This is a genomic window from Dongshaea marina (assembly GCF_003072645.1).
GTDB classification, from domain to species: Bacteria; Pseudomonadota; Gammaproteobacteria; order Enterobacterales; family Aeromonadaceae; genus Dongshaea; species Dongshaea marina.
On sequence record NZ_CP028897.1, the window covers coordinates 2,663,629 to 2,778,971 of the forward strand.

Here is a 115,343-nt window from a genome sequence, read left to right on the forward strand (position 1 = left end):
GTCTCAACCGTTTTTACAACAAGGTGAGCCGCACCCTCGACCCCGGAGGCGACAAGATGGCCAACGCCTTCAACGCCTCCCCAGATAGCTCCCCATATCCCCTTCGCCGCATGGCCAACCAATTCGCCGGTATAACCAAGCTCTTTGGCTAACTTACTGGAATGCTCGGCATCAAATTCCTTTTGCGCCTCTCTTGCCTGCAACTCCACATAATGGATCACCTCATCGAGCAGGGGTTTGACTTCGGCTTCCAACTGCTGGATCTTCATTTGATTTTGCGCTTTATCCCCCACGAAGCGCACCGTGAGCGGCTGGGTTGCCTTTTGTTTAACAACCTTCCCCTGGCTATCGGTCCTGCCGGTCTCACCAGTTTCAAGAATGGTATAGGGCACATCGGCAACCGGCTGGCCAAAAGCGTTGTGATAGGTGACCTCAAACCCCTTAACCTCTGATTCATCCTCAGGAAGCAGGGTTGAAGTCTGATCAGGCTCTTCCACTGCCATTGCCCGCACCTAGCTATGACGGTTAGGAAGCCGGTCCAATACTCGGTGTAATTGCGGAGGGATATTGGCATCATCCAGCTGGATACTGGTCAGCCCATGCTGATCTTTGGATTCCAGAACAACGGGCCACAGAGGTTTCTGTCCCCAGGGGCAGAGCAGCACATACTGGTAGTTTTTAAGTTGCAGTAGCAGCCGATCCATCATCTGCTGCTTAGTTTGATGATTTAGAATTGCAGGGCCAAGCAGCTGCTGGGCTGCCTCATCCAATCCACTTATCTGGTGCTTACTGTGCCGAAGCTCGCTCTTGACGATCTCCCGGGCATAAAACTCATTTTCAACCCGCAACAACTCCTGTCGGCAGGTTAGCTTATCGATTCGTTTGAGCTGAAACATAGACTCATTTGTAGAAGAAAAAGAATGCCTATAAGCAATTTTCGATCCACTTTAGATTATTATTGGTATCTCTATGTTTTTATTTGGTTTTTATATTGGCTATCACCTTCCCCTGGCTAATCTTTGATCATGAGTGCGCAGATTTCTGCGCAATCGGGACAAAAGGTGTGAATTTTTCTGCACACCCTCTCAAACCCTTATGGAATGCGGGCTTCAGACGATTCCGAGAGATTCGAGCGGCGACCGGTGTGCAGAAACCTGCGCACTCAGCTGAGGCCAGTCACAGAAGAAAAGAGACCGAAAGAGTAAGGAGTTTGGTAGCTAGGTTATGGCTAAGCTCATTCGGAAGATTGAAAAAAGGCTCCCTGAGGAGCCTTAGTGAGTATTAGCCGTTTTGTGCCCGGTGGCGTTGCAGGTGGTCCATCAGCACGATGGCGACCATGGCCTCGGCGATTGGCACCGCGCGGATTCCCACGCAGGGATCGTGACGCCCCTTGGTGACCATCTCAACCGCCTCTCCCTCTTTGGTGACTGAGCGACCCGGCACCGTAATGCTGGAGGTGGGCTTGAGGGCCATGGTAGCCAGAATTGGCTGACCGGTGGAGATCCCTCCGAGGATCCCGCCCGCATGGTTGGTCAGGAAGCCATCGGGCACCATCTCATCGCGATGCTCGGATCCTTTCTGATTCACCACCGCAAAACCATCACCGATCTCAACCCCCTTGACCGCATTGATCCCCATCAGGGCATGGGCCAAGTCTGCATCAAGGCGATCAAACACCGGCTCACCCAACCCGGCCGGGACCGAATCAACGATAATGCTGAGCTGGGCACCGATGGAATCACCCTCTTTTTTCAAAGCTCGCATCAGTTGATCGAGCCGCTCCAGTTTATCGGGATCGGCAAAGAAGAAGGGGTTGTTCTCCACCTCTTCGAGCTCGATGCGATCGGCTGCAATCGGGCCTATTTGACTCAGGTAGCCCTGAATGTTGATCTGATACTCCTGGGCCAGGTACTTCTTGGCGATGGCACCGGCTGCAACCCGCATCGCGGTCTCACGGGCCGAAGAGCGGCCGCCGCCACGGTAGTCACGGATGCCATACTTTTGCTGATAGCTGAAATCGGCATGGCCGGGACGGTAGAGATCCTTGATCTCTGAGTAGTCCTTGGAGCGCTGATCGCCATTTTTGATCAGCAAGCCGATGGGAGTTCCTGTGGTCACCCCCTCAAACACCCCGGACAGGATGCAGATCTCATCGGCCTCACGCCTCGGGGTGGTATAGCGGGACGTTCCCGGCTTGCGCCGATCCAGATCGCGTTGCAGATCGGCCTCACTCAATTCAAGCCCGGGAGGGCAGCCATCGATGATCGCCCCCAGCGCCAAGCCGTGGCTCTCACCAAAGGTGGTCACCCGAAAATTCTGACCTATGCTATTGCCCGACATGCGACCTCCTTTTGTATTAGTCCTTGAAGGGTGCGAAATGCTCCCGGTATTGCACCAGCTCTTCACGGGTCATCACCAGGATGCCGTGCCCGCCCCGCTCAAACTCAACCCAGGTGAAAGGTACCTCGGGGAACTGCTCCTCCAGGTGCACCTGACTGTTGCCCACCTCCAGCACCAGGATCCCCTCCTCATTGAGGCGATCCGGCGCTTCTGCCAAGATTTTCTTGGCCAGATCCAGGCCATCATCACCGGCCGCCAGTGCCATCTCGGGTTCGTGGGTGAACTCCTTGGGCAGGCTATTCATATCCTCAGCGTCAACATAGGGAGGATTAGAGACGATCAGATCATAGGTATCTCCCTCGGGGAGATCGCGCATCAGATCAGAGCGCAGCGGGATCACCTGCTGCTCAAGGGCATAGTTATGAATATTGATCTCGGCCACATCCAGCGCATCCTGCGAGATATCGATGGCATCCACCTCAGCCTCGGGAAACGCCACCGCACAGGCGATCGCGATGCAGGCGGAGCCGGTGCAGAGATCCATGATCCGCCGTGGCGAATCCTTGAGCCAGGGCTGGAACTCATTTTCAATCATCTCACCGATGGGCGAGCGCGGGATCAGTACCCGCTCATCCACATAAAACTCAAGACCGGCAAAATAGGCGCGGTTGGTCAGATAAGGCGCCGGTTGATTTTCGCTCACCCGGCGAATGATCAACTCTGCCAGGTGATGACGCTCACTATGGGTCAACCTGGCATTTTGAATCGCAGGGTCAATATCCAGTGGCAGATGAAGTGCGGGCAGGATCAGTTGGACCGCTTCATCCCAGGCGTTATCTGTACCATGTCCGTAAAAGATCTCGTTTTCATTAAAACGACTAACCGCCCAACGGAGCATGTCTAAAACCGTATGCAGTTCAGTAACCACCTCATCGACAAAAATCTTGTCCAAATTAGCCTCCGGCTCTTGTAAACTAGTAACTTGAGCTGTAAATAAGTGATGCGGAACCCGATGCATGAATAAAAAGACTCCAATCGACCCCGATGAACTCGAAGCGTTTCGCGAAGCAGTCAGCGGCACCCGGCAAATCAAACAAGATACGATAATGCCCAAGCCACGCACGGTCAAGACAAAGCGCGCCCAGCCTCAAATTGAGCTGAACCAGGCTCATGCGGAACATCCCTTTTCCGACCAGTTTGAGCCCCATTTTGAGGATGATGGTCCAACCCGCTACACCCGGGAGGATGTCTCGCGTTTTGAGCTTAAAAAACTGCGCCGTGGCGATTATGTCCCGGAGCTGTTTTTAGATCTGCACGGCCTCACCCAGGAGCAGGCCAAGCAAGAGCTGGCGGCTCTGCTGCGGGCCTGCGTCAAAGAGCATTTTAACTGCGCCTGTATCTCCCACGGGATCGGCAAACATATTCTCAAGCGCAAAGTCCCCCACTGGCTTTGCCAACATCCGGATGTGATGGCGTTTCATCAGGCCCCCTGGAGTGGGGAGGCAATGGTGCCCTGCTGGTACTGATTGAGCTCAAAGAGTGATTATTTAATCCGATGTCACCCGAGCGCCAACCCAAGATCAATCATATGCGGGTCTTTCACGAGGTGATCCGCTGCGGCAGCCTCAGGGCTGCCGCCAAATCATTAGGCAAAACCCAGCCCTCAGTGACCAAAACCATCCGTGAATTGGAAACGATTCTCGGAGCCAGCCTGATGAACCGAAGCTCACACGGGGTTGAGCTTACTGAGTGCGGCCTCGCCTTTTCCAGGCACTCCCAGCTCATTCTCAAGGAGCTCGACAGTGCAGTGACGACCGTCAGGGCCCTCACCCAACAAGTCAGCCCTAAGTTGACCATAGGCTACTCCTCGCTGCTGAGCTTTACCGTACTCCCTGAGATCATCAATACCTTTAAAAGCAAGCACCCGGAAAGCAGTCTTATTCTGAAAGAGGCTCAGCTCTCCTCACTTCTTGGGGGCTTCGTGAGGGAGAGATCGATTTTGCGGTGGGCAGCATCAGTCCCGAAATGCCGATCAGTGATTTTATTGTCGAGCCTCTTTTTACCGCCCCTTTTGGAATTATCGCCAGGCAAAATCATCCTCTGAGCCAGTGCTCCACTCTCCGGCAATTGAAACAAGCCCGCTGGCTCATGGCCCAGACAGACATGGGATATTATCAGAGCATCGGCAAGCAGCTCGCATGCATCGATTTTAAAAATCATCACGACCTCATCAAAACCGACTCGATCGTCACGATTTTAAACCTGATACTGCACTCGGATTACATCATGATCCTGGCCAAGGCAATGGCCACCCCTTTGGCCTCAAAGAGCAGATTTCAACCATCCCTGTCATCCCGGCACTACCGGATGCAGAATATGCACTCATCTATCGCAAGGGACGCAGCCTTTCTCCCCAGGCAGAATACCTGATCGGCTTATTCAGACAGCAGTGTGCCCGGTTTGACTGGAACGGATAGACTCCGCGCATTCGCACAAATTGAAACATGATCCCGGCACAAACCATGATAGTTTGAAGCGGGTGTCCCCCTGAATAAGGAGCCTGCAGATGCAGTTACAGCCCGTTCAACACAGCGAATACCGGGAGCTTATCTCCTGGATCACCGATGCCGAGCAAAACTATTTATGGAGTGGCCCCCTGTATAGTTGGCCAATCACGGTCTCGCAGATCGAGAGTCAAAATCAAAAAGCTGAGGTTCACTCTTTTTGGTTCACTCAAAGTGAAGAGAAAATCGGCTTTATTGAGCTCAACCAGATCTCTAAGAATGAGTGTCGCTTATGCCGGGTGATCATCAATCCACTGGCGGGGCGAGGCAAAGGCTATGGTAAACAGATGATTCAACTGGCTATCTCCCATGCCTGTAATGAACTGGGCGCCAGGCTTATCTCACTTGATGTATTCGAGCATAACCTGCTGGCCAAGCGCTGTTATGAGGCAGTGGGTTTTGAGTTAACCAGGCGGCAAACCGGGATCCGCAAATTTGCCGGAAAGGACTGGCCCCTGCTGCGCATGGAACTTCGCTGAGTCAGCCCTTTCAATAGCTGCAAAATATCAGATGAAGCGTGCTAGCGAGGAGCCCCCGGAACACTCCATAGCTTGGCTTTTATTCCGATACTCTCTGTACTCCAACCAGAGCTGCAAAGATCCGGGCTCCCAGCACGATCGAATCTTCATTCACCACAAAGGGATTGGAGTGCAGCGGATTGTTGATCCCACGGGCATGATCGCCACTTCCCAAAAAGAAAAAGGCTCCCGGTTTTTCCTGAAGAAAATAGGAAAAGTCTTCCGAGCCTACCATGGGGGGATGATCCAGGATCAATCCAGTTTCCGCCAGCTGCGTCTTTGCAACCTCAACCACCCGCCGCACATGCTCATCATGATTGATGATCGCTGGATATCCCTGATAATCGATCCGGGTATCGAACCCCACGCGGTTTGACTCCTCAACCAGGGCGTTTACCTCCTTAACCAAGGTCTTTTGAACCTCCATGTTAAAGGAGCGGATCGATCCCTGCAGTATCGCTTTGGCAGCGATGATATTGGATGCTTCACCCGCATTAAACAGACCAGTCGAGATAAGCCCGGTCTTATTGGGATCAACCTTATCTGTCATGATCGATTTAAATGCACTGAGGAATCGAGCCCCCTCGGAGATGGCATCCATCCCCAGATGAGGCACGGTCGCATGGGCACTCCTGCCACCTATGGTCAGGGTAAACAGATCACCATTGGATGACATCACCCCATTGCGAATCGCTATTTTGCCGCAATCTATCTGCGGATCATTATGCAGGCCGTAGACTGCATCAACCCCTTAAGAGCTCCCTCGGCGATCATCCCCTGGGCGCCCCCCACAAACATCTCTTCGGAGGGTTGAAACAGCAAACGAATGTTGGAGGTCAGCTGGTGTCGATGATCGACCATCATCCTGGCTGCGGTCAGCGCAACCGCCATATGCAGATCATGACCGCACAGATGCGCGACGCCCTGATTGACCGAACAAAACGACTCCTCGGAACACTCCTGGGCCGGTAGTGCATCCATGTCGGCCCGAAATGCAGTCAGCGGATAATCAGGATCGACTGCAAGGTCGGCATAAAATCCAGTGTGAAAGCAGGGCGTAATGCTATAGCCAAGCTCCCTGAGTACCTGCTGGCAATAAGAGGAGGTGTGGTGCTCCTCGCGTCCCAACTCCGGGTGCTGATGCAGATAACGCCGGTGGGTAATCCCATAGTCACGATACGAATTCATAATTAACTCTTCCTTAAATAATTCCCTGAGCCTTGAGGATTATCTGGGCGACAAAGCAGGCTCCGAAGTAGGCGGTGGTAAACACAACCATAGAAACAATTACGATTTTCCAGCTCAAAGATTTTAACTTATCCAGGCTATTTCCCACCGAGAGCCCGGCAAAGGCTAACAGTGGCGTGGTAGTTGCTAAAAAATCGATTTTATTGGTGTATTGCAGGAAAACATCACTGACCGGTGAGTAGGGCATACTCAACACAAGTGAGATCAGAGTTGCCCAGGCAAAAGCGGGCAGAGGCAATTTAGGAAACCAGGCTTTGATCTGTAAAGAGGCAATAATAATAGCAAACATCATTGCCGCGCCCGGCACCGCACCTAAAATCGGCATGCCTTTACCGACAAACTGAGCAATCAGCACCAGAAAAATACAAGGGATTATAATTTTTGAGTTATCAATATGCTGTTTCAGATACATTCAAACCACCAATAAATATTCAATTTAATGTTATTATCAAAAAATCTTTCTATTAATCTCTCACCAGGTGCTTGTAGATAAAATTACTCATGGGGAGTGCCAGAAAAATCAACGCATACATACCGGTAAACGCCGCCAGCATGTTTGATGTTGCAGCAAACGCAAGAATTTGCGAAGACATCTGCGGAACCGCTGCCGATAATGAGGCGGATGCCGCCGCCATCATACTCCCGGATCCGAGGCCACAGCCCACCGCAAGGGAGAGCGGGTTTAACCCAAGATGCAGACCAAGAGGGCTGATGATCCCAAAATAGACGGTTCCGATCACGCTTCCCACCAGGTAGGTTCCAAGAACTCCAGTGCCTTCAGGACTATCGATTCCATACTTTTCACCAATCACTCCCAGCGAGGGTTCCCGAGAGATACTCGAGCAGGCACCGATCGCCTCACGGCGCATCCCCAGCAGGATGGCAATTGGCATGGCAACCAGTACGGAAGCCAGATTCCCCAACTCCTGAAGTATCAATGCGGGTCCCGCCTCAATGACCTTTTCGATATTTGGACCAACCAGAGTGCCGTACTTTACTCCCAGGGGAGCAGTGCCAGCATCACAATATTTCCGGTTAATTTGACCTCCTGACGGGTTAATATTTTACCCAGCGGCTTAAACCATTTACCCAGAAGATCGGGGGTGATCAAAGTGCCGATAATCACCGCGTATAACATGGGTAACAGGGTTATGGAGATCCCTGCGACTGGGATTTTTGCCACACCCAGGGACTCAGAGATACAGACAACCAGCAAAGTAAAAATAAACAGTATCCCCAGTGATTGATAATAAGATCTTTCTTTTGAAGCCGCTAATACTTGTTGTGCCATTTAGACTCCTTACTCAGAGAAGCAATAATAAGTTCAAATAAAAATCACATCGATGATGACTACAAAGAGAGCCTGTTAAACTGTCTTATTTAAGAAATTAATAACATACCCGATTGAGTTAACTTATTTATTACAGGTTATTCACTTCTTGCACGGACAATAAAAATGATAGTAAATCGAAAATCTGATAACCGAATTCGATACTCGCATTTATCCGGAACACTTGATAGATATAATTTTTTATATAGGTATAACTAAATGTAATGATCATCCCTATAAATTGATCAGGATCAATAAAACAGGTTTGCAAGTCACTGCTATCTTATTGATTTTTAAGTCACTAAATGCTTTCGTGAAAGAGTTCACACTTTGGAATATTTCATCATCTCCCGGCCAGGATTAAGCTCTGGTTAGTTTTCAATACCAAGCCTTCTCCACCATCCACTGCCTCGCCGGTCAAAATACGCCCAACCGCGAGCCAGATCTGAAATGTCCACAGAGCCTAACTATACTCACGAGACAGGGAGAATAGAGTCATGACTATCTGATCAATGAAACGAAAAAGCCGAGCTCAATGGATGATCCGAACCTGGTGCCTGCTGCTTTGCTTGCCAGCTGTTTACGCCACAGCTGGTCCTGCCAAGCAGGTCTATACCATAGGTGTGCAGGATTTTTCAGATTACCTGCCCTACTCTCAGGTTAAAAAAGGCAGCTATACGGGGTTTAACCGGGAGTTGCTGGATCGCTTTGCTGCCAGCCAGGGATATCTCTTTATCTATAAGCCCCGCCCCATCAAACGCCTCTACATGGAGTTCATGGCGGGTGAGTTTGATTTTAAGTATCCGGATAATCCCTATTGGTCCGCCTCATTTAAAAAAAGCAGGAAGGTGACGATCCGTTATAGCGATCCCGTAGTTAAGTACATAGATGGCGTCATGGTCCGAAGCGACAAGCAGGGAAGTGATATCAACCAATTGCACACCCTGGGGGTTGTAGCCGGCTTTACCCCGTTTTTGTATCTGCCAAGGATCCAATCCGGAGCGATCACACAGCAGGATGTTCCAAGTTATGAGCGACTGCTGCAGCTGGTGATCCTGGGCCGCTTAGACGGCGCCTATTCAAATATCTCTGTGAGTCGCTACTATCTTGATAAAATTCTGGATAAAAAGGGAGCCCTGGTCTTTAACCCCTCTATGCCCTATACCCAAAGCTACCGATATCTCTCTTCGATTCAACACCCTGAAATCATAGAAAAATTTAACCAGTTTCTGTTCCAGAATAGGCAGCGACTACAAAAACTCAAGGATAAATATGGTGTTGAAGCGGGTGTAACCATCTCTGACACCATCGACAAATAACAGCTCCCCGGCGTCAATTCCACTAAAAAGCCAGCGCTGTTGGCGCCATGAAAATCATGGGATCCCACTCCCGCCAGTATGAGCTCAATATCATGGATTACTCTGCGTACTCTCTCCAGAACTGCTGTTTTATCACCTCAAAATGTTTTGACTCTCTTTGCTCGGCCAGGGTATTCCATAGCCTTTGCGAAAAATCTGGGTGTTTTCTAACCAAGTCGAATGACAGCATCAGATAGTAAGGCTTTTCTGAAATAGGCTCTGGCCACTTCTCGATGCTCTCCCGTAACAAGGCACTCTGGCTGATCACGAAATCTGCTCGCAGCGTCTGCAGTGCGGCGCCCTGGATCCGACCACGCCGCAGCTTATCAAGAATTGCAACAGGTCCCCGTGCCCCCTCATCGAGCTTCACATTCAGCATCCTGAGACGATCGACAATCGAAAAGCCGGGTTGAACCCCAATTCTGCCGGTTAGCCCTGAAAAATTGTTACCACTCCAGGTCAGCCTTGAGCCTTTTTGCCGGTATAAGGAGTAACCTGAGATATGGATCCGCAGGCCTTTATCAAGTTGCCCATCAGGGGTCATCGGATAATGTCCCATCTGCAGCCGATTTTGCTTAAAGCTGGATGCAAAGACACCATCGACCTGCCCAAACTGCATCGACTGAAGACAGCGCCTCCAGGGCTGGTTATGAAAGCGGATCTCTATATCCATCCTGTCTGCAACCAGCCTGAGTAGCTCGATATCCAGCCCATACGATTGAGAGCCGGCTGTAAAGACCCAGGGAAATGCATTTTGATCTTCATGACACAAATTAAGACGTTGCGGCGAGCTGGCCGCTACAGAAATCAGGGGCCACAGGAGCAGGAAACTTAATAGCGTTCGAACCAAGATTGAGCTCCCAGGATCAGATGGGCTATCTACCTCACAGTCTAGACGACTCAATTGAGTTGTAGGCTATGCTAACGGGGCTTATTTTGCAGCTACAACGCCTGAAAAGGTTCAGCTCACGACGCAATAAGCTGAGTAAATACTTCCCATATAAAGCCTCATGAGCAATCATAAAAACATACCAAGCTGTCAAGGAGAATAATATGACTACCGTTGCTATTCTGGGTGCCAGTGAAAAAGAGGGACGCTATGCCAAAATGGCGCAGATCCTATTAAGAGATAAGGGGTTCCTGGTTCTCCCCATCACTCCCAATGCAACTGAGATCATGGACGTCCACGCCATATCCCACCTCGCCGAAGCAAGCTGCCCAATTGATACTCTGACGGTGTATATTCGGCCTGAACTCTTTGATGCAACCATAACCAAAGCGATCATTGATCAGGGAGTCCGCAGGGTGATCTTTAATCCGGGAAGCGAGTCACCCGAGGTGATTAAAACCCTTAAACAAAACAAGATTGAGGTGGTAGAAGCCTGCACCCTGGTGATGCTTAAAACCGATCAATTTTAACCCTGAGGAGGCATTCCCGCCTCCTCCTCCCCCACTCGATACATCCACATCCCTCCAACCTTTATCATCAAGGGCTTTCAGGGAGCTTAGAAGCAAATGACTCTCATTGAGGGGGTAAAGAATCGATGCTTAACTTAAATAAAGGGATTACCAGGCATCGATAAGTATCGGAGCCCCAACACAGCACGGCTCGCAGCAGATTGACACTGGTTTTTTTGGTCACTGTTCTGGCGCGTCCATAGCTTAAAAACATATATATGCTTCCCCTTAGAACAGCTCGAAAAAGAGGGGCAAGAGCTGAGGTTATATATGGTCAACCGAGTCTATCGCGTGATTTGGAGTGCGGTTCACCGTACATGGATCGTGGTCAGTGAACTGGCTCGGGCTCATAAAAAACAAAAGTCCTGTTTGATCTCCCTTACTCTGGCCATCGGCGCGTTAAACTCTCCCAGCCTCCACGCAAACTCAATTGAGAACAATACGCTCCCCTCCGGTGCGCAAATTGCTGCCGGAAGCGCCCAGATCAGTCAGCAGCAAGCCAAGATGACGATCACCCAGCATAGCGACAAGCTCATCACCAACTGGGACAGCTTTAACATTGGGCAGGATGCCAGTGTTACCTTTAAGCAACCAAGCGCTTCAAGTAGCGCACTCAACCGGGTGACAGGTCAGGATCCAAGTCAGATCCTGGGACGCTTGAGTTCAAATGGTCAGTTGATCCTGGTGAATCCATCCGGAATTGTGTTTGGAGCAGGTGCCCAGGTTAATGTGGGGAGTATCATCGCCTCAACTCTCAATATCAGTGATCAGGCCTTTAAAGATGGCAACAACCAATTCAAAAACGATGGTACTTCTGGCGAAATAGTTAACCAGGGAAGTATTCAAACCCCCGAGGGTGGCAGCATCGCCCTGATTGCCCCTGTGGTACGCAATGAAGGTAAACTCAACGCCCCTCAAGGCAGCATCACTCTGGCAGCTGCAGATGAAGTCACCATAGATTTTTTTGGGGATGGACTGGCCAAGGTCAAAATTCACAAGAGTACCCTGGACGCACTGGCCGAGAACAAGGGATTGATCCAGGCTGATGGCGGCCTGGTGGTGTTAACTGCCGATGCCACCCGTAGCCTGATGACGGGCATAGTCAATAACTCAGGGATCATCGAAGCCAATAGTCTCACCGAGCAGGGTGGACGCATTGTGCTCGGTGGTGGTCTGGTCACCAATACGGGTGTGCTTGCAGCCAAGGGCGTAACAGGTATCAAGGGAGGCCAAATCAGCATTGAGGGGGAGTTTGTGGCGATGGGGGGCGAGGTCGATGCCAGCGGTTCAAGTGGTGGCAGTATCTCCATCTCAGCAAACCGGGCCCTGTCATTAGCCGACAATATCACAGCGGCAGGCCACTCCTCTTCCGGCGGCAGTATCCATTATAGTTCCGCTGGAAGGATCATTGAGAGCAGCAGCAGCTCTAGCGATGCATCAGGTGCAACAGATGGAGGAAACATCCGTGTCGAGGCCACAAATGCATTGGCAAGCTCAGGGAATTACAGCGTCGAGGGGCAAACGGGTGCAGGTGGGGCTCTGGATATCACAGCTCAAGAGGTGCGACTTCTGAGCAGCACCATAAATGCATCAGGCCATACCCGTGGGGGAAAGGTCCGGGTCGGTGGTGAATTTCAGGGAGGCAAACCAGCCCCGCAAGAGGATCCACATCAGAATTTCAGACAGGAGTTTAGCGCATCCCCTGCCCTGACCAGCTCAAAACTCACCTTTATCAATGACAGCAGCCAGATCGATGTTTCCGCAGCCGACGGCCGAGGCGGCAGCGCCGTCATCTGGTCAAATAACCAAACCACCCAACTGGGTCGTATCGATGCTTCGGGAAACCCGGGTGGATTTATCGAAATATCTTCTGCGCTGGATCTTCGCCATGCCGGTCTTGAACAGATCACCCTTGGTAACGGCGGCACCCTGCTGCTCGATCCCAAAAATATCATTATCGGTGACTATTCGCTGATCGGCAGCTGGAGCTATCAGGCTATTCTGGGGGTGAGCTACCCCAATAACTCTGCCAGTGATGGGGATAAAGACCGTCATCAGTCACTAGACAACACTGATTACTTCGGAACATCCGTTGCTCTTAACTCAGCTGGAACCTTGCTTGCGGTAGGAGCTGAGCTAGATCACGGGTTCTCGAACACAGGAAATGACATAGGTGCCGTCTATCTATACAGCTTTAGCGATAATAACTTTTCTGATGGAAAGTTAGTGGGAATCATCGGCTCCGGATATAACGCGGGCAATCATATTAATTTAAATAGCAAATTATCTGACTATGACCAATTCGGCAGCTCGGTCGCTCTTAATGATGCCGGTGATAGGCTGGCAGTTGGAGCCAAATGGACCGACAACAGCTCAGGGGGTCAATGGAATACCGGTGCTGTCTATCTATTTACTTTTAGTGATACCAGTTTCTCTGGTGGTGCTCTCGCTCTGAGTATCGGTGATGGCTTTAGCTTTGATTACGATTTATCTGCTATGCTCTCGGGTATAGCGTGGCCCTCAATGGCAGCGGTGATCGACTAGCCGTTGGCGCAATAGAGGATGATGGCAGTAGCAACGGTAACTCCAATGCTGGCTCTGTACGCTTGTTTACCTTTGATGATAATAGCTTTACCAATCCCACTCAGGTAGGAAATATTGGCTATGGCTACACCGGCAGTCAAAGCCTGGATCTTTCCTCAGGTAATGCTCCTATCAGTAATGGTGATAATTTTGGATCATCACTGAGTTTCAATAGTACTGGGGAGCGTCTGGCTATCGGAGCGACTAGCGACGATGGCTATAACGATACGGGTGCCTCAGGTATGGGAGCTGTACGCCTATTTTCATTTAGTGATACCAGCTTTGGATCTCCAGCTCTTATCGCCACAATAGGCGGAGCTTATACCACGGGTGTGAGCGCGAAAAATATTGATATAACAAGCACCCTTGGGGCAGATGACAATTTTGGACAATCAGTTGCGCTAAACGATACAGGGGATCGACTCGCCGTTGGCAGCCATTATAACGATGGTCTGAATGATGCTGATACAAACTCAGGTGCTGTACACCTTTTCACCTTCAGTGATAGTAGTTTCAGTGGTGGTAATCACATAGGAAGCATTGGTGCAAACTACACAGGAGCAAATAGCCTAAATCTTTCTCAACAACTAGGTGATAACGATCTCTTCGGTATCTCGGTTAGTCTCAATGGCACGGGTGATCGCTTAATAGTGGGAGCCAAGCAGGATGATGGCCTAGCCAATGCTGCTTCTAATTCAGGGGCCATTTACGCTTTTAGCTTCGGTGATACCAGCTTTGGCTCCCCAAGCCTCAGCGCAACCTTTGGTAACAAGTACCACGGCGGTACTAATTTAAATATCGGCGATACCCTTGAGCCCAATGATGAATTTGGTCGCTCAGCCAGCCTTAATAGTGACGGAACCCGATTGGCCGTCGGAGCGTTCCACGATCACGGCTTTAACAACCCGGGCAGTGACTATGGAGCAACCTACCTCTTTACCTTTAGTGACTCCAGTTTTGGTGGTGCGACCCTAAGCGGCATTATCGGCAATGGTTATACCGGCGGCAACAATATCAACCTCAACAATTATCTTAGAACCGATGACTATTTTGGCTTGTCGGTCGCCCTCAATGATGCCGGAGACAGGTTAGCGGTTGGAGCCGCTAACGCACTCACGGCTACCGGCACAGGAACCGATATCGGCTCGGTGTTTCTGTTCAGCTTCGCTGACAACAACTTTACTGATGGCATGCTCGAAGGAATCATTGGCTCTGGGTATACCGAAGGGAAGAGTTATGATCTCTCATTAAAGCTCGACGATGACGACCGCTTTGGCTCAAGTGTCACTTTTAATGGCAGCGGAACCCAGCTGGCCGTCGGCGCTCGCTTTGATGATGGCGCCAGTGATGATCAGCACGACTCAGGGGCAGTTTATCTTTTTACCTTTAGCGACACAGATTTTAACAATGCAAACTTAATCGGGACCATACAGCGCGGCGGCGATAGCCTTGATTTCAACTCCCAGCTCAGCGTATCAAAGACCTTTGGAGATGGGGTCTCCCTGAGTAGCGACGGTTTGCTACTGGCAGTCGGAGCTAAAAATGATGATGATGCGACCAGCCCAACCTCAGATGCCGGCCGCAACTATGGCGCAGTATTTCTATTCACCCTTGGCAGCGATTTTAGCTCGGTGAATCATGTCGGTACTATCGGCGTAGGCTACACCGGCAGTGAAAGCTATGATATGACCGGCACTCTGGAGGCCCAGGACTGGTTTGGCCGCTCCGTCAGTCTCGATGACGCAGGCAGCCTGTTAGCCGTTGGTGCCGATATGGATGATGGCTCAACCAATGCTCTTGCAAATTCAGGAGCCGTGTATCTGTTCAGCTTTGGCAGCAATTTCACTAGCCCAACCCTGCAGGGCACCATCGGCTCCGGCTATAGCACCGGCAAGAATTATAACCTAACCCTGGGGGCCGATGACCGATTTGGTAAGAGTGTCTCCCTCAGTGGAGACGGGACACAGCTGGTTGCAGGAGCCCCTCTCGATTATGGCGGCGCCAACCTGGCCAACGAAAGCGGCACAACCTATCTCTTTACCTTTGGTGACACCAGTTTCTCAAGCCCGACTCTCATCGGCAATATTGGTTCCGATTATCCGGATGTAGGGGATCTGAACCTCGGAGGCATGGTTGAATCCGGCGATCAATTTGGCACCAGTGTCAGTCTTAACAGCGCCGGAGACCGGATGGCAGTCGGGGCAAGTGCGGATGATGGTTTTGCCGAAAGTAATTTTCAAGCCGGCGCCGTGCACCTCTTCAGCTTCAATGGTAGTGACTTCTCTGGGGCAGAGCTGACTGCTACATTGGGATCAGGTTACACCGGGGGTAAAAATCTAAATTTAAGTAGTACTCTGGGAAGTGAGGATTTCTTTGGCCACGGGGTTGCCCTCAACGGTAACGGCGACCAACTGGCAGTTGGGGCTGCCGGAGACGATGGCTTCAGCAACACACGTATCAATTCTGGTGCAGTGTATCTCTTTACCTTCAGCGATACTGACTTTAGCAGCCCTACCCTGGTGGGAACCATCGGCCATAATTATAGCGGCACCAAGGATATTAATCTTAACGATCCGGTTTCAACCATACTTCATGGCTCAGATAACTTCGGTAGCAGTGTTTCGCTCAGTGATGATGCTCATCTATTAGTCGTTGGGGCCCCTGCTGATGATGGTCTGGGGCAAGATAACGCCAATAACTATGGTGCCGTGTATCTCATCACCTTTAGCGATATCAATTTCAGTGGCGGCGATCATGTGGGCCTCATCGGAGTTGGCTACACAGGGTCTAAAGATCTCAAGCTTGATGGGGATCTTCCCGGGATTTTCCTGTCCGATGGCGATAACCTGGGAAACAGCGTGTCACTCAGTGGATCGGGCACCCTGCTAGCCATTGGTGCGCCAAAAGATGATGGCTGGAATGGTACAATCCAGGATGTCGGAGCGGTCCATCTGGTGAGCTTTGGCGATAAATTCTCATCTCCTACCCTTAGAGCCAGCTTAGGTTATGACTACGCTAATCTTGCCAAGAGTATCAATCTCTCTTCCACCACCGCAGCCTACGACTATTTTGGCTCTGCTGTTGCACTCAATGGCGATGGCACCAAGCTTGCGGTCACCGCCCCCGGCGATGATGGCCAGATAGCCACGTCCGGCGACTATGGAGCGGCTCACCTCTTTACCTTTAGTGACAGCAATTTCAGCAATGGCTCTCTCGATGCTACTCTCGGTAAGGATTACACGGGAGGAAACAACCTGGCAATTTCATTAGCCAGCTCCGAACAATTTGGCCAAAGTGGGATCTCATATAACGCGACTGGCAATCAGCTGGCCATTAGCGCACGCTATAGCGATGGCTTCAGCAGCTCCTCCAATGACTCGGGTTCCGTTTACCTGTTTAGTGCCACAGAGCAGGCAACGGCTGTTGCCAGCTATAGCTACTCAGATAACCCGACTGAAACCTCAAGACTTCAAACCAGCGCCCTGAAAGCATTATTAGATGCTGGTACAGATGTCACTCTGCAGGCCAGTAACGATATCACCCTGGAGCAGGATCTAACGGTTGATAATGGGAGCGGAGATGGTGGCTTCCTGTATCTTCAAGCTGGACGTAGCGTCCTACTCAACGGTTCGATCACCACAGATAATGGTCGGCTCGCAATAGTTGCCAACGATAACGCCAGCTCCGACGTTGTTGATGCTAACCGAGATAGTGGCTCCGCCACCATCACAATGGCGGCTGGAACCAGTATTACTGCAGGCACAGGTGAAGTAAGTTTCGAGCTGTTTGAGGGGGCAGGAAACACCTACAGTGACTCGGGAGATATCAGCCTACAGGCAGTCAGTGGCAAAACCATTCAGATCATCAACAAGGGACCCACCGCAGGCTCTGGAATTATCCTCAATGGAATCCTCACCTCCAGTGCTGAAGTTCAAGACAATTACGGGATCCTGTTAGTGGGTGATGAGTTTACAAATAATGTTGGAAGCGGAGCATTCAGTGTCGGCGGAGGATATCGCTATCTGGTGTGGACCGAGAACCCTGCCAGCAATAATCTGAACAGTCTGAGCTACGATTTTAAACAATACAATGCCAACTATGCTACTTATCAGTTTAACTTTCTAGGTGATGGCCCCGGAGTTTATGTACAAGATGCAGGCAGTGGCTTCCTCTATACCCTGGCACCCAGTATCACCGCCAATCTGACCGGCTCTGCCAGCAAAAGTTACGACGGAACAACCACTGCAAGTATCACTGGTGCCGGTTATACAACCTCAGGTGGAGCAGTCGATGGTGATAGTGCAAATATCACAGCCGCCACCATAGACAGTGCCGGTTTTGATACCAAGAATGTTGGTACCAGTAAGACGGTCACCGCCAATATTTCAGGTCTGACGATCTCGGGAAGTAATGGAGGTGTCACTGTTTATGGCTACCAGGGACCATCGAGTACAAGCGGTGTTATCGGGATCATCACCCAGCGTGATGTTTCGGTGAATAACGCCACCGCCGATAGCAAGGTCTATGATGGCCTCACCACGGCAAGCATCAATTCCGCCGGAACTCTGACCGGCCTGCAAAATGGTGAAACCCTGACCCTTAACAGCGGTAGCGCCAGCTTTGCGAACAAGAATGTCGGCTCAGGCAAGACGGTCTCCTTCTCCGGATTTTCCATCTCCGACGGCACCGGGCTTGCCTCCAACTATAACTTCACCGGGGTGGTCGATTACACCTCAGGGATCATCACCCAGCGCGCTGTGTCGGTGAATAACGCCACTGCCGATAGCAAGGTCTATGACGGCCTCACCACGGCAACCATCAACTCCGCCGGAACTTTGACCGGATTGCAAAATGGTGAAACCCTGACTCTCAATAGCGGTAGCGCCAGCTTTGCGAACAAGAACGTCGGCACCGGCAAGACGGTCTCCTTCTCCGGATTTTCCATCTCCGATGGCACCGGGCTTGCCTCCAACTATAACTTCACCGGGGTAGCCGATTACAGCTCTGGGATCATCACCCAGCGCGATGTGTCGGTGAATAACGCCACCGCCGATAGCAAGGTCTATGACGGCCTAACCACGGCTGCTATCAACTCCGCCGGCACCCTCACCGGGTTGCAAAATGGTGAAACCCTGACCCTTAACAGCGGTAGCGCCAGCTTTGCAAACAAGAACGTCGGCACCGGCAAGACCGTCTCCTTCTCCGGATTCTCCATCTCCGACGGCAGCGGGCTTGCCTCCAACTATAACTTCACCGGGGTGGCCGATTACACCTCAGGGATCATCACCCAGCGCGCTGTGTCGGTGAATAACGCCACTGCCGATAGCAAGGTCTATGACGGCCTCACCACGGCAACCATCAACTCCGCCGGAACTTTGACCGGATTGCAAAATGGTGAAACCCTGACTCTCAATAGCGGCAGCGGCAGCGCCAGCTTTGCGAACAAGAACGTCGGCACCGGCAAGACCGTCTCCTTCTCCGGATTTTCCATCTCTGATGGCACCGGGCTTGCCTCCAACTATAACTTCACCGGGGTGGCGGATTACAGCTCGGGGATCATCACTCCCCTCGCCATCACAGGAAACGGTATTACCGCCAGCGATAAGGTCTATGATGGGAGCGTGACAGCCTCGCTGAATAAGGCTGGAGCAGGGTTAGTCGGCGCAATAGGCGGCGATGATGTAGCAATCGATACCAGTGGAGCCACAGGCGCTTTTGCTGACAAGCATGTGGGAGTCAATAAATCCGTTACCATCAGCGGGCTGAGCCTGAGTGGCAGTGATGCCTCCAACTATACGATTAGCGATAACAGTGGTGCAGCTGCCGATATTACCAGGCTTGGGATCTCAGCCATCAACATTAACGCCAGTGACAGGGTGTATGATGCAACAACCAGCGCTAACATAGATACAGGTTCGGCTGCACTTTCTGGCAAGGTGTCCGGAGATGATCTCGCTTTGAATGTGGCCAGTGCCAGTGGAAGCTTTGCAGATAAACATGTTGCCACCAATAAAGCGATCACTATATCTGGACTGGCGCTCACCGGCTCAGATGCGGGCAACTATACGGTCACAGATAACAGCAATGCCACTGCCAGCATTAGCGCTCTTGGGATCACGGCCATCAATATCACCGCCAATGACAAGGTTTATGATGGCAACACGACCGCCAGCCTCAACACCGGCAGTGCCACCCTGTCAGGGGCCCTGGGAGGTGACAATGTCAGCCTGGATCTAACAAGTATCAGTGCAAGTTTCGCAGATAAGCATGTCGGCACAGCCAAGAGTGTAAGTATCGGCGGGCTGGGGCTTAGTGGCTCGGATAGCGGCAACTACACAATCACAGACAATAGCAATGCCAGCGCAGATGTCACACCGCTGACCATCAACGCCATCAGCATAACGGCCAGTGACAAAGTCTATGATGCCAGCACCACGGCGGTGCTCAATACCACCTCTGCCAACTTGTCCGGACAGATCCTCAGTGATGATGTCACCCTCAATAGCGACGCTGCCAGTGGCCAGTTTGCCGATAAGCACGCGGGAGCGAACAAGGCTGTCACCATCTCCGGACTCACCCTGACAGGAGCTGATGCGAGTAACTATAACGTCATTGATAACAGTGGTGCCACGGCCAGTATCAGTAAGCTGGCAATACAGTCCATCAATATTACAGCCAGCAACAAGGTCTATGATGGCAACACAACCGCCAGCCTCAACACCGGCAGCGCTGATCTCTCCGGAACCCTGGGAGGTGATGATGTGAGCCTGGATACGGGCAGTATTAGCGGGTTATTCGCGAATAAAAACGCCGGAAACTCTAAAAGCATCACGATCGGCGGCTTGCTACTCAAGGGTGCCGATAGCAACAACTACAGGGTCACCGACAACAGTGGTGCCAGTGCCGATATTACGCCACTTGGAATCACCGCCACCGGGATCACCGCGGCAGACAAGGTCTACAATGCCAACACAGTAGCCATTATCAATACAGGAGCTGCGGCACTGTCCGGTGAGGTATCAGGCGATGATGTCACGCTTAATGTGAACTCAGCTTCAGGTAGCTTTGCAGATAAACAGGTGGGGACAGATAAAGCGGTCACCATCAATGGTCTCCTGTTAACCGGGGCAGATGCTGGCAACTATAGCATCAGTGATAACAGTGGAGCGACTGCCGATATTAGTCACCTTGGGATCACCTCGAGCGGAATTACGGCGCAAGATAAAGCCTATGATGCGACCCGGGTTGCAAGCATAGACACCTCGGGGGCAACTCTCAATGGGGTTTTATCCGGAGACCTGGTGACCCTGAATACAACCAGTGCCTCCGGCCAGTTCGCCGATAAAAATATCGGAACTAACAAGCCGGTGACCATACTTGGTCTGAGCCTGACCGGAAGCGATGCGGGCAATTACAGGGTTTCCGATAACAGTGGAGCAACCGCAGACATCACGACAGCAACCGGAACCGTCATCACCACAAGTGGCATCATTGCCCAAGACAAAGTTTATGATGGCACTACCTCGGCGCAGATTAATACCGGTGGATTTAGCTTTTTTGGCGCCATTGGGGGGATGATGTCACTCCGGATGCTTCGGGTGCCACAGGTAATTTTGCCGATAAGCATGTGGGTCAAAATAAAGCCGTCACCATCAGCGGCATCACCCTCACCGGAGCGGATGCCGGTAACTACAGCTTTGTCGAAGGTAGTGGCGCCACCGCAGATATCACTCCCCGTCCCATCACTACCAGCGGCATAACCGCCGCAGATAAAGTCTATGATGCAACCCTTAGTGCAACCCTGAACTCCACGGGCGTCATACTCAATGGTGTACTGGGGCTTGATGATGTGACCCTCAATAGCAATAGCATCAGTGGCCAGTTTGCCGATAAAAATGTAGCCACCAATAAGCCGGTGGCGATCATCGGCCTCTCCCTGGGTGGCGTGGATGCAGGAAACTACAGTGTCATCGACAATAGTGGTGCACAGGCTGATATCACGGCGCGCCCACTAACTGTCGAAGATATTCAAACCACCCAGCCCCTGGTCAATGACAAAGTTTATGACGGAACCACCACTGCAACCCTCAACCTTGTGGGAGCAAGCTTTATCGGGGGCCTGAATGGTGATGATATCAGGCTGGATACCACCAATCTTAGTGCCAGCTTCGCCGACAAGCATGTCGGACAAGGCAAACAGGTCACCGCCAGCGGCATTACTCTTACCGGGGGAGACGCCGGGAATTACTATATTGCAGATTACACTGCAGGGATTGCCGATATCACGGCGAAGCCGGTCACCAGCACAGGGATCACCGCTCAGGGCAAAGTCTATGATGCCTCAACCCTTGCCCAACTCGACACCAGTAACCAGGGGTTGAGTGGGATTGTCGCAGGCGATCTGGTCACCCTCAACAGCGACAGTGCCAGTGGCAACTTTGCCGATAAACATGCGGGAGCCAATAAAGGGGTCACAATTCTGGGGTTGATTCTCTCAGGCCCTGATGCTGCAAACTATAGTCTCTTAGATGCCAGCGGTGCTACAGCGGATATCACCTCACGCCCTCTCACCGTGGACGATATCCAGAGAACTCAACCCCTGGTCAATGACAAGGTGTATGACGGGACAACCACTGCCTCACTTAATTTAACCGGAGCAACCTTTGTCGGAGGGCTCAGCGGGGATAGTATCTGGCTTGATACCAGTAACCTCAGTGTCAGTTTCGCCGATAAAAATGTCGGACAGAATAAACGGGTGACCGCAACTGGCATCACCCTGGCCGGGAGTGACGCCACCAATTACTATATTGCAGATTACACGGCTGGCACCGCTGACATTACTCCTAAGTCCATCACGATTAACGGCCTGACGGCACTTGATAAAGTCTATGATGGCAACCTTCAGGCATCCCTGGATACCAGTAGCGCCACCCTAAGTGGTGTCCTTGAAGGGGATGATTTAAGTTTAAATGTCAGCAGCCTCAGTGGAACATTTTCAGATAAAAACGTCGCCAGTAACAAAAGTGTCACCATCCAAGGGGTGAGTGCCAGTGGCAGCGATATTACAAACTACAGCCTCTTAAGTGTGTACAACACCCAGGCCGCTATCACAGCCAGGACACTCACCAGCTTTAATATTACAGCCAATAGCAGAGTGTATGATGGCAGCTCTTCTGTGACCCTGAATACCGGAGCAGCCACATTTGGTGGTCTGGTGGCCAGTGATGATGTCACTCTTGAGGCCGCAGCGGCTCAGGGAACACTGGCAGACAAAAATGCCGGTAATAACCGGGCGGTCTCAGTATCCGGGCTAACCCTGAGCGGGAGTGATGCCGTGAATTATCAGGTGGTCGATGGCAACAATGCCAGCGCGACCATCAGTCAACTGGCGATCACCGCAACAGGCCTGGTTGCCCTGGATAAAGCCTATGATGCCAGCACCATTACGAGTATCGATGCCAGTGCAGCCCAGTTAAATGGCGTACTGGCAGGCGATGAACTTAGCCTCGATTCAACCAGCCTGGCGGGCCAGTTTTCCGATAAAAATAGTGATACAGGCAAACCCGTGACCATCAGCATTCTGTCTTTAAACGGCGCTGATGCAACAAACTACAGCATTACGGATGCAAGCAATGCGCTGGCAGATATCACCCCCAAAGATCTCACCCTATCCGGTCTCACCGCAGGGGATAAAATCTATGATGGCAACACCACGGCCACCAGCATCAACCAGGCAAGCGCCCTGTTTAACGGCCTGGTGGGCTCAGAGAGCCTCACCCTCGCCTCCGGCATCAGCGGAACCTTCAATGCTGCCGATGTCGCCGATGCCCATACCGTGACTTTTAGCGGTATCACCCTCCTTGATGGCAATAACGGTGGTGAAGCTTCCAACTACAAATTAGTTAGCTGGAACACAGACTCCTCCAGGATCACCGCCAAAACCCTCACCCTCTCAGGTGAGACAATCACAGCAGCCAACAAGGTGTATGACCACACGACCGATGCGACCCTCACCATCAGCGGCTACTCCCTCGAGGGCGTCGTCCATGGCGAAGATGTCACTCTAAATAGCACAGTCAGAGGTCACTTTAGTGACTGGAACGCCGGCGTTGGTAAGCCAGTGACCTATAGTGAAAGCGACTTCACCCTCAGTGGCACAGATACCGGAAACTACCAGCTGGATAGCAGCGACTTTGCTGGAACAACGACCGCAGATATCATCCCATACACCCTGACCCTGAACTTCAATGCCCTGGATAAAGCATTCGACGGAACCACTGAGGTTACGGTAACCGCCACCCATGATGGCTATTCAATGGATGATCTTCTGCTTAGCTATAGTTCTAACTTCCTCTCTCCTCAGGTTGGTCTGAATAAGCCGGTGTCGATCTGGAATATCACCCTGGGTGGTGTCTATGCCTCAAACTATCAGCTCACCAGCACCACAGCCAGCACCACCGCCAGCATTACCGGAAGCGATCCCGGATATATCTCTCAGCAGGACTTTATACCACCCTACCCTCAACAAAAATTGACAGAGATAGTCACAGTATCCAGCGACCCCTGGGATGTTGAGAGTGTCAGGCTTCAGTATGTTGAGTTAGCCGAGAGTGAGACCCAACCTCTTGTTAAGCCCGCCATTGAGGCTCAAGAGCAACAAGTCACTCAGGGAAATGTTTTACAACAAGTGAGCAAAGATGAAAGCCCCCGGGATCTCCCGGCTGATCCGACCGAGGCTGATACGAGCAGCTCATCAGGAGGAGCAAGCTGTATTATCCAGAGCAACCAGAGATCCAGGCTGGTTACAGGTTCACAGTGCAACTCCAAGTAGCGTCATACGAGGCTTAACCGTATAAGTAAGCAGCTAAGCCTCACCAATTCGATTTATCCTCTCACACAACGAACATAGTTATCGATCCGTACCGCATCCTGCTGGCCGCCAAGGGAGCTGAACTCTTTTGGATCGCCCACCTTGGGATCGCTTCTTTGAGCTCCTGCGCCGTGGGTATCCACACCACTGACCGAAGTACAGGCCCCAAAGCAAACATAGTCCGCCATCCGAATGTTATCGCCATGGGTGGTACTGGACCAGAACCATCCCTTGGGATCACTCACCTTGAGATAGCGCTCATCGATAGCCGGGCTATTTTTTTGATAATCCACTATGCTCTGCAGCTCTTTCACATTGGGCAGACGCCAGTCGCTATGATCCGCCAACTTCAGAGCCTCGCAATAGGCCAGGGCCTGTTGCCAGTTACGGGTCTTACCATCATCTTTTTGCTGCCAGGTGAGTCCCGTAGCCTTGTCCAATACAGTGCCATTGCTCAGATCTTTAAACTGATTAGCTCCATACTCCTTGCCACGAACGCATCGGTAAAAAAGCTTATTCTGCCCGCGGGTCGGTGCCTGCTTGAGGTGCGCATCAAAGAAATTAAAGAAAAAGGCGGCCTGTTGATCCCGCCCCCAATGTTTGCCCGAATAGATGGTACTGGACCAGGTCTGCCCCATCATCTCCACTCTGTGGGTCTTGAAGCGATCATTTTTCAGGATGCCCTTATCCGGCAAAGCCAAGTCAAAATAATTACTGTTGATATAGAAACGTCCCTCACCCTGGGAGCCGCTAAAATCGGCCAGCGAGAAGAGCTCTTTGATATTGGGCAGTCGCCAGTCATCATGGCCACCGAGGGTCAGGCTCTGACAGGCCTGCTCCGCCTGGTAAAACCCGAGTCGGGTCGCATTATGGGCCTTTTGCCAGGTCAAACCTGTGATCTCATCGGTCACAGTGCCATCGCCATTATTGTGATAGGCAGGCGCAGCACCCAGATACTGGGCATCCTGTCCATAGAAAGCAGCCCCCTCTTTTGGACAGGGGGTCTGGCGCTGATTATCAAAACAGTAACTTTGATTGGTATCCACCACTCGGCTCTCAACCCTAATGGGGTTGTCCACCGTCCATTTTCCTCCGGGAGCACTTTGGGCAACACGTCCGACCTGGCGGCTGGATGAACTGCTGAGCTGAGCCACAGAGCTTCCGGCTCCCCGGCGATGGGTATCAGGTACACAGGCTTTTCCCTGTGGGGTCACATGGCAGCGTCCCTGTAGTTCTCCCCTTGGGGTAGTGAATTGACAGGCGGCCCATTGACTGGCCCCCTGACACGCCTGAACCGCGGCCTCAGGCGGCCCGTTCCGTGGAACAGCAAACACTGAAAAACTTCCCATCGTCAGCAATGCCGTAAAGATCACGGGCATCAGACTCAGTCGCTTCATACTCTTCTCCATCCATAGGGCCTGGATTCAGCCCTTTCAAACAAAACTAATTCGCATTCCAATCAAGGTGACTCTGTGTAGGTAATGGCACAGATGATCGCGCCCTGAGGATCCTGAAGGACGCAAAAACGCCCGACATCCGGAATATCCGTAGCAGCACGCAGCAGCTTTCCTCCTGCTTTTTCAATTTTGGCAACCGTTGCATCGACATCATGCACAGTGACATAGTTGTACCAGGTGGGGGCCGCCCCCTTGCACTCATCGGGCAATGGCATGATCCCTCCAACAGGGACGGAGTCGACCTTGATCAGGGTGTAGTCAAACTCACCCATTGGAACCACCTCCATCTCCCAGCCAAAGATTGACTCATAGAAATCCCGGGCCGCAGTAACATCCTCTGTCATCAGCTCACACCAGCTAAAGGCCCCATGCTTTTTATTTTCCTCATTCATAATCACACTCCCTGTTTAATTTCAGCTCGGTTAAGAGTAAGCAAGACTCGATTTACCCCTCAACGGCTGGCTGTGACTGCTTCTGTAGCAATGGCCACAACGCTTCACCCTTCAGCAGGGCCCGATAGATCTCGGGCGTGTCGACATCAATACACACCCCGGGATCGTCCATGACCAGCGTCTGATATCCCAACTGTCTAAGCAACTGTTTCATCCTGCTTCTGGGATCTGACGCGAGAATCGCTTTTTTATAGCTCAGCGGCAGTAATACTGGATGCCCGTCTCGCCCCTGGTAATGAGGGAGAAGTGCTTGCTCGCCTCGTCCAATCCACAACCTCTGATATGTTTCAGGACGTACCAGAGGCATATCACCGTGGGCAATAAAAAAGTGCTCACAGCTCACTTCACGAACCCCCGCCTGCAGGGAGCTAAATAATCCCTGGCGATAATCCGGGTTGTGACAAAAACGGATCCTTGAACTTTGAGGGAGCAGATCGCGAATTGCATCACACTGATGACCCGTGACCACTATTACCTGCTGACAAACCGCTAATGCGTTTGCAATACTATGAGCCAGCAGTGGTAACCCCTTCCAAGACAAGGCCAGTTTCCAGTCCCCCATACGGCTCGACAACCCGGCGGCGGTGATAATGCACTCTGTGTTCACAACATACTCCCACATGATGAAAAGGATTATCAGATGTGGCAAAAACTGAATGTGGGGCAATGGCTCACATCACGCCCCCCACTCATCGCCTTGAGCGGTGCAGGAGGTAAAACCAGCTGCCTGTGGTACCTGGCGAATACCTTTGCCTGCCTGAATAAGTCTGTTCTTGCCACCACCACAACCCGGATGTTTTACCCGAAAAGCTCAGAGGTTAGCCAGTGCTGGATAGAGTCCGAACACAAACTTTGCGCTCGCCTGACTCAGGACAGTCAGCCCGGAATTACCTTTGCCGCATCCGCTATGAGCTCACATCCAGATAAAGTAGCAGGAGTCACTCCCATGTGGCTAGAGGCGATTGTCCAACAAGGCAGATTCGATTTGATCCTGGTTGAAGCAGATGGTTCCCGCGGCCTGCCACTAAAGGCGCCGGCTTCCCACGAGCCGGTGATCCCCGTCTCAACCAAGACTCAGCTGATCATGACAGGTGCCGAATGCCTGTTAACCCCCCTCGATCCCAGGCAGATCCATCGCTGGCCCCATTTTGAAAAGATCACAAACGCCAAGTCCGGTGAGCTCATCGACCACAAAATGATCACCAGGTTATTCGCACACCCCCAGGGAATGCTCCAGGGAAGCCCGGCCCTAAGTCGAAAAATCTGGTTTATCAATAAAGCAGATCGCGGGGATCACAAAGCCCTGCAACAACTTGGTGAAACCGTCCTGACTCAAACTCCCCAGTTAGATGAGGTCTGGCTCGGCCAGCTCAACTCTTCCCCCTCCATCATACGAATAATAAAGGAGAGACTATGAATCTTTTTGAAGAAGCCTCCAGGCTACAAGCGGCTAATCGAGCCTTTGCCATGGCATCCATCATAGAAACCCGGGGTTCGGCCCCAAGGCACAATGCCAGGATGCTGGTTCGCGATGATGGCAGCATTGAAGGAACCATTGGTGGCGGTATGATTGAGCGCCACGTGATTGAGCAGGCAGGACTTGCGATCGCTGCCGGAATCTCACGAATGATCGAGGGAAACATGGCTCCACAAGGCTCAAAACCCAAGGCGGTCGGTGGCGATTGCGGGGGGCAATGAAGGTCTTTATCGATGTTTGCAGCTGCCGCCCAACTCTGATCCTGGTAGGAGCCGGGCATGTGAATCGCTGCGTTGCCAGCCTGGCCCACCAAACCGGTTTCGCCCTCAAGGTCCTGGACACCCACCCGGCAAGCCTTAATCCTGAAAACTACCCGGAGGGTTGCGTGCTGATCCATGGCCAGACCATGGTCGAAGCCCTGGACAAGGTTCAGATCACCCCTCAGGATTATGTGATCATCGCCACCAACCATGAAGATTACTGCGCACTGGAGCACCTCATCGATTGTGACTGCCGTTACTTAGGGCTGCTTGCCAGCAAGCGTAAAGTTCGGCATTTTCGAAATCAGCTCAGAGAGCAGGGGTATAATCAACAGCAGCTACAGCGCTGGCACTCCCCCGTTGGGCTGGATATTGGTGCCGAGACCCCGGCGGAGATCGCAGTCAGTGTGGTTGCTGAGCTTCTAAAAATCCAGCATAAGCGCCCGGGCTCGGTGCTGGCTGAGGATGTTCGGGTCAACCCGGACAAACTGGTGATCATTCGTGGCGCAGGCGATCTGGCCTCCGGGGTTGCGCTGCGCCTGCACCGGGCCGGGTTCAAGGTTGTAATGCTCGAATGTGAACACCCCACGGTGATCCGCCGGACCGTGGCCTTTGCCAGTGCCGTCTTTGAGAAAACAAGCTGTGTTGAAGGGATCCGCGCCCGATTGGTTGATAGCCCGGCTCAAGCCTTTGAAGCCCTTGAGAACCAGGAGATCCCAGTCTTTATCGATCCCGATGGCATCCTGATCAGCAAGCTCAAACCTCACTTTGTGATTGATGCAATCCTTGCCAAGAAAAATTGCGGTACCCATAAAAAGATGGCTCCCGTCACCCTGGCCCTTGGCCCCGGATTTAAAGCCCCCGAGGATGTCAGTGGCGTGATTGAAACCCAACGAGGCCACCACCTGGGACAAGTGATCTATCAAGGCTCAGCCCAGGAGGATACCGGGGTACCCGGCAATATCCTCGGGTTCACCCACCAACGTGTGGTGCGCTCACCGATAGCAGGCACCATAACGCCTTGCGTCGAAATTGGCACGGTTGTAAAGGAAGGCGATTGCATCGCCAACATTGGTGACTGCCGAGTGATTGCACCGATAAGCGGCATGGTGCGGGGTATGATCCAGCCTGGCAGCGCAGTCAGTAAGGATTTTAAGATTGCCGATATCGATCCAAGAGGAGAAAAAGCCGATTACACTACGGTTTCAGATAAGGCTCGCGCCATCTCGGGGGGCGTGCTGGAGGCCATGTTAAACCTGGCTCAAAACTAGGGATGACTGAGTCAACGGGGCAGAGCAGAGCCGCTCCGTTGACTCGATTGTTTACAAGTGGGGATTGTGGTGAGCCGTGGTGTCATCCCAGACATGCTCAACCTTAAAGTGAACCTTCTTACCATCGCGAGATTGCTTGTGCTCAAATTCCTCATGGCCCAGAGTCTTCTCTCCCCAGGGGAAAGTGCCGATCACTGTCCCTTCATACCAGCTTCGAAAATAGCCGGTGATTAGTACAAAGTGTGAGACACTCTCGTCCACGTCCACCAGACGGATGGTATCTCCTGCCTTCGGTGCGTTGGGATCATGCTCCGGGGAAAATAGATCGCTCTCAGCCGTGATCGGCCTTTTCTCAAGCCACAAGATCTGTTTTATTTCATTCATCGCCTGCCCCTTAAACCATTCCCTTCATATGATATATAACATAGGATGACCAGCCTATCTTTTGGTGGTTTCATAATTTTACTGCTATAGAGATCAGAGGCAGGGATATTTGAGCTCAATACTAGTTCAAGGAGAGTAATGTGTATCAAAAACAACGTCTAGGCTTTACCCTCATTGAGCTGATAACTGTCGTTGCCATCGTGGCGATCCTTGCGGCTATTGCTATCCCTGCTTATCAGACTTATCGTAATAAGTCCCTGTTTACAGAAGTCACCCAGGCAACAACGGCCTATAAAAATCCTGTCGAGCTTTGTGTCCGACTCTATACAACCAACGATCCTACATTAGATGCCTGTGACGCCGGCTCGAATGGAATTCCACCGAACCTGAGCAGTGCAACCGGTGTCGTTCAATCGGTGACTGTGTCGAATGGTGTGATCACTGCTGTAGGGACAGCGCAGGTAAATAGCCTCAGTTATATACTGCAAGCGACAAAATCAGGAACCGGTGTTGTAATATGGACCCCAAACCCCCCGGGCAATGAAGGCACCTGCGTAGCGGCGGGCTACTGTTAGTCTGCACTCATCTTATCCTGGGATAGCTGTTTGCCACTTCGTGGCAATTGTCGGTCTCGTCCGACCGGCGAGCAAAGGCCGTTTTCAGGCATCCTGCCTGCCACGGCATTGATACATCCATGTATGGCAGGAATACGCTCGCTCACGGGGATGAAACACCCTCCCTTCGATTTGGCAACAGTGATGATCTTAGAAGCTATGGGTATCAATTTTTCCGAGGCATGGATGCCGAGCTACGCAGGTCGATGTCGGGAACATCGTTCCGGAGTGAGCCTTTGGTTACTTTGAGCGATACCAAAGTAACTCGACCGCCGGGCGAATACGGCTCTATGGCGTAGCCATAAATATCAGTCCGAAAGACAAAACAGAAGATTAGCTTTGTACCAATAGCGAACTTGATTGCATTGCATGCTGCTAATATTGTGGCTTCGCCACTGCTGTGTCGGGGCGCCGACAGCGCCTGACTTTTGTATCAGAAAAAGTCAGCAAAACCTCCCTCCGCGTGATGTATTTATCATCCCTGATAAATATCTCCAGCTCGATGTCCTATCTCGCGTTACGTTGCTCAGAGCGCAACTTCACCCCTCCATCAAGCTGCGGTACTCAACATCCCTGTCTCGAAAACAACAACACGAGTTATTAGCACACATCGACGCTCACTTACTGGGGAAGTTAGCCCCTTTGATTCGCGCCGAAAAATCATAAGGTAATTTGAAGTTGAGCAGCACGGATGCTGCGAATGTGCAGCCAGTATAGGGACATACTGTCTGCGCTGTGCTTCAAAGCACTATGATTTTGAGGAGATATGCGAATTGGGGGGCACCCTCGGGGTTGTTAGGGGGACTGGGTGAGCAGTCCCCCTGACCCGTAGGTAGCTTATGCCATCCATGGCTACCGCTACATTCGTACATCCCTGTGTAGCATCCGCGGCCGGACAGTTGTGCCAAAAGCTCAAATAAGCAGATCTCTGCTCAAATCAATGGAGCTTACTTCCAAAGCAAATAGGGATTACTCAAGTTTAAACGGTATGCTGCGCTAACACTCGGTCGTATCAACCCCCACGACAGGCACCTTAGGAGAGGCCGGTAGTGCACTGCCATTCGGTGTAAAATAATAGGTGTAACATTGATCCTGATTTAAGTTATTGCCCTTCGGATATATCACAAATCCCCGGCCTTCAGATTCAGAGGTATAACCTCTTGACGTAAACCACCCCAATCCGCGGTGCCGAGCACACCACTCTTTCGAACCTTGACAGCTGTTCGTTGTTGAAAACTCAACCTCATCAAAGTTAACCAGATAAATGAAGGTATTACTCCATCGACCATCGGGATAGCCAGCCCGGACCCTGATCGTCTGGCCATCATCAAGAGTAAAGATATTTCCCCCAGCATTGAGATTTCCCGGGCGCATCAGGATCAGGTTACCTATGATATCTCTCAATGAAGTAAGGGCAGCTTTGTACCCCTGTAGGGTCGCGATCTTGGCTTCACTCCTCAAATTAAGCAACTTGGAGGTTGCAACGCTTGCCAAAACTCCCACCAGGACAATCAAAATAACTAACTCAATGAGAGTAGACCCTTTGCTTTTGATGATATACCTCCGCACATTGAACGAACCTTTTCTGGTGACGCATATCTCAGTCCATCGCTCAAACGGGCCGGCTCAGCACTCAGTGAACCATCAATGAGCCTTGGTGTTACTACTCCTTTTGCCTTTTAATATTATGAACGGCCGGAAAGATTTCGAAAACAAACAGAGCGGTATTTATGGCCAAACTCAGATGCCGCTGTACCAACCGAGAATGACTCTCAGCTTCTATATCATTTTGATATAAACCCTCCGGGACAATTATCATTTTAATGCTATCAAACTGAGACTCAGCCCTGAATGAGGCAGCATTCGGGCTTCATCTCCGGCCTCTCTTGCCCCCCGTTTCAGAAAAGCTTGCAACTTAAGCCCCCGCAAACTCGTATTTTTTGGGAGAGATCCCACACTTTTAATCCGCCTTGGGATTTCCTCTGAGGATTGGCACGCAAGTTGTAGTTAAGCCATCAGTTTCCCCTTTTATCTTTGCCAGGAGGGCCAGCGAACCGCCCTGAAAAACCTGACGATATCTGAAAAACACAACGACCAGGAATGATAAGAGATGAATAAAATAAAAGAGCTTATTAACGAAATTTCTGAACTTGACTCCAAACTAAATGAGAAAGATTTCCTGCTGACCTGGGAGCAGACGCCACAAGAGCTTAAACGTGTCCTCAAGACCGCCGATGCCCTGAAACAGATGCGCGCCGAAAATATCTCCACCAAGGTGTTTGACTCAGGACTGGGCGTTTCTTTATTCCGTGACAACTCCACCCGCACCCGCTTCTCCTACTCCTCGGCCTGTAACATGCTGGGTCTGGCGGTTCAGGATCTCGATGAGGGTAAATCACAGATAGCCCATGGTGAGACGGTTCGCGAGACCGCTAACATGATCTCATTTTGCGCCGATGTCATCGGGATCCGCGATGACATGTATCTGGGCGCCGGCAACGCCTATATGCGTGAGGTGGGTGAAGCACTGGATGACGGACACGCCGAGGGCGTTCTGCCGCAGCGGCCGGCTCTGGTTAACCTGCAGTGTGATATCGACCATCCGACCCAATCGATGGCAGATCTGGCCTGGCTGCAGGAGCACTTTGGCAGCCTGGAGAACCTCAAAGGCAAGAAGATCGCCATGACCTGGGCCTACTCCCCCAGCTATGGCAAGCCGCTGTCGGTTCCCCAAGGGATCATCGGCCTGATGACCCGCTTTGGCATGGATGTCACCCTGGCTCACCCCGAGGGCTATGAGCTGATCCCAGAGGTGGTTGAAACGGCCCGTAAAAATGCCCAGCAAAGCGGTGGTAGTTTTACTCAGGTCACCAGCATGGAAGATGCATTCAGGGACGCAGATATCGTTTATCCAAAGTCATGGGCTCCCTACAAGGTGATGGGACGCCGAACCGAGCTACTGCGAGCCAATGACCACGAGGGACTCAAATCTCTTGAGCAAGAGTGCCTAGCTGAAAACGCCAAGCACAAAGACTGGCACTGTACCGAGCAGATGATGGAGCTCACCCGTGACGGAGAAGCCCTGTATATGCACTGCCTGCCTGCCGATATCACAGGCGTTTCCTGTGAGGCCGGAGAAGTTACCGAAGGGGTCTTCGAGAAATACCGGATCCCGACCTACAAGGAGGCAAGCTGGAAGCCCTATATCATCGCCGCCATGATCCTCAATCGCAGCTTAGAAAACCCGGCCGATATCCTGGAAAAACTGCTGGCAAAGGCAGATAAGCGAGTCGATGACTGATCGATGACGGGCCCCTTTGCGGGGCCATCTTGATCTCAAGGAGAATTGAACGTGTCTAATTTTTCACTCAAGGTGGAGATCACAGGCAACCGATTTTTTAATGGCCAGCTCTCTGCCCTGTTCACCAAACTGCAAACCACTAAAGCACGCCAGTTTCACTCTGGAATTGAAGGTTACCAGCCAACCCCCTGCGTTCGCTGGATCAACTCGCCCAGTCCCTCGGCGTCGCTAAAATACTGGTCAAAGACGAGTCCTACCGCTTTGATCTCAACGCCTTCAAAGTGTTAGGCGGCTCCTACGCTATCGCCCAGCTGTTGTGCCAGGAGTATCAGATTGATATCAGCGAGTTTGATTTCGCCAAATTCCGCAACCAGATGAGCAGCCAGATGACCTTTGCCACCGCCACCGATGGCAATCATGGGCGCGGGGTGGCCTGGGCCGCCAAGCAGCTGGGACAAAAGGCGGTGATCTACATGCCAAAAGGCGCCGCCAAAGAGCGGGTCGAGAATATTCGGGCATTGGGCGCCGAGTGTATCGTCACCGACCTCAACTATGATGATGCGGTCCGCCTTGCGTGCGAAACCGCCGAAAAGAATGGCTGGAAGATGGTGCAGGATACCGCCTGGGAGGGTTATACCGAGATCCCAACCTGGATCATGCAGGGCTATAGCACCATGGCCGATGAAGCGGTGGAGCAGATCAAGGAACTTGGAGTCGCCTCTCCTACCCACCTGTTTCTACAGGCCGGGGTCGGAGCCATGGCCGGAGGTGTCGCAGGTTACCTGACCCACTGTTACGGGGCCGATAGCCTCAACACAGTGATCATAGAGCCTGAACAGGCCGACTGCTTGTATCGCTCGGCCCTGGATCCCAAGGGTGAGATGGTCAATGTGGATGGCGATCTGGCCACCATCATGGTGGGGCTGGCCTGCGGGGAGCCAAACCCCATTGGCTGGGAGGTGCTGCGCAATACCGCCCATCACTTTATCTCCTGTGAGGACAAGGTCGCAGCCCTGGGAATGCGAGTGCTCGGTAACCCACAGGGCTCAGATCCCCGAGTGATTTCCGGTGAGTCCGGCGCTGTGGGTACCGGCCTGCTTGTGGCGATGGCCCACCATCCGAATCGACAAGCGCTCTACCAACAGCTTGGGCTGAATCAAGACTCGGTGATCCTGCTGTTTAACACCGAGGGGGACACCGATCCCATCCATTACCGTGAAGTGGTCTGGGAAGGCAAACACCCCTGCACCCAAGAATCTAACTAGTTAAAACCATAAAAACAGGTGAGACAGAACAATGAGAAATCTTCCTTTTTCCGAAATCATGAACAAAGCCGAATCCTATCGTGACGATATGAGCAAGTTCCTGCGCGATATGATCCGCATCCCCTCCGAAAGCTGCCAGGAGAAAGAGGTAGTGCTGCGGATCAAACAGGAGATGGAGAAGGTCGGCTTTGATAAGGTCGAGATCGATCCCATGGGCAACATTCTGGGCTACGTCGGTCATGGTAAACATATCATCGCCATGGATGCCCATATCGACACCGTCGGCGTGGGTGATCCTTCCCTGTGGGAGTACGACCCTTATGAGGGCTATGAAGATGATGAGATCATCATCGGCCGCGGCGCCTCGGATCAGGAAGGCGGCATGGCCTCTATGGTGTATGCCGGTAAGATCATCAAGGATCTGGGACTTGAAGACGATTACACCCTGATTGTCACCGGTACGGTTCAGGAGGAGGATTGCGATGGCCTGTGCTGGCAGTACATCATCGAAGAGAGCAAGATCCGCCCCGAATTTGTGATCTCTACCGAGCCAACGGACGAAAACATCTATCGTGGTCAGCGCGGACGCATGGAGATCCGGGTCGAAACCAAGGGGATCTCCTGCCACGGCTCGGCTCCGGAGCGCGGTGACAATGCGATCTTCAAGATGGCGCCGATCCTCAATGAACTCAAAGCATTGCACGAAAATCTGCATGAAGATGAGTTCCTGGGTAAGGGGACCCTCACGGTTTCCGAAATCTTCTTTACCTCCCCAAGCCGTTGCGCCGTGGCCGATAGCTGCGCCATCTCTATCGACCGTCGCCTGACCTGGGGTGAAACCTGGGAGGGAGCACTTCAGGAGATCCGCAATCTGCCGTCGGTTCAGGCCGTCGATGCCAATGTCACCATGTATAACTATGATCGTCCCGCCTACACAGGATTGGTTTACCCGACCGAGTGTTACTTCCCGGCCTGGAAGGTCGACGAAGATCATGATGCCTGCCAGGCCGTGGTGAAGGCGCACCGCGCCCTCTACGATCGCGATGCCAAGGTCGATAAGTGGACCTTCTCCACCAATGGGGTATCGATCACCGGGCGCTACGGGATCCCAACCATAGGGTTTGGCCCGGGCATGGAGAAAGAGGCTCACTTCCCCAATGAGAAGACCTGGAAAGATCACCTGGTGAAATGCGCCGCCGTGTACGCCACCATCCCGGGGATGTACCTGGATCAAATTGGTGAATAATTAACTTAAGGGTGGCGGCAGGAGCCGCTGCCCCGCTAACCCCCAGGGAGAATATCCGGATAAGTGACAGCTCTTCTCTCAATCTCAAGGCCCCGGCTGCGACTTAAGTTCCCGCTAGCGATTATCCGAATATTCATCCCCTTCTCATCCCTAAGGACATTGCGATGGCCACTTTGATAAAAAACGCCCAGCTGGTTGATTCCTTCATGACCCTCAGAGGGGATCTATTGGTTGAAGATGGAAAAATCAGCGCCATCGGCAGCCAGCTTCATCACCCGCAAGCCGAGATCATAGATGCCGGGGGCCATTACCTTTTTCCGGGTGGCATCGATGTGCATACCCATCTCAACATCGATGTGGGGATCGCCCGCTCCTGCGATGATTTCTTTAGCGGTACCCGGGCCGCAGCCTGTGGCGGCACCACCTCTATCATCGACCATATGGGATTTGGCCCCACAGGTTGCGATCTCCATCACCAGCTACATGTCTATCAGGAGTATGCCCAAAACAATGCGGTGATCGACTATGGATTTCACGGCGTCATCCAGCATGTGGATGATGCCATTCTCGATGAGATGGCATCCATGGTTCACGAAGAGGGGATCTCAAGCTTCAAGCTCTATCTCACCTATGGCTACAAGCTCAACGACTCCGATGCCCTGCGCGCCGTCAGCCAGCTCGGTAAGGTAGGAGCACTCACTACCGTCCACCCGGAAAATGATGCAGCGGTACAGCTGTGCCGCCAGCGCCTTCTCGATGCAGGTAAACGCTCCTGCCGCTACCATGGACAGAGCCGTCCTCTGGAGTGTGAGGCCGAGGCGATTGCCAGGATGATCAACCTGGCACGGTTGGCGGGTGATGCACCGCTTTATATCGTCCATCTGTCCAATGGTCTGGGGCTGGATTACATCCGCAACGCCCAGCGAAGTGGCCAGGTGGTGATCGCCGAAACCTGCCCTCAGTATCTGTTTTTGGATGACAGCTGCTATGAGCGCCCCGATGCCAGTAAATTTGTGCTCAGCCCGCCCCTTCGTCCCAAGGAAGAGCAGCAAAAACTCTGGGCCGGACTGCAGGAACACTCGATTCAGGTGGTCGCCACCGATCAGTGTTCATTTCGTTACCAGGAGCAGAAACAGCCGGCAGAAGCCGATTTTACCCGCTGTCCCAACGGATTGCCGGGAGTCGAAAACCGCATGCCACTACTGTTTTCACAGGGTGTGATGAGCGGGCGGATCTCGGCACAACGTTTTGTCGAGCTCACCAGCTACTGGCCGGCTCAAATCTTCGGACTCCCACACAAGGGATCGCTGAAGGTGGGTCAGGATGCCGATCTGGTGATCTTTGACCCCAATCTGGAGCAGATCATCACGCATAGTCAAATGCATGATCTCTGTGACTATACCCCCTATGAGGGAATCAACATCAGGGGCTGGCCGGTGCTCACCATGAGCCGGGGCCAGGTAGTTGCCCGGGACGGGCAGTTTGTCGGAGAAAAGGGTGCGGGCCGGTTTATCCACCGCCGCCCCTTCAAAAATCCTTTTTAAAACAAAAGGCTCAGTCGATTCGACCAATTGTGAAGCTTTTGCCCGAAGGGCCGGGTTATTTATCCGGCCTGCGGAGCAATCAGATTTTCACCTGGCACAGCGACACCACTCATCCTCTGCCTTGGGGCTTGAAAATGACAGCCAACTGCAGAGCCAAAGCTGTCATATCAACCGAGCCTGATAACAAGAGGTCATGATAATGAAACCAACTATAGTCGTCGCTCTGGGCGGAAATGCCCTGCTGCGCCGTGGGGATCAACTGGACTGCCCGACCCAGCTTAAAAACATCAAAATCGCCGCCTCGGCGATCGCCCGCCTCTCCCGGAACTACAGGGTTGCCATAGTCCACGGCAATGGGCCTCAAGTGGGCCTTCTGGCTCTGCAAAACCTCGCTTATTCTGAAGTATCCCCCTACCCTCTGGATGTGCTAGGCGCCGAAAGTCAGGGGATGATAGGTTACCTGCTGACCCAGGAGCTTAACAATCTGTTAACCGAGTCACAGATCACAACGCTACTCACCCGAATAGAAGTTGACCCAAATGATCCTTCAATGCAAGATCCTAGTAAGTTCGTTGGCCCAATCTACTCCCAGGAGCAGGCCGCAACCCTGGCTGAGCAGCATGGCTGGACCGTCAAGGCGGATGGGAATGCTTTCCGGCGGGTGGTCGCATCCCCCAAGCCGAAAAATATTCTCGACAAACCGGCAATCCAGACGCTGCTGGCCGCAGATGGAATCGTGATCTGCTGTGGTGGTGGCGGGATCCCGGTACAGCCAACCCCAAATGGTTACCAGGGAGTTGAGGGGGTCATCGATAAGGACCTGGCAGCCCAGCTGCTGGCTCAACAACTCGATGCGGATAAATTGATGATCCTGACCGATGCCGATGCCGTCTACCTGAAGTGGGGAACCCCAGGGCAGCAGGCGCTCAACTCGGTGAGTGTCGAAGAGCTGAAGCAATATAACTTTGCCGCTGGCTCCATGGGCCCCAAGGTCGAGGCCGCCTGTCAATTTGTCAGAGCAACGGGAAGTGAGGCGTACATCGGCTCTTTAGAGCATGGATTAGATGTACTGGCCGGCAAAGCAGGCACCCGAGTCTATCAGCCATAGAACTCATCGGATAAATGAGCATGGAGGTAATCACACTATGAGCAATCGTCCCTACGATATGACTCAACCCCCCGATCTTTCAATCAAGCGAGGCCCAGGCCCCATTCAGGGAAAGATCCCCGTTTATGTCGACTCTCTTCCCCCCTGTAACGAGGCTTGTCCTGCCGGTAGTAATATTCAAGCCTGGCTCTCTCTGGCACAAGAGGAGCGTTTTGAAGAGGCCTGGCAAGAGCTGATGCGCAACAACCCCATGCCTGCGATTCATGGTCGGATCTGCTATCACCCCTGTGAAGACAGCTGTAACCGGACTCAGGTCGACGGGGCCGTCAGTATTCATGCCGTGGAGCGATTCCTGGGAGATGAAGCCCTCAAACAGGGCTGGCAAATGCCCGTCAGCGCAAAGCCAAGCGGCAAACGGGTGCTGGTGATCGGTGCAGGTCCATCCGGCTTGTCGGCAGCCTATCAGCTGAGGATGCAGGGCCACGAGGTGGAAGTCCATGACGAAGGTCCGATGGCCGGCGGCATGATGCACTACGGGATCCCCTCCTATCGATTGCCCCGGGAAATCCTGCAGGGTGAAATAGAGCGCATTGAAAAGATGGGAGTGACCTTTGTCCCTAACCACAGGGTCGAAGATGTTCTGGCTGAGAAAATTGAGGGTAAATTTGACGCGGTGTTTATCGCGATCGGTGCCCATATCGGCAAGCAGGTGGAGATCCCGGCCGAAAACGCGGGCAAGGTGATCGAAGCGGTCAGCTACCTGCGGGATATTGAACTCAAGCAGGCCCCTAAACTAGGCCCGCGCATCGCCGTTTATGGCGGTGGTAATACTGCCATGGATGCGGCGCGAACCGCCAAGCGGATGGGCGCCTCCGAGGTGATGGTGATCTACCGCCGCGATCGAGAACACATGCCGGCCCACGATTTTGAGGCCAGCGAAGCGATTGAAGAGGGCATTGTCTTCCACTGGCTGCGCACCATCAAGTCGATCGATGAAACCACCTTTACCCTCGAAAAGATGGTCATCGAAAACCATAAACCTAAACCCACCGGAGAGCTGACCACGGTCGAGGCAGACTCACTGATCCTGGCACTGGGACAGGAGTCGGACGCCGAGCTTCTCAAGGGGATCCCCGGCATCGAGCACGAGTGGGATACGGTCAAGGTCAACTCGCAGATGATGACCGGCTACCAGGGGATCTTCGCCGGAGGTGATATGGTGCCCTGCGATCGCACCGTCACCACCGCCGTTGGTCATGGTAAAAAAGCGGCACGCTGTATCGATGCCTTCCTGCGCGGCAGCGTCTATCAGAAACCCGCCAAGCACCCCCTGATCCCCTATGAAAAGCTGCAGCTTTGGTACAAGACGGATGCCGAGCAGAGTGAGCAGCCTCAACTCAGCCTTGAGAAACGTAAGACCACCTTTGAGGAGGTAGTGGGGGGCCTCAGCGAGCCTGAAGCTGTCTACGAGGCGATGCGTTGTTACTCCTGTGGTAACTGCTTTGAGTGTCACGGTTGTCTGGCGGCCTGCCCGGAAACAGCGTTGAGCTATGCCGGGCAAGGTCAGGGATACAAGCTGGATATCAACAAGTGTACGGGCTGCTCGGCCTGCTCACTGCAATGCCCTTGCCATGCTATCGAGATGGTTAAAACCGGCAACGGACAGGAGGGTGACTCATGTCAGACAAAATAATGACAACCTGCGACGGCAACGAAGCCACCGCCTATATCGCCTACAAAACCAATGAAGTGATGGGGATCTTCCCGATCACGCCCTCCTCCCCGATGCCCGAATACGCAGATAAGTGGTCGGCCGAGGGGCGCACCAATATCTGGGGCAATATCCCGGTGTTAGCCGAGATGCAAAGTGAAGGAGGCGCCGCCGGTACCGTCCACGGCTCCCTGCAAACCGGTGCCCTGACCACCACCTTTACCGCTTCCCAGGGATTGCTATTGATGATCCCCAACATGTACAAGATCGCCGGTGAGCTCACCAGTACCGTGTTTCATGTGGCGGCTCGCTCCCTGGCGGCTCAGGGCCTCTCCATCTTTGGCGATCACCAGGATGTGATGGCGGTACGCTGGACAGGTTTTGCCCAGCTTGCGTCGAGCTCGGTTCAGGAAGCGCACGACATGGCTCTGGTCGCCCAGGCCGCAACCTTGGGTTCCCGAATTCCCTTCCTGCACTTTTTCGATGGGTTTCGCACCTCCCATGAGATCAGCAAAATTGAGCTGCTCGGGGATGAGGTGATCCGGGCGATGATCGATGATGATCTGGTTCGGGCACACCGTAACCGGGCGCTGAATCCCGACAATCCGTTTATCCGGGGCACCGCACAAAATCCCGATGTTTATTTCCAGGGGCGCGAAACGGTCAACCCATTCTACGCCAAGGTTCCGGGGATCGTCCAGCAGAGCCTGGACAAACTGGCCAGCCTGACCGGTCGTCAGTATCAACTGTTCGAATATACTGGGGCCGAGGATGCTGAGCGGGTTGTCATCATCATGGGCTCAGCTTATGAGACTGTGACTAAGACGGTGCAGCACCTGTGTAGTAAAGGGGAGAAGGTTGGGGTGATCAACGTCCGGCTGTTCCGCCCCTTCAGCGCCGAGCATCTTGTCGCCGCGTTGCCCAAAACGGTGAAACGGATCGCCGTGATGGATCGCACCAAGGAAGCGGGCTCCAACGGTGAACCACTCTACCAGGATGTAGTCAATGTTGTGTTCCAGGCCGTCAGCGATGGCGAGCTCGAAAACTTGCCGAAAATCTGTGGCGGTCGCTACGGGCTCTCCAGTAAGGAGTTTACCCCCGCCATGGTCAACGGGATCTTCAGCGAACTTGCCCGGGACAATCCCAAGAAACACTTTACCGTCGGGATCACCGATGATCTGAGTAACACCAGCATCGACTACCAGGAAGACTGGATCATCCATGCCCAGGATGAGACTCGTGCCATGTTCTTTGGCCTGGGTTCTGATGGAACCGTGGGGGCGAATAAAAACACCATCAAGATCATAGGTACCGAAACCGATAATCACGCCCAGGGCTACTTTGTCTACGACTCCAAGAAGGCAGGCTCGGTAACCGTCTCCCATCTGAGATTTGGCCCTAAACCGGTCAAAAGCCCCTACCTGATCCAGTCGGCTGACTTTATCGGCTGCCACCAGTTCAATTTTGTCCACAATGAGCATCTGGTCGAGCGTGCCGCCAAGGGGGCGACTTTGCTGCTCAACAGCCACTATGGCCCTGAAGATGTTTGGGATGAGCTACCGGCCCACCTGCAACAGGCACTGATTGATAAAGAGATGAAACTGTATGTCATCGATGCCTATGATGTGGCAAAAAAAGCCGGGATGGGACGACGGATCAATACCGTGATGCAAACCTGCTTCTTTGCACTATCGGGTGTCATCGACAAGGATCTGGCGATCGCCAAGATCAAACAGGCGATCGACAAGACCTATGCTCGCAAGGGGGAAGAGATAGTCCGGATGAACTATGCGGCGGTGGACAGCGCCCTGGCGCACCTGCATCCGGTAGAGCTTCCTAAGCGTGTCAGTAATCAGCACCAGGAGAAGCAGCTTATTCCGGATTCTGCCCCGGTATTTGTGCGTGAAGTCACCAGTAGCATGCTGGCAGGTCTGGGGGACAGGATCCCGGTCTCTGAGCTTCCCGCCGATGGTACTTTCCCCTCGGCAACCACCCGTTATGAGAAGCGTAATATCGCCCTGGAGATCCCGGTATGGGAGGAGGATGCCTGTGTGCAGTGTGGTCAGTGCAGTTATGTCTGTCCTCACGCCGCGATCCGCGCCAAGTTCTACCACCAGGAGAATCTGGACCAGGCCCCTGATGCGTTCAAATCCGCCATGGTCGCCGCCCGCGGTTTCCCGGAAACCCGCTATACCATCCAGGTGTTCCCGGAAGATTGTACCGGCTGTACCCTGTGTGTGGACGCCTGTCCACAGCAGCATCCTGATAAACCCGGGATGAAGGCGCTGAATATGGCGCCAAAAGATCCGATCCTGGAGCAGGAGATCGAGTCCCTGGAGTTTTTCCTGACCCTCCCCTACCCCAACCGCTCACGGGTTGATTTCTCCAACGTACGCGGCATCCAGTTTCTGGAGCCCTTGTTTGAGTTCTCCGGAGCTTGCTCCGGCTGTGGTGAGGCCGTCTATCCACGACTGCTGTCACAGCTGTTCGGTGATCGCCTGATGGTGGCCAATGCAACGGGCTGCTCCTCCATTTACGGGGGCAATCTGCCCACCACACCCTGGGCTAAAAACGCAGAGGGACGGGGACCTGCCTGGTCGAACTCATTGTTTGAGGATAATGCCGAGTTTGGCTTTGGCTTCCGCCTGGCCGCCGATAAGCAGCGTGAGATCGCCCTGCAGCTTCTTGAGAAACTCAAGCCCGAGCTCAGTGCCGAGCGGGTTGAAAACCTGATCCAGGCCCCTCAAAGGACCGAGTCTGAGCTACAGAGACAACACATGCGGGTCGCTAAGCTCAAAAACAAGCTCAAAGAGATCGACACTGAGGATGCTCGAAATCTGGCGGCCATCGCCGATCAGCTGGTGCGGCGGGCGATCTGGATCATAGGTGGTGATGGCTGGGCCTATGATATCGGCTCATCCGGTGTGGATCATGTGTTGGCCAGTGGTAAGAACCTCAACGTGCTGGTGATGGATACCGAGGTCTACTCCAACACCGGCGGTCAGATGTCCAAATCCACCCCGACCGGTGCAATCGCCAAGTTTGCGGCGGCCGGAAAACATGGGCTGAAAAAGGATGTGGCACTACAGGCGATCTCCTATGGTAACGTCTATGTGGCCCGGGTTGCTCAATCCAACCCTCAGCAACTGCTGCTGGCGATGCGTGAGGCCGAAGCCTACGAGGGACCGGCGATCATCATCGCTTACAGCCCCTGTATCGAGCACGGCATCAATATGCAAAACAGCTTGTCACAGCAGCAACTGGCCGTGCACACCGGCTATTGGCCGCTATTCCGCTACAATCCGGAACTGACCAAGACTGGGCAGAACCCCTTCTCCCTGGATTCTTTGCGCCCAAGTCGCCCGCTGACGGACTTCACCAATAATGAAGTGCGTTTCAAGGCATTGGCCAAGAGTAACCCGGCCGAAGCCAAGGAGCTGATGGCCCAGGCCCAGGAGGGGATCAACCGCAAGTGGGCCATCTATGAGGAGCTGGCAACCCGCAACGCCTCCGAGTTTAACCCACACTTAGGAGACGTCACCCACTAATCAGAGTAAACTTCAGTAAACCAAAGGCGCGATCCGATCGCGCCTTTTTTGTGGCAGAGCCTGAAGGCATTTTATGCAAAAAACAGTATTTATGATTTGCGGCACCGCCAGTGGTGTCGGCAAGACCACGGTGACCCAATGTATTCTCGCCGATCTGGTCTCCCAGGGCCTCAGGGTACAGAGCTTTAAGCTGGGCCCCGATTATATCGATGCGGGCTTTCACGCAAAGATCACCGGCCAACCCTGTATCAATCTTGATAAATATCTGCTGACCCCTCATGGCCAGGAGGTACAGCAGCAGGAGATCCTGCGTCGCCATTTCTGGGGATACTTTGAGGAAAACGATGCCCTCATCGTTGAAGCGGTCGGCGGGATTTTCGATGACTGGGACAATAGCGATAACAGCCCCTATGCCCAGGCCTCCATGCTTGGGATCAATATCATGCTGGTTGCCGACGGCTTTGCCTCGACTCAAACCCTTGGCTATATGCTCCAGGGCCTGCTACAAAGAGACGAAGAAAAGCGGATCCTGGGCCTTCTCATCAACAAGGCATCCTCGGCGCAGCATTACCGCAAGATCATCGAGCCACTCTCTGAGCCGGAGCAAGCTCTCTGTGTGGGGTATCTGCCCTCATCCGCGAAGCTCTATATCAACGAGCGACACCTTGGCCTGGTGACCCAGATAGAAAGGCTGGTGTCCGGGGAGGACATCCGGGAGATTGCATGTCTCTACCGGGAAACCATTGCTGCTGACTACACTCACAGATTTAAGATACCTCAACCCGCACTTAATCTCCCAGGGAGAAAACCGACAGCAGACACGACTCAACTCCAGCTGAAAATCGCTATCGCCAGGGATCAGGCCTTCTCTTTTTACTACGCCTACAACCTGCAGCATCTTGAGTCCCTCGGGGCTGAACTGGTTTATTTTAGCCCGTTGGATGATCACACGCTCCCCCAAGGGATATCTGCGCTCTACCTGGGCGGGGGATTTCCCGAGGTACATGCCAAAGCCCTGTCAGCAAATCAGGGGATGAGAAGGAGTATCAGGCAGCATGCTGAGCAGGGACTCCCCATCTATGCCGAATGCGGTGGCCTCATCTATCTGGGGAAGACGATGCAGGAGTATGAAACTGGCATCATTCATGAGGTGGTGGGGCTGTTTGATTTTTCCAGCCAGTTCGCTGAAAAGCTGACGATCGGGTACTCCACAGGAACCATGACCCGTGACAACCTGATCGGCCGCAAGGGAGAAAAGGTCAAGGGACACCTCTTTCACAAGACCGAAATCAAAGCCAGCAATAGCTTAGCTAGCTCACTTGAGCTAGGGGGCATCGATGGCCGCCATCGCCATCTTGAAGGCTACTTTTATAAAAATGTATATGCCAGTTACCAGCATCTGCATTTTCTTGGGAATCCCCGGGTTGCAGAGCGATTGATGGAAGCCGCGAAACATTATGCGGCAACTTGCTCAAAGATCTCCTCTCGAGTAGATTGTCCCGATACCTGATAAAAAGGAACGAATGATGGAACGACGATGGATTGGGGTTTCGGCAGTCAGTGGCTTTCTGGCGGTGGCCCTGGGGGCCTTCGGTGCTCATGTGCTAAAAGCTAAGCTCTCACCCCAAATGATGGCCGTCTATCATACCGCCAATCAATATCAGTTTTATCACACCCTGGCATTGATGCTGATCGGCCTGCTCGCTCTTCACTGGCCAGAATCGAGAAGGCTGAACCAGGCAGGCTGGCTGATGAGCACAGGGATCCTGCTCTTTTCGGGAAGCCTCTATGTCCTGGCGGTGAGCGGGATAAAAATTATTGGGATCATCACCCCCATCGGTGGTGTGTTACTGTTGGCGGGCTGGCTCTTTATCTTGCTGGCCTGCTGTAAAAAACAGGCCATATGAGATAAAGCGGGACGACGATCTTGCCAGGCGACTGCCCCGAATCACAAGTCTGATGGGGATTTTATTCCCCCACACTCCTATGCCTCCACCTCAATCGAGATGTGATCCATCCCCTCTTCGGGATGGGGCGCAGGTGCAGAGCCAACCACCTTGGCCGGCACCCCGGCCACCGTTGAGTGCGCAGGCACCGCCTTGAGCACCACGCTTCCCGCGGCAATGCGCACCCCATCGCCGATCGGAATATTGCCAAGCACCTTGGCCCCAGCGCCGATCAACACATGCTTACCGATCTTAGGATGACGATCGCAACACTCTTTGCCGGTTCCGCCCAGGGTGACATTGTGCAGCAGTGAGCAGTAGTCTCCCACCACGGCACTCTCTCCAATCACCACACCGGTCGCATGATCGATCATGATCCCCTTGCCGATCCGTGCCGCCGGGTGAATATCCACGGCAAACCGCTCGGAGATCCGCGACTGGAGCAACAGGGCGCTCATCTTCTGCTGTCGGTGATAAAGGGCATGGGCCAGCCGGTAGCCCACCAGCGAGTGAAAGCCTTTAAAGTAGAGCAGAGCCTGAAGCTCATGCTCACAGGCAGGGTCGCGCTCCCGGGTCACCTTCAGATCGATGCAGATGGCATCCATCAACTCTTGATCAGTCTCCAGGAGGGTCAGAAACTCCCGCTCCAGAATATGCGCCGGGAGGTGCACACTCGCCAGCTTCTCGGCCATCAGATGGGCAAGGCAGTGTGGAAAACTCAACTGTTCCAGGATCTGCCGGGCCAGCAGCTCCCGAACCATGGTTTCCTGCTCCTGCCACAGCCGTGCCTGCTCGGTCAGCTGCTGCCAAAGCTCCATCACGCTCTCCTGAGCCTCGTGACTTGCCTCGCTCACACCTCATCCTCCGGCCGATCAAACAGGGGGGTGGATTGATAGCGCTCAGCACAGGAGGGGAACACCACAACGATTCGCTTCCCGGCCATCTCAGGACGCCAGGAGAGTTCAATCGCCGCCGCCAGTGCCGCCCCGGAAGAGATCCCGGCCGGGATCCCTTCATGACTGGCTACCAGCCTGGCCGTATCCAATGCCGTTGCCGTCGGTACGGTGATCACCTCATCAACCACCTTAAGGTCCAGGTTTTTCGGAACAAATCCCGCACCGATTCCCTGGATGCCATGGGGCGCAGGCTCTCCGCCGGAGAGCACCGGAGATTCGGCTGGCTCTACGGCGATCACCTTGAGATCCGGCAGCTGCTCTTTGAGGCGGCACCCTACCCCGCTAATGGTTCCCCCGGTTCCCACACCCGCCACAAAGTAATCAAGATCGCCGCCGGTATCGGCGAGGATCTCCTCTGCGGTAGTGCGATAATGGATATCCGGGTTGGCAGGGTTCTCAAACTGCTGAGGAATAATGGCATTCGCCAGAGACTCGGCCAGCTGCTCTGCCCGGGCAATCGCTCCCTTCATCCCTAAGGCCGCTGGGGTTAGCTCAAGCTCAGCTCCCAGGAACTGCAGCAGGCGCTTACGCTCTTCAGACATGCTCTCTGGCATACAGAGCACCAGCTTATAGCCACGAGCGGCACACACAAAAGCCAGGGCGATCCCGGTGTTCCCCGAGGTGGGCTCAATGAGAACCGTATCTGCCTTGATCAGCCCTTGCTGCTCAAGGGAGTCCAGCATGGCGACTCCCGCTCTGTCTTTGACACTCGACAGGGGGTTAAAAAATTCCAGCTTGGCCAGCAGTTCGGTTTCGATGCCCTGCTGCTGTTGTAATCGATTGAGCCTCACCAGGGGTGTTTTTCCCACTGTCTCTACGATTGAATCATAGATATACCCGGCTGCTTGCTGCTCTTGTTGCGAATCCATTATTCACTCCTTTTCCTGGCCGCTTCGGCTGGTGAGCCATAAACATTTAAGGAAAATCACTATAGCACTGCCACACCTAAAATCCACATCTGGTTCTGTTGCAGATTAAACAGCCAACCGGCTGCGCATATCCCAAATCACGTCTTATACTGTCAATGAAGCCATTTGGGGATGATACGAATGCATTGCATCAGAACAACAGGAGCGGTACTCCTCACACTGCTGGCATTTTCAGTCAGCAGTAAAGAGAAGATCACCAAGCTCAGCTCTGCTGTAGGCAACTTTCCCCCCTATGTTTTCTGCGACGATCAGCAGGTTCGAGGCATCGCGGTAGATTTGATCCAGGCGATCTTTGGTCAGCAGGGCGTCTCGGTTCAATTCAAGTGCTACCCCTGGGCCCGGGTCTATGGACTAACCCGGGAAGCTGTGTTTGATATCACCCTTCCCTATGTACGCAATGAACAAAGAGAATTTGATTTTCATTTTGTCGGTCCAATCATCCAAAACAGGGTTGTGCTGTTTCATCACAAGGATCGCAAATTCCCCGAGCTGATGTCGGACATCAGCCTGGAGAAGCTAAAAAAATATAAGATTGGCGCTAACCTTGGTTATCGCTACGGGAAGATGATGGATGATTTTGATGCCAGATACGGCCTGCAATGGGCCAAAACCTCGAGCCAAAACTATCGAAAGCTGATCCTTGGAAGAACCGATCTCTATGTTAGCCCATACATTGTGGGTCACTATGAGAGAATGCAGTTGCCCGAGAATGAAGCAAAGGAGATCACCAGCCTGCCGGATCCGATCCAAACCACAGACTCCTTTATCATCATCAGCAAAAAGCATCCGCGTTACCCGGAGATCTCCCGGCTGTTTCTTGAGGGAATCACCAAGATCAAGATGACCGAGCTGATTGAAAAGCTCTCAGCCAAATACCAGCTCCCCACTCCCTCTGCTCCCGGTGACTCCTCTGGTTCGAAGTGAGTCCCTGCGAACCTGAGCTCATATTGTCTAATCTGCGATCACAAGATTACACTCAAAGGAAGCAATTGGTGGAAAGGAGTCTCCATGCTTAAATTCCTGGTGGTTTTATTCGTATCCCTGTTGGCTGTTTGCCAGCACGCCTTTGCCTTCCCGGATATCAGTGGTGCTTATCAGGTAAAATTTCAGGGTCAATATATCCAGTTTCAGCGCACTCCAAATCAGCAGCCTATCTCGGGTGAAGCAAGACTCAAGGTCACTCAGAGAAATCAGATGATCACCATGGAGTTTAGCTCGATCGCTAACCTTTCTCCCGCCACCCGATTTAAAGGGCAGCTTGGTGAGCAGCATTTTTCTGCCCTGTGGTGGTATAGGAGCAATCCTGAAGAAACCAAGGTGGTCTGGGGACAAATTTCCGGGCAGAAATTGACAGGGCAGATGTTCTACCCCAAGATTTCCGGGAGACTGACCCAACAGGCGGGTTGGCTCAAGGTAAGTTTTGTCGCCACCCGGCTTGCCAAGCCAACCATGACTCAGGTGAAGACTCAGACCGCGAGCCTCACCACCAAGGAAGATTGCCTTGAATTTAACCCAAAGGCACTGGCTGTTAAATCCAGCGGAAATCGCTGGCTGCTGACCAATGGGCACAGCCGGATGAAGTCTTTTGAAAACCGCAGTGAAGCAAGCTATGCCCTTAAATTAATTCTTCAATATAACCTGACCCAGCACTGTTTTATCGGTCGTCCTGATCCCTCAATGGAATACTGGCTGACTCATGGTCAGTCCCCTAAAGGCATGATCACCAAAGAAGATTGCCTTGGATTCAATCCTGCTAAATTACAGCTCAGGCATGAAGGGGCACTGTGGCTAATGACCGATGGTCGCAACAGAATGCGTCTCTTCCCCAATCGTAAAGAAGCCGCTGCAGCCTTGAGTATCATCCGAAAGTATGGATTCAACCAAAGCTGCTACATCGGCCGACCCCACCCCTCGATGAGTTATTTCAGAAAATAAAGAGAGAGGGAGCCCCCTTGGCCAGCCTTGGTTGATGGAAGCTCAACCCAGCCTGTCAGTCTTCACCGGAAAGTACCTCGTTCTGTGTTGCGAGCAGTTCGGCCCATTCAACCCCGTCGTATAAATGGGCTTGAAGCAGATCTTCTATCACCCACCAGGCTCAGCCCCAAGCTGCAGGGGAAATTTTGACGTCCCCTGGATACTACTCAATAGTTAACCTTATAAGTCACTTTGACACGCTGTCATGGACATTCGCTCTCATGGGACGGATAACCAATTCACTGCAAAATAAAATTGCCCTCTCCTTTATCACCATGGTGATCATTATGGTTATCGCAACCTCGATACTGGTTCAGGTTGATGTCACAAAAATGGTCTACCGCTATGGGTTACAACAGGCAAACAGCCTGGTTGATCTCCTGTATGAGAACCTTGAGAAGGAGTATGAAAGCGACCAGCTATTTCGTGACGCCGTGTATAAGGAGCGACGCAAGTTATTACGCGATCTCACCGATGTCGCGATCCAGATCGTTAACAGTAAATACCAGGAGGTCCGTGAGGGGAAGCTCAGTGAGCAGCAGGCAAAACTTGAAGCAAAAGAGATCATTCGCACCATGCGCTACAACGATGGGATCGGCTACCTGTGGATCAATGATACCACCCGTCCAGTCCCCCGCATGGTCATGCATCCAACTATCCCCTCCCTTGACGGCAAAATACTTGATAACCCCGAATACAATACCGCCGGGGATAACAAGGAGAACCTGTTTTCTCTGGGAGTAAACAAGGGGCTAAAATATGGCGAGGGGTATATCCGCTACCTGTGGCCCAAACCCACAAAATCTGGATTAACTGCAGATAAAGAGAAGCTTTCCTATGTCAGGCTATTTAAACCCTGGAGCTGGATTATTGGCTCAGGGGTCTATATAGACGATATAGAGGCAGATACCCACAAAAAGCTCCGGGAGCTCAAGGATAAATTCTTTCATAAAATATCCAGTCACAGAGTTGGTGCATCTGGATACGCGTTTATATTTAACAGCAATGGCGATATCCTTGCTCATCCAAACCTGGCAGGAACAAACCCATTTACCACTAAAAACCGCCATGCGGATGAAGTTCTTACCAAAGCGATGAAGTCAGTGAAAAATAAAGACTCCGGGGTCATTGAGTATCTGTGGAATCGCCCTGATGACTTAGAACATTATATCTATCAGAAAACTCTCTTCGTTCGATACTTTAAGCCTTTTGACTGGTATCTTGGATTTTCTGTTTATACAAATGATCTCAAGTCTCCCGCCATAATTCTTCAAACAAAGTTATTATGGGGCTCGATTATATTTCTGATGCTGGCGGTATTAATTTCATGGTTAATCGCTAAGAATATATCTAGGCCTCTATCAAGGCTTGCCGAGACATCACGCAAAATTGAGAACGATGGCATCAAAGATGTTGAGGTCCCCTGCGTTGGAACCAATGAAACCATCACTCTTGGAAAATGTATGAAAAACATGCTCGAGTCTTTGCGCAAAGATCAGCTTGAGCTTGAATATCTGAATAAGCAATTACAAACCGAGCTCAGCGAGCGTCAGGAAGACGTTATTCTGGAGCGCGAGTTCTCATCAACAATCATCACCTCATCAAACCTGGTGATCTGTTGCCTTAAACCAGACTACAGGATTGCCAGGATCAATCCTGCCGGGATCAGCATCTCGGGTCGAACCGAAGAGGAGCTGTTGGATCAAAGCTGGTCAGCTATCTTCACTATGTCTGATGATAACCATTCTATCTTGAATGAACTTGAGAGTCGCTCGATTGAGGGGCGCGAAATTACCATGATCAATACAGGCGGGGAGCGACTCACACTGGATTGGACCTTTATCCCATTCTATAAACAGGACAAGCTAAAGTATATGATTGGCTTTGGTTATGATATTACCAATTTAAAGCAGATCGAGGCTGAGTTAAAGAGACTGAATGAAACCTTGGAAGATAAAGTTACTTCCCGCACCAGGGAGCTACAGGATAGCCATGACAAACTAAGCGAAGCCTATGATAAATTAAAAGAGACTAAAAACGTCCTTATTGAATCGGAAAAGATGTCTACCCTGGGTGGAATGGTCGCCGGCATATCCCATGAAATAAATACCCCGATTGGGATCGGTGTTGCGGCATCGACTCACCTCAAGGAGCAGGGAAAAGAGTTCCATAAACATATTGAAGATAAAAAAATATCGATGACTTATCTGAAATCTTTCCTGGAGCAACTTGATGAGTCAACATCAATCATCGAAATGAACCTCCTTAAGGCATCAAACCTGATATCTAGCTTCAAACAGATCTCGGTGGATCAGACATCAGATGCGAACTACAGATTCAATATGAAAGAGCATCTGGAACAGGTACTGGTCTCCCTGGGACATAAACTGAAACAAACCGATTGTACGGTGAATATCGATTGTCAGGAGAGCCTCCAGCTGTTTGGTTGCCCCGGCAGCCTTTCTCAGATCTACTCCAACCTAATCATGAACTCAATCCATCATGGTTTTGAAAACCTGGAATACCCTGGCGTCATCGACATCCATATAAAAGAGCAGGATGAGGGAGTCATGATCGACTATTTTGACAATGGCCAGGGTATCCACCCCGATATTGCTCCCAAGATTTTTGAGCAGTTTGTCACCTCCAAGCGTGGCCAGGGTGGATCGGGTCTGGGGACCAATATCATCTATAACCTGGTGGTCGACAAGATGAAAGGAAAGATCCACTGCATCCAGGATGTAAAGCAGGGAGTCCACTTCAACATCTATCTACCCCGGGGAGAAGCGGCTGGCGAATCGTCCAACTGAGGTCTCATATTCGCTACGATTATCCCATCACACAATCACTCCCGGAGTCGAATAAATCTGCTATTCGCTCAAAGTGCGCACAAACTCACACTCTACCGATGATTATAAATTGACCATGACGGCATAAGCGTGTTTAATGGGAAACCCATAGCGTTGCTATGGGTAAGTGAATCTACCGGCACACCCTGCCGGAGTCTAGCGAGGCTCCTGCACAACATAAAGTAGGAAAAGCAATGTTGCCATCCGATCCGCTCTCAGAGCCCGTGACCAATATCTTTCACGAGCTGCTGATAACCCCCCACTTCTGGGGAGTCATTCTGGTCGTTGTTGCGATCGGAATCGTCCGCGACTCTCTGAAAAAGCGGGGATAACAACCAGAGCCAGAAGCGCTCCAAGGGACGTTTCTAACCTGCCCCGGATAAAAAGGCGATTCATTACGAATCGCCTTTTTTATTGCTCTTTTTAGGGCTCTATTCCTCATCAATATCCGTGTTGTGAATATACTCCACATACAAACGATCTTTATCCGCAATATGTTGACCCCACCATGTCAAAAGATAGCGATTGAGTGTCTCGATTAACACGGACAGCGCCTCTTGATCATCATCATGGATGTTGTTGAAATCCTTCCACCTCATTCTGAGCATGAACTCATAGTGATCATGTTCCGCAATATGCTCATTCATATCGGGATAGCGATTGATGATGAAGAGCTTCTCTTCGGTTTGGAAGTGGTGATGGGCATACTCTATGAGTCTCGATAGCATCATGCCCACCTTTTGCTTTCTGGTGCTCGAAACATCCATCTGCCCTAGTTCATCAATCAACTCAAACAATCCCTGGTGCTGCTCATCAATAACTGGGATATTAAGCCTCATGAACTCATAAGAGTGGCCATCCATAGCAATGCCCAGATCTATTTTGGAGAGGTCTTAGAAGTATAGCTGATTGTCTATTTCACATAATAAGGCCCATCTGAACGGCTCTACGGGCAGTTATCCAGCGCAAGTCCACCAATGCCTGAATATTTTTGGCGTTAATCTCAGTTACAGGTAAGTGGGTCCCATCAACCCCAGATGAAACAACAACGGGCACTCTTTTAAAGCTGAGAAAGGATCCCAATCAATAGCAAAGCCGCAATAAACCAGGGTCCCACAATCTTAAAGGTCATGAAATAGAGACGATCCCGATCATTGATATATTTATGTAGCTCATTGTCCATCGCATGCTCTCCCTGATCGACTGGATTCGCGAGTATTATGAGCCTGGATCCACCCGTATGTTGCCAGCTCCATCACAATTTCGGCTCATAAAAACACAAAGTGGAATAAATATGATTTAGGTCAATTTAAAAAAATTTACCCACATAAGAGGCATCTCCACGCTTTGATCACAACAAACGCCCCACTACCGATTATTATTCAACATGAGTTCTCCGAGTCCTTTTCCGGTTATGTCTCAGATCCGTTGCTCATACAAAGGTATACTGATTTCAAGGTCACCAACCTTCTGTCGCAGGGGTGAAGCTTCAAAGAAGCGAAACGAGAGGTAGGATACCGAACTGGAAGAGGGAATCAGGGATGATAGCCGGGGCAGCAGAGGTTCCATGGACGGATACACACCCTGTTGGTGAGACATGAAATCAGACATCAACAACAGATGTGAAACACTACCCTTTTTCCCATGTTCAAAGCTTTAAAGGTCTCCACCAGCCTGGCATCCACCTGACTGTCAGCTGAAACTTATGGGGGGATCCCCCCCATGACCGCTTCTAAAAAGTACATTAAGCTTGATGGGACAACTCAAATCAGCTTTATACGCCCACTACCGGCCAAGGCCCGCTTACTGATGAACTATTACTTTTACTCCATGAGGCCTTGTCCGCTATCGACTAACTAAACCACAAAAACACCCGGCAGGAGGAATAATGAAGATCTCTATTCAGGCCCAGTTATTCGCCGTATCTTGCACCATGATTGCGTTTATCATCACAAGTGAATTAATCGTGCTGATCACCCATTCATTCGCTTGATACCGCCCACTACATCTCATCACCACAGGGCCAGGCGATATGCCTCCCCTGAATAATTTCTGGTGTTATGTCTCAGATCCATTGCTCATAGAAAGGTGTACTGATTTCAAGATAACCAACCTTCTGTCGCAGGGGTGAAGCTTCAAAGAAGCGAAACGAGAGGTAGGATACCGAACTGGAAGAGGGTATCAGGGATGATAGCCGGGGCAGCAGAGGGTCCATGGACGGAGACACACCCTGTTGTGTGATACATGAAATCAGACATCAACAACTGATGTGAAACACGACCATTTCTGGCCCCTTGGATAGCCTGCGAACAACTATACTGATCATTATTCCGTAGCATCATCAGGGCTATCCATGAGCAGGCTTCATCGATGGGGAATATTATCCATTGTGCTTATTATGTCCAAAGTGAGCGCCGTTGAACTGCACCTGGTGTTTGAAAACACAGAGCAGCCCCCCTACTACATGGGGAATTCGACCCATGTTGATCCCGATAAGCCAGGCGTTGCGGTGGAGATGATGAAACGCCTTGAGCACTTCATTCCTGAGCTTAAGGTGACCTTCTCTCGCTATCCCTGGAAGCGATGCCTGCGTTATGTCGGCTCGGGTCAGGCCGACGGGACCTTTAATGCCTCCTTTAAGGCCGATCGCCTGAAGCTCGGTGTCTATCCCTTCAAGGATGGAAAGATCGATCCCACAAAACGCATCACCACTATCGCCTACTCCTTCTATGTCCAAAAAGGCTCCCGGTTCCTCTGGGATGGTAAAACTGCAACCCACCTTAGCGGGCAGGTGGGAGCCCCGAGAGGCTATTCAATCATCAGCGATCTCAAGGCATTAGGCCTGGAGGTTGATGAGTCGAATGAAACAAAGATCGCGATGAAGAAATTGATGGATAACCGGATCTCGGTGCTCGCAGCCCAGGATGTCACCGCAGATGCCCTGCTCGATCAATATCCGGAGCAGTATCACGGTATTACCCTCCGATTAAGGTTAAACACTATTACCTGTTGCTTTCAAAACAATTTGTTGCACGCCACCCCGAGCTCTCGCAAAAAATATGGGACTCTATTGAGATAATCCGCTACCAGGACTTCCCCCTCATCGCCGCAAAATATCGTAAGCGATAAAAAGGGAAACCCTGCCCGGCTTCCCTGTTGAGGATTATAAAGAAGCGGAACGAGAAGCAGGATGCTGAACTGGAGGCGGGTATCAGGGAAGATACCCGCTGCAGTAGAGCAACATGGATGTGACTTGCGAGTCTGTGATCAAAGTCAAAGCTGCTTTCATGAGATGAACCGGTTTATCCGGAAAACGCTCTAACCAAGGGTCGGCATACTAAACTCTGCTCCGGAGCGGATCCCTGTTGGCCAGCGGCTGGTGACCGTTTTCATCCGGGTGTAGAAGCGAACACCATCCGGACCATGTACATTCAGCGGGCCAAAGATCGAACGCTTCCAGCCACCAAAACTATGAAACGCCATCGGCACCGGGATCGGCACATTGATCCCGACCATTCCGGCCTGAACCTCCTGCTCAAACTGACGGGCCGTATTACCATCACGGGTAAACAAGGCTGCCCCGTTACCAAACTCGTGCTCATTGATGAGTTGCACGGCGCTGGCATAATCCGGCACCCGCACCACCGCCAGCACAGGGCCGAAGATCTCTTCACGGTAGATGGTCATCTGCGGTCTGACCCGATCAAACAGGGTCGGACCAACAAAATACCCCAGCTCATGACCCCTAACCCGGTAATCACGCCCATCGACCAACAAATCAGCCCCTTCGGCCAGCCCCTGAGATATGTAGCCACAGATCTTATCTCTGTGCTCTGCCGAGATCACCGGCCCCATCTCGTTCTCTGTGCCTTCAACTAAACCGGGACCGACCCTTAGCTTTTCAACCATAGGTTTCAGGCGACTTATCAGTTGATCGGCCGTTTCATCCCCCACGGCAACCGCAACCGACAACGCCATGCAGCGCTCTCCGGCCGCACCATAGGCGGCGCCCATCAGGGCATTGGCCGTCATATCCAGATCGGCATCCGGCATAATGATGGCGTGATTCTTAGCCCCTCCCAATGCCTGGACCCGCTTGCCATGGGCCGATGCCTTGGCATAGATGAGTTCGGCGACAGGCGTTGAGCCCACAAAGCTCACCGCCTGAATTCGGGGATCGGTCAGCAAAACATCAACCGCTTCTTTATCGCCATTGATGACATTAAATACCCCGTCAGGCAGGCCCGCCTCCTGAAGAAGCTCAGCCAACTTCAGGGCAAGAGATGGATCCTTTTCAGAGGGCTTAAGCACAAAACTGTTACCGCAAGCCAGTGCCACCGGGAACATCCACATCGGAACCATGGCCGGGAAGTTAAAGGGAGTGATCCCTGCAACCACCCCCAGGGGTTGCATCAGGGAGTGACTATCAACACCTCCGCCGACCTGGGCAGAAAACTCACCCTTGATAAGATGTGGTGCGCCACAGGCAAACTCCACCACCTCCAGCCCGCGGGTCAGTTCTCCCAGGGCATCGGAATAGATCTTGCCGTGCTCTGCAACAATTAAACGAGCCAGCTCGGGAGCATGTTTCTCCAAGAGCTCCTTGAAACGAAACAGCACCCTGGCCCGCTTGAGCGGACTGGTGGCAGCCCACTGAGGAAAGGCTGTATGGGCCACTGCGATCGCTTCGGCCATCTCCTGGGCACTGGAAAGGGCAACCTGAGCCGTCTGCTCACCGGTGGCCGGGTTATAGACAGCGGCAAATCGCTCACTGTTGCTGTGGCGGTGCTGGCCACCAATAAAGTTATCGATACGTTGCATGGGGGCTCCTTATAGCAAACCAGCTTCACGCGCCAGGCGCTGAAGATTGTTATATCCCAGGGTGGCGTAGGTCAGGGGGTGAGCGATCGCCGGATCCTGCTCAGCCTCCACCACCAGCCACCCCTGGTAGTTGTGGTTTTTTAGCTCAGTGAACAGAGCCAGATAATCGATACAGCCATCGCCGGGTACGGTAAACACCCCCTGCAGGACCGAGTTAAGAAAACTTTGATTGTCATTTTTAACCATGGCCAGTACCTGGGCACGAATATCCTTGGTATGCACATGATTGATTCGAGCGCCCCAGCGCTTTGCCATCAGCACAGGATCACCGCCGGCATAGGTCAGGTGTCCGGTATCCAGTAGCAGACCCACTTCGGGTCCGGTCACCTCCATCAGCATGTTGATATCATCCTCGCTCTCGATCACGGTTCCCATGTGGTGGTGGTAGGCAATTTGCACCCCATGACTCTGGGTATAGCGAGCCAGCTCGGTGAGCTTCTGGCCATACTCGACCCAACGCTCTTTGGGAAACAGCGGCCGCTGTGAGAGCGGCTTACTTCGATCGCCATGGATGCAAGCTGTGACCTCGGCAAAGACCATCACGCTCGCCCCCAGGGATTTCAAAAGGTGCAGGTGATCCTGGATCGCCTCTATCTCCTCGTCGACACTACGGGTGAGAAGCTCCCCCGAGTACCAGCCGGAAACCAGTTTGAGCTGATGAGAATCCAGGATCGGCCCCAGGGTCTGAGGCGTTCGGGGGAATTTGTTGCCCAGCTCAAATCCTGCAAAGCCGGCCTGACGTCCCTCGCTCAGACAGGTTTCGAGGGGGGTTTCCGCTCCCAGGGCTGGCATATCATCATTGGTCCATGTCAGAGGGTTAATTCCAAGTTGTACGCTCATCATCATCTCCGGATTATCTGTCTTGCTCTGTTTTGTCTTGCTCGTAACGGCTACGCGCCTGGCGAACCTGCTCGCGATTTGAAACCTCAGCGACGACAACCTCCCACCAGGAGCCACCCGCCTCTGTGGTACTCAGAGGGTCCGTGTCCAGTGCGATCACATAACTGCGATCGGCGGCCCGGGCCCGGACGAGGGCCTGCTCCAATTGCGCAATGCCGCTCACACTCTCCGAAAGAGCACCCAGGCTCGCGGCATGGGCGGCAAAATCTGTTTTTGGCGCCCCCCACTCCGCGCTCTTGCAGTCTTTGAGAAGGTTATTAAATCCCTGGCTGCCACAGGCATGCTGCAGCCGGTTGATACAGCCAAATCCGCGGTTATCCAGCACCACCACAATGATCTTGTGCCCCAGCATCACAGAGGTGGCGATCTCGGAGTTAAGCATCAGGTAGGAGCCATCACCCACCATCACATACACCTGTGAGTCGGGACGCGCCATCTTGACCCCCAGCCCTCCGACGATCTCATAGCCCATGCAGGAGTAGCCATACTCAAGGTGATAGCCTTTAGGGTTACCGGCTCGCCACAGCTTATGCAGCTCACCCGGAAGACCTCCGGCGGCACAGACCACCACATCTTCATCTGCGGCGCTTCGATTAACCGCGCCGATGACCTCGGCATCGGTTGGAAGCTCGCTACCGCGATCGGTCAGCGCCAAACTAACGGTTTCATTCCAGCTCTGGCGCCGGGACTGGGCATGGGACTGCCATGATTCAGAGCTCAGCCAACCCTCGAGCCTTGGCGTGAGCTCGGCCAGGGTGCGCCTGGTATCACCACACAGGGAGTAAGCCTTGTGCTTATGACTATCAAAGGCGCTGACATTGATCGCCAGCAGGTTGGCTTGGGGATTAAACAAGCTGCGGGAGCTGGTGGTAAAATCCTGTAGCCTGGTTCCCAGAGCAATCACCAGATCCGCCTCTTTCGCCAACTGGTTCACCGCCGCCGAGCCTGTCACCCCAATCGAACCCAGGTTACAGGGATGATCCCAGGCTAGTGCCCCCTTCCCCGCCTGAGTTTCCCCGACCGGAATGGCAAAGCGCTCGACAAATTCGCTGAGCTCAGTAGTTGCCTGTGAGTAATGGACTCCACCTCCGGCGATCAATAGTGGCTTGCGGGCACTTCTGATCAGTTCAACCGCCTGCTCAAGCTCATCTTCACAGGCTCCGGGACGACGCAGCTTATGGATCTTTTGAGCAAAAAAAGCCTCCGGGAAATCGTGAGCCATGGTCTGAACATCCTGGGGCAGCGCCAGGGTGACGGGGCCGCAGTCGACCGGGTCGGTCAATACCCTGAGTGCCTGTGGCAAGCTGGTGACAAGCTGCTCGGGGCGCATGATCCGATCAAAATAACGGCTGACCGGCTTAAAACAGTCGTTAGGGGTCAGTGTGGGATCGCCCGGATGCTCTATCTGCTGTAACACGGGATCCGGCTCACGGCTGGCAAAGGTATCCCCAGGTAACAGCAATACGGGCAGACGATTGACATGGGCCAGGGCCGCTGCGGTCACCATGTTGGTCGCGCCCGGTCCAACCGAAGTGGTTGCCGCCATCATCCGACGCCGATTATGGGTCTTGGCAAACGCAATAGCCGCATGGGCCATCCCTTGCTCATTATGCGCTCTGAGCGTCGGCAACTCATGCTCGACCTCCACCAGCGCCTCGCCAAGCCCGGCCACATTGCCATGGCCAAAGATAGCGAAGACCCCGGCAAACAGGGGCTCAATTCGCCCCTCAATTTCAGTTTTCTGAGCACACAGATACTTCACCAGTGCCTGTGCCATGGTTAAACGAACCGTCTTCATCATGACTCCTTCGCCAGTGTTGCGCGATCACGCCACAATTTGATGAGCTGAATATAGTTATCCCTTACCTGAGTGATCAGTGTGTCATCATCAATGTCACCACTTAGCCAGGCATATGAGGGCTTACCAAAGATACTCCGTCCCACCGCGAACCCCTTGATCAAGGGTTGATCGGCGGCCTGGGCAAAGCCCTGTTGCAGCTTATCCAAAGGTGCATCCAGGCCAAGCAGCACGACTCCGTGACAGTGGGGATCACGCTCGGTCACCAGGGCACTGATCTCTTGCCACCTGGCGGCCGATAACAGAGGAAGCTTCCACCAATCCGGCTTGATTTCAAGGTTGTAAAAGCGCTGCATCGCTCTGTAATAAAGCTGCTCATCGCTCTGCTTGTCTGCCGGAAGAATGATCTCCAGCAATAACTCGTGACCGCTGGCACAACAAGCCTGATAGAGCTCGGCTAATTTTCTCTCTTGTGACAGGCGCAGCTCCCCGTCATCGCTTGGATCGTAGAACACCAGGCATTTGACGATCTGCTCTAAGGGCCAGCGGTTGAGCTCAGATCCGATGGATCCATGCTCAAACTCAAGGGGTCGTGAGCCCGGTAGCTCAACCGGACGACCGATCCACCATCCCTGACCGGTCACCTCATTGAGCACCTCCTGACCCAGGGTGCCATCACACAGGATGCCGCTGCTCTTACCCAGCTGCATCTGCTCTGCTGCCTGCTGAGCTCCCCTTAAGATCAGTTGTTTGAGAGTATGAAGTCGCTTCTCATCCGCGCCGGTCTGCTGAGCCATCTCAAGCAGCTGTTTGCGGTGATCAAAGGCCAGGATGCACAGCTCTCCCCAACTGCGATCCCGGGTGGTGACCCGGTGCAGATGGTTGAGCCGCGCATCGAGATCGGGACGAGGCACAGACTCGGCCCGTGACAGGTAATCATCCAGCTCTTCACGGGACGGCATCGCCGGTGAACAGCCATGGCGGGACACCACCAGGGCACCACAGGCATTGGCATATCGACACGCCTGCTCCCATCCCTCATCATTGAGATAGCCCCGCAGCAAGCCGGACATAAAGGCATCGCCGGCTCCGAGCACATTGAGCACCTCGACCCGTACACCTGTGATGGTGCTCCCATCATCCAGATCGTCCGGGATTGCATCCTCAAACACAGAGCATCCTAGGGCCCCGCGCTTACAAACCAAGGTGGCGTCACTGACTTTGCGAACATTTTTCAGGGCTGTCAGGGTATCAGTGCTCCCTCCCGCAATATGAAACTCCTCTTCGGTGCCGACGATCAGATCAAACTGACCCAACACCTCCTGCAGCTCAGAAGTCACTGTGTCCGATCCAATATAGCGGGTCTCACCATCCCCCAGAGAGGTCAGTCCCCACAAAACCGGGCGATAATCGATATCCAGAGCCGTTCTCACCCCGTTGCGCCGGGCATATTCAAGGGCGGTACAGACCGCCTGGCGGGTATTGGGATGAGACAGATGGGTTCCGGTGATCGCAAGGCAACGTGCCGATGCGATATACTCCTCGGTGAAATCATCACTCTGCAAAGCCATATCGGCACAGTTATCCCGGTAGAAGATCAACGGAAAAGTATCCTGATCCTTGATCCCCAACACCACCAGCGCCGTCAACCGCTCAGGATCGGTGATCATATGCGAGGTGTCCACACCAACCCGCTGTAACTCCTCGCGAAGAAATCGCCCCATATGCTCGTCACCGACCCGGGCCAGCATGGACGATTTTAGCCCCATTCTTGCCGCACCGAATGCTACATTACCCGATGAGCCCCCCAGATATTTGTTAAAGCTCCCCATATCTTCAAGACGTGCTCCAATCTGTTGCCCGTAAAAATCTACGGCTACCCGTCCCAGGCAGATCAGATCCAGCTTGTTATCCTTGGCGAACATCCATCTCTCCTTGCTCTCAAAATCCGATTATTTAATATCCAGCCAGCGGCGCTCGCTTGCTGATGCAACTATCACATCCAGTACCTTTGAAACCCGCCACCCCTCTTTAAAATCGGGCCAGATGGGTTCATCACCGGCAATGCCATTGATCAGATCTCGCACCTCTATGGTCTTTTGATCGTTGAAACCAAAGCCATGACCGGCACTGACACAGAAGGGTTCATAATTGGGGTGCTGTGGACCCGCCAGTATGGTTTTAAAACCCTGCCGGTTGGAAGGCTCATCGTGACGATAAAGCTTGAGCTCTGCCATCCGCTCCTGAGTAAAGCTCAAAGCCCCCTGGTGCCGGTGACCAGATAGCTAAGCCCCATTTTACGGCCGCAGGCGATACGGGAGGTTTCCAGCATTCCCATGGCACCATTACTGAATCGCAAAAGAACGTTAGCCTGATCCTCATTTTCAACCGGGATCAGCGTGCCGGGGCTGGCGGGATCCGGGCGCTGCTTAATCACGGTCTGCAGATCACCGCATACGGCCTGAATGTCGCCTACCAGGTAGTGCGCCATATTCACGATATGCGCCCCCAGATCGCCTAATGTTCCGTGACCTGCGGTTTCACGAAAGCAGTGCCAGTCCGCCGGCTGATTCGGATCGGCCATATAATCTTCATTGTGGGTCCCATAAAAATGCACCACATCGCCAATCTCTCCCCGGGCTATGATCTCACGGGCTAATTGAGTCGCCGGGTTTTTCATATAGTTGAAGCCAACCAGGGTCTTAACTCCCTTCTCCTTCGCGGCAAGGTACATCTGCTCGGCATCCTCCGAGCTTAGGGCCAGCGGCTTTTCGGAATAGACATGCTTGCCCACGGCGATCGCAGCCAGCGCCATCTCCTTATGCAGAAAGTTAGGAGCGCAGATATCCACAACATCAATTCGCGGATCGGTCACCAGCTCACGCCAATCCCCGGTTGAGCGGGAAAAGCCAAATGCATTGGCTCGTTCGGCCGCCAGCTGTGGAGTCACCTCGGCCACCATTTCACGAACCAGAGTTCCCCTGAGGGGAAACACGGTCGAAGCCTGAGCAAAAGCGATGGCATGGCAGCGCCCGATATAACCTGTTCCAATCAAGCCGATTCTGACTTCGTTCATCCTGAACCTCCTTGGTTCGAATCACTGATTACTGGACTGAAAAGCAGTGTGATGAAATAAATATTTCATTTCAAGTCAATATGAAACTCACACTCTGAAACGTGATCTTGCTTACAAAAATTTCACATTCACAGTCACCTCAGAGGGAGTAACACAGCAGCCTGGATCACAGACAGTGCTGGACAGAGGGTATGAAAAACTCTATTTTTCATAAACAGAACAAGATGAAATATTTTTTTCATGGGGGATAAAGGAATGACGCAGCTAACCGAGATGAGCTCTCCGACGCAACTCAGTGAGTTACAACAGCTTATTCGCGAACGCTACACAAGCCTGAGTAAACGATTGCAACAGGTTGCCCGTTATATTCTGGATAATCCGGGCAATATCGCCTTTGAAACCATAGGTAGCATAGCAACGGCGGCAGAAGTCCCTCCATCGACCCTGATCCGTTTTGCCAGTGCCTTTGGCTTTAGCGGTTTCAATGAGATGAAGCAACTGTTTCGCCGCCAGCTGGTTGAGGAGACCAGCAACTACACCGACCGAGCTCGCCTGTGCCGGGAGCTTGCCCCCGATGCGACGGCGGATACTCCGCTAGCTATTCTCAATCAGTTCGCCATGGCGAATGCTCAGGCCCTGGATCAACTGGCAGCCCAGACCCCTGCAGAGCAATTAGAGCAAGCGGTTCAGATCCTCGACCAGGCACAATGTATCTATGTGGTTGGGTTGCGCCGCTCCTTCAGTGTGGCCTCCTACCTCTGCTACGCCCTGCATCATCTGCAACGCAGGGCCATACTGATCGATGGCCTGGGTGGGATGTATAAGGAGCAGCTCTCTGTGGTGGGAGCCGAAGATGCCATAGTTGCCATCAGCTTCGCCCCCTATGCCGAGGAGACGGTCGCACTGCTTGAAGAGGCGACACACAAAGGTGCCCGACAGATAGCAATCACAGATAGTCAGGTCAGCCCGCTGGCCAATCAAAGTGATGTCTGCTTTATCGTCAAAGAGGCTCAGGTTGATGCATTTCGCTCTCAGGCCTCTTCTTTGTGTCTGGCGCAGACCCTGGCGGTGTCCCTGGCCTTTAGAGACCAATAAGCTTGGCTGTTAGACTCTGTTGACGTACCGGGCTTTTAAATAAAAGCCTGGCTGAGCCTAAAGATAGACCTGCCAAGTCTGAAGCTGGAGGAAGCTCAAAAAGAGCATGATGACACAGATGCAGGCTGAGCCTGCATAGATCTGGGACTCCCGGAGAATCCCGGCAATCAGGCCGCCACTCACTAAAATCGCACCCGCCCCGACGAGCAGCAGGTCGCTTTGCTGCGGGATCCAGGAGGCGAAACCAATCGCAAACCCGATCAGGCAGATCCCACAAAATAAAAATGAGGTCAGCACGGGACCAACCCTCTTGGTGCACTCCATCGCTCGCTATTCCTTTTCCATTGGCGGCTTAGCCTAAACCAGGCCGCCATTTTACCCACAGATAGCTGCAACACAAAACCGATTCGAGTTCTCAAACCCATCGGCTCAGAGATCACAAAGAAACATCTAGTTAACATTTTGTGAATGAATTGAGTGGCGGATCACAAAATGGTTTTTTTATTTTGCATAGTATCTTTTTGAAATTTTTATTTCATAGCCACCCGCGGGAACTTTAGTGGCACAACAGCAAACCCATAAGGATAACCCATGACCAGTAAGCTGAATGTGGCAATCATAGGCGCAGGACGGATAGGACAAGTTCACGCCAAAACGATTTTGAACACTCTGCCAGAGGCTCGGATCAAATATATCGCTGATAACAACCCGGCCGCCCAGCAGTGGGTCGAGAGCCTGGGCGGTCCCCAGTTTACCCTGACCCCTGGTGATATATTTCAGGATAAAGAGATCGACGCAGTACTGATCTGCTCTTCGACCGATACCCATGTGGAGTACATCATCGAAGCTGCAAACGCCGGAAAGCATGTTTTCTGTGAAAAGCCGATCGATCATGATCTTTCAAAAATTCACAGCGCCCTTGAGGCGGTTGAACAAAATGAGGTGAAATTCCAGATCGGATTTAACCGGCGCTTTGATCACAACTTCAGTGCGGTCAAGCAGGCGATAGAGGCAGGGCAAGTTGGCGAACTACGCTTTATCAACATCACCTCACGAGACCCGGGAGCGCCTCCGGTTGACTACATCAAGGTTTCCGGTGGGATCTTCATGGATATGACGATCCATGACTTTGATATGGCACGCTACCTGGCTTGCTCTGAAGTCACTGAGGTCTATGCCAAGGGTGCGATGATGGTCGATCCCGAGATAGGCAAAGCCGGAGATTATGACTCTGCAGCCATCATGCTCACCTTTGCCAACGGCTGTATCGCCATGATCAATAACTGCCGGGAAGCAAGCTATGGCTATGACCAGCGAGTCGAGGTGTTTGGCTCTTTGGGAGCCATGGAGATTGAAAACGATACCCCATCCAAGGCCCGCCTGAGTACCGCTAGCGGTGTGAATCAAGAAAAGCCCCTCCACTTCTTCATGGATCGCTATACCCAGTCCTACATGAGTGAAATTCACGAGTTTATCCAGGCAATTACTCAAAACCGTAAGCTGACGACCTGCGCTGCAGATGGACTCAAATCTGTCGAGATAGCCAAAGCCGCACTCCAGTCGGCCAAAGAGGGACGACCGATCCCGATGAAATAACTACGCAGCCTAAAAGAGCCGTCTAGGCTCTTTTTCGTTTTATCACTGTTACCCCTGATGGGATCAGGGGTGGGTTGGCTTGTGCCTCAAAACTCAGCCAGCCTCAGGGAGGATATTCAAATGACACAGATGACAGCCGCCAATACAGGTGACAGTTCACTGACCCGGGAGAAGAACCAAAGTAAAAAACACTATAACCTTTTTGTTGCCCTGATTGCCGCAGTCGGAGGCGCTCTGTTCGGCTTTGACACCGCCGTCATCGCGGGCGCTCTTATCTTTATCAAGCAAACAATGCATCCCAGCATCATGGAGCAGGAGTTGGTCGTCAGCATGGTGGTTTTGGGCGCCTTTCTGGGCTGCATTCTCAGCGGCAAATTAACCAACCGTCTCGGAAGGAAGCGACTCCTTATCTACACCTCCTGGCTCTTTATCATAGGCACGGCCCTATGTACCCTGGCCCCCGGAGTTTACTCCCTGATCATCGGCCGCTTTATTCTCGGGATCGCTGTGGGTATGGCCTCCTATTCGGTACCTCTGTTCATTGCCGAGATCTCACTACCGGAAAAGCGTGGGGCCATGGTCCTGCTCAACGGACTGTTTCTCACCGGGGGTCAGGCGGCCGCTTTCCTGATCTGCTACTTTTTTGCCCTGCACTTTTCCAGCGAGATCAGCTGGCGGCTGATGCTCGGCTTTGCGATGATCCCTGCTGTCATTTTACTGTTTGGGATGATCTTTGCCCCGGCCTCCCCCCGCTGGCTGCTGATGAAGGGTAAAAAGGATGAAGCGAGGAAGGTACTGAATAAGATCCGGGATGCTGACAAGGTTGAGCGTGAACTGCATGAGATTGAGGAGAGTTTCAGCCACAAGGAAAATGGTATCAAAGAGCTCTTTAGCAAACGGGTACGCCCTGTGCTGCTGATCGGTCTGGTGATCGGGATCGGCCAGCAGTTTGCCGGGATCAATACCGTGATGTATTACGGCCCGGAAATCTTCAAGCAGGTCGGTTTTCAGGGCGCCCATGCCCAGATCTTTGCTACCTTTGGCATGGGGTTGGTGAACTTTCTGTTTACCATCGTCTGTATCTTCACCGTCGATAAGCTGGGGCGTAGAACCCTGCTCCTGACCGGGACCCTGGGAGCCGCCATCTGCCTGCTGACCCTGGGTGCTGTCATGAAGGCGGGAGTTGCATCGGTTCCGGGCGGACAAGTGATCGCTGTAATCTCCCTGGTCTGCTATATCGCCTTCTACTGCATCAGCTTAGGCTCACTGTTTTGGCTGATCATCGCCGAGATCTACCCTCTGGATGTGCGGGGAGTCGGCATGAGTTTTGTCGCCGGTGTGCAGTGGATGGCCAATTTCGTTGTAGCCTCAACTTTCCTGACGGTCCTTCACACCTTTGGCGGCGGAACGACCTTCTGGATCTATGCCGGGGCCTGCCTGTTTCTGTTTGTCTATGTACTGCTGTTTGTACCGGAAACCAAGGGGATCTCGCTTGAGACTATTGAGACCAACCTTAAGCGGGGTACCCCAAGCCGCCAGTTAGGCGAGAAATACTCAGCTAAGCCAGTGAAGATCGCAAGTCACATTGTTACCTCCAACTAAAACTTAGATCGAAACACACAGCCCCACTTGATTCTAAGTGGGGCAAAAGAGGCTCTGCCTGGAGCCCTCAAAACCATCCCTAACACAATAAAGCTGTCATTATTCAGGAAAGTTGCACGCTAAATAATATGTCCTTCAATCACATTAGAGCTGATTGAGATATCGCCCACTTTATAAAAGAACCTCAGGTAAACAGTCCTGCCATAACGATCATAAACCTTAAAGGGGATCGTTACACTCCGTGCCGGTGTGATATCAACAGTGCCATTACCAACTATGTGTTCAAAGCTCCTATCCGATGAAATCTGTAGCTTCAGCGTCCCCTTTTCTGAGGTATCACCTCTATATGCCACATTGGCATCATACATATAGTAATTCGTTTCATTCAAATTGTAGGATCCATCGCTATTTGCTGTAATCGGCCAGGATCTGAAGCCATTATGCGCATGAAGTGGAGTATTGAAAGTTATAGTAACCGAGTGAACCTGAATCACCAGTTTGTAATCCGACGGGGCATACCACTGGGTTCCTGAATCATGCAAAGTCACTGTATATTTTCCTGCCTGAGTAATGCTCCAGGACGAGCTATTCGTCCCCGACACGTCGGTAATAGTTACAGCGCCTTTGGCATTACTCACACTGGCGATTTGACTCACACTTGTGGGAGTTAGATTCAATGGCTGACCACTGGCAACCACCAGATCACTCTTTGCTGTTGCACTAATCTGATTTGCAACTTTGTTAACGTTCAGAATAAAGGTTTGACTGGATGAAGGCAGATAGCTGGCATCCCCGGAATCACGGATCTCAACCACAACCCTTCCAGAAGAGTGAGCCCGGGTAAGCATATGCTCATTTGTCAGCGTCATGCCCGCGCTATTTTGAGCCGAAACCAGGGTATAGCTGACCGCGCCATGGGCTGTGCCTGTCTTGATCAGCTGAGATAGGGGATAACTTTGACCTGCAATAATCTTATCTGAGGTTTTGGTAAGCTGTAGGGTACCGGCATGTTTTGGCTCCACATGCAGGGTAAAGGTCTGCTCAGAGGGGTTATATAGGTTACTACCACTATCGCGAACCCGAACCACCACAGAGCCTGTCGTGCTGGCATGATCCAGCGTATCCCCCTGAAGCGTCATTCCGGCGCTGTCACTACTGATGCTGTAGCTAACCAAGCCATGGGATGTTCCCGTCTTGATCAGACCGGAAAGATTGTATTTGCCACTTACCAGGATAGAGTCACTGGATTGATTGAGCTGCAGTGTCCCATCTGCCCGGTGAATATAAAAATATAGTTTCTGAGGCTCAGCCTTCTGTACTGTTGCCGAACCTGTATCTCCAACCCAGACAGTCAAGGTTCCACCACCACTATCAATACTGGTGACTTTAAAGATATTGCCATCCAGATAGCCCTTCACACCATATTGGGTCATTCCTCCGGGGAAGTAGAGGCTGCCAGCAATATTATCGATGGCTCCCAGTTTACTGATATCGACGCCACCTATGACGGCGGAATAGGTCGCGGATTTTCCAGAGGTCACCGAGAATGTCGACTTGGTCTTGTTCACGGCTAACTCAAAGCTGGCTGGGTGAGAGGCCTGATGCAGTGCGTCTCCGGAGTCGGCCACCGAAATGCTCACAGTCCCCGTTGCCGTTGGCTTACTCAGGGTTTGAGTCTGCTCGTCATAAACGATTCCTGTGTTCCCTTTATCTTTGATGCTGTAGCCAAGTTCACCATAACTGTTGGTCGCTGTGATCTGATTTAGTTTAAAGCTTTGATCAGCAAGCATCGCCCCCCTTGTTGTCTTCAGTGCAAGAGTGCCGGGCAACACCTTCTGCGCCGTCAACACAAATGTCGTATCCGAAGGCTGATGCAGTACATCCCCACTATCGTGGAGCGAAACCCTAAACTCCCCTACCGAATTTGCAGTCAGGTGATGGCTGGCTCCGTCATAATCACCATCGCCCTGCACACCAGTGACAGTGACCTCACCATAGGCATGGCTCACCTGGGCAAAACTCTTGGGCTCGCTAAGATCGATCTGTAACTTTGAATCCAGGTGACGCGATTGATCAACCGCCTGCATCACTCCTTTCGCCTTTTTCAAAGTCAGGGTAAAACTTGTTGAGGCCGGTTCATATTTGCCCTCACCACTATCTGCCACATCAACGGTGAAGGTACCAACTCGAGTTGCACTCAAAGTTTGGCTGGTCACATCAAAACTGCCGGCTCCACTTTCTCCCTTTATCGAGGTGACTTGCAGTTTTCCTATGGCCCCCCGGACATTCGTCAGGTTGGCCAATGATATCCCTCCATCCATATAGTCCAGGGTTAAGGGTAGAGCCGTAATCGTATGACTCTCACCCAATACCGTCAGCTTAAAGCTTGTTGATGCCCCCGTGTGATTCTCATCCCCAGGATCATGTACCTGAGCGGTAAATACTCCAGGATGGAAAACTGTCAACTTCTGTGATGCCGCATCAAAACGGTAATTGCCGCTGCTACCACTGACACCGGTCACCGCCAGCTTACCGACAGCATTGGTCACCCGAGTAATCTGATCAAGATTAGATAAGTCAAATTGTCCGCTACCATAGGACAGCTTCTGATCTGCGATTGAAAGCTGGCTCTTTCCTCGCCCAACGCCAATAAAGGCCAAGACATGATGAGTTGGCTCATGAAGTGAATCGCCAGAATCACTCAAATAAACCTCAAATAGTCCTATTTTTTTTACAGTCAAGGTTTGAGTCGAAGGATCCCAGTCTCCACCGGATTCAGTAAATGGCTTAATACTATCGATCGAAACAGTTCCGTAGGCATTTGCTATCGTCCAGTGAGCCTTAAGCTCAGAAGCGGTAAGCTGATAACTCTTTTGGGCTGGGTAGGTATACAAGGGATAACCTGTCACAGTCATCTTCCCTGGTTCTTTGAGGTATAACTTAAAGAAAGCTGGTGTAGATGGCTTGTGTGTCCCATCTCCAGCATCACTCACTCGGATCTCAACAACACCTGAAGATGAACCAATGGATAGGCTGCTTCCGGTGAGGGTCGAACCCGTCCCGCCAGCACTCATTAACCCGTAAGAGAGCGCACCATAATGCTGCTTGACCGAGAGCTTATTTGTCAGAAGATAGCTACCGCTCCCGACCTTGACTGAATCTTCACTCGGTGTCACAGCCAAGGAGATGGCTGGTGTTTTTTCTGCTGTCAGTACAAAGGTGACATCTTCTGATGCATCATGAGTCCCATCTCCACTGTCTTGGAGGTGCACCGTAAATTTGCCGGCACTGTTGACTGTCAGAATGTGATCGACAAACTTCCCGGGACCATCAACGCCGGTCACTGTGACCTTGCCATGGCTATTAGTCACCTGGGCAAAGCCCTTAGGATCACTCAAGTCTATCTGACTATTCGCACGCAGGGTGCGCGTCTGATCTTTTGCCTGCATGACTCCAGCAGCTTTGTTGACTGTCAGAGTAAAATCACTATCAACCGGCTCATAACCTGCCCAACCTTTATCCTGAACCTGAATAGTAAAGGTTCCCGCCTGTTTTACTGTTAACTCTCCATTGGCATAGCTACCCTTTCCTGTTCCATCAAAGGTCACTCCAATCACCTTTACAATGTCAGATAAAGGCTCAAATGATGGCTGGGCCCCCTGTCCCCCGCTAATATGCTCAGCGAGAGTAATTGGCTGGCCTGTATAGGTCACCTGTGCATCATTCACAGTAAAACTGTGGGGGATTTTCGTCATCGTCAGAGTAAAGGTCGCAGTCCCTGCTTTATAAAGATCATTCCCCTCATCACTGACCTGAATTTTAAAAATGCCTAAACTATTGGTTTTGATCCGTGGGAGCCCATCAGAGTCATACACTTCACAATAGGTTCCACAATTTGCAGGTGCACTGAGTAGCTTATCGATATGCACAGCACCAAGCGCTTGAGGAACCGCCTTCAAAAAGGAGTATGAAGATATCTCCTGATGCCAGCGACTCCACCCCAGATCAGCTGAAAAGTCCGGTAATGTATGGATCCCTTTATTGACTGTCAGGGTGAAGCTTTCAGTTGATGGCTTATATTGATCATTACCAGCCGCTGTCACAGTGACAACAAACTTTCCAGCTTTGACTACCTCGAGCTGATCCTTATTGACTAAATGCCCTGCGGAGTCGCCTCCCGATATCGGGGTCGCACTATTCACTGTCAATAAGCCCTGGTTGGATCTGATATTTCCAAGCTCGAGTAAAGAGACATTGCTCCCTGCATAGGTAACGCCTATATCCGCAACCTTCATTGGGTTTAGCGCTTTTATAACTGTCAGGGTAAACTGGCTCTTCGCCGCAGTGTGAGTGTCATCACCGGTATCTGTCACCTCAACTGTGAAGCTGCCTGCCTTTTTGACCGTTAGCTGCCCATCCTGATAGCCGCCCTGGCCGCTGCCATCCACAACATCGGTCACTGTGACCGCACCCAGATTGCCACTGGCTTTGATCAAGGGTGCCAGTGGAATAGGCTGCTCGGCATAGCTCTGAGTGACATCGGCCACCCTAAAGCTGTGACTGGCCTTGCTCACCGTCAGAGTAAAACTCGTGGTTGCCGGAGTATGGGTGTCATCACCGGCATCTGTCACCTCAACTGTGAAGCTGCCTGCCTTTTTGACCGTTAGCTGTCCATCCTGATAGCTGCCCTGGCCACTGCCATCCTGAACATCGGTGACTGTGACCGCCCCCAGATTGCCACTGGCTTTGATCAAGGGTGCCAGTGGAATTGGCTGCTCGGCATAGGTCTGAGCCACATCGGCCACCGCAAAACTGTGGCTCGCCTTATTCACCGTCAGAGTGAAGCTCGTGGTTGCCGGAGTGATCCCTGCCCAGCCTGCATCCTGAACCTTAACGCGAAAGGTTCCGGCTTGGCTCACCATCAGCTTGCCATCCAGATAGGTGCCTGCTCCCGTATCTGGAGTAACCTCAAGGACCTTCACATCATGGTTTGCTCCGGTCACAGTCAGGGGATGGCCTGCGACTAAGATCTGCTGACCCAGAGCCTCAATCCCAATCCCATCACTTTGATAAACAGTCGAGTAATCACTCACATGGATACTGTGTTCCACAGTGGTCATCGTCAGGGTAAAGGTTGCCGTTCCAGGCTGATACAACTTGCTCCCCGCATCACTCACCTGGATCTTGAACGTGCCGGTGCTATTTGTTTGGATATAAGGCACGCCATTGTTGTCATAAACAGTACAATAGCTCCCGCAAACCGCTGGAGCGCTGATCAGCTTATCGGCATGAACCATTCCAAGAGCATCGGGGACCTTGTTTAAGTAGTCGAATGACGAAATCGCCTGGTGCCAGTGAGTCCAGCCCATGGATGCGGAAAAATCGGGTAGCTGATGAACCCCCTTGTGTACCTGCAGCGTAAAATTAGCCGTGACCGGCTTGTACTGATTGTTTCCTGCGGCTTTAACAGTCACCACAAAGCCACCCGCTTGCGTTACATGCAAAGAGTGACCGTTCAGGCTCCCCGTTCCTGGCTCATCCCCTGATCCTGGAGTGACACTCACAATACTCAATGGACCTTGCGCCGCCTGAATATTCCCCAACCCCAGCAGTGATATATCCTGTCCGGCATAAGTGGTAGTCGCAGCGGCTAGCTGCATCGGATTCTCGGCTTTCACTACCGTCAGGGTAAACTGCTGCGCCGGCGAGGCTGTGTGAGTCGCATCTCCCTTATCCGAGATGCTGACCTTCACTTCACCTTCATGGGTAGCCTTGTCCAGGGTTGAACCGCTCAGAGTCATCCCCGCCGTGTTGCTATCCAGCTGATATACCGCGTTACCGAACTGAGTGCCGACCTTGATGAGTTTTGCCAGATTGTAAGGCTGAGCGGCAGTGATCCCATCCACCGACTTGGTGAGCTGCAGATCGCCTTGGATCTTATCTACCGTCAGGGTAAGGGTTCCCGGCTTGGAGGGCTGATGGGTTGCATCGCCAGTATCACTCACCCGAATGGTTGCCACACCGGGCCCCGTCGGAGAGCTTATCCCCCAAGGGTCGTGTGGATCCCGGTTGCTCCTGAATCAATAATGCTATAGGTGAGTGACCCGTGGGCCCCTAGCATATTCACCCTGCTAAGATCAAAATCCTGCCCCACGATCATGACCGCCGAAGCCGGTGATGGCAAAATAGTACCTGGAGCAATACGCTCTACAGTCAACTCGAATGTAGTCTTGGTCTTATCATGCGTTGCATCGCCGGCATCGCTGATATGAACGGTAAAAGTTCCAGCCTTAGTGACCGTCAGTATCCCCCCGAATAGATCCCCCTACCACTCCCATTTTCGACGGAGTCGGTAGATACCCCCCCATAATCATTACTAATTTTTGTCACACTCTTAGGATCACTGAGCTGGATCCTGCCACTGTCAGCCAGAGTCAGTGTTTTATCCTGTGCGGAAATCGAGGGATATACAGTTAGCTGAAAACTCGTCTTGCTCTGCTGGTGCGATTCATCTCCCTGATCCTGAATGTTCACTTTAAAAGTTCCCACCTGATCAACGGTGAGAGTTCCATCCTTGAAACTCCCCTGCCCTGTCTCATTGTCTACGCCAGTGACTGTTACCTTGCCATAGTAATCTTTCACCTGGGCAAAGGAGACGGGATCGGTTAGTGATATCTGGTGATTTTCCGGACGGGGGCGCCGCTGTGCCAGGGCTTTCATGGCGGGTAAGGCCTTCCCAACCTTGAGTTGAAAGGTGACCGGATAATCCCCCTTATCATCGCTAATATCGAGATTAATGACCCCCCTCTCGGTGATATGGCTAATTAACCGGGTGCTGGGATCATATGTTGCCCCGGTTGTACCAGGATTAAATTCATATTTCAGCTGTGCTCCAGGTGAAGCGCCTGTAACTTTCAGAGTTGAAGTATCAAATGTCTCACCAACATGGGTGACTGCTGAGCTTGGGTCAACATCCAGGCCCCTTCCACCATCACTGTTTTTATTCACTCGTACCAGAATTTTTCTGGAGCTACTGAAACCCTGCGTATCGGTCGCTGAAACGGTCAGCTGTAGAAGCTTGGGCTTAGCTCCCAACAACATGAGTCCTGGCGAAATACTAAAGCTTGGATGTAAAGGATTCGCTCCATCAAACTTACTCTGATCTTTGAGGCTACCGCTATAAGCCACCTTAAACCCATTGTCGCCGCTCTTATGATCTGATGAGGTGCTGCGGACCTCTCGAAGCTTTTGCCGGGGATCAAGGATCTGAATGTGGAAATCGGCATCGGCCCCTTCTGCGCAGGTATAAGTGTTTTTATGACCTTTCAGGAGATGGATGTTTTTACCAGGGAGCACTTTTATCTGAGGATTCAGAGACGGGTTCGGCTTTACCACAATTTCTGTCGTCGCTGATGCCGTATTACCTTTGCTATCTGTCACGGTCAGAGTAAGAGGATAATGGTTATTTTCATCTCCACCTGCCTCAATATCTTTACTGATCGTGGGCTCGAGAGCATATTCACTGGACAGGCTGGCCAGAATATTTGAGGGGCCATTGAGTGAGCTACTCCAATGGGCTTGCAGTGGATGATACTTGGCGTGAATCTCGGGAACGATCACTTTAGACTCACCCTCTGTCAGCTCTATCTCCTTAGGCAAGGCAACCTGTAGCACCGTTTTTTTCCGATACTCAAGGACAATGACAGGGTTGCGCTCAACCAGATCGAACCGCATTCCCCTGAGAGAGTGCGCTACTTTAACCATATCCGGATCGATCTGCTTGTCGATGGGAACGCCAAACCTATAGGTCAGATGAGCCCCCAGGGTAAACTCATCATTGCCACCTTTACTATGCGAGTAGTTTCCATCAAAACTCAACAAAGGGATGGGTGTGTAGTCCATCCCGGAAGACAGCCGATAGGGATCTGCCTGCATACTATCAAGGCTGCCACTCCCCTGAAGATCGACCAGAGAGCCAAAATACTGTTCATCCTTGAGCTTGAGCCCAAGTTGTGGATAAAAAGGAAGATAATAGTGAAGATCCAGATCGACTCCCTGAGCCGGGCGAGATTGATAATCCTCGATCTGAGATGCATCTTTCCATCCTGAAAGAGGAAAATAGTAGTTACTACCAAGCTTTAAATTATCCTTCCAGATCTCAACACCTAACGAGCCTCGCACTGAATGCTCACGGGTCAAATCCTGATCCACAAAGCCGTTGATCCCTAACATCCAATTCTTAAAATACTGACGACGCCCCAGCCCCATATTCAGATAGGTACGACTTCCAACATCGGCATGGTGGAGACCAAACTGACCAAATACCAGACGTGATTTTGTATTCGACAGTGAAAGGAGCAGGTCAAGGTTATACCCGGTTGGTTTCATATCATCGTCAGTCAGGACCCCTCCCTTAAAAGTCCCCCACTGCTTAAACAGACTTGAGAATTTGCTATTAAAATAACTTGCCAGGCCACCCTTTCCTTCAGAGACCATATTTGTCGACATTTGATCCCACGAAGTATACTGATTCTGTCTCTTATTCCCGTAACAGTCCGACGACACCTGGCAGGTCATTTTTTGATATGATGCAGAAAAATATTGAGCCAGCGAATCTAAGAATTGATTGCTTTTCGCCGGAGTATCTCTGGTATTCTTAGCAGCTTGTTGTTTTGTCTTTTTTGCTCCACGGGATAAGATCACTGATTCTGGGATCCAGATCAGATCCCCTTTCTTAAATTTTGTGTCAATAAAATCAAAACTCATATCTTGATTAGAAGAAATAACAACCGCAGGCGTTGTTTGAAGTTCAGTTGCTAATTCATCTAATGACTCTGTATGAGTCACTCGATATAGAGTTAACTCTGTCCCAGGCGTAGTGTCCATCTCTCTATGGTTAGCAGCCTGAACTGATAATGGCATGGATAAAAGAACAAATGACAGGTAATAAATAATACAAGAGTAAATACTCAGCTTTTTGAGTGGAGATTGATTAATCTGATACATATTATCATCCATGATGCTATCTATCGAAATATCGTCTTAATTAAAAAATCATCAAGAAAAGAGAAGGGTAAATCAAATTAATCCATTAAAAACAACAGGTTACATTCACGGCCAATATTTTCTCCTATAGATATTAGCAGACTACACTCCAACCCGTGCGTAAGAATATGCCGCATCGATTGTCTCAGATGGCAGGAACATTTGCATAGACCATTAATTGGTCTATGCAAATGTTCTCAGTCATGTATAATAAAAGGTTTTTTAAAGCTCCATCATGGTGATCTGAATCGCATTTTTTAATCCCTCACTCCCCAAAAAATAGTACAAAGATACTATTGACTCCTGGAAAATAAAGGGATAGTTTCACAGTGAACATAGCTCAGGTATTTTATTTCACTGGAAATAAATCTGACCGTTCCGATTCAATTTCCATTTAAGCCAATTAATAACAAATCAGATGCCAAATAAAAGGAGCTACTTAGCGATGCACAGATACTCATCATGATAAGTTTTCCAGCGATGCCATCAACATGATGTGGTCCCATATCCTGTGAGGGGATGTTGTTTTTCTATAAGTTTTTGGCAAATCAATAAAACGCTGCACTCTATATTCATCACATAAGGATTTATGATGAAAAGTAATCAATCGTTTATGCCTGTTCGATTATTCCTTTTGGGATTAATCTCGACAGCCCTATCCGGCACAGCTTGTGCGCAAGATCCAAGCTTTACCATTCACCTCTCTGCAACAGTCAACCGGCCAGAACCTGTGATCAACTTTTCACTGCAGTCCAAAACCACAGGTCTATCAAGCACGACGGATCCTGTGGTTGATCTTGGATCAAGTCCGATACTGGCGACCACTGATCCATTTAAGGGACATTTTGTATGGGGCAAGAAAAGTGGCACCAACCTGACGAAGATGGGTGATCTAACCAGTTACTATGCTCTGGATATCTATAATACCGATCCCAATGCCTATTACTTTGACACCATCACTCTTGTAACACACAACAGCACCCTTTCAAGTCCGCAAGCATCTGGCCTGATTACAGATCAAATTGCACTACCAGACCCGAGTAATCCTGGGATTGCCTGTGTCACTCCGGGCACTCCGGGAGAAAAGACTACATACCCCTCTGATTTTTTCGACAAAACAGCAACTACGCCTATAGCTTACTCAGCACCAAATAACTTCTCACCATCTGAACAGTACACGATCAATCAAACCTACTCCGATGATAACGTGTTTATCCCCATTGGCTTTATCGGAGTCATGGATGTCAGCGACTATCGAAAATCCCCGAATACCACTTATACAGGGAGTGTCACCATAGTTGCCAAAGGCACATTTAAACCTAATAGTACCAGTGCATAATATTATCAATTAACTTCATCGGTGAAGCAGAATCACTCTGCTTCACACCTATTTGACAGAGTGGCTAATTTTAATGTCGTCTAAAACCATAAAAAAAACAATTTTCTATATTACGCTTCTATTCATTTGTTTGGTATATATCACAATAGCCAAAGCTGACGAAATAAATAACAGTCAAATCGTTCCGTATAAAGAGTGCCACGGTGGAGTTGCCATCAATGGTCTATTCAACTATTGGCATACTGATGATAATTCCCCCCAAGATCAGCTTGTCAAAACTCTAACCAACAATAGCTGCAGCACACCAAAATATTTCCTTGTAAAGGTGTATAAAGTAACCCACCCACTAAGCAAAGAAAAAGATAAGCTGCTAACACTTAAAGATATGACACAAAGCTTGATGGTTTATCCAAATCATTTGGTTGTCCTGCCAAAGCACTCTGTAAATATTATTTTCTCCCTGCCCAATGGTCGCCCTAAAGATCTTGGATTTTACCGGGTCGCATTTCTCCCTGTCATTCCTGAAAAAGAGTATGGGTTTAACATCTCTCATAAGCAGCTAGAAAAAATAAGAGCCAGGGCATCTGTCGGGATTGGATTATCCACCGCCCTGGTCATAGAGCCCAAAAGTGTAAAGTATAGTTATCGAATTAAGCGTGATCAAGGGAAAGTAAAGATAAAGAATACAGGAAATGGGGTTATTATTGCCGAAACTTTTGATAAGTGCATTTCTGATCACTTACCTGAGAAAAGCTGTAAATACAGAAAAAACACCCGGAGCTACATCTACCCGGGACTTCAGGAACAATTCAATCTTGCAAACTATCGAGATCAATTATCCCTATCTCTCGAACTTGGGCAAACACGGAAAATGATGAGTTATAGAGTAGTAAAGTGAGCCTCTCATGAAAAAGAACCTATTCTCAATACTATTGCTTATGAGTAATACGGTATCAGCTCAGCAAGTCATATCTCAGAATATCAATGTGCCCTCACTGAAGATTAGTGTAGCTTACACTTCAGCCCCCCAAGAAGGGAATGATAATTCACCTTTTGACTGGAGCGCCATACCAAAGTCATTTCAAAATGAATTTAAAACCCAGGGTTTTCCTATAAGCATCTCGTACTCCGGAAATGATATGGGTGTACATATAGCTCATATTAAAGATAAAAAATTATCTATCGAATCTCCAAATAAATTACTAAAAAAATTACCACTATCTATTTCAGCAAAAAAATATATGATAGATATATTGGAAAATGGATTCATTGCAAACAAGCCAATTATTTGCTCAAACAAGCTAATCAACATGCATGTTTGCACCATTAAAAATCAGCAACTTATTTTAGTTAAGCTTAGCCTTGATACTCTGAAGGCAAAACTAATTTTGAATAAATCACTATTCAAAACACAAATAATCTCTCACCATAATTACCTGCCTCCTCCGGAAAAAAATTATTTATCATCTGTCATGCAATACAGCCTGAATTCATCCAAAACATTTGGTGATAGTAATAATACAAGCACATCAAGCCTTGCTCTCACAAATACAACTGGCTATTCAAACACCCATGCAATAGCCTCCGGTTACCTCTCTCATAATGAGCACTACAATGATTATGTCCTAAGCTCACTTAAGCTGATTCACAACAACCAAAAGAGCGTTACCAGTCTTAACTATGGCAATGGAACAGGCATATTTGGTTCTTCCAGCTCAGGGATGAACTATGGGTATGGAGGTAAAGTTATCGCTGCCAGTTGGTACTCAAGTAATAGTCTACTGCTTGACAAGTCTCAACAATCGCTGAATCCCATCATCATATTCGTTCCTCGTCACACGACAGCACGAATCTATAAGGATGGAACTTTACTAAGTGTGCAGCACTTTGATATTGGTTCTCATCAACTTGACACATCTAATTTCCCAAGTGGCGTCTACCCGGTGAAAATCGATCTCCTGGAAGGAGGGAAAGTCACAGGATCGCGAACAGAGATCATCAATAAACCTTTTGATCTCTCAACACTATCTCCAAACCTGGGTATTGCTTACTCTCTTTGGGGAGGCATCGCATCACAAAAGGATGACTCCGAGTTTGATATGCCCTACTTTGGAGGTTCTCTACGCAGAGTCATGAGTCCTCATCTATTCAGCAGCCTTAACCTATATCAGATAGGTCAGGTTTCAGTTGTTGAACTTGATAACCAACTCGCTCTCCCTGAGAACATCAGAAGTAATATCAATGCCGGAGCTGACGCGCATGGAGGATTTGCTTTCACTGGCAGTCTTCAGAAATCATTTGGTTCGATGCTTAATATAAGCCTCCTTTATAACCATGTGAGAAAAAATAGCCATTTCGATTACTCACCCTTTGATTTTGAATCAAACAACATCAACTTGAATGCATCAATATTTATGGCGCAATATGGGACTCTGTCATTAAATAACACCTATGATATCCAACGAAAGAATATGGGATACAATGCATCATATATGTTAAACCTATATAGTGGTCATGGTTTTTTTATCCAGGGAAACATATCCGCATCTTGGGATAATGATGAAAGCATCATCGGCTCTCCCGATCAATTTAACTACTTCTATGGATTAACGCTAACGCATGTTTTTAACGACAACAGCAGTGTTAATTCTAGTCTCATATATAACCCCAATCAGAAAACATTCTCAGCTGATTCAAGCTATTCTTTAGCTGCCGACAATAAATCGTTTATCACTAATGGAAGCATTGGAGTATCTCATCGTGATAATGCAGACATGGTCAGTGGTTCACTATCTATGGATCGAAGTTATTTGCAAGGGGCAATTAATGCTAGTGCCATTCAAAATGACTCAGGTCATAATACTCAAAGCCTCGCAAGCTCACTGAGTGGTAGTATAGCCGTATCCGGTGGCGATATGGCTTTCAGCCATAATACAACAAGCGATAGTGGAATCATTTTTGACTTAGAATCGCCTGAGAATGTAAAGATGATTCTTAATATCAATGGTAGCCATTACCCGGTATCCACTGGAATTAACTTTATTCCATTAACTCGCTATTCATATTATGATGTATACTTAATGAATTCAAATGAAAATAAGGATTCATTATGGTGGAAGAGCTCAGATGACAGTTTTGTCTTATATCCAGGGCAAATTTATCATATTAAGCGCAAGGTGATTCCAACCATTCAGGTCGTCGGTCAGATCGTGAGTCATAATACGAGTGCACCCTATGCCAAAATTGATAATCATCTCTCATCGGAGCATAGTGATGCTCAAGGATACTTTATGATAGGAATAAATAAATCATCGCCTAAACTAGCAATCACCCTCTCCAATGGTAAACGCTGCTCATATCAACTAAGCAAAGATAAAATCAATAACATTCACAATGGTTCATGGATTGGGAAGGTCCTATGTAATGGAGCGCATAGCTCATCTCATCATTAGATGAATGACCAAAATAAAATACGAGTTATGTTAGAAGAAATCTTCCTGAAACATTAAAGATATGGATAGAATGATGAACAAACTGATAACGTTAATAACTTATACATCTATATGTATCTCAACCGCCATAGTAGTTAACATTCTGCTTTCTCCTTTAAGTTACGCCAGTGAAGAAGTCATTTTTCATAATACAGTAGACATTCAACCTAAAATCACTCTTAATCTTACCTCGGATGGCGACAGAATATTAAACATCGACAGTTTTGCTGGTGCAACTCCTGCTTCTTCAGAAGAAGTCCTGACCCAGAACGGACACTACCTGGTTTGGAGGCAAACAAATCAGAACCCATCCGTTCTGATGCAGGTACATACACCTTCACCTTCTAAAGGGAGTAGTATTCAACAAACTCCATTTTCTAAGGTTAGTGAGAAAGCCCTGTTCAGTTATGGTGTTCAACAGAAACCATTAGATATAAAGCTTCTCGCCTATATAATAGAAATTTATCCAGATAATAATAGAGATAAGCTATCTGTCCACTTTAATCAGTCCTGCGTTCTCTGGAGTAGAAATATTGGATCGGCAACCCAGGCTTTGATTCAAGCCGGATGCACCAACCTAAACTTTACGGTTACGAATTCTGCCACCTGGAACGAGAGTATCCGAGCTGGCTACTTTGGCATATCGAAAGAGCAGCTCCACAACCTTCGCGGAGGACATTGGTCTTTAAAAAATAGTTTTCTATTACAGCCCTCTCAGGGTCAAAATACCAGCATAGCGCCACTAGTTACCAACCATGACTCTAGTCGTAACCCCACCGCAGTCAATGATTATCAAAATAATCTAGCCAGGTATGCATTTCAATTTAATGCTCAGAACCTAACCCTGAATATTCCTTTTACCAGCAGTTTCTGGTTAGCCAATAATCATCAACGAACAGCCAATATCACCCTAATAAATTCAAAAAATAGCCGGGGTGATTATATAGCATCTCCCGATCTTCAACTGGAGTACACAACCAATCAATCCATTGTCGGTGTCAAATATAGTACTCTTTGTGATAACCAGCTCACCGTTCACGGGATACGCTATTGTGCCATCGAAAATCCAAAGACCAAGGTAAAGAGCCCGGTTGAGGTATTCCTTTCATCCTGTGAGGATAACACAGATGCTCTTTGCGGCAGTTTCAGGAAGCTGTATCTTGGATCTGAAATAGATATCAGAACAACGAGGGAAACTTCCTATATTAAGCTTCACTTGATGGCTCCAGCCTTGGGGAAGAAGTTTCCTGGCCATTACTCGGGTATGATCACCGTCATGGCAAATGCTCAGTTTTAGTAACACAGACCGATTTACTATGGTCATATCTCAGATCGGTTGTTCGATTTTAGATGACTTGTTTCAGCATCACTGGCCTTCTGCTGCAGGGCTGAAGCTTCAAAGAAGCGAAACGAGAGGTAGGATACCGAACTGGAAGAGGGTATCAGGGATGATAGCCGGGGCAGTAGAGATCCCATGGGTAAGTTGCTTTCGGAGCAACACACCTAAGCAGGAAGCTAAGCTCGGAAGGAATCTCATGGAAGAGATCCGGATTTACAGCGTGCTGGTGATGGCTGAATCCAGGCATCACCAGCAGATGACAAACACCACCCTCGCGATATTTATGCCTGAAAGACTCACTATGAGCTACTTTGATAGTTCTCATAGTGAGTCTAATATTCATATTCGCCAAGTTACTGAGGCGCTCCAGCAACCAAGCGTCGCTACTCTAACGCGCTTTTTCCCTGAGCAAAGTATCAAGCTCAGCGGAATCAAGTGGGATTGAATTAGGCTTGTCGAACAGAAAGCGCTGCGGAATGTTGGAGATCCACCCATGACTTCTCAGGTGATCGGCTAATAAAGGGACTGGAATATCCAGCTGCTGGCTGACTCGCTTAATTCGCATCTCGGCTGCATTTTTACTGATCCCAAGGCGCTGGGAGATACTCTTATAGCTAAGTCCCAGAGAAAATAGAAAAGCCGCTTCCCAATTATTTTTAGATAGACTGATCTGAGATATCCCCTTAGCCTCTTCTCCAGCTATGGAAAATGCTTCATTCTTTAAAATACCTCCAAATAGAACCTTGGAGAAGATGGTTAGTGAATGTTGAATGGGCTCTCCCTGGACCACTATATACTCAAGTTCACCCTGAGCATTGAACAGTGGCGTCTTTCGCATCAGATAACTTTTTAACTGACGATCCTTTCCAAAGAAGTTGATCTCAAGAGAAGACAGAGACTTTTTACTCTTTTTTATCTGTTGATCCTGACAGAGGTATAGCTCAGAAAATTGAGCTATCTCCTGTGGTAACTGCCTTACATTTAAAGATCGAATATCCAATTCATCGGGGAGATGAAGAAGTTCGCGATAACTTTGATTAACATAGATGAAGCGTGAGTCTGCGTCTTTCAGAGCCATAGGCTCAAGGCAAGCATCCATAAACTGAAGCATCAGTTCCTGGCTAGCTGGCTCTAGCATCCCTTTCATTTTTGGTGTCCCTTATTGTGATTGTTATCTACCAACAAGGGAATGATTCAATTGATGTTCAAAGCCTCAGCTAAGGATAGTTGTTAAACGACTGCCAGTTCATGCTCAACCCCAGATAATCTACAGCTGAATAAAGACTCATCTGCCTGTGAGTGTTGTCAGCAATTATCAAATTAAGGTCTAAGTTTAAGATTTTCCCTAAAACAGTCGCTGTTCAACAGGCACCACAGGAATGAGCTCTTATATATGAGCAATTAGCATCAATCCTATAGTTAGATCGCAACGAGCGAGAATCAGAAATATCCAACGCCTGAAGTTATCATGATCGGTATCCGGGGCTTGGCTGTCTGTAAACAAATTAATTGCCACAGCAAAAAATAGCTAGCCCTCATCCATACGTAATCGGTAACCGATACCTGTTTCCGTCTCTATATATCGAGGCTGCTGAATATCATCACCCAACTTTTTACGTAGCTGGCCAACCAGAACCCGCAGGTAATGGCTATCATCCTTGTGCGTCTCTCCCCAGATAGCAGTCAGCAGAGTCTGCTGAGTAACCAGCTTCCCAGCATGGCGAGCCAGATGCTCAAACAGGGTAAACTCCTTTTTGGACAGATGGATCTGCTGTTCACCCCGCAGCAGTTTGTGATTCACCAGGTCAAGGCAGAGATCGGCCACTTCAATGTATTGAGTCGCCGGCGTCTGCTGATAGTCCCGAAACAGCACCCGGACCCGGGCTAACAGTTCCCGGATCCCAAAGGGCTTGATCACATAGTCGTTGGCTCCGGCTTCCAATAGCCTTACCACTTCACTCTCCTGGCTGCGCGCCGAAACCACCAGCACAGGGATCTGGCTCCATTGACGCAATGTACTGAGCACCTCAAAACCATCCATATCCGGTAGCCCAAGATCCAGTAAAACTAACTCCGGGGCGTGCTGGGTACAGCACACCAGTGCCTGCTCTCCGGACTCTGCCTCCAGTACCTCATAGCCTTCGGCCCTGAGACTGATCCGCAGGAAAGTTCGGATCGCCTGCTCATCATCAACCACCAGAATCTTCATCATTCACTCTCCGCGCTGTTTTGATCCAAAGGAAGCTGGATCTGGATGCAGGTTGCATACCCCTCCTCTTCTGTACACGCCAGAGCCTTGATGGAGCCACCGTGGGCCTGAATCATTCCCTTGGCAATGGCCAAACCCAGGCCACTCCCTCCCGGACCCCGATCCCTCTTGCGTGTCGTAAAGAAGGGCTCAAAAATCTGCCAACGCAAATTGGGATCGATTCCAGGCCCCTGATCGTAGATTTCAATTTTCAATTTGTCTTTCAGTTTGCGAACGTTTATACCAATTCTGCCGTCAAGTTTTGTCCATTGGCAGGCATTATCCAGCACATTGAGCAAAGATTGCTCCAAAAGCGAGGCGTGAACATTCAAACGTGGGATCCCCTCATCCACATGGGTCACCAGTTCAAAAGGCTTTAACTCGGTCTCAAGACGCCCGATCACATTGGAGAGCAGTTGCTCTACCTCAACCGGCTGGCGATTGAGGGTCAACTCCCCCTGACCGATCCGGGTCATATCCAGAAGATGAGTCACATAGCGATGCAGACGTTTACCTTCGGTCGCAACCCCCTCGATGAGACTCAACTGTTCAGCCTGGCTCAGCTGTGTATGGTATCTGAGCCAGCTATCCGTGCTACCAATAAGGGTTGTCAGCGGCGTTCGTAGATCATGGGAGATTGAGGAGAGCAATACAGCTCTGAGCTGCTCAGTCTCACTCTTGAGACGCTCCTCCGCCAGAGCCTCTCTGAGCTCACTCTGGGAGAGGGCCTGACGCCACACCTCAAGCCAGGCATCCAGCTGATTGCGCCGCTGGCTCGATTGTAAGGATTCATCGCCGCGGATCCCCACCACCTGATGGACCTGTCCATCATTGAGTTTAAGCGGCAAAAATAACCAGTCACAGCTATTGAGGGTATTGGTAGAAAAGCCGGCAGCCTCACCGTTACTCAGACACCAGTTAGCGGCCGTTTGCTCCTTCACAGTCACCCCGGCTCCCGGAGAGGAGCGACTGATGGTGGTTAACCCTTGGTCAGGATCCTTACCCATCACCAACACATCCAGACCCAGGGCCTGGGAAAGCTGCCGGCCTCCCTCTTCGAGAAATTCATGGTGGGTCAACTGACCGGAAAGACGACGACTAAACTCCAACAGGCTGGTCGCAAAATGGTTGCTGCGTCTGAGATACAACACCTGCTTACGCAGTCGCGAAGCCAGGTGCCCGGTAAAGAGCGCAAACAACAAGAACACCAGAGCTGTGATGGTGTCGGAGCGGTGCTCTATAAAAAACTGAAAATAGGGCGCGGTGAAGAAGAAATTAAAACACAGAAATGCCACCACAGCGGCAAACAAAGTCGCCCGCACCCGGGTACGCACCGCCACCACCAGGACCCCGACCTGATACACCATCGACAAATCTGAGAGTGACAGCCAGTGGCTGAGCGGAAAGGCGATCACACTGGCAATAGCCATCACCACCAGTGCCTGCAAATAATCTTTGAGATCGCCGCGCTCATCGCGGCGCGCTCGACGCCTGCCAGGTTTAGGTGCCGGCACCAGGATGAGATTCCATCCCTCATCAACCCCTTGCAGCTGCTGCCCGATCCCCTTTCGCCACCAGCGGGCTGCGCGATTTGCAACCATAAGGGCCGTTACCTTGCGCCGCCTGGCAACTTCACGCACAGCCCGGGGACGATCGGAATCGTAGAGGATCTCCACATCGGCTCCGAGATCACGCGCCAGTTGTAAAGCCCCGGCAGCCTCTGAGGCCCGGGCCTCCTTACCAAAAGCCACCACAGACCAGGAGAGATGCCGCAGCCTTGCAAATTGATGTCCCCGTCGGATCATTGCCTCAGACTCTTCCAGGGATTCAATACATACCAACAGATGGGGTACGATCGCCGCCTGATTATCTCCCTTGGCAGTCCTCAGTAATTGGGTTTGGCGGTCGACACACTGAGCCGCCGTATGCAGGGCCAGTTCACGCAGCGCCGAGAGGTTCCCATGAGTAAAGAATGAGCTCATTGCGGCGCGCGCCTGATGAGGCACATACACCTTACCCGCCTCAAGCCTTCCCAGCAGCTCCCGAACCGGCAGATCCACCAATTTTATCTCGAAGGCAAGCTCCAACAGGGTATCCGGAACCTGCTCGCGTACATCCACCCCGGTCAGCTGTTTGACCGTGTCATGCAGGCTCGCCAGGTGCTGCACATTGAGGGTGGTAAACACATCAATTCCCGCCTTGAGCAGCTCTTCGACATCCTGGTAACGCTTTTGGTGACGACTGCCCGGCACATTGGTATGTGCCAGTTCATCAAGGAGCAGCAGATCCGGGCGGGCCTCCAGGGCCCCATCGAGAGAAAACTCAGCCAGTGACTTTCTGCGGTATTCATGGATGTCACAGGGAATGCGCTCCATTCCCCTGGCCAGAGCCGCGGTGTCCTGTCGTCCATGGGTTTCCACAACGCCGATCAACACCCGGCGACCGGCAGTAAGCTGCTCTTTAGCCGCTTGCAGCATGCTGTAGGTCTTGCCGACTCCGGGCGCTGCCCCCAAAAAGATGGTCAAACGCCCACGGCTACTCTCTTCAACCGTCGACAACAGGGCATCGGCTCTGGCTTCATCTCTCATTAATGGATTCCGCTTATCTTGTCTAACTCTTGATTCAGGCGCATCACATTAACATAGCGAGGCCCCAGCATCCCACCCTGAGCCTGTTTTTGTATCACAGACTCAAGCTCAAACTGCGACATGTGTCGCGCTCTGGCAACCCTTGGGATCTGGTAAACGGCCGCATCAAAGGGGAGATCCGGATCGACGCCACTCGCCGACACCGTCGCCAGCACCGCAGGCATCCCAGGCTTGGCGTGAGCGGCTTCAAATTGGCGGCGCGCTTCACTGGAGACCGCCAGATTCCCCCTGCCCCCATTATCCTGACCGGTCAGAGGACGCAGATGAAAATAACCTTTGCCTGAATAATCCTGGCCCAAAAGGTAGGAGCCACGGGCTTGACCCGAACCATCCAGGATCAGGCTGCCATTAGCCTGAGCCGGCCACACAAGCTGTGCGATTGCCATCACCACTCCGGGGTAGAACACCCCGGTGAGGACACTCATCATCACCAGTAACAGCAGGGATTCTTTAATACTCTTAATCATCAATCTCTCTCCTGACACTTCACTTCAATGCTCTTAGCCTATATAGAGTTCCAGTACCCAAAAATTGCCTGAAATATCGTTTTAGGTCCGTTGCCAGCATGGAGGCTGGCATCGAGCATACAGGGGTAAGTTGTTCCCAGAACAACGCACGCAAAGCATGGAGCTGAGCTGGGATGGAAGTTCATGGAAGAACTTCGTATTCACTGCGTGGCCTAAAAAGTTATTCAGGCACACGATTGTCAAATCTAAACGGCGTCCTAAGCCCAGCCCAGGGCGACCAGCAGCATATCCAGTAACTTGATCCCGATGAAGGGTGCAATGATCCCCCCAGCCCATAAATCACCAGGTTATGCCGTAAAAAACGGGCCGTATTCATCTGCCTGACCTTAACCCCTCTGAGTGCCAGCGGCACCAGGGCCAAAATGATCAGGGCATTATAGATAATGGCCGATAGCATAGCGCTCGAAGCACTGTGCAGATGCATCACGTTGAGTACAGCCAGCGAAGGATAGATACCGATAAACAGCGCCGGGAGCAGGGCAAAGTATTTTGCAACATCATTGGCAATCGAGAAGGTGGTCAGTGCCCCACGGGTTGCCAGAAGCTGCTTGCCAACCCCGACAACATCGATGAGCTTGGTGGGATCCGAGTCAAGATCCACCATATTCGCAGCTTCTCTCGCCGCCTGGGTACCATCGTTCATCGCAACCCCGACATCAGCCTGGGCCAGAGCAGGTGCATCATTGGCACCGTCACCACACATGGCGACCATCCGCCCGCCACTTTGCTCCTGGCGGATATAGTTCAATTTCTTCTCAGGCGTGGCCTCGGCAATGAAATCATCAACCCCGGATTCCGCCGCGATCACCGCAGCGGTCAGCGGATTGTCCCCGGTCACCATCACGGTGCGGATCCCCATCTGCCTGAGCTCGGCAAAGCGTTCACGGATCCCGGGTTTGATCACATCTTTGAGATGAATCGCCCCCAACAGACGCCCCTGCTCGGCCACCAGCAATGGCGTCCCCCCGGATTGGGCGATCCCATTCACAGCCTGTTTTAGCTCCGCAGGGAGTGTCTCATTAGTCAGCCCCACCCAGGAGGCCATCGCATCCACGGCTCCTTTACGCAATTTACGTCCGGAAAAGTCGATTCCTGATGAGCGGGTTTCTGCGGTGAAAGGCACAAACTCAGCCCCTTTTGGCAAAGCGCCACTCAACCCATAAGCTGACTGCGCCAGCTCGACAATCGACTTACCCTCAGGAGTCTCATCACTCAGGGAGGTCAGGCAGGCGACCTCAGCCAGATATTGCTTTTCGACCCCGGGTGCGCTGATAAACTCATCGGCCATCCGGTTGCCGAAGGTAATGGTTCCGGTTTTATCCAGCAACAAGGTCTGCACATCACCGGCAGCCTCCACGGCTTTCCCCGATTTAGCCACCACGTTACAACGGATCAGGCGATCCATCCCGGCTATCCCGATCGCTGAAAGCAGACCGCCGATGGTAGTTGGGATCAGGGTGATCACCAGAGCTATCAAGAATAGCAACGGGAGATGTCCTCCCACCATGCTGGCAAATACCGGCAGGGTGAGAACCACCACCAGCAGGATCAGGGTCAGACCGATCAATAATCCATTGAGGGCAATCTCATTGGGGGTCTTCTGGCGCTTGGTTCCCTCAACCAGAGCGATCATCCGATCCAGAGTAGAATCACCCTGCTCGACCGTCACCTGAATGCGGATCCAATCTGAAACCACCACTGTATTGCCAGTCACCGCGCAGCGATCACCGCCGGACTCACGGATCACAGGCGCAGACTCACCGGTGATCGCCGCTTCGTTCACCGCAGCGATCCCCTCAATCACCTCACCATCGGCCGGGATCATCTCCCCGGCCTTTACCAGCACTATGTCTCCTTTACGCAGTGCTGTCGCCGCAACCACTTCTGTGGTCTCTCCTCCATCGATGCAGCGGGTGGCCAGAAGATTCGCCATCCCATCACGCAGGCTATCGGCGCGAGCCTTACCCCGCCCCTCTGCCAATGCCTCACTGAAATTGGCAAACAGCAGGGTTGCCCACAACCAAAAGGTCAGCTGCCAGGCCACAGCCGGACTGCCTCCCAACTGGGCCTCGGGGGCAACCAGGGTCACCAGCAGGCTGAGCAGGGCTGCGATCTCCAACACCAGCAATACCGGCTGATCCCACAGGTACCTGGGATTAAACTTGATCAGTGCCTGTTTCAGAGCAGAGTAGAAGATCTGTCCCTTTCCCAATCCGAGCCCGGCTTGTTGCTGCTCCGGCTGCCACTCAGTTTGATGTTCAACTACAGACATAGCTTGACTCCTCAACCATGCATCTTGAGATATTCGGCCACAGGGCCAAGAACCAGGACCGGCAGAAAGCTCAGTCCTCCCACCAAAATAATTACCGAGGAAAGCAGGCCTCCAAAAAGCGGCCCGGATACCGGCAGATCCCCTCCAGTCGTTTTGGGTTGCTTCGCCATGCGGGCTGCGATGAGCAGCATAGGAAACATGATCCCAAATCGTCCGAGCAACATACCTACCGCCAGTAAAATGTTATGAACCGGCATATCAGCCCCAAAACCGGCAAAGGCAGATCCATTGTCCCCGACCGCCGAGGTATAGGCATACAGCCATTCGGTGATCCCATGGGCACCATGATTGAACAGAGCACTATGGGAGCCGGGCCAGAACCAGGCAATAGAAGCCAGCAGCAGTACCCCCAGCGGCATCACCAGCATGGCGACAATCATCCACTTGATCTCATAGGCCCCGATCCGCTTACCCAGATAATCCGGGGTACGCCCACTCATCAGGCCGGCGATGAATACGGTCAACAGCAGGTAAACCAGTAGTCCATAAATCCCGGATCCCACGCCGCCATAATAGAGGCTGCCCAGTAACATGTTAGAGAGCACCATCATGCCCCCCAAAATCGACATGCTGTCATGCATGCCATTGACAGATCCGTTTGAGGTAGCGGTTGTGACGACGCCCCACAAAGCGGTTAATGCCGGACCAAAGCGGCTCTCTTTACCAAACCAGTGCTGCGCGTCCATCAGCCCCAGTCCATGCAGACTGGGGTCGCGAGCCACCTCAAAGCAGATGGTCAGCAGCAACCACACCAGCAAGAATGCCGTCATGGTAATAAACAGAGTCCGGGTGTGCTTGTGATGACGGATGTAATAGCCAAAGGTGAAGATCAAGGCTGCCGGAAGCAGGATAATCGCAAAACACTCCAGGAAATTACTAAGCTGGGTCGGATTCTCCAGAGGGTATGCCGAGTTTACTCCGTAAAAGCCCCCCCCATTACTGCCGAGCTGCTTGATTGCGACCTGGGATGCTACATCCCCTAAGTGAACCAAGGATTTAACCCCAGATAGCAGAGTCACCTGATGTGAGGCAGACAGGGTTTGAGGAACGCCCTGGCTCACCAGCACGATCGCCAGGATGAAGGCCAGCGGCAACAGGATAAACAGCACACTGCGAACCGCATCAACCCAGAAGTTTCCAAGCTTATCTGTGCTTTGCCGGGCTATGCCCCGGAAAATCGCGATGGCGACCGCAATTCCCACGGCTGCGGATACAAAGTTTTGCACCGCAAGACCCAGGGTCTGGCTGAATGAAGAGAGCTGCAGCTCCCCGGCGTATGCCTGCCAGTTGGTGTTGGTTACAAAGCTGACCGCAGTATTAAATGCCAGATCCCAGCTTAGCCCCGGATAATGCAGGGGGTTACCCGGAAGGGATGCCTGCCCCATCAGGATCATCATCAGCAGTAAAATACCTAAAATAGTCAGGGCAATAATCGCCTTCAGGTACTCTCCTATCCCCTGCTCAGAGCAGTCAAAGCCAAGGCGCGACAGCCAACGCACCTCTAACGTCTGAGTGTTTCGCTCAAACACCTTAAACATGTAGCGCCCAACAATCGGAGCGCATATGATCAGCAATAGGATATAGAGTCCAATCGCCATATAGGATCCGTTCATCATCTCTCCTAGAGCTCGACTCGAAACAAGCAAACAAACAGGTACACCACGAGTAGCAAACCGATACTCCCCACGATTGCGCTCAGCAACATGATTATTTTTTCCTTCTTAACAACGCCCGATAAAGGCACACAAACAGATACACCACCAGTGCCAAACAAAGGCTTGTCACGATCAGATGAAGTGGCATCATCCATTCATCCCGGTTGAATAAGGGAGTCACAGCATAAGAATTAGCGGCGTAAAAAAGCTATGCAGGAAAAAAAGCCGTGAATAAAAAAAGCGTAAAATCCGGATATTTTTTAAACAAAAGAGGGGGTGAGCGGTTTTAGTGGTGAGCTTCAGGCTCTGTTGGTCTTGCTGACTGACCTCATAATTCGAAACCTTAAGGGTGCCTGGTTATAAAAAACCCCGCGTTAAAGCGGGGTTAGTCAGGCAGCGAAACCGATCACTGCTCCTTGTGGAGATGAACATCCATCTGTGGGTATGGGATCCCTATGTTGGCAGCATCCAGGGCGATCTTGATCTCTTCGAGGAGCTGATTATGCACCGAGAAGTGATCGGCCCGGTTGACCCAGGGGCGCACAATAAAATTGACCGAGCTATCTCCCAGGGCGTTGACCGCAATCAGGGGGGCAGGCTCCGGCAGGATCCTGGATTCGGCATCGATGACCCGCTGTAAGATATCCCGGGTCTGCCTGAGATCGGCATCATAGCTTACCCCGATCACCAGATCGATTCGCCGGGTTGGATTTTTAGAGTAATTGATGATCTTGCCTCCCATTACCGAGGAGTTCGGCAAAGTCACCTCCTTGTTATCCGGCATGGTCAGAATGGTCGAGAAGATCTTGATGTGGGTCACAGTTCCCGAACTTCCCCCTGCCTCCACATAATCGCCGTTTTTAAAAGGGCGAAACATGATCAGTAAAATCCCGGACGCAAAGTTAGACAGGGAGTTTTTAAGGGCAAGCCCCACAGCCAGACCCGCTGCACCCAAAATAGCGATGACAGAGGCCGTTTGCACCCCCACCCGGGACAGAGCTGCGATCACCACCACAATGATCAGCAGGTATTTAAGTAGCCCGCTAATAAAGTCGACTATGGTCTGATCGACTCTACGTTTGACCATCACCCTACCAACACCGCGGCTGATCAGGCTGGCGGCAAACAACCCGATGATCAGCACCAGTAAAGCGGCAACAATATTGACCCCATACTGGATCAACAGCCCCTGATTCTGCTCAATCCAACCCGTGGTCTGCCCCAGTAGGTCTGAGGATAAACTCATAGATGCACCTCCTATGCAAAACAATCAGTCCGTTTGATAGTGACACAATGCTTGTTAACAAACCACTGTTTTTAAAGCGATTTATCCCACATTTTCGCAATAAAAACACCAGGGTAGCAGGGATAGAAAAGACTGGGTTTACTCCTCAACCTCTCCTCCCTAAGGTCAGGTTATTGTCAAATCAGCCCCAGTCCATTAGCCTGATAAGTGAAAGGAAGCAAAAAAATGTTTCCGGCACAAAGTCGTACATTAGCGCAATTGACTGCCGGAGTTCTCAGGACAGAGCCTTCGGCAGGAGCATCCAAGGAGCTTAGGATGAAACTTTACCTGTTTGACCATTGCCCTTACTGTATCAAGGCGCAGATGGCGATCGGTATCAACCGCCTCTACATTGAGCTAGTCTACCTGGACAATGATGATGTCCGGCACAGAGAAGCTATGGTGGGTCGCAACACAGTCCCCATCTTAGAAAAATATAATGGCAACTGGATGGCAGAGAGCCTGGATATCGCCCGCTATCTGGATGAATATTGCGAGCCGGTTCGTATTGATGACAGCCACAAAAAAGAAGAGGTGGCCGAGTGGCTGGATCATATCCAAAAGCCGATGAACTGCCTGACCATGCCGCGCTTCGTGAAGATGGATCTCCCTGAATTTCAAACCCCATCGGCGATCCGCTGGTACACCTCAAACAAGGAAGCGATGATCGAATGCAGCTTCGAAGATGCGATGCGTTACACGGATCGCTATAAGGGTCATGCCGAAGCCACCCTATCGATGCTTGACTGGCTCAAGCCCCCTGCAGAACGCAATAATGTCATCGGCTGGGATGACTTTGAGATCTTCCCCTTCCTCAGAAATCTAACCTGTGTGAAAGATTTCAAGTTCCCAGCGAATCTTGAACAATATCTGGATCAGATGAGCAAGTTGACCCGCATTCCACTTTACCAGGATCGCGCCATCTAGCTCAGCCGATCCCCTAAGGCAATGGGGGGGTTCTTTCCCCTCCCGAATCGCCTTGATCCCGGCCTCATAAGGGCTCACTTCGCCATTGGGGCGGGTCTGAAAAATCTTTAAGAACCACATGTACTGCTTGAGGTTCTCCCTGAGCATCCCCTCCAGACACTGGTTCATTCGCAGGGCATCCCCCTCCTCATCACGACTTGGAAAGTCGCTTAGCGCTGGCTGGATCTGGATCTTGTATTTTCGGCTATTTTCATCGTAACCACAAATGGTTGGAACCACCGGAGCCTTGGTCAGACGTGACAACTTGGAGAGTGCCGGGATCGTTGCTTTTTGAGCACCAAAAAACGGCAGGAAAATGCTCAGCTCGGCGCCTCTGTCCTGATCGGGCAGATAGTAAAAGCTATCGCCTGAGCGAATCGAGCGTACCACCGACTTGATCCCCATGCTGCGCTCGTAAACATAGCCCCCAAAACGCATCCGCTGGCGATTGATAAACCAGTCATATACCGGGTTGTGGGCCCCATGCACAAAGGCACACATAGGCATCCCCTCCAACGCAAACCACAGGCCCGCATCCAACGCCCAGGTATGTGGAGTGAGCACAATAATCGGCTGCCCCGCCTCACGAAACTCACGCAGATGCTCAGCCCCCTCCACATCAAAACGCTGGCTCAGATAGCGGCGCGAGCGAAAGGTAAACTCACCAAAGTTCAGCATCGCCTTGAGCCCGACCCGGACCGAATCGTTCACCATAGACTCAACCTCAGACTCGGGCATATCGGGAAAGCACAGCCGAAGATTCACTTTGGCGATATAACACTGCTTCTTGGAAAAGCGCACTAACAGAGGAGACAGTAGCCCTGCTAGCCCATCCCGGAAACAGACGGGGAGCCAGGCCAGGATAAATAGCAGGCCAAGAGCGATAAATGCCCCCCAGTTACGAGGGTGGAGATATTGCAGTTTAAAGCGGGTGTCAAAGACAAACTCTTCCCGGGACATAAGCAGCCAAAATCAAGAATCACAAAGCCGCTATGGTAGTCGATCTGGAGCCAAAGGTCATCATTGAGGCCCTATCAAACCGGCTTTATCCCTTCGCTCTGTGTGAAGTAGCCCCAATTGAATAATCAAAGCAGCCGGTCCCAGGCTTTTATATACTGGAAGTAAGTAAGTTGATTGAGTATCGGACATGGATGAATCCAAGCTGGCACAAAGAGCGACCTCGAATATCTCAGAGAGTGAGAAGGTGATCCGCACCCTGTATCAGATCACCTCAAATCATAGCCGGGGATTCCCCTATCAGGTCCAGCAACTCCTGCAACTGGGCTGTGATCGCTTCGATCTGGAGATAGGGATCCTGTCCCGTTGCAGCCAAAACAGTTACCAGGTCAAACACTGCCTCTGCCCCCGGGATATCCCCATCACCCAGGGACAGGAATTTGAAATCGACAAAACCTACTGTGAAGTGACACTCAAGGCCCGCCAGCCTGTCTGGTTTGAGCATGTGGGAGAATCTGAGCTCAAAAGTCATCCGGCTTATCAGGGGTTAGGGCTTGAATCCTACATCGGGATCCCGGTGATCCTGGAAAATAACACCTATGGTACCCTTAACTTCTCAAGCCCGGTCCCGCGCCAGCGTAAATTTTCCCCAACAGATATCGACGCTCTTAAGCTGATGGCAAGCTGGCTCAGCAGCGAGCTGGAACGCCAACAAAGGGAGATCAAACTGAGAGTCGCCAATGAGGAGCTGCGCCGGGCGAATCTGAAACTCAAAGAACAAAGTACCACGGATGAACTGACCCAGGTGGGAAATCGTCGCCTGCTCAACCAGAAACTGGATACCTACATGCTGCTGGCGCAGCGTGGGATGCGGCCGCTATCCGCGGTCATCATCGATCTCGATGATTTTAAAAAACTCAATGATACCTATGGCCACCCCTCAGGCGATGAAGCCCTGATCACCCTGGCTTATAACCTGGTGCAGACCGCTCGTCGCGGCGATCTGATCGCCCGCTATGGTGGCGAGGAGTTTGTGGTGATCCTACCCGATACCGACGAACAGGGTGCGATGCGCAGTGCAGAGCGTTATCGGCTGTCGATTGAGCAGACCGACAGTCTGGTGTGCCCGGTTACTGCCAGCCTTGGTATCGCCACCTACCGACCTCAGGAGGGCGATCTCGATCCCCAGTATGCCTCAGATCGTCTGCTCTGTGAGGCGGATGAAGCCCTGTATCACTCAAAACATACGGGGAAAAATCGCTGTAGCCACTACCATAAAATCGGTACCTGAACGGGCAACAACCTTCAAGCTTCGCGGGTTTGAGATCGGTGTGCTGGCTTTCTTGGAGTCTGAATTTCTCACCCCGGCGAAGCATCATGGTTACACTTAATATAGAAGGGATTGCCAGGTCACCTAACCATGGACGTACAACAGGTATTTCAGGCGATTAAAGAGCTGCCGGTCATCCCCAGGCTGATGCAGGAGCTGATGACAAGCTTTAACGATCCCAACAGTGAGGTCGAGGGTATCGCCGACAAGATCGCGATGGATCCTGTCATCACCGCAAAGGTACTACGGATGGCAAGTTCGGCCGCTTTTACCCGAGGCAAGGAAATCACCTCAATCCAGCAGGCAGTGATCCGCCCTGGCTTTGCCCGCTTACGCTCCCTGGTGGTTGCCGCCAGCCTCTCTGAATGCTTCCAGATTCGCCGTGAGTTTAATGTCCATAAATACTGGACCGATACCTTCCAGGTAGCCACTATTGCTCAGTGCCTGGCAGAGCAGAGCCGAGGCGTTCAGATAGAGCCAGATACAGCATTTACCTGTGGATTGCTCCATGATATTGGTGAACTTCTGATCCAGTCAGCCCTGACTGAAGAGGCAGGATTGATTGAGATGATCATGGACCAGGGTTCGAGCCGGGTTGAGGCGCAAAGAAAGGTGCTTGGGATGGACTACAGCCAGCTTGGGGCTGAGCTTGCCAGGCAGTGGAACCTCTCCCCCGTTTTTATCGAGGCGATTCATAATCAGCTTGATCCCTTGGCGTTTGGTGAAATTAGCGCAGAATCTGTGTTGATCCGAGTCTCTGTGTTTGTCTCTTTTGCCTGGAACGCCAGTGTGCCAGCCGAGCTCATTGCTATGCGCTTCCCCAAACCCCTGGCCGAATACCTGGGAACAGATCCCAAGACCTTAACCCCCCACTTAGAGGTGCTCCACCAGCAGGGCAATGCCCTCGCCGATCTCCTGACAAGTTAACCTCAACAGAGGCTCATGGAAACCAGCAAATCCTGCTCCTATACTTCCTTCACACGGGGGTGTGATATGAATCGTTCAACCCTTGTGGGTGCCATCATGTTTCTGCTCGGCTTAGCTCTGGTGTTAATCCTCGAGTAGCCGAGATCCCAGATCTTGAGACTCCTCCCCTTCCCCTCTCCTGCAAGTCGGTAGCTGCTGTTACAGATAAATCTGAAAGAAATCCCCTGGTGTCAGGGTCTACTCAGAGACAGAGAATCACCCATCTACCCAAGACAAGGCTCAGGGCAAGTGTATAAAGCTTAAAGCCCGGGCAGTTTTTCATCTCACAGGAGGCTCCATGAAATTATCGATTTCTCTCCCCTCTCTTACCCTGATTTTTGCTTTCGTCCCTGCGCTGAGCCATGGGGCACAAACCATCATGGATGAAAACAAGATGATGCAGGATCCTCACAGCTACCAGAGAGCCACCTTTGCCGGCGGCTGCTTCTGGTGCATGGAGGTTCCCTTCGAGCTGGTTCCCGGGGTCAAGAGTGTGGTCAGTGGCTATGCCGGAGGGATGGAGCCAAACCCCACCTACAAGCAGGTCTCTTCGGGTAAAACCGGTCACATCGAGGTCGTGCAGATCAAATATGATCCCAAAAAGGTCAGCTATGAACAGCTACTGCACATCTACTGGCGTCAGTTTGATCCAACCGATGCCGGTGGCTCTTTTGTCGACCGGGGCCCACAGTATCGCAGTGCCATCTTCTACCATAATGGGGAGCAACAACTGCTGGCCGAAAAATCCAAGCGGGAATTAGACAAGTCCGGCCGATTTGATAAGCCGATCGTCACAGAAATCATCGCCTACTCAACCTTCTACCCTGCCGAGGATTACCATCAGGATTTTTATAAAAAGAGCCCGATCCGCTACAAGATCTACCGCTATCGCTCAGGCCGCGATGAGTTTATCAAGGCCACCTGGAGTAAAGAGCCGGAGTCGTCCGTGACAAAAGAGAAACCCGTCAAACAAGATTTGAAAGCAAGGCTCACCCCCATGCAATACAAGGTTACCCAGGAAAATGGCACCGAGCCGGCCTATTCTAATCGCTACTGGGATCATAAGGCCGAAGGGATCTATGTGGACATAGTCTCGGGTGAGCCACTATTTAGCTCGAAAGATAAATATGACTCAAAAACCGGCTGGCCCAGCTTTACCCGGCCAATCAACCCACAAGCCGTGACTGAGCATGTGGATACCAGCTGGTTTATGACCCGCACCGAAGTGCGCAGTCATAAGGCAGACTCTCACCTGGGGCATCTGTTTGAAGATGGACCTGAACCGACCGGACTGCGCTACTGCATCAACTCGGCGGCACTGCGTTTTGTTGCCAAATCAGATCTTAAAAAAGAGGGCTATGGAGAATACCTGGCACAGTTTAATTAATCCTCACATAGCCAGGGCTGCTCAAGGATGAGCTGCCCGCTATCAAAATCGATACAGGCCTCAATCCCAATTGGCAGGGTTAACATGGGGTGGGTATGGCAGCAATCAAAGCCATTAACGATGGGAAGAGGCTGACCATTGAGAACCTCTCCGAGCAGCTCCAGGGGAGTACACCCCGTCCCCAGATCATCAAAACCTTCATGCTTACCCAAGATGATCGCGCTAACCCTGTCAAACACCCCGTTAAGCTTGAGCATAGAAAAAGAGCGCTCCACAGTCGCCATATCTTTCAGACTATCTTCAATAAATAGAATATCTCCAGGCCCTATTTCAGGCATGTAAGGACTCCCCCAGATACCACTCAGGGTATTTAGATTTCCACCCATCAGGCGCCCTCTCACCCTGCCAGCTCCGATAAACTCACAGTTATTGGGATAACAGGCTTTTGCTCTCGTCTGATTTTCCCAGTCGATATATTCATCACTCCAGAGCTCGGGCGCCCGGTAACGATAGGGAAGCTGTTGTGGTTCACAGAGGATCTGATAAAACGAATCAAAGGTCTGCTCAACCAGAGGTGAAAACTCTCCAAACGAAGCTACCAATGCCGGCCCATAGAAGGTGATGAGGCCGGTTTGGGCATAGATCCCGAGCAGCAGCGCCGTCACATCCGAGTAGCCGATAATGATCTTGGGATCATCTCGCAGGGCCTGATAATCCAGATATGGCAGCAGTGAGTTGCTGTTCATCCCACCTATGGTTGAGATGATGCAGCGCACCTCGGGATCACGAATCAGCTGGTTGAGCTCTTCGGCGCGTTCGCTAATGCTCCCCGAGCGATAATAATCGCTTTTTGAAGTGAGCTGACCGGCGATGAGTTTAAAGCCCCGGGCCTGAAGAAACTGCTTCGCCCTGGCAAAACGTTTTGGAGCAAAGGCTGTTGCCGGGGAAGAGGGAGAGAAAAAGCCGATGCCATCACCGGGTTGCAAGGGTGGAGGGTATAAAGTTGTAATCACTGTCTTCCTTAACTGTTACGCTAAATCCATCAGCAGTAAAACTAGCATGAGAAAGACCCAGGTTCGAGGCAAGATGCTCACTCAGGTGGCGATTAAAAGTAAATTTCTGCTAACTGGATAGATCTTCAACCTTGTGACTCAGATGCTGCTGAAGCATATGCCAGGTCGCAGGGTCCGTATCCACACTCAGGGATGTCACCATCCATACGCCAAGTAGCCAGACAATTACAACCAGCAGGCAGATCACACGCGTATTCACTATTTCGTCTTCCTTTACTCGGCTCATGGCTCACCATGAAAAGAAGTGAATATAGCAAATCTTTAACTATTTTGTAGTATCAAAGCATGCTTTTTATGTATTTATACTGGATATTAAGCAATTTAACCGCTCATTATTTTTGTCCGCATTAGCCTGCTATTTTCAAGCTTCAAGCACCAAGATCCCGCCAGGCGCTCTCGGTTCTCATATTGCCCCCATAAAAAACGCCAGCTTCTGCTGGCGTTTTTTATCAGAATACAGGGTGCTCCTTAGCAGCACTCTACCTTGATCGCGAGTCCCCCCTTAGAGGTCTCACGATACTTGGGATCCATATCCTTTCCTGTGACATACATGGTCTCAATGACCTTATCCAGAGAGACCCGGGGTTTGAAGGTGCGCTGCAGCGCCATCCGGGTGGCATTGATTGATTTCACTGCGGCAATAGCATTGCGTTCGATGCAGGGCACCTGCACCTGGCCTGCGATCGGATCACAGGTCAGTCCAAGGTTATGCTCCATCGCGATTTCGGCCGCGGAGCAGATATGCTCCGGGCTGGCACCAAAGAGCTCGGCCAGGCCCGCCGAAGCCATGGAGCAGGCAACGCCCACCTCCCCTGGCAGCCAACTTCGGCACCAGATATGGACGCATTCATCTGATACAGGATACCGATCGCCCCCGCCGTCAGGTAAAAACGGGTCACCTCATCCTGAGTCAATGGATTGATGAACTTGTTGTAATAGGAGAGTACCGCAGGGATGATCCCGGCAGCCCCATTGGTGGGCGCCGTCACCACCCGGCCACCGGCTGCATTCTCTTCACTTACCGCCAGGGCAAACATGTTCACCCAATCTACCACCTGCATCGGGTCGTTATTAAGAGGGCCGGATGCCACCAGCTTACGGTGCAGAGCGGCAGCACGGCGTGGTACTTTCAGAGGCCCAGCCAGCACTCCTTCGGTGTGCATGCCGCGCTCGACCCCCTCTTCCATCACCTGCCAGATCGCCCCCAGCTTTTCATGGATCTGCTCTTCCAAGGCATGGGTCAGCTCGTTCTTCATCATCAATGAAGCGATAGATATCCCCTGATCCTGACACAGAGCCAGCATCTCATCGGCGCTTTCAAAATGATAAGGAACTTTGGCGCCCCCCGGACACTGAGGTTTACCAAAGTTCTCATCGTCAACGATAATCCCGCCACCGATGGAGTAGTAAGTCTTGCTCAGCAACAGCTCTTCACCGGCATATGCGCTCAGCACCATGCCGTTCTCGTGCTTAGGCAAACACTCATCATGGAACACCATGGCTGAAGCGGGAAAAGCAACCTGATGACCCACAGCCCCAAGAGGAAGCATTTGTGTGGCTTCCACTAGCTTGAGGAATCCTTCGGTTGCATCCAGATCCACGGTTGCTGGCAAGTTACCCGCCAATCCCAGCAGGATGGCGCTGTCGGTGTGGTGCCCCTTGCCGGTCCAGGACAAAGAACCATAGATGTCAACCACCAGACGATCAACTTGGTTGAGCAATAGCTTCTCACTCAGGAGATCGCTGAACTCTTTAGCGGCCTTCATCGGTCCGACGGTATGTGAGCTTGATGGTCCAACACCGATTTTGAAAATTTCAAATACACTGATCATTTGTCATACTCCTGTGATTGACAAAGATTAAGAGAAGAAGCTGTAGAGTACGCCTGAGATAGCAACTAGCCCCATGACCCCAATAAACAGATTGCTCAGCTTGCCGCGGTATTTTTGCAGAGCAGGGACGGTGCGGATCGCATAGACAGGCATGATGAAGAGGATCACCGCAATCACAGGGCCGCCGATCTCACCAATCAGATTCAGGATACTTGGATTGATCACTGCCACCAGCCAGACGGTTACCGCAATAAACAGGGTTGAAAACAGACCGACGGCCTTCATATTGAGGGTTTTACCCATGGCCTCAGCCTGCTGGGTAATCACCCCATTGAGCCCCTCATGAGCACCGAGGAAGGTCCCGAAGAAGGCTGCCCCGATCGAGATAATCGCAACGATTGGCGCGACATAGGCCATCAGTGGGCTGCCCATGGACTCACCGAGCTCAGTCAGCACTGTGATGTTGGCTGCCTGTGCATGATGAAGCTGTGCGGGGGTCAGTGCCAGCACACAGGAAAATACGAAGAACATCACAAAGAACAGCAGCAATGAGGAGCTACCACGCAGGATCTTATCGGAGCGCTCAACCGCCGCATCTTTGCCCATCCGCTTACGCTGTGCCACCGCAAAGCTTGAGATTGCGGGCGAATGGTTAAATGCGAACACCAGCACCGGAATAGTCAGCCACAAGGTTTTCAGGAAGCCTCCCGCCGAAGGAACCACCTGCAAAGAAGCGGCTGTCCAGTGCGGGATCATATATAAAGAGAGCAAAAACAGGATGCCGATTAGCGGATAAACCAGTGCCTGGCAGATAAACAGCATCAGCTTGCGACCGGTCATGATCACCGCCATCAGGATCGCGATCAGGATCAAGGCCAGCAGAGGACGGTTCATCGGCGCGACATGAACGATATCGACCAGAAAGCTATTGACCGTGTTGGTCAGGGCAACTCCGTAGAGGAGTAGAATCGGGTAGACGGCAAAGAAATAGAGAAAGGTGATCACCTTACCGCCAAATGAGCCGAAAAACTCCACCACCACATTGGTAATATCTGAATCGTTACCGGCTTTAGATGCCAACACAAAGCGTGACAGGTTCCGGTGTGCCAGGTAAGTCATGGGCCCCACCAGAAGCACCATGATCACCAGCGGCCAGAAGCCTCCCATCCCGGCCCGAATCGGCAAAAACAGAACGCCCGCTCCAATGGCGGTCCCCACCAGGCTAATCATCCACTTGGTATCTTCAAAACCCCAGGCCCTGCTCACAGGTTGTTCCGAAGTTTTGGCATTTAATTCTTCGGTTTTAGACAAACCGGATTCTATTGATCGTTCCATTGTTATTCCATAGATAATTTTTATCGATTGAGAAAGACTAAAAAAGAAAACTCAAAAACTAACTAAGAGCCTGAAGAATAGAACCATCTCTTACATTAAAAAAGTAATAAATTAATTAGTTAGACGTTCTGTGAAGGAAATCTCAAAAAATATCGATCGAGATCACAATTACAGGTGTAACAGTAACAATTGTGATTAATTAACCACCATATATTAGGCTAACGATTAGGTCATCTCGAAAATAACTTGATCTCAATCACAATAACTTATGCACAAAATCGATATTGAAAGTGAGTCTGAATTATCAATATGAAAATACTGAATTATTAATAGATAAACTGACCCTGAGTTGCTCAACGCGATAACACACAGATAAATGAAACCCACAAAACCCCTTTATATCAACAACTTGTGGTAATGCTTCAGATTTTTAACCAAACAGAGAAATAGATAACAAATCGATAACCAGACATAATGTAATCTGAACGGAAGATAGGTTTACTCATCTATTTTATCTGCCGCAATTATCAATAACTTATTCGAGTTATAAGAAAATTCAGCCAGAAGTTAAGTTTAATAAAGTTGATTTTTAAAAATCAACTCTTAATAAATATCACCTTGATGATTCATGAGAATAAAATGAGACTCATATAGCTACAAAGCTGGTGAGAAAATATAAACAGTTTCTGTACAAAAACTAAAAACATACCTCAATTGCATGAGCTATATCACAGAAAAGTAGAATATCCTCAAAAACCAGATAATTTGAATCTTATGAACAAATGATCCCCGGTGCTTACCTCATGGAATTTCAGGCTCTTCCTTTGGATTGGCTTCTGAAAAGCATAGGGCGATTGAAGCCAAATGGCAGAATGCCTTGGAGCGGCTTTTTGCAGCTACACAGCATTATTTCCGAGCTCGCCTCAGCGTTCATTTACGGGGGTTAGCTCTCCCCTTTGATTCGTGCCGAAAAATCATAAAGTGATTTGAAGTTGAGCAGCATGGACGCTGCGAGTGCGCAACCAGTATAGGGATATACTATCTGCGCTGTGCTTCAAAACACTATGATTTTGAGGGATATGTGAATCGAGCGGCACCCTCGGGGTTGTTAGGGGGACTGGCTGAGCAGTCCCTGCCATACAGGATGTATCAATGCCGTGGAAGGCTGGATGCCTGAGAACGGCCTAACCCGTAGATAGCTTACGCCATCCAAGGCTACCGCTACATTCGCACCTCCATGTGCAGCATCCACGGCCGGATAATTGTGCCGCCAGGCACAAACCAGCTACCGCAGGTCAAACTGCTCCACATTTGTATCCTGCGGATGGATGACTTGCAGCTACGCTGCATTTGCCGGTGCTGACCGGCGACAGGCAAGAAGGTGCGCTCGCCCGCACCCTCTTGCATCTCCCGGGGCAGCCCGGATCTCGCTGAACCCTCACAATAACAGGGAATTGGAGGCACCAAACAAACGGGATATCCCTATCCCGGTTGTTTTCTCGCAACCTCCTGTCTCTCTACCTCCAATACCCAAGTTATTATTCGGCGCTCGCTCACGGGGGATTAAACACCTTCTCTTCGATTAAGCTTCTAAGGTCGTTTATATGCTTCTTGGTGTTTGATTATTTCGAGGCAGGACGCCGAGCCGCGTAGCTCGATGGAGGGGTGAAGTGACTCCCAGAGTCACGAAACGCGAGATAGGATATCGAGCTGGGGGAGTTTATCAGGGATGATAAATGCATCGCGCAGAGCGAGCCTTTGGTTACTTTGAGCGATACCAAAGTAACTCGACCGCCGGGCGAATACGGCAATATGGCGAAGCCATAAACCAGCTGGCAGCAAGCCACGCAACCAAAATACCGGGGTGTCCTTGGGAGTAAAGAGGGTATTGGACAAGCATGTACCTACTATGCAGGGATGTATTAATGCAATGGAAGACAGGACGTCTGGGAACAGCCTCTTCCCGCAGGTCGCTATCGTCGATTACCATCCCTGATAATCTCTCCCTGCTCGGTATCCTTACCTCACGTTACGTTACTCCGAGAGTAACTACACCCATGACTATCGCTACATTCGCACCTCCATGTGCAGCATCCACGGCCGGACAATTGTGCCGCCAGGCACAAAACCGCTGACCGCAGGTCAAACGAATCCCCCACTATGCTGCAGTAGATAAAAAAACGCCAGCGGATGCTGGCGTTTATTCTCAGGATAGCGGGTGCTTGTTAGCAGCACTCTACCTTGATCGCGAGACCGCCTTTAGAGGTTTCACGATACTTAGGATCCATATCCTTACCGGTCGCGTACATGGTCTCGATCACCTTGTCCAGAGAGACACGCGGTGCCGAGGTACGCTGCAGAGCCATACGAGTCGAGTTGATCGACTTCACCGCTGCGATCGCATTACGCTCGATGCAGGGTACCTGCACCTGTCCTGCGATCGGATCACAGGTTAGTCCCAGATTATGCTCCATACCGATCTCTGCCGCAGAGCAGATATGCTCAGGGCTGGCACCCAAGAGCTCAGCCAGACCCGCTGAAGCCATTGAACAGGCAACACCCACCTCACCCTGACAGCCAACTTCGGCGCCAGAGATGGATGCGTTCATCTGGTACAGGATACCGATCGCAGCCGCAGTCAGGTAGAAGCGAGCAATCTCATCACGAGTCAACGGATTGATGAACTTGTTGTAGTAGGAGATCACCGCAGGGATGATTCCCGCAGCACCATTGGTTGGTGCAGTCACTACGCGGCCACCGGCTGCGTTCTCTTCACTCACCGCCAGGGCAAACATGTTGACCCAGTCAACAACCTGCATCGGATCATTGTTCAGAGAGCCTGAAGCAACCAGCTTACGGTGCAGAGCCGCGGCACGGCGTGGCACCTTCAGAGGACCGGCCAGCACACCTTCGGTACGCATGCCACGCTCAACCCCCTCTTTCATCACCTGCCAGATCGCATCGAGCTTTTCATGGATCTGCTCTTCAGATGCATGAGTCAGCTCGTTCTTCATCATCAAGGCAGAGATAGAGATCCCCTGCTCATGGCACAGCGCCAGCATCTCTTCGGCACTTTCAAAATGATAAGGAACCTTGGCACCACCCGGACACTGAGGCTTACCGAAGTTCTCATCATCGACGATGAGGCCGCCACCGATGGAGTAGTAGGTCTTGCTCAGCAGCAACTCTTCACCGGCAAACGCGCTCAGTACCATGCCATTTTCATGCTTTGGCAGGCACTCATCATGGAACACCATGGCAGAAGCAGGGAAGGCAACCTGGTGGCCGGCCGATCCCAGAGGAAGCATTTCGGTTGCTTCGACCAGCTTGAGAAACCCTTCGGTTGCATCCAGATCAACGGTTGCAGGCAGGTTTCCGGCCAATCCTAGCAGGATAGCGCTGTCGGTGTGGTGCCCTTTTCCGGTCCAGGACAAAGAACCATAGACATCAACAACCACACGGTCAGCTTTATTGAGTAGCAGTTTCTCACTGAGAAGATCGCTGAACTCTTTAGCAGCCTTCATCGGCCCCACAGTGTGGGAGCTTGATGGACCGACACCGATTTTAAAAATATCAAATACACTGATCATTGTTTCACTCACTTACATCTAACAAGTGTTAGGAGAAAAGTCCGTACAGCAAACCTGAGATAGCTACCAGCCCCATCAGGCCGATGAACAGGTTGCTCAGCTTGCCACGATACTGTTGCAATGCAGGAACAGTACGAATTGCATAAATTGGCATGATGAACAGGATCACAGCGATGATTGGGCCGCCGATAATAGTGATCAGGTTCAGGATACTTGGGTTAATAACCGCAACCAGCCATACAGTGACAGCAATGAACAGAGTAGAGAACAGGCTGACTGCTTTCATGTTGGGCTTCTTGCCCATACTTTCGGCTTGCTGGTTAATCACACCGTTAAGACCTTCCTGGGCGCCCAGGAATGTACCGAAGAAAGCAGCACAGATAGAGATAAAGGCAACAACAGGACCCACATAAGCGATTACAGGGCTACCCATCTGGTTCGCCATCGCAGACAGTACGGTAATATTGTCGTGCTTAGCCGTTGCCAGCTGCTCCGGAGTCAGACTCAGGACACAGGAGAAAACAAAGAACATCACAAAAAACAGCAGCAGAGAGGAGCTGCGACGCAGGATCTTATCGGAGCGCTCCACCGCGCCTTTACCCAGACGCTTACGCTGCGCAACAGCAAAGCTTGAGATCGCTGGTGAATGGTTAAATGCAAAGACCAGTACCGGAATGGTCAGCCACAGGGTCTTAAAGAAGCTACCCGCGGTTGGGATCACCTGCAGTGAAGCCGTGCTCCAGTGTGGGATCAGGTATAAAGAGAGCAGTAACAGGATGGTGATCAGCGGATAAACCAGTCCCTGACAGATCGCCAGCATCAGCTTACGACCGGTCATGATCACAGCCATCAGTACAACCACCAGGATCAGTGCCAGCAGAGGGCGGTTCATCGCAGGCATATGCAGCTGATGGGTAATAAAACCCTGTACCGTGTTGGTGATACCCACCCCATAAACCAGCAGGATCGGGTAAACAGCAAAGAAGTACAACAAGGTGATAATCTTACCACCAAGCGAACCGAAGAATTCGATTACGACATCCGTAATATCCGCATCATCACCAACCTTAGAGGCCAGGACAAAGCGAGACAGATTGCGGTGAGCCATATAGGTCATAGGACCGACTAACAGGGCCATCACCACCAGTGGCCAAAAGCCACCCATGCCAGCATTCATCGGCAAAAATAGGACACCAGCACCGACAGCGGTACCGAACAGGCTTAACATCCATTTAGTGTCTTCACGACCCCAGCCTTTGCTTGCAGAAAGTTCTGCCTCATTGGATTGTACCAATTCACGTTCAACGGTTTGCTCAATAGACAAAATATTCACCAAAATAAGCGCTAGAAAATTTAGGGTGCGGAGAATATCTTTTTTTTCCTGCAAAAAATAGGGTTATCCGGGCTAACACACCATTCTGTGAGCAATATCTCAAAAAAACACGATCAAGATCACATATTTTGGTCTGACAGTAATTAACAACAGAACTGATGAGGCTCATCTGAAACAATTTCTTGGCCATACAAGCAGAAAAAATAAGATCCGAATCACAAAAGCAATCGCATAAAATTGAAAGCTGATTAATAAAGCGTTATATGCAGTTTTTTATCTCCCTCCGGGTTTCCAAAAGCCATTTTAATAGCTGAGACCTCTAAGATAAATCAAAATATTACCTTGCATATCAATAATTTACAGGAGAACCTAAGATAATAACCTTTCAAGCCTCATGTTGAACTCTGTTCAATAAATCTCTATTCATCCGTTTGCTGAGGCTGGTATTAAGCCCCATTGTTTGCGAAAACTCCGTGAGTTTTCATGAGGCATCAAGATAAATCAACCCAATCCATACAGTTAGTTAACATTTTAATTTTTTGACTAACCCTATTTCAGCAAAAATAGCAGCCTTCGAAGGCTTGAGAGCTAAAATAGAATACAAAGCTCCTGGTAAACTTTAATAGGTGCTCACTAAATAACAACATATGCTACATATCTGATCAGGAGAGTCTGAAGTGTTTACTAAATTAATACAAAGCTGTCTGCTTATCGGATTTATCGGCTTAATTGGTATTACCAATTTACAAAACAAGGCCATTGCAGCCCCATATCCCGAAAGTAAAACCCTGGTGATCGGCATAGAAGAAGGCAGTGACTGGCCTCCTTATGAATACTATAAACGCCAGGGGGGTGAGGTAACCGATGAGGTCGCAGGCTTCAATGTTGAGCTGCTGCATGCGATTCTCGATCCCCTGGGGATCCGCTTTGAATTTAGGAGCTGTCCCTGGAAGCGTTGCCTGGCGCTGCTCAACCAGGGAGATGAGATTCAGATGATTCTCCCTACCTCCCTGAACAGCGAGAGAAAAGCCAACTATCTTCACTCCCGTGCCGTTTACAGCATCACCCCCAGCTACTTCTATCTTAAAGAGCGTTATCCGGCTGGCTTAGATATCCAGCACCCCTCCGATCTTCTCAAGCTTAAACACCTGTGCGGCCGCTTCGGCTATAACTATGCCAACTTCGGTCTGGATAATGAACAAGTCATCCGAAAAGCCAAGAATTACCAGAAGCTGACCGACAAGTTGATGATGGGACGCTGCGATGCGATCCTGGCTCGCTATGAGGTGTTCGCCGCCCATAAGCTTCTGGGCATGCCTTATCTCACGCCAGAGATCGCGCATGCCGCCATTCCGGGCGTCCCCAAAGAGAAATTCTATTTTCTGCTGACCCGCCACTCCCCCTACAGCGCAGAACTACTCGGGATCATCAACAGGGGACTGGAAAGGTTACACAAGGAAGATAAACTGCAGAAGATGCTGGCCCATTACCTGAAAGAAAATGGGCTATAGAAGGGCTGATATCAAATAGCTTGGCAGCCTCTATCAACAAATCTCGATCAAGGACTCATAAAAAAACCGGGAGCTATGTCCCGGTTTTTTATCTCATCTATAGTACTTGAAGATGAACCGCTACCCCTGGTGCAGGAATCGCTGAATATCTTCAGCAGCCTGCAGGCCATCGGCGACGGCGGTCACCACCAGATCCGCTCCCCGGGTCAGATCCCCACCGGCGAACACTTTTGCCAGCGAGCTTTGCTGAGGGTAAACTCCCTGCTCCAGGCACAGCCCTCCCCATGCGTTCGACTCAAGGCCGCTCTGCCCCATAAACTCCGGGAGCTTGGGGATAAAACCAAAGGAGATGATCACCGCATCGGCCTCCAGCAGGTGCTCGCTGCCTTCGACCTGCCGCACAGATTGCCGGCCACTGGCATCGGGAGCCGCCAGCTCGGTCTGTGCCATCCTCACCCCGGTGAGCCGCCCCTTGTCATCACATTCGATCCCCAGAGGCTGACGCTGCCAGAGGAACTGGGCTCCCTCCTCAATCGCATGCTTCACCTCTTTTTGTGAGCCTGGCATGTTTGCCTGATCCCGTCGGTAAGCACAGCGTACCTCAACGGCGCCCTGACGGATTGCGGTTCGGACGCAATCCATCGCCGTATCACCTCCCCCAAGGACCAGCACCCGCTGACCCGAAAGGTCGATCGCCGGTTGCTCACTATAACCAAGTTGATCGCGATTGGATGCGATCAGGTAATCAAGAGCCTGATAGACTCCGGCGAGCTGCTGATTCTCGAGGCGGGCATCCAGGGGTGTTTGGGCGCCCAGACCCAAAAAGACCGCATCATAATCGCTCAGGATCTTCTGATACCCCGCTTCGTCCACCTCGGTATTGAGGACAAACTCAACGCCCATCGCCTCAAGCAGCTCACGGCGCCGGACTAAGAGATCTTTCTCAAGCTTGAACGAGGGAAGCCCAAAGGTAAGCAGTCCGCCGATCTCCGGGTGGCGATCATAGACCCGAACCTGCACCCCACTGCGCGCTAATCGTTCGGCGCAGCTTAGGCCCGCGGGACCGGCGCCGATCACCGCCACCTTGCCCGCAGTCATCCCCTTCGTTACCAGAGGCTCAGGCTTCCAACCCCCTTCAAGGGCAGCATCCGTAATAAAGCGCTCCAGGTGACCTATGGTGACCGCACCAAATCCATCATTCAGGGTACATGCCCCCTCACACAGTTTCTCCTGCGGGCAAACCCGACCACAGATCTCAGGAAGGGGATTGGTTTGATGAGACAGGCTGGCTGCCGCTTCAATTTGTCCTTCCGCCACCAGGGTCAGCCAGCGCGGAATATAGTTGTGCAGCGGGCACTTCCAGCTACAGTAAGGGTTACCACAGTCCAGGCAACGCTCTGCCTGCTGCTGAGCCTGGCTCAGAGTAAACTCCTGATAGATCTCAATATGCTCACTCTTACGCTGATGCAACGGGGTCTTATTCGGCTCAGCCCGCGGAACATTGATAAATTGAAATGTATCTTGCTTCATCGATAGCCTCTTCAATTATTGCGCCTGAGCGGCGAGCTCCTGGGATGCCTCATCACTGTGTCCCAGCAATCCGGAAAGGGTCAGCCCTTTTGGCTTGACCAGGGTAAATTCACTGATCCAGTCTTCAAAAGTCTGCAACACATCCTGAGCCTTATCACTACCGGTCTGCAGCTGATGCTCTAGCAGCAGGGCTCGTAAATGCTCCTGGAAGCGCGGCAGGGAGCTCAAAGGGAGGAGCTCAACATGCTCGGCGTTGACCCTGGGCTGCAAACGGGCGATCGGCATCATCACATAGGCAAATCCACCTGTCATACCTGCGGCGAAGTTGATCCCACACTCGCCCAGTACCAGTACCACACCCCCAGTCATATATTCACAACCGTTATCGCCAATCCCTTCGATCACCGCGCTAGCCCCCGAGTTACGCACCGCGAACCGCTCTCCGGCACAGCCGGCGGCATACAAGGCACCCGAGGTGGCACCATACAGACAGGTATTACCCATGATCATTGACTCGGAGGGCACAAAGCGAACCCCCTGGTGAGGCCTTAAAATAAGCTCTCCGCCAGCCAGGCCCTTACCCACATAATCGTTGGCATCACCGGTCAGAGCAAAGCGCACCCCGCCGGGCAGCCAGACACCAAAGCTCTGCCCGGCACTCCCTTCAAAGTGACACTCAACCGGCGTTTGCGGGATCCCCTCAGGCCCAAAGCGATTGACAATTTCACCGGCCAACCGGGCACCCACCGAACGATCGGTATTGGAGATCTCAAAGTGGAGCGAGGAGCTCTGCCGGGAAGTGACCATAGGTAACACCTGCTCCAGCAATTGCTGGTTCAGCACTCCCTGATCAAAGGGTGGATTTCCCTCCTGATGACGTAACGGGCTCTGTGCTGATCCGGGTTGCGCCAGTACCGGGCTCAGATCCAGACGCTGCAGCTTACTGCGCTCACCCAGCACAACCTCAAGTAGATCCACCCGGCCAATGAGATCGGTAAGGGAAGCAACGCCAAGCCTGGCCAGGATCTCCCGCACCTCACGGGCAATGAAGCGGAAGTAGTTCATCGCCTCCTCTACCTTGCCCTTAAAGTGCTTCTCACGCAGGGTTTCGTCCTGAGTGGCAATCCCGTAGGCACAGTTATTCAGGTGACAGATCCGAAGGAATCGGCAGCCGATGGCGACCATGGGCGCCGTGCCGAAACCAAAGCTCTCGGCACCGAGAATCGCGGCCTTCACCACATCCAGGCCATTCTTAAGGCCACCATCGACCTGCAGGCGCACCTTATGTCGCAAACCATTTGCCACCAGCGCTTGCTGAACCTCGGCCAGCCCCAGCTCCCATGGGCTTCCGGCGTAACGTACCGAGGTCAATGGGCTGGCTCCGGTGCCGCCATCATGGCCGGAAACCGTGATGAGATCGGCATAGGTCTTGGCCACCCCGGCGGCAATGGTGCCGATCCCGGGCTCTGAAACCAGCTTGACCGAAACCAGAGCCTTGGGATTGAGCTGCTTGAGATCGAAGATAAGCTGCGCCAGATCCTCGATGGAATAGATATCGTGATGGGGTGGTGGTGAGATCAGGGTCACTCCCGGAGTGGAGTGACGCAGCTTGGCGATCTCAACACTGACCTTGTGGCCGGGAAGCTGGCCGCCCTCACCAGGTTTAGCCCCCTGAGCCACCTTGATCTGGATCACTTCTGCATTGCTCAGATAATGAGGGGTGACGCCAAAGCGTCCTGAAGCCACCTGTTTGATCTTGGAATTTCTTTCATCCACAAAGCGCCGGGCATCTTCGCCCCCTCCCCCGAGTTGGATCGTCCGCCTAACCGATTCATCGCGATCGCCAGCGTTTGGTGGGCCTCAGGGCTCAGAGCACCAATCGACATGGCGGCGGTGTCAAACCTTGGGTAGAGGGATGATTCCGACTCCACCGCATCCAGTGCAATCGCGCCATCCCCCTCGGTCAGCTGCAGCAGATCACGCAGCTGCGCCGCCGGGCGCTCACTGACCAGTCGGGAAAAGTGCTGATAATCGGTGTATTCACCGCTTTTAACCGCCTTTTGCAGACTAAGCACCACATCCGGATTGAAGCAGTGATACTCCTCCTGGCTCTGGTGCTTGAGCAGACCACCAAAAGAGATCGGCAGTGGGCTCCAGGCCTGTTGAGACAGACGAAGCAGATCGGCTTCAACCTCCGCAAATCCGACTCCCTCGATCCGTGGCTCCACCCCCTGAAAACAGAAGTCTGCAATTTCAGTGTGAACTCCCACCAGATCAAACAGCTTGGAGCAACGATAGCTGGAGACAGTTGAGATCCCCATCTTGGACATCACCTTGAGCAGTCCTTTATTGAGCGCCTCACGGTAATTGCTAAAAAGCTGGCGAAGCGAACCACTCAGTTGTTTTTGTGCCAGGCGTTCGGCCAGTAGCTCGTAGGCTAAATAAGGGTAGACGGCGGTCGCACCAAAGCCCAGCAACACCGCCAGATGGTGCGAGTTGCGCACACTGGCGGTCTCCACCAATAGGTTGGTATCGCAACGCAGCTGCTCTGCCACCAACAGACGCTGGATCGCTCCAACCGCCATTGCCGCAGGGATCGGCAGGCAATCTTTTTGAATATCCCGATCACTCAAAACAAGCTGCACGACGCCATCTCGCGCCGCTTCAATGGCCTGGTGGCACACCCGCTCCAGGGCGGCTTGAAGCCCCTCATCCGGCTGGTAGTTCAAAGAGATGATCTGTGTTCTATAGTAGGCTTCATCCAGAGCCATAAGCTGGGCAAAGTCTGAGGGTAACAGCGCCGGTGAATCGAACTGAACCCGGTGGGACTGGCGATAGGTCTCGTAAAAGACGCTATGCTCCCGGCCGACCCGTGAGATCAAGGACATCACATGTCGCTCACGCAGCGGGTCGATAGCAGGGTTGGTCACCTGGGCAAATTTTTGCCTGAAGTAATCGTAAAAAGAGCGCGGCTTGCTAGAGAGTACCGCCAGCGGGGTATCATCGCCCATCGCCATGACCGGCTCCTGTCCCCCCTCGCCCATCACCAACAGCTGCTGCTCTATCTCTTCAAAGCTATAGCCAAACAGCTTGAGGTAGGCATCGAGCCCCTCACCGTTAAGGTTAAAGGGAGAAACATCCTCATCACGCACCGAGTTCAATGGCTGAAGATTCAGGCAGTTCTGGGCCAGCCACTCTTTGTAGGGGTGCTGGATCTTGAGCTCATCATCAATCTCAAAATTACGCCACAGCTTGCCGGTGTAGGTATCGACCACCAGCAGTTCACCGGGACCGACCCGCCCCTTCGCCAGCACCTCATCGGGAGCATAATCCCACAGCCCCACCTCGGAACCCAGGGTGATGAGGCCATCCTGGGTCATCACATAACGGGCCGGGCGCAGGCCATTTCGATCCAGGCCACAGGCGGCGAATCGTCCATCGGACATCACCAGGCCCGCCGGACCATCCCAGGGCTCCATATACATAGAGTTAAAATCATAAAATGCCCTGAGATCCTCATCCATCAGCGGGTGATTCTGCCAGGCCGGTGGGATCAAAAGGCGCATCGCCCGAAACAGATCCATACCCCCGGCGAGCAGCAGCTCCAGCATGTTATCCAGGCTGGAGGAGTCCGAGCCCGACTCATTCACATAGGGCGCGGCATCGGCCATGTCCGGCAATAATTGAGAGGCAAACTTGCAGCTTCGGGCTCGTGCCCACTCCCGGTTACTGGTGATGGTATTGATCTCGCCATTGTGAGCCAGATAGCGGAACGGTTGAACCAGGTGCCATTTAGGAACTGTATTGGTTGAGAATCGCTGGTGAAAGATAACGATCGAGGACTGGAGACGAAAATCAGCCAGATCCGGATAAAAACTCTTGAGATCGGCGGGCATGCACAGCCCTTTATAGACAATCACCAGGCAGGAAAGACTGGCCACATAGAAGTGATCATCGTCGAGAAGGGCTTTCTCTATCTGCCGTCTGACGATATACAGGCGCCGCTCCAGATCAGTCTTTGACCACCCCAGGGGGCATTGATAAAGACCTGCTCAATCAGGGGCAAACTTGCCGCCGCGTGTTCACCCAGCACCTGCGCATTCACCGGAACCGTG

Annotated in this window: 77 protein-coding genes and 7 pseudogenes (2 of these 84 only partly in view); 40 read left to right on the top strand and 44 right to left on the bottom strand. The window is 51.5% G+C overall.

The window, feature by feature from the left end; all coding sequences use genetic code 11:
* The 4 genes from DB847_RS12730 to prmB all read right to left on the bottom strand — a co-directional run.
* On the bottom strand, nt 1-503 hold the 5' portion of the coding sequence (locus tag DB847_RS12730) for a DUF6531 domain-containing protein (protein ID WP_108651045.1). It extends 3,715 nt beyond the left edge of the window; 503 of the gene's 4,218 nt are visible here — the first part of the coding sequence; it begins with the start codon at nt 501-503; its stop codon lies beyond the left edge, outside the window.
* A 9-nt stretch (nt 504-512) separates the two neighbouring features.
* The gene (locus DB847_RS12735) at nt 513-896 is read right to left on the bottom strand and encodes a hypothetical protein (protein ID WP_108651046.1); all 384 of its coding nucleotides are present in this window, start codon (nt 894-896) and stop codon (nt 513-515) included.
* Nucleotides 897-1,281: 385 nt separating this feature from the next.
* A complete protein-coding gene (gene aroC, locus DB847_RS12740) occupies nt 1,282-2,340 on the bottom strand; it encodes a chorismate synthase (protein WP_108651047.1) in 1,059 nt (352 codons plus the stop codon).
* A 16-nt stretch (nt 2,341-2,356) separates the two neighbouring features.
* Nucleotides 2,357-3,292, bottom strand: a complete 936-nt coding sequence (gene prmB / locus DB847_RS12745; RefSeq protein WP_108651048.1) for a 50S ribosomal protein L3 N(5)-glutamine methyltransferase — start codon at nt 3,290-3,292, stop codon at nt 2,357-2,359.
* 64 nt (nt 3,293-3,356) lie between these two features.
* Here prmB and smrB point away from each other — a divergent pair.
* The 4 genes and pseudogenes from smrB (at nt 3,357) to DB847_RS12765 (ending at nt 5,383) form a co-directional block, all read left to right on the top strand.
* Nucleotides 3,357-3,883 (top strand): annotated as a pseudogene (gene smrB, locus DB847_RS12750) (endonuclease SmrB).
* A 45-nt stretch (nt 3,884-3,928) separates the two neighbouring features.
* Complete coding sequence (locus DB847_RS12755) at nt 3,929-4,444, top strand: LysR family transcriptional regulator (RefSeq protein WP_234418386.1); 516 nt, start codon at nt 3,929-3,931, stop codon at nt 4,442-4,444.
* Nucleotides 4,366-4,770 (top strand): LysR substrate-binding domain-containing protein, encoded by a 405-nt coding sequence (locus tag DB847_RS12760; protein WP_234418387.1) that lies wholly within the window; start codon nt 4,366-4,368, stop codon nt 4,768-4,770. The genes DB847_RS12755 and DB847_RS12760 overlap by 79 nt, the downstream gene beginning before the upstream one ends.
* A 136-nt stretch (nt 4,771-4,906) precedes the next feature.
* Nucleotides 4,907-5,383, top strand: coding sequence for a GNAT family N-acetyltransferase (locus tag DB847_RS12765; protein ID WP_108651051.1), 477 nt, complete (start codon nt 4,907-4,909; stop codon nt 5,381-5,383).
* Between the two features lie 79 nt (nt 5,384-5,462).
* On the opposite strand, the gene DB847_RS24995 is transcribed toward DB847_RS12765, so the two are convergent.
* The 4 genes and pseudogenes from DB847_RS24995 to DB847_RS12780 form a co-directional block, all read right to left on the bottom strand.
* Nucleotides 5,463-6,152, bottom strand: a complete 690-nt coding sequence (locus tag DB847_RS24995) for a M20 metallopeptidase family protein (protein ID WP_199911857.1) — start codon at nt 6,150-6,152, stop codon at nt 5,463-5,465.
* Nucleotides 6,131-6,610 (bottom strand): M20/M25/M40 family metallo-hydrolase, encoded by a 480-nt coding sequence (locus DB847_RS26050; protein ID WP_199911557.1) that lies wholly within the window; start codon nt 6,608-6,610, stop codon nt 6,131-6,133. Before DB847_RS26050 ends, DB847_RS24995 begins: the two co-directional genes overlap by 22 nt.
* 13 nt (nt 6,611-6,623) lie before the next feature.
* Nucleotides 6,624-7,082, bottom strand: coding sequence for a hypothetical protein (locus DB847_RS12775; RefSeq protein WP_108651052.1), 459 nt, complete (start codon nt 7,080-7,082; stop codon nt 6,624-6,626).
* Between the two features lie 52 nt (nt 7,083-7,134).
* Nucleotides 7,135-7,961, bottom strand: a pseudogene (locus tag DB847_RS12780) (DUF3100 domain-containing protein).
* Nucleotides 7,962-8,512: 551 nt separating this feature from the next.
* Here DB847_RS12780 and DB847_RS12785 point away from each other — a divergent pair.
* Complete coding sequence (locus DB847_RS12785) at nt 8,513-9,319, top strand: substrate-binding periplasmic protein (RefSeq protein ID WP_108651053.1); 807 nt, start codon at nt 8,513-8,515, stop codon at nt 9,317-9,319.
* Between the two features lie 97 nt (nt 9,320-9,416).
* On the opposite strand, the gene DB847_RS12790 is transcribed toward DB847_RS12785, so the two are convergent.
* Nucleotides 9,417-10,208: a substrate-binding periplasmic protein gene (locus DB847_RS12790; RefSeq protein WP_159084595.1), complete on the bottom strand. Its 792-nt coding sequence runs from the start codon at nt 10,206-10,208 to the stop codon at nt 9,417-9,419.
* 203 nt (nt 10,209-10,411) lie between these two features.
* On the opposite strand from DB847_RS12790, the gene DB847_RS12795 reads away from it, so the two are divergent.
* The 4 genes and pseudogenes from DB847_RS12795 (at nt 10,412) to DB847_RS24400 (ending at nt 24,230) form a co-directional block, all read left to right on the top strand.
* On the top strand, nt 10,412-10,777 hold the full coding sequence (locus DB847_RS12795; RefSeq protein WP_108651055.1) for a CoA-binding protein: 366 nt from the start codon (nt 10,412-10,414) through the stop codon (nt 10,775-10,777).
* Between the two features lie 309 nt (nt 10,778-11,086).
* Nucleotides 11,087-13,360 (top strand): two-partner secretion domain-containing protein, encoded by a 2,274-nt coding sequence (locus tag DB847_RS12800; RefSeq protein WP_108651056.1) that lies wholly within the window; start codon nt 11,087-11,089, stop codon nt 13,358-13,360.
* A 281-nt stretch (nt 13,361-13,641) separates the two neighbouring features.
* A pseudogene (locus DB847_RS25600) lies at nt 13,642-20,772 on the top strand (beta strand repeat-containing protein); the annotation flags it as partial.
* A 254-nt stretch (nt 20,773-21,026) separates the two neighbouring features.
* Complete coding sequence (locus DB847_RS24400; protein ID WP_159084596.1) at nt 21,027-24,230, top strand: beta strand repeat-containing protein; 3,204 nt, start codon at nt 21,027-21,029, stop codon at nt 24,228-24,230.
* Nucleotides 24,231-24,283: 53 nt separating this feature from the next.
* On the opposite strand, the gene DB847_RS12810 is transcribed toward DB847_RS24400, so the two are convergent.
* The 3 genes from DB847_RS12810 to DB847_RS12820 form a co-directional block, all read right to left on the bottom strand.
* A complete protein-coding gene (locus DB847_RS12810) occupies nt 24,284-25,666 on the bottom strand; it encodes an Lcl C-terminal domain-containing protein (protein ID WP_108651058.1) in 1,383 nt (460 codons plus the stop codon).
* A 62-nt stretch (nt 25,667-25,728) separates the two neighbouring features.
* Nucleotides 25,729-26,118: a VOC family protein gene (locus DB847_RS12815; RefSeq protein ID WP_108651059.1), complete on the bottom strand. Its 390-nt coding sequence runs from the start codon at nt 26,116-26,118 to the stop codon at nt 25,729-25,731.
* A 52-nt stretch (nt 26,119-26,170) separates the two neighbouring features.
* A complete protein-coding gene (locus tag DB847_RS12820; RefSeq protein WP_159084597.1) occupies nt 26,171-26,785 on the bottom strand; it encodes a nucleotidyltransferase family protein in 615 nt (204 codons plus the stop codon).
* A gap of 33 nt (nt 26,786-26,818) precedes the next feature.
* Between DB847_RS12820 and yqeC the strand changes: the two genes are divergently transcribed.
* The 3 genes from yqeC to yqeB are packed head-to-tail and all read left to right on the top strand — an operon-like array spanning nt 26,819 to nt 29,186.
* Nucleotides 26,819-27,595: a selenium cofactor biosynthesis protein YqeC gene (gene yqeC / locus DB847_RS12825; RefSeq protein ID WP_108651061.1), complete on the top strand. Its 777-nt coding sequence runs from the start codon at nt 26,819-26,821 to the stop codon at nt 27,593-27,595.
* Complete coding sequence (locus DB847_RS25605) at nt 27,592-27,876, top strand: XdhC family protein (protein WP_234418388.1); 285 nt, start codon at nt 27,592-27,594, stop codon at nt 27,874-27,876. Before yqeC ends, DB847_RS25605 begins: the two co-directional genes overlap by 4 nt.
* Nucleotides 27,873-29,186 carry a selenium-dependent molybdenum cofactor biosynthesis protein YqeB gene (gene yqeB, locus DB847_RS12830; protein ID WP_234418389.1) on the top strand — a complete coding sequence of 438 codons (1,314 nt, stop codon included), beginning with the start codon at nt 27,873-27,875 and terminating at the stop codon, nt 29,184-29,186. The genes DB847_RS25605 and yqeB overlap by 4 nt, the downstream gene beginning before the upstream one ends.
* 51 nt (nt 29,187-29,237) lie before the next feature.
* Here yqeB and DB847_RS12835 read toward each other — a convergent pair whose 3' ends face one another.
* The gene (locus tag DB847_RS12835) at nt 29,238-29,570 is read right to left on the bottom strand and encodes a hypothetical protein (protein ID WP_108651062.1); all 333 of its coding nucleotides are present in this window, start codon (nt 29,568-29,570) and stop codon (nt 29,238-29,240) included.
* Between the two features lie 140 nt (nt 29,571-29,710).
* Here DB847_RS12835 and DB847_RS12840 point away from each other — a divergent pair, with 140 nt between their 5' ends.
* A complete protein-coding gene (locus tag DB847_RS12840; protein ID WP_108651063.1) occupies nt 29,711-30,145 on the top strand; it encodes a prepilin-type N-terminal cleavage/methylation domain-containing protein in 435 nt (144 codons plus the stop codon).
* A gap of 1,035 nt (nt 30,146-31,180) precedes the next feature.
* Here the strand turns inward: DB847_RS12840 and DB847_RS12845 are convergent.
* A complete protein-coding gene (locus tag DB847_RS12845; RefSeq protein WP_159084598.1) occupies nt 31,181-31,678 on the bottom strand; it encodes a hypothetical protein in 498 nt (165 codons plus the stop codon).
* A gap of 616 nt (nt 31,679-32,294) precedes the next feature.
* Between DB847_RS12845 and ygeW the strand changes: the two genes are divergently transcribed.
* From ygeW to DB847_RS12890, 10 genes are all read left to right on the top strand, one after another.
* Nucleotides 32,295-33,485, top strand: coding sequence for a knotted carbamoyltransferase YgeW (gene ygeW, locus DB847_RS12850; RefSeq protein WP_108651065.1), 1,191 nt, complete (start codon nt 32,295-32,297; stop codon nt 33,483-33,485).
* Nucleotides 33,486-33,536: 51 nt separating this feature from the next.
* Nucleotides 33,537-33,773 (top strand): hypothetical protein, encoded by a 237-nt coding sequence (locus DB847_RS25610; RefSeq protein ID WP_234418390.1) that lies wholly within the window; start codon nt 33,537-33,539, stop codon nt 33,771-33,773.
* Nucleotides 33,722-34,750, top strand: coding sequence for a diaminopropionate ammonia-lyase (gene dpaL / locus DB847_RS12855; RefSeq protein ID WP_234418614.1), 1,029 nt, complete (start codon nt 33,722-33,724; stop codon nt 34,748-34,750). The genes DB847_RS25610 and dpaL overlap by 52 nt, the downstream gene beginning before the upstream one ends.
* Nucleotides 34,751-34,781: 31 nt before the next feature.
* Nucleotides 34,782-35,996: a YgeY family selenium metabolism-linked hydrolase gene (locus DB847_RS12860; RefSeq protein ID WP_108651066.1), complete on the top strand. Its 1,215-nt coding sequence runs from the start codon at nt 34,782-34,784 to the stop codon at nt 35,994-35,996.
* A gap of 164 nt (nt 35,997-36,160) precedes the next feature.
* Nucleotides 36,161-37,540 carry a dihydropyrimidinase gene (gene hydA, locus DB847_RS12865; protein WP_108651067.1) on the top strand — a complete coding sequence of 460 codons (1,380 nt, stop codon included), beginning with the start codon at nt 36,161-36,163 and terminating at the stop codon, nt 37,538-37,540.
* 199 nt (nt 37,541-37,739) lie between these two features.
* Complete coding sequence (locus DB847_RS12870; protein ID WP_108651068.1) at nt 37,740-38,648, top strand: carbamate kinase; 909 nt, start codon at nt 37,740-37,742, stop codon at nt 38,646-38,648.
* 37 nt (nt 38,649-38,685) lie between these two features.
* A complete protein-coding gene (locus tag DB847_RS12875; protein WP_108651069.1) occupies nt 38,686-40,341 on the top strand; it encodes an NAD(P)-binding protein in 1,656 nt (551 codons plus the stop codon).
* Nucleotides 40,326-43,907: a pyruvate:ferredoxin (flavodoxin) oxidoreductase gene (nifJ, locus tag DB847_RS12880; RefSeq protein ID WP_108651070.1), complete on the top strand. Its 3,582-nt coding sequence runs from the start codon at nt 40,326-40,328 to the stop codon at nt 43,905-43,907. Before DB847_RS12875 ends, nifJ begins: the two co-directional genes overlap by 16 nt.
* Before the next feature lie 73 nt (nt 43,908-43,980).
* Nucleotides 43,981-45,417, top strand: coding sequence for a cobyrinate a,c-diamide synthase (locus DB847_RS12885; RefSeq protein ID WP_108651071.1), 1,437 nt, complete (start codon nt 43,981-43,983; stop codon nt 45,415-45,417).
* Between the two features lie 16 nt (nt 45,418-45,433).
* Complete coding sequence (locus DB847_RS12890) at nt 45,434-45,814, top strand: DUF423 domain-containing protein (protein ID WP_108651072.1); 381 nt, start codon at nt 45,434-45,436, stop codon at nt 45,812-45,814.
* 77 nt (nt 45,815-45,891) lie between these two features.
* Here the strand turns inward: DB847_RS12890 and cysE are convergent, their stop codons facing one another.
* Nucleotides 45,892-46,707 (bottom strand): serine O-acetyltransferase, encoded by an 816-nt coding sequence (gene cysE, locus DB847_RS12895; RefSeq protein ID WP_199911560.1) that lies wholly within the window; start codon nt 46,705-46,707, stop codon nt 45,892-45,894.
* On the bottom strand, nt 46,704-47,678 hold the full coding sequence (gene cysK, locus DB847_RS12900; RefSeq protein ID WP_108651073.1) for a cysteine synthase A: 975 nt from the start codon (nt 47,676-47,678) through the stop codon (nt 46,704-46,706). Before cysK ends, cysE begins: the two co-directional genes overlap by 4 nt.
* A gap of 180 nt (nt 47,679-47,858) precedes the next feature.
* Between cysK and DB847_RS12905 the strand changes: the two genes are divergently transcribed.
* The 4 genes from DB847_RS12905 (at nt 47,859) to DB847_RS24405 (ending at nt 52,893) form a co-directional block, all read left to right on the top strand.
* On the top strand, nt 47,859-48,662 hold the full coding sequence (locus DB847_RS12905; protein WP_159084599.1) for a substrate-binding periplasmic protein: 804 nt from the start codon (nt 47,859-47,861) through the stop codon (nt 48,660-48,662).
* A gap of 84 nt (nt 48,663-48,746) precedes the next feature.
* Complete coding sequence (locus tag DB847_RS12910) at nt 48,747-49,673, top strand: hypothetical protein (RefSeq protein WP_108651075.1); 927 nt, start codon at nt 48,747-48,749, stop codon at nt 49,671-49,673.
* A 260-nt stretch (nt 49,674-49,933) separates the two neighbouring features.
* A complete protein-coding gene (locus DB847_RS12915) occupies nt 49,934-52,522 on the top strand; it encodes a cache domain-containing protein (protein ID WP_108651076.1) in 2,589 nt (862 codons plus the stop codon).
* A gap of 233 nt (nt 52,523-52,755) precedes the next feature.
* Nucleotides 52,756-52,893 (top strand): hypothetical protein, encoded by a 138-nt coding sequence (locus DB847_RS24405; RefSeq protein WP_159084600.1) that lies wholly within the window; start codon nt 52,756-52,758, stop codon nt 52,891-52,893.
* Between the two features lie 99 nt (nt 52,894-52,992).
* Here the strand turns inward: DB847_RS24405 and DB847_RS12920 are convergent, their stop codons facing one another.
* Both DB847_RS12920 and DB847_RS26055 read right to left on the bottom strand, forming a co-directional pair.
* Nucleotides 52,993-53,400 carry a bacteriohemerythrin gene (locus DB847_RS12920; RefSeq protein WP_159084601.1) on the bottom strand — a complete coding sequence of 136 codons (408 nt, stop codon included), beginning with the start codon at nt 53,398-53,400 and terminating at the stop codon, nt 52,993-52,995.
* A 221-nt stretch (nt 53,401-53,621) separates the two neighbouring features.
* Nucleotides 53,622-53,744 (bottom strand): hypothetical protein, encoded by a 123-nt coding sequence (locus tag DB847_RS26055; RefSeq protein ID WP_267897707.1) that lies wholly within the window; start codon nt 53,742-53,744, stop codon nt 53,622-53,624.
* Between the two features lie 1,215 nt (nt 53,745-54,959).
* On the opposite strand from DB847_RS26055, the gene DB847_RS12925 reads away from it, so the two are divergent.
* On the top strand, nt 54,960-55,640 hold the full coding sequence (locus tag DB847_RS12925) for a substrate-binding periplasmic protein (protein WP_108651078.1): 681 nt from the start codon (nt 54,960-54,962) through the stop codon (nt 55,638-55,640).
* Nucleotides 55,641-55,879: 239 nt separating this feature from the next.
* Here the strand turns inward: DB847_RS12925 and DB847_RS12930 are convergent, their stop codons facing one another.
* The 5 genes and pseudogenes from DB847_RS12930 to DB847_RS12950 form a co-directional block, all read right to left on the bottom strand.
* Nucleotides 55,880-57,382 carry a CoA-acylating methylmalonate-semialdehyde dehydrogenase gene (locus tag DB847_RS12930; RefSeq protein WP_108651079.1) on the bottom strand — a complete coding sequence of 501 codons (1,503 nt, stop codon included), beginning with the start codon at nt 57,380-57,382 and terminating at the stop codon, nt 55,880-55,882.
* Between the two features lie 9 nt (nt 57,383-57,391).
* Nucleotides 57,392-58,282 (bottom strand): myo-inosose-2 dehydratase, encoded by an 891-nt coding sequence (iolE, locus tag DB847_RS12935; RefSeq protein ID WP_108651080.1) that lies wholly within the window; start codon nt 58,280-58,282, stop codon nt 57,392-57,394.
* A 13-nt stretch (nt 58,283-58,295) separates the two neighbouring features.
* Nucleotides 58,296-60,140: a 3D-(3,5/4)-trihydroxycyclohexane-1,2-dione acylhydrolase (decyclizing) gene (gene iolD / locus DB847_RS12940; RefSeq protein ID WP_108651081.1), complete on the bottom strand. Its 1,845-nt coding sequence runs from the start codon at nt 60,138-60,140 to the stop codon at nt 58,296-58,298.
* Nucleotides 60,140-62,065, bottom strand: a complete 1,926-nt coding sequence (locus DB847_RS12945) for a bifunctional 5-dehydro-2-deoxygluconokinase/5-dehydro-2-deoxyphosphogluconate aldolase (protein ID WP_108651082.1) — start codon at nt 62,063-62,065, stop codon at nt 60,140-60,142. The genes iolD and DB847_RS12945 overlap by 1 nt, the downstream gene beginning before the upstream one ends.
* Before the next feature lie 27 nt (nt 62,066-62,092).
* Nucleotides 62,093-63,216, bottom strand: a pseudogene (locus DB847_RS12950) (Gfo/Idh/MocA family protein).
* A 255-nt stretch (nt 63,217-63,471) separates the two neighbouring features.
* Between DB847_RS12950 and DB847_RS12955 the strand changes: the two are divergent.
* Nucleotides 63,472-64,311 (top strand): MurR/RpiR family transcriptional regulator, encoded by an 840-nt coding sequence (locus DB847_RS12955; protein ID WP_234418393.1) that lies wholly within the window; start codon nt 63,472-63,474, stop codon nt 64,309-64,311.
* Between the two features lie 57 nt (nt 64,312-64,368).
* Here DB847_RS12955 and DB847_RS12960 read toward each other — a convergent pair whose 3' ends face one another.
* Entirely contained in the window at nt 64,369-64,635 is a 267-nt protein-coding gene (locus DB847_RS12960) for a hypothetical protein (protein ID WP_108651083.1), read from the bottom strand.
* Nucleotides 64,636-64,902: 267 nt separating this feature from the next.
* On the opposite strand from DB847_RS12960, the gene iolG reads away from it, so the two are divergent.
* Complete coding sequence (gene iolG / locus DB847_RS12965; RefSeq protein ID WP_108651084.1) at nt 64,903-65,907, top strand: inositol 2-dehydrogenase; 1,005 nt, start codon at nt 64,903-64,905, stop codon at nt 65,905-65,907.
* A 120-nt stretch (nt 65,908-66,027) separates the two neighbouring features.
* Nucleotides 66,028-67,509 carry a sugar porter family MFS transporter gene (locus tag DB847_RS12970; RefSeq protein ID WP_199911561.1) on the top strand — a complete coding sequence of 494 codons (1,482 nt, stop codon included), beginning with the start codon at nt 66,028-66,030 and terminating at the stop codon, nt 67,507-67,509.
* 119 nt (nt 67,510-67,628) lie between these two features.
* On the opposite strand, the gene DB847_RS12975 is transcribed toward DB847_RS12970, so the two are convergent.
* Both DB847_RS12975 and DB847_RS12980 read right to left on the bottom strand, forming a co-directional pair.
* Nucleotides 67,629-73,529, bottom strand: a complete 5,901-nt coding sequence (locus tag DB847_RS12975; RefSeq protein ID WP_108651085.1) for a hypothetical protein — start codon at nt 73,527-73,529, stop codon at nt 67,629-67,631.
* Between the two features lie 280 nt (nt 73,530-73,809).
* Complete coding sequence (locus DB847_RS12980; RefSeq protein ID WP_159084602.1) at nt 73,810-76,017, bottom strand: inverse autotransporter beta domain-containing protein; 2,208 nt, start codon at nt 76,015-76,017, stop codon at nt 73,810-73,812.
* A 1,129-nt stretch (nt 76,018-77,146) separates the two neighbouring features.
* On the opposite strand from DB847_RS12980, the gene DB847_RS12985 reads away from it, so the two are divergent.
* The 4 genes from DB847_RS12985 to DB847_RS13000 all read left to right on the top strand — a co-directional run bounded on the left by DB847_RS12985 (nt 77,147) and on the right by DB847_RS13000 (nt 82,681).
* Entirely contained in the window at nt 77,147-77,893 is a 747-nt protein-coding gene (locus DB847_RS12985) for a hypothetical protein (RefSeq protein WP_108651087.1), read from the top strand.
* A 73-nt stretch (nt 77,894-77,966) separates the two neighbouring features.
* Nucleotides 77,967-78,791 carry a hypothetical protein gene (locus DB847_RS12990; protein WP_108651088.1) on the top strand — a complete coding sequence of 275 codons (825 nt, stop codon included), beginning with the start codon at nt 77,967-77,969 and terminating at the stop codon, nt 78,789-78,791.
* Nucleotides 78,792-78,798: 7 nt separating this feature from the next.
* Entirely contained in the window at nt 78,799-81,345 is a 2,547-nt protein-coding gene (locus tag DB847_RS12995; RefSeq protein WP_108651089.1) for a TcfC E-set like domain-containing protein, read from the top strand.
* A 73-nt stretch (nt 81,346-81,418) separates the two neighbouring features.
* A complete protein-coding gene (locus DB847_RS13000) occupies nt 81,419-82,681 on the top strand; it encodes a hypothetical protein (protein WP_108651090.1) in 1,263 nt (420 codons plus the stop codon).
* A 430-nt stretch (nt 82,682-83,111) separates the two neighbouring features.
* On the opposite strand, the gene DB847_RS13010 is transcribed toward DB847_RS13000, so the two are convergent.
* The 7 genes and pseudogenes from DB847_RS13010 to mscS form a co-directional block, all read right to left on the bottom strand.
* A complete protein-coding gene (locus DB847_RS13010; protein WP_108651092.1) occupies nt 83,112-83,870 on the bottom strand; it encodes a PAS domain-containing protein in 759 nt (252 codons plus the stop codon).
* A gap of 381 nt (nt 83,871-84,251) precedes the next feature.
* Nucleotides 84,252-84,935: a response regulator gene (locus tag DB847_RS13015; RefSeq protein ID WP_108651093.1), complete on the bottom strand. Its 684-nt coding sequence runs from the start codon at nt 84,933-84,935 to the stop codon at nt 84,252-84,254.
* Nucleotides 84,932-87,559, bottom strand: coding sequence for a DUF4118 domain-containing protein (locus tag DB847_RS13020; protein ID WP_108651094.1), 2,628 nt, complete (start codon nt 87,557-87,559; stop codon nt 84,932-84,934). The genes DB847_RS13015 and DB847_RS13020 overlap by 4 nt, the downstream gene beginning before the upstream one ends.
* Complete coding sequence (locus tag DB847_RS13025) at nt 87,559-88,086, bottom strand: potassium-transporting ATPase subunit C (RefSeq protein ID WP_108651095.1); 528 nt, start codon at nt 88,084-88,086, stop codon at nt 87,559-87,561. The genes DB847_RS13020 and DB847_RS13025 overlap by 1 nt, the downstream gene beginning before the upstream one ends.
* A gap of 257 nt (nt 88,087-88,343) precedes the next feature.
* Nucleotides 88,344-90,358, bottom strand: a pseudogene (gene kdpB / locus DB847_RS13030) (potassium-transporting ATPase subunit KdpB).
* A gap of 71 nt (nt 90,359-90,429) precedes the next feature.
* Complete coding sequence (gene kdpA / locus DB847_RS13035; RefSeq protein WP_108651096.1) at nt 90,430-92,091, bottom strand: potassium-transporting ATPase subunit KdpA; 1,662 nt, start codon at nt 92,089-92,091, stop codon at nt 90,430-90,432.
* Between the two features lie 448 nt (nt 92,092-92,539).
* On the bottom strand, nt 92,540-93,379 hold the full coding sequence (gene mscS, locus DB847_RS13040) for a small-conductance mechanosensitive channel MscS (RefSeq protein ID WP_108651097.1): 840 nt from the start codon (nt 93,377-93,379) through the stop codon (nt 92,540-92,542).
* A 315-nt stretch (nt 93,380-93,694) separates the two neighbouring features.
* Here mscS and grxB point away from each other — a divergent pair, with 315 nt between their 5' ends.
* The gene (grxB, locus tag DB847_RS13045) at nt 93,695-94,345 is read left to right on the top strand and encodes a glutaredoxin 2 (protein WP_159084603.1); all 651 of its coding nucleotides are present in this window, start codon (nt 93,695-93,697) and stop codon (nt 94,343-94,345) included.
* On the opposite strand, the gene lpxM is transcribed toward grxB, so the two are convergent.
* Nucleotides 94,241-95,344 (bottom strand): lauroyl-Kdo(2)-lipid IV(A) myristoyltransferase, encoded by a 1,104-nt coding sequence (gene lpxM / locus DB847_RS13050; RefSeq protein ID WP_108651099.1) that lies wholly within the window; start codon nt 95,342-95,344, stop codon nt 94,241-94,243. The genes grxB and lpxM overlap by 105 nt on opposite strands.
* A 187-nt stretch (nt 95,345-95,531) precedes the next feature.
* Here lpxM and DB847_RS13055 point away from each other — a divergent pair, with 187 nt between their 5' ends.
* From DB847_RS13055 to msrB, 3 genes are all read left to right on the top strand, one after another.
* Nucleotides 95,532-96,632 (top strand): sensor domain-containing diguanylate cyclase, encoded by a 1,101-nt coding sequence (locus tag DB847_RS13055; protein WP_108651100.1) that lies wholly within the window; start codon nt 95,532-95,534, stop codon nt 96,630-96,632.
* Nucleotides 96,633-96,761: 129 nt separating this feature from the next.
* Nucleotides 96,762-97,598, top strand: a complete 837-nt coding sequence (locus tag DB847_RS13060) for an HDOD domain-containing protein (protein WP_108651101.1) — start codon at nt 96,762-96,764, stop codon at nt 97,596-97,598.
* A 337-nt stretch (nt 97,599-97,935) separates the two neighbouring features.
* Nucleotides 97,936-99,024, top strand: a complete 1,089-nt coding sequence (gene msrB, locus DB847_RS26665) for a peptide-methionine (R)-S-oxide reductase MsrB (RefSeq protein WP_108651102.1) — start codon at nt 97,936-97,938, stop codon at nt 99,022-99,024.
* On the opposite strand, the gene DB847_RS13070 is transcribed toward msrB, so the two are convergent.
* The 6 genes and pseudogenes from DB847_RS13070 to DB847_RS13090 form a co-directional block, all read right to left on the bottom strand.
* Nucleotides 99,021-100,034, bottom strand: a complete 1,014-nt coding sequence (locus DB847_RS13070; RefSeq protein ID WP_108652976.1) for a S66 family peptidase — start codon at nt 100,032-100,034, stop codon at nt 99,021-99,023. The two genes, msrB and DB847_RS13070, sit on opposite strands and share 4 nt — an antisense overlap.
* A gap of 112 nt (nt 100,035-100,146) precedes the next feature.
* Nucleotides 100,147-100,323 (bottom strand): hypothetical protein, encoded by a 177-nt coding sequence (locus DB847_RS24410; protein ID WP_159084604.1) that lies wholly within the window; start codon nt 100,321-100,323, stop codon nt 100,147-100,149.
* Nucleotides 100,324-100,565: 242 nt separating this feature from the next.
* Nucleotides 100,566-101,929, bottom strand: a pseudogene (locus DB847_RS13075) (L-serine ammonia-lyase).
* A gap of 27 nt (nt 101,930-101,956) precedes the next feature.
* Nucleotides 101,957-103,264, bottom strand: a complete 1,308-nt coding sequence (locus tag DB847_RS13080; protein WP_108651103.1) for an SLC5/6 family protein — start codon at nt 103,262-103,264, stop codon at nt 101,957-101,959.
* Between the two features lie 2,225 nt (nt 103,265-105,489).
* Nucleotides 105,490-106,854, bottom strand: coding sequence for an L-serine ammonia-lyase (locus tag DB847_RS13085; RefSeq protein WP_108651104.1), 1,365 nt, complete (start codon nt 106,852-106,854; stop codon nt 105,490-105,492).
* Nucleotides 106,855-106,882: 28 nt separating this feature from the next.
* Nucleotides 106,883-108,178 (bottom strand): aromatic amino acid transport family protein, encoded by a 1,296-nt coding sequence (locus tag DB847_RS13090; protein ID WP_407644419.1) that lies wholly within the window; start codon nt 108,176-108,178, stop codon nt 106,883-106,885.
* Nucleotides 108,179-108,864: 686 nt separating this feature from the next.
* On the opposite strand from DB847_RS13090, the gene DB847_RS13095 reads away from it, so the two are divergent.
* The gene (locus tag DB847_RS13095; protein ID WP_108651105.1) at nt 108,865-109,698 is read left to right on the top strand and encodes a substrate-binding periplasmic protein; all 834 of its coding nucleotides are present in this window, start codon (nt 108,865-108,867) and stop codon (nt 109,696-109,698) included.
* A gap of 120 nt (nt 109,699-109,818) precedes the next feature.
* Here DB847_RS13095 and DB847_RS13100 read toward each other — a convergent pair whose 3' ends face one another.
* The 4 genes and pseudogenes from DB847_RS13100 to DB847_RS26845 form a co-directional block, all read right to left on the bottom strand.
* Nucleotides 109,819-111,228: an FAD-dependent oxidoreductase gene (locus tag DB847_RS13100; protein ID WP_108651106.1), complete on the bottom strand. Its 1,410-nt coding sequence runs from the start codon at nt 111,226-111,228 to the stop codon at nt 109,819-109,821.
* Between the two features lie 15 nt (nt 111,229-111,243).
* Nucleotides 111,244-112,293 carry a GltB/FmdC/FwdC-like GXGXG domain-containing protein gene (locus DB847_RS26840; RefSeq protein WP_456073094.1) on the bottom strand — a complete coding sequence of 350 codons (1,050 nt, stop codon included), beginning with the start codon at nt 112,291-112,293 and terminating at the stop codon, nt 111,244-111,246.
* Nucleotides 112,294-115,259: pseudogene (gltB, locus tag DB847_RS26670) on the bottom strand (glutamate synthase large subunit); the annotation flags it as partial.
* Nucleotides 115,202-115,343: the end of a hypothetical protein gene (locus DB847_RS26845; RefSeq protein ID WP_267897708.1), read on the bottom strand. The gene runs 350 nt beyond the window's last position; 142 of the gene's 492 nt are visible here — the last part of the coding sequence; its start codon lies off the right edge, out of view; its stop codon occupies nt 115,202-115,204. The pseudogene gltB and the gene DB847_RS26845, both read right to left, overlap by 58 nt.

Coding starts and splice junctions, on each gene's coding strand:
- DB847_RS13060 (WP_108651101.1), top strand. CDS start 96,762: ATGGACGTACAACAGGTATTTCAGGCGATTAAAGAGCTGCCGGTCATC.
- DB847_RS13025 (WP_108651095.1), bottom strand. CDS start 88,086: ATGATTAAGAGTATTAAAGAATCCCTGCTGTTACTGGTGATGATGAGT.
- DB847_RS13020 (WP_108651094.1), bottom strand. CDS start 87,559: ATGAGAGATGAAGCCAGAGCCGATGCCCTGTTGTCGACGGTTGAAGAG.
- DB847_RS12785 (WP_108651053.1), top strand. CDS start 8,513: ATGAAACGAAAAAGCCGAGCTCAATGGATGATCCGAACCTGGTGCCTG.
- DB847_RS12765 (WP_108651051.1), top strand. CDS start 4,907: ATGCAGTTACAGCCCGTTCAACACAGCGAATACCGGGAGCTTATCTCC.
- DB847_RS12955 (WP_234418393.1), top strand. CDS start 63,472: ATGACGCAGCTAACCGAGATGAGCTCTCCGACGCAACTCAGTGAGTTA.
- DB847_RS24405 (WP_159084600.1), top strand. CDS start 52,756: ATGTTGCCATCCGATCCGCTCTCAGAGCCCGTGACCAATATCTTTCAC.
- DB847_RS12885 (WP_108651071.1), top strand. CDS start 43,981: ATGCAAAAAACAGTATTTATGATTTGCGGCACCGCCAGTGGTGTCGGC.
- DB847_RS13055 (WP_108651100.1), top strand. CDS start 95,532: ATGGATGAATCCAAGCTGGCACAAAGAGCGACCTCGAATATCTCAGAG.
- DB847_RS13000 (WP_108651090.1), top strand. CDS start 81,419: ATGAACAAACTGATAACGTTAATAACTTATACATCTATATGTATCTCA.
- DB847_RS12990 (WP_108651088.1), top strand. CDS start 77,967: ATGTCGTCTAAAACCATAAAAAAAACAATTTTCTATATTACGCTTCTA.
- DB847_RS12810 (WP_108651058.1), bottom strand. CDS start 25,666: ATGAAGCGACTGAGTCTGATGCCCGTGATCTTTACGGCATTGCTGACG.
- DB847_RS12970 (WP_199911561.1), top strand. CDS start 66,028: ATGACACAGATGACAGCCGCCAATACAGGTGACAGTTCACTGACCCGG.
- DB847_RS12815 (WP_108651059.1), bottom strand. CDS start 26,118: ATGAATGAGGAAAATAAAAAGCATGGGGCCTTTAGCTGGTGTGAGCTG.
- DB847_RS12735 (WP_108651046.1), bottom strand. CDS start 896: ATGTTTCAGCTCAAACGAATCGATAAGCTAACCTGCCGACAGGAGTTG.
- DB847_RS12875 (WP_108651069.1), top strand. CDS start 38,686: ATGAGCAATCGTCCCTACGATATGACTCAACCCCCCGATCTTTCAATC.
- iolE (WP_108651080.1), bottom strand. CDS start 58,282: ATGAGCGTACAACTTGGAATTAACCCTCTGACATGGACCAATGATGAT.
- DB847_RS12890 (WP_108651072.1), top strand. CDS start 45,434: ATGGAACGACGATGGATTGGGGTTTCGGCAGTCAGTGGCTTTCTGGCG.
- DB847_RS12800 (WP_108651056.1), top strand. CDS start 11,087: ATGGTCAACCGAGTCTATCGCGTGATTTGGAGTGCGGTTCACCGTACA.
- DB847_RS12985 (WP_108651087.1), top strand. CDS start 77,147: ATGAAAAGTAATCAATCGTTTATGCCTGTTCGATTATTCCTTTTGGGA.
- DB847_RS12860 (WP_108651066.1), top strand. CDS start 34,782: ATGAGAAATCTTCCTTTTTCCGAAATCATGAACAAAGCCGAATCCTAT.
- DB847_RS26050 (WP_199911557.1), bottom strand. CDS start 6,610: ATGAATTCGTATCGTGACTATGGGATTACCCACCGGCGTTATCTGCAT.
- DB847_RS25605 (WP_234418388.1), top strand. CDS start 27,592: ATGAATCTTTTTGAAGAAGCCTCCAGGCTACAAGCGGCTAATCGAGCC.
- DB847_RS12925 (WP_108651078.1), top strand. CDS start 54,960: ATGTCCAAAGTGAGCGCCGTTGAACTGCACCTGGTGTTTGAAAACACA.
- DB847_RS24410 (WP_159084604.1), bottom strand. CDS start 100,323: ATGAGCCGAGTAAAGGAAGACGAAATAGTGAATACGCGTGTGATCTGC.
- kdpA (WP_108651096.1), bottom strand. CDS start 92,091: ATGAACGGATCCTATATGGCGATTGGACTCTATATCCTATTGCTGATC.
- DB847_RS13085 (WP_108651104.1), bottom strand. CDS start 106,854: ATGATCAGTGTATTTGATATTTTTAAAATCGGTGTCGGTCCATCAAGC.
- DB847_RS13010 (WP_108651092.1), bottom strand. CDS start 83,870: ATGAAAGGGATGCTAGAGCCAGCTAGCCAGGAACTGATGCTTCAGTTT.
- DB847_RS12920 (WP_159084601.1), bottom strand. CDS start 53,400: ATGAGGCTTAATATCCCAGTTATTGATGAGCAGCACCAGGGATTGTTT.
- lpxM (WP_108651099.1), bottom strand. CDS start 95,344: ATGTCCCGGGAAGAGTTTGTCTTTGACACCCGCTTTAAACTGCAATAT.
- DB847_RS12945 (WP_108651082.1), bottom strand. CDS start 62,065: ATGTTCGCCAAGGATAACAAGCTGGATCTGATCTGCCTGGGACGGGTA.
- aroC (WP_108651047.1), bottom strand. CDS start 2,340: ATGTCGGGCAATAGCATAGGTCAGAATTTTCGGGTGACCACCTTTGGT.
- hydA (WP_108651067.1), top strand. CDS start 36,161: ATGGCCACTTTGATAAAAAACGCCCAGCTGGTTGATTCCTTCATGACC.
- DB847_RS26055 (WP_267897707.1), bottom strand. CDS start 53,744: ATGGACAATGAGCTACATAAATATATCAATGATCGGGATCGTCTCTAT.
- ygeW (WP_108651065.1), top strand. CDS start 32,295: ATGAATAAAATAAAAGAGCTTATTAACGAAATTTCTGAACTTGACTCC.
- msrB (WP_108651102.1), top strand. CDS start 97,936: ATGAAATTATCGATTTCTCTCCCCTCTCTTACCCTGATTTTTGCTTTC.
- iolD (WP_108651081.1), bottom strand. CDS start 60,140: ATGAAGACGGTTCGTTTAACCATGGCACAGGCACTGGTGAAGTATCTG.
- nifJ (WP_108651070.1), top strand. CDS start 40,326: ATGTCAGACAAAATAATGACAACCTGCGACGGCAACGAAGCCACCGCC.
- DB847_RS12980 (WP_159084602.1), bottom strand. CDS start 76,017: ATGTCGACAAATATGGTCTCTGAAGGAAAGGGTGGCCTGGCAAGTTAT.
- DB847_RS12775 (WP_108651052.1), bottom strand. CDS start 7,082: ATGTATCTGAAACAGCATATTGATAACTCAAAAATTATAATCCCTTGT.
- DB847_RS13080 (WP_108651103.1), bottom strand. CDS start 103,264: ATGGAACGATCAATAGAATCCGGTTTGTCTAAAACCGAAGAATTAAAT.
- DB847_RS12915 (WP_108651076.1), top strand. CDS start 49,934: ATGGGACGGATAACCAATTCACTGCAAAATAAAATTGCCCTCTCCTTT.
- DB847_RS13100 (WP_108651106.1), bottom strand. CDS start 111,228: ATGAAGCAAGATACATTTCAATTTATCAATGTTCCGCGGGCTGAGCCG.
- DB847_RS12755 (WP_234418386.1), top strand. CDS start 3,929: ATGCGGGTCTTTCACGAGGTGATCCGCTGCGGCAGCCTCAGGGCTGCC.
- DB847_RS12795 (WP_108651055.1), top strand. CDS start 10,412: ATGACTACCGTTGCTATTCTGGGTGCCAGTGAAAAAGAGGGACGCTAT.
- DB847_RS26840 (WP_456073094.1), bottom strand. CDS start 112,293: ATGAACTACTTCCGCTTCATTGCCCGTGAGGTGCGGGAGATCCTGGCC.
- yqeB (WP_234418389.1), top strand. CDS start 27,873: ATGAAGGTCTTTATCGATGTTTGCAGCTGCCGCCCAACTCTGATCCTG.
- DB847_RS13015 (WP_108651093.1), bottom strand. CDS start 84,935: ATGATGAAGATTCTGGTGGTTGATGATGAGCAGGCGATCCGAACTTTC.
- DB847_RS12760 (WP_234418387.1), top strand. CDS start 4,366: ATGCCGATCAGTGATTTTATTGTCGAGCCTCTTTTTACCGCCCCTTTT.
- yqeC (WP_108651061.1), top strand. CDS start 26,819: ATGTGGCAAAAACTGAATGTGGGGCAATGGCTCACATCACGCCCCCCA.
- DB847_RS12930 (WP_108651079.1), bottom strand. CDS start 57,382: ATGCAACGTATCGATAACTTTATTGGTGGCCAGCACCGCCACAGCAAC.
- DB847_RS12910 (WP_108651075.1), top strand. CDS start 48,747: ATGCTTAAATTCCTGGTGGTTTTATTCGTATCCCTGTTGGCTGTTTGC.
- DB847_RS12905 (WP_159084599.1), top strand. CDS start 47,859: ATGCATTGCATCAGAACAACAGGAGCGGTACTCCTCACACTGCTGGCA.
- DB847_RS12995 (WP_108651089.1), top strand. CDS start 78,799: ATGAAAAAGAACCTATTCTCAATACTATTGCTTATGAGTAATACGGTA.
- DB847_RS12835 (WP_108651062.1), bottom strand. CDS start 29,570: ATGAATGAAATAAAACAGATCTTGTGGCTTGAGAAAAGGCCGATCACG.
- cysK (WP_108651073.1), bottom strand. CDS start 47,678: ATGGATTCGCAACAAGAGCAGCAAGCAGCCGGGTATATCTATGATTCA.
- iolG (WP_108651084.1), top strand. CDS start 64,903: ATGACCAGTAAGCTGAATGTGGCAATCATAGGCGCAGGACGGATAGGA.
- DB847_RS12960 (WP_108651083.1), bottom strand. CDS start 64,635: ATGGAGTGCACCAAGAGGGTTGGTCCCGTGCTGACCTCATTTTTATTT.
- grxB (WP_159084603.1), top strand. CDS start 93,695: ATGAAACTTTACCTGTTTGACCATTGCCCTTACTGTATCAAGGCGCAG.
- mscS (WP_108651097.1), bottom strand. CDS start 93,379: ATGAGTTTATCCTCAGACCTACTGGGGCAGACCACGGGTTGGATTGAG.
- DB847_RS12870 (WP_108651068.1), top strand. CDS start 37,740: ATGAAACCAACTATAGTCGTCGCTCTGGGCGGAAATGCCCTGCTGCGC.